The sequence below is a fragment of the Flagellimonas sp. 389 genome, assembly GCF_018449435.1.
Taxonomy (GTDB): domain Bacteria; phylum Bacteroidota; class Bacteroidia; order Flavobacteriales; family Flavobacteriaceae; genus Flagellimonas.
Genome location: NZ_JAHCMU010000018.1, coordinates 1 through 108,865, shown reverse-complemented (window position 1 = coordinate 108,865; position 108,865 = coordinate 1). Strand labels below are relative to the sequence as shown.

The window sequence follows — 108,865 nt, the reverse complement described above, 5'->3', positions numbered from 1 at the left end:
GCATCGGCAAATGTAGAGAGTTGTGAGGGCGAGGCGCCCAAGGTCTGGACCGTAACATGTACAGGAAACGATTGGGCATTACCGTACATGGCACCAAAAAGCGCCAGTAGTGCTAAACTTATGGCGATTCGCCATTTTTGTAAAACTATTCTGTTGTTTTCCATAGTAACATCATTTTTCGTTCTGTTCTTTGGTCTGGGTATATTGGGCAAGAGCATCCAAAAAAGCGATTGCCTTGATCTCAAAAAGCTCGTGGTCCTCTTCCAAATTCGCCTCTCGTAACAGTTCGAGCAGGGCTTCACGGTGGTCAACATTGCTGATTTCAGCTTTTTTGGTCTCCCAGAGATTGGTCAATTGTGCCCCGATTTGTAAAGGACTGCCCCTGTATACCGTACCTTGGTGGCGAAAAAGCAATTGCCCTTTACCAACATTGGTTACAGGATTGCCCCGATTATCCTTTCTTTGTTTTTTATTGGAAAAGCTGTAGGTGTAGCCCATGGTCACGGTCACATCAGCTTGATTGTTTCCCGTTCCATTTCGCAACAGTGAAATCATGTTGCAGCGCACCATATGGTTTTCTGCTGGAGCATAATTACCTCCAAGTCGAAAGTTGAAATTTGACTTTGTAGACGTTTCAGAGACTATTGTTGCATTGTAGGAGGTCGAAAAATTGGTCCGAAGCTTTTTCTCAAGGAATTGTTTGGTAATTCCCAGAGTTGGACCCAAAATCCATTGAATTTCAGATATACCGATCGTGTTGTACGATACATTTGTTGCCGGGGTGATGACCAGATCACGTTTGGGATACCCCAAGGAAAGTGCCACTGACCCGTTGTAAAAAGCGTTGTCTCCACCGGTCGCTTCCTGTCTTTCCTGTTCATTTTTGGATTGCTGGTACAACAGGTTAACGTTGAGGCCTTTTCGTTTTTCTTCCGATTGTTGGAAGTTATAATTGATACCCAGATTGGCATTCTGTGAAATCTGACGATAGTTTAAGGTATCGAGCGTTTCAAACTCGTTGGCCTGATTGATATAATCGAACTGGTCGCGCACATTGGTAAAGGATTGAAAATTGGAATAGGAACCATTGAGATTCAATTTTTCCGAAGCCGTGTAGCTAAGATTCAACGCACTCACCAACCGTTTCATCTCGGCTACCTTAGTGTTATCCAGATTATCGCGCTGTAACCCTACATTCACCCCAACATTCAGTGTATTGTTAAAGATGGTCTGGTTTCCGTTTACGGTAATATTTTCGAGATCGTTGTTAAAGAAATAAGCGCCAAAAGTTCTATAGTTTGGGTCAACACGTTCATAGCCCAGGCCCAACGAACCATTGCCCGTTGGGTAGTTTACCGATGCATTGAATGCCTGGTGGTATTGGGTACTGACATTCTCATCCATTAAAAAGGAAAAGAAACCGGGCCGATTCCGTTTTTCGTTCAACCGTACATTTTCTGTAATGCTCGATATCGCATATTCAAATTGGAACTGTACCTTGTCCCAAAGGCTTACTTCCGAGTTCAATGAAACCACCATATTATCGGCAGGAACAACACCCAATTCAAAAGGAACCGCATTTTGAAGTGAATTTTCCCGGTCTCTGGCCTTAAAAGCAGATAGCCCCAACAAAACTTTCTCAAATTTGTATGAAACATTCAGTCCATAACCAATTCGCTTATACGCTACCAGAGCATTTGGGGTTTCTGGATCGTACTCGGTCGCCTTTAGGAACCGACCGTACATCATGGCGATTTTAAAAGGTCCGTTCGGTGCCAATTCCAATCCAAACCCATCAAATTGATGATTGTTAAGGGTATATGGACTGAAGGATAAGTTGGCACTACCAACGTGAAGCGTAATCCATTTATAGGATGGGCTTAGGCTAAGTCTGTTAAAATTGAACGGATTGGGCGTACTGAACTCTTGGTTGGAATACACAAAGGACAATGGCACATTGTAAACATCAGCAATACTCACATTGACGTTACCAGATAGCATATAGGTCAGGTTTTGTCGGTTTGCAGTACCATTATAAAAAACCGTATTTGTCGATATTCCGCCCGAATAATTGAAAAGTCCATTTTTACCGATTTTATCGATAGTAATCTGTTGGGAAAAACAAATCCCGAAACAGCAAAGAAGAATTAATAGAAGTAATACTTTGTACAATCTTGGTTGGATAAAATCCAATAGTACAATTTAACAGTGGTATAAAAGTGATGGTTTGATGTATGGCTAGGATGGTTTTATGGTTGGGGCATTTCAATTGACGGATTTTTCACACAATCAAAAAGAGTCCATGCTTTTTCGAAGTTTTTTAAACTATTCCAGCATATGTATAGATATACCTATAAGGAAAGGTATTAATCCTAAAACACTCATAACACGAGACAAAAAAAGAGCTATGCAATGCATAGCTCTTAACAAGTTTAAAGTAAAAACAAATTTTTACTTTGATTCTGCAATCACTTCAAAAGGAAAATCTACAATGACTTCTCTGTGCAATCTAATTTGTGCATTGTAAGGTCCAACTCTTTTGATAGTTCCACCTTTGATACTAATAAATTTTCTATCAACTTCTTGGCCAGCTTTGTCCAATGCAGCTGCTAAATCAATATTATTAACCGAACCAAACAATTTATCACCGGCGCCTACTTTTGCAGGAATACGAATTTCCAATTGTTTCAATGCTTCTGCCTTTTTATTGGCTTCATCGATTACTTTCTTTTCTTTATGGGCCCTTTGCTTTAAATTTTCCGCTAAAACTTTCTTTGCAGAAGGTGTTGCCAAGTCAGCCAATCCTTTAGGTATAAGGTAATTTCTTCCGTAACCGTTCTTTACCGTTACAACATCGTCCTTAAAGCCTAAATCCTGTATATCTTTTTTTAGAATAAGTTCCATTCTTCAGTATATTTTATTTCAACATATCGCCAACATACGGCATTAAGGCTAGGTGACGTGCACGTTTAACAGCTTGAGCCACTTTTCTTTGGTACTTTAACGAAGTTCCCGTTAACCTTCTTGGTAACAGTTTACCTTGTTCGTTAACCAATTTCATTAAGAAATCTGGATCTTTGTAGTCAATATACTTGATTCCAGATTTTTTGAACCTACAGTATTTCTTTTGTTTGTTCGTTTCAATGTTAAGAGGGGTCAAATACCTGATTTCCCCATCTTTTTTCGATTTTGCTTGTTGTTCTATAGATGCCATAACCCTATGCCTTTGCTTTTAATTTAGTTCTTCTTCTTTCTGCCCAAGAAATAGCGTGCTTGTCCAACTTTACAGTTAGGAAACGCATAATACGCTCATCTCTTCTAAATTCTAGCTCGTAAGGAGAAATTACTTCACCGGGAACGGTAAATTCGAATAAGTGGTAAAAACCACTTTTTTTGTGCTGAATGGGATAGGCCAATTTTTTAAGTCCCCAATTCTCTTTGGAGACCATTTTGCCACCATTCTTAATTAAGAAATCTTCAAATTTCTTAACTGTTTCCTCTATCTGTGTTTCAGACAGAACGGGATTCAAAATGAAAACAGTTTCGTAATGGTTCATATTTATTATATTTTTTTAGGAGTGCAAAATTAGTAATAATTACTTCACCCCACAAGAAAAGCCAAAAAACTTCGTTTAAATATTGAGAGTTATTAACATAAATGAACCAATCAAGCTTACGTAACGTATATGACAATATACACAACAAAATAGACCATGTTTACATCTTTTGTTGCTGTTGAACGTCTTTTTTATGTAATTTGCCGATGATTTAAAACCCTACAAATCACCCCATTCTATGAAATTAAAAAGTATAATTGTAGACGACTCCTCAATGCAACGCATGGCTGTAGCCAAATTGGTGAACAGTCACCCGCACCTTGCCCTAGTAGCCGAATACAGCAACGCAATCGAAGCCAAGAACGGCCTTAAAAACCACGACATCGATTTAATCTTTCTGGATGTTGAAATGCCAATCATTAGTGGTTTCGACCTTTTAGAGGCTTTAGAGAATCCTCCACAAGTAATTTTGATCACAGGAAAGCCAGATTACGCACTGAAAGCTTTTGATTATGATGTGACAGATTATCTACACAAACCTATTACTCTAGCTCGTTTTGAATCTTCCGTTAAAAGAGCGGTTGCAAAATATGAGCAAATGAACAGAGTTGATGAAGACGAAGAACACATCTTCGTAAAAAGTAACTTAAAGAAAAGAAAGGTTATCCTTAATGATATTAAGTGGATCGAAGCACTTGGCGATTATATTAAATTGGTAACGGATGAAGCCAATATCGTCATTCTTTCTACCATGAAATCTTTTGAGCAACAATTACCAGCTGAAAAGTTTCTACGAATACACAAATCCTACATCGTGAATCTGGAAAAAATAGAAAAGTTCAACAGTAAAAATGTTGAGGTTGGGGGTAGACAGATTCCTTTGAGCAGGAACAAAAAAACAGAATTGGCAGAGGCACTTGCCAACGTATAATTATATGTGGTCTACATTGTAGACGAGTCTCACACTTTTATACTTAGAAATAGCATTAAAAGATTTTTCTATTCTTTTAATGCTATTTTTTGTTTGTGCAATTGATTGTTTCCGATTGGCCTTTATCAGGATACTTTTAAGATAGTCTCTTCGTATTCTAGCAACGGGTGGATATTCAGGCCCTAAAACCTGATGGCCCAACAGCACGTTCTGTAATGAGCTTGCAAACCATTCCGAAGCTTCATTAAGTTTGTTATAGTCCTTATCCTTTAAAGTGAGCTTAATAATTCGTGCCAAGGGAGGATACTTAAACTGTTCGCGTTCGTAATATTGTTCATCGAACATTTTATCATAATTATTGGTGGTTACCTGCTGTAATATTTGATGGTAGGGGTTGTAGGTCTGTATAAGCACCTTCCCCCTTTTCTTTGTCCTACCTGCCCTACCTGCTACTTGGGTCAATAGCTGAAAACTCCTTTCATGTGCGCGATAATCGGGGAAGTTAAGCAATGAGTCAGCATTCATAATACCGACCAGACTTACATTTCTAAAATCCAACCCCTTTGTTACCATTTGCGTACCTACAAGAATATCCATCTCTTGTTGCTCAAAAGCAGTGATTATTTTTTCATAGGCATATTTTCCTCGAGTGGTATCCAAATCCATCCTACCAATGGTGCTTTCGGGGAAAAATTCCTGTAACTCTTCCTGAATCTGTTCCGTACCCAATCCCTTCATGTCCAAAGTTACATTTCCACAGGCTAGGCAACTTAGCTGTAAAGCCATGTGATACCCACAATAATGGCAACGCAGCTGGTTTCTATGCTTGTGGAAGGTTAAACTAACGTCGCAATTAGGGCATTGTGGAACGTTTCCACAAGTGGTACATTCCACAATAGGTGCAAAACCTCTACGGTTCTGAAACAAGATGACCTGCTCTCCTTCTTCCAACGTTTCCGTGATAGCATTGAACAAGGTTTCGGAAAAATGTCCTTTCATCCGTTTCTTCCTTGTGGCTTCTTTAATATCTACCAAGGTAATATCTGGCATGACCACATCTCCGTATCTATATTGAATATGGGCATAACCATACTTTCCTTTCTTAACATTATCCATGCTTTCTATACTTGGAGTTGCGGAACCCAGTATACAATTGGCATTATGATATGCTGCCAGAACCAAGGCCGCATCACGGGCATGGTATCTTGGATTGGGGTCAAATTGCTTAAAAGAGCTCTCGTGTTCCTCGTCTACCACAATTAGTCCTAAATTAGAAAATGGCAAAAACAACGAAGACCTTGCCCCTATTACAATCTGTGCCTTTTCTTTATTTTCCAATACATTGTTCCAGACTTCTACCCGTTCTTGAATGCTATATTTCGAATGATATATCGCCACCTTTTCACCAAAATAATCCCGAAGTCTATTAATGAGTTGGGAAGTCAATGCAATTTCTGGGAGCAAATAGAGCGATTGCTTCCCTTCTTGTATATATTGCTCAATAAGTTTGATATAAACCTCTGTCTTGCCCGAGGAGGTAACCCCATGCAGTAGAACTGGTTTTTTATTTGTAAAATTAAAATTAATCGCTTCAAACGCCTCTGTTTGATAAGGGTTCAAAGTAATGGTCTTTCTACTCTTTTCTGAGGTATGTACTATCCTATCGGTTCTAATGAAGTATTCTTCTAAGATAGATTTATCAATAAGTGCTTTTATGACAGCTTTGGAACCACCGCTCTCTTTTTCCAAGTCAGTAATGGATATTGGCTTTTTTGTTCTTGCTTGTAGTTGAAAGAAAGAAAGCACTACCTGACTTTGTTTTTTGGCCCTAGCGATTGTATGCAACAACTCTTCAAGCTTTTCTTCACTGCTATAGGCTTCCGCTAATTTTACGTAGCGAACCAGTTTTGGTCTGTATTGCTCATAAAGTTCTTCTTTCTGAAGCACTACTCCTTTTTGAACCAATCTATTCACTAGGGGCAATACGTTTTTCTTGTCGACAATACTGCTTATCTCTCCTATTTTTAAGGCAGTTTGATGCTGGAGCGCTTCGTAGACCAGAAATTCGTCGTCTTTTAGTTCAAGGTCGTTAACGGTATTGTTTTTATTGGGCAATATCAAGGTTTCACTTTCTAACAGAAAGGCACTTGGCAATGCGCTTCGGACGACTTCTCCCAAAGTGCACATGTAGTATTTTGCAATCCACTCCCAATGTTTTAACTGATATGCATTCACCAAGGGTGCCTCATCCAATATCTGATAGATTTCTTTGGCATCATACGCTGTTGGTGCATTATTATGGATGTTATACGCTACCGCTGTATAGATTTTGGATTTACCGAACGGTACCGCGACACGCATGCCCACTTGTAAAAAATCTGCTTCAGCCTTAGAAATACTGTAGGTAAAGAGCCTCTCCAAAGGAATGGGCAATACAACATCTAAAAAATAATGCATACGCTATTTATTCATCCAGAACCCTATGCCAAGTCTGGGTTCTGTACAAAAATGCCAAATATCCCCGTACTTTTAACCTGTTCTTGTTCTTTGGGTCCAACCAGACCTTTCCCCTAAAGGTCATAGCTTGTTCTGGGTCAAAAAGTCTATCTCCTTTATATTCACCCTTGCTATTTTTCTTGAAGTCATCCATGATCTTCATGCCAACAATGGGTTTATCCTTTAACTCTCCCTTACATTTTATGCAAACCGCGTTCTCTTTTCCCTTTTCCAAGATTTTAAGAATCTTGGCCTGTAAAAGACCGTTTTCTTCATATATTTTTACGATTGCTTTGGTGTTTCCATTTCTATCATCTACTGTTTTCCATTTCCCAAATACCGTTTGGGACCAAGATGCATGAAGCATCAATAAAAAAATAGCTATTAAAAAATTACGTAACCTTACGCTGTCTCTCATGTTTTTTCCTTAGTGAATTAAGGGTTGCATTCAATTCGAACCCCAATAATAAAATGTTGGAGTTCAACCAAATGAACACCATTAAAATCAATAAACCTCCCAATGCTCCATAAAACTCATTGTACCGTGCAAATTTTTCCACATATACTCCAAAAAGATAGGATGTGAGTATAAACAATAACGTGGTCATTAACGCACCTGCAGAAAAGAACTTTGCCTTTCTGCCTTCCGCTGTGCCAAAGTAATACAGAATGGCCGTAGTAAGATAAGAAAGTAACAAAAAGAAAATAATTTTGGCAACCTGTATGAGCAAATTATCTCCTTGTTCAACAGTATAACCCAATCGCTTTCCTAAGTATTCACTCGTATATTCTAAAACATAGAACTCAAAATAGACAAAAGCTACTGCTCCGATAACAAGCAGAATAGATAGTAACAGACCAACCATAAGTGCATAGGCATATTGACGCAGAAAGTTTCGGGTAAGCTCTACATGGTACGAATTTTCAAAACCTCCAAATATTGCATTTACGCCATTGGCGACCAAAAAAATAGAAATCAAAAAAGTGGAGGACAATAAACCGCCACGCTTTTGATTTTTGATCTGCTGGTATATCTCGCCAAAGTAGTCACTGGTCGCAGATGGCAAAAAGGCTTCCAAATACAAAAGGAACTGAGCATCAAAATTTTCATTGCCCACGCTTACATAGGGAATAATGAAAGGTAAAAGTGTAACCAAAAAAATCAATAGGGGAAACAATGCCATAAATAAACTGAATGCGATAGAGCTGGCTCTTGAAGATAATGTTCCCTTAACAATTCCCAGCACGTACATTTCCAACAAATCGTAAAGGGATAATCCTTCAAAGGCTTTTAATTTTATACTTTTTAAGAAACGGACGAGCCATTTGACCAAAGGTATTTTTTCAAGACGTTCTTCTATGGTCATTCGTGTTATACTGCTTTTAAGCTTAAATCCATATTATGGACAGAATGGGTCAAGGCACCTGAGGAAATATAATCAACCCCACATTCTGCATATCGCCTCAGTGTATTTTCGTTGATTCCGCCAGAAGATTCGGTTAGACAAGTATCCCCTATTAATGTGACTGCTTTTCGAGTATCATCATAATCAAAATTATCCAATAGGATTCTATATACTCCCCCTGATTTTAGTATTTCTTCTACCTCATCAAGGTTTCTTGCCTCTACAATGATCTTTAGATTTCTGTTAGTGTCCTGAAGGTATTGTTTTGTTTTGTGTATCGCCTCTGCAATGCCCCCGGCAAAGTCGATATGATTATCTTTCAACATGATCATATCATACAGCGCAAATCTGTGATTTTCTCCACCACCAATTTTTACCGCCCATTTTTCAAGGGCCCGTATTCCAGGCGTTGTTTTACGGGTGTCCAAAATCTTGGTATTGGTTCCCTCCAAAAGCTGAACGTAACTCTTGGTCTTGGTCGCTATTGCGCTCATTCGTTGCATTGCATTCAAAACCAAACGTTCGGCCTTCAATATGCTTTGGGAACTACCGGATACATAAAAAGCTATATCCCCATGCTCCACTTGCATACCATCTGAAATATGGGTTTCCACCACTAAATTTGAATCTACATATTCAAATACTTGCTTGGCAAAGGCTATACCAGCAATAATGCCTTTATCTTTCACCAATAGTTTTGCCTTGCCAGTAGCAGTATCGGGTATACAGGCCAAAGAGCTATGATCTCCGTCACCTACATCCTCACGAATGGCATTCTCTATAATGTATTGTATCTCTTTTTGGAATTGATCTTGGGTAATCATCCATAGGGGTTTTGACGAAAATAATAAAAACATTAGTTACATCTAAGGTCAATTAGTATAGTTTGACCATAAAAAATTATTTTTGATGATGCAGATTACCTTAATTGCCATAGGAAAAACAGATAGTCGCGAACTTTCCAACCTTATCGCTATCTACAAAGAGCGATTGAAACACTACATAAAATTTGAGTTGGTCATCATTCCCGATATCAAGAACAGTAAAAACCTTTCTGAAACTCAACAAAAAGAAAAAGAAGGAGAATTGATTCTTAGGCATTGTAAGCCCAGTGACACTTTAATCCTATTGGACGAAAAAGGAAAGCAATTTTCATCGATTGAATTTTCTACATTCCTCCAGAAAAAAATGAACAGCGGAATAAAAAACCTTATTATGGTAATTGGCGGACCTTATGGGTTCAGCGAAAAAATATATCAGCGATGTAATGCAAAAATGAGCCTTTCCAAAATGACCTTTTCACACCAAATGGTTCGTTTGTTTGTAGTTGAACAGCTATACAGGGGGTTTACGATTTTACGGAATGAGCCGTATCATCATCAATAAGTGATTTGTCCATACCCATAAGTTTATGCTTTTCCAGAAAGTTCTCCACCTTTTTTATAACGATGTGATGTGGTTTCGGTTCTTCGGTAGTTTCTTCCAAGGATTTTACCATACTTTGGGACACCTTCTTTAGATGATTCAATTCTTCATCAATAAAGCCATAAATCTCTTTTTGACGTTCGGGATTTTTTTCAACTTTAAGCACATATTGCAGGTCGGCTATGTTTTTCATGTGGGAACTGAAGACATGGGATTGATGCCACGCTATTTCTGAAAGTTTCTTCTTTTGATCAAGTATTCTATTGATAATGGGGTTTACTATAAAAAATATCTCGAAGAGAATGATAACAATTGAAAAGATGGCAAGTTCCATTTCAATAATCATCATGGTCCTAATGTCTTTTTCGGCTTTCTTCTGAAACTGATTTACAATTCCATCCATTATAACAAGAAACCGATCAACCCGATATCTTACGTCATTGAACGAAACATGTTTGTAATTCTGAAAATTTTCCAATTCGCTATACAGCCATTCTATATGCGGGTCCAATTTTCTAAACTCCTCTAAAATAGCTTCGTCTTCTAAAGGTTCTAACTTAAAACCTGTGTTACCCTTTTGGAGAAATTCGTTCATTTGGTACAGCTTGGTCAAAGTCAGTTTCATTTCGGCGTAATCACAGCTGTGATACCTACAGGAATACAATTCGTTGAGCAAGCGCTGACTTAGCATTCGTTGTCTACCTGCCAAGTTTACCACTAGTGCCGTAGATCTTTGCTTGCTTAGGGAATATTGGGTCATGGTCTGTATTGCGATGGTCAACAACACAATGGATATTACCAAAAGGTAGTATGCTCTAAAGCCCTTCTTAAATAGTTTTAACTTTTTAATGCCCATCCAATCAAAAATCTTCCTTGGTAAGAATTTGATTACAATGTACTCCTTAAAAAAAGTTTTTAAATATAAATGTTGTGAAATCTAGGTTTTACGAATGTGAAAAGCAACTTTATGGATGGAGCGTTTCCCCATTAATACAATACCCTAAACTTTATAGTATTTTCCACATTTTTAAGTGCTTTGACCACTTCTTTGTTATATTCTTTGTCCAAGTCAGTGATAACATACCCAACCTTATCGTCAGTGGACAGGTATTGTCCAGTAATGTTCATTTGATATTTTGCCAAAACCTCATTGATTTTGGCCATAATCCCGGGTACGTTCTTATGAATGTGAAGAAAACGATGTGCGTTGTTCTGTTTGGGCAATCTTATATTGGGAAAGTTTACAGCATCTACCGTATTCCCAGAGTTGATGTAATCCATAATCTTATTGGGTACAAAATCCGCAATATCCCGTTGTGCCTCTTCGGTACTACCACCAACATGGGGCGTTAATATTACGTTGGAAAATCCCTGTAATGCCGTTTTAAAATCTCCATTACTTCGGGGTTCTTCTGGATATACATCTATGGCTGCCCCAGCTAGTTTACCACTCGCCAATGCTTTGGAAAGTGCATCAATATCTACAACAAAACCTCTAGAAAGATTGATCAACATTGCACCGTCCTTCATTGTATCGATTTCATTTTGCCCTATGAAATCTTTATTGGCTTTATTATCGTCTATATGTAATGTCACCACATCAGAAACAGTAAGCAATTCTTCCAGGGAACCACATTTAATAGCATTTCCCAAAGCCAATTTATCAGCTACATCGTAGTAATACACTCGCATCCCAATTGCCTCCGCTAAAACGGATAGTTGTTTTCCAATATTACCGTAACCTACAATCCCCAGGTTCTTACCTCTTACTTCTCTTGAATTGATTGCCGTTTTGTTCCATTCTCCGTTATGGATTTCTGTGCTGCGCGTAAAAACGTTTCGCATGAGCATTATGATCTGTCCTATTGCCAACTCAACAACGGAACGCGTATTACTGTAGGGAGCATTAAAAACAACTACGCCCTTCTCTTTGCTATACGTTAAATCAATTTGGGTAGTACCAATACAAAAAGCACCTACTACCAGTAATTTATCCGCTGCATCAAGTACTTTTTGGGTTACCTGTGTCTTGGAACGAATCCCAAGCACATGCACTCCTTTAATTTTTTCAATGAGTTCTTCTTCCGGAAGGCTGTGTTTCACCAATTCTACCGAAAAACCATCTTCGGATAAGTTTTTAAAGGCATCTGGATGCACATTTTCCAACAAAAGAATCTTGATCCTATTTTTGGGGTACGAAATATTTCTTGGTAAATCATTTACATAAAGAAATTCATCAAGATTGGGAGTTACATGGTCCGCGTTGTTTGCTGCTTTCTCGCGATGTACGTTCTCCGTGTAGGCAAAAAACTTATCCGCTATGCCCGCTTCCCGCATAACATAATCACTGTAGCCGTCACCGATTACCTGTACTTCACCATCCAAATCAAGGTTTTTAAGGCACTCAATCTTTCCATTATGCGAAGCAAGCACGTTTGACTCGTCAAAACCAACAATGTTCCCGTTGTCATCAAACCTAAACGTATTTGCATAAACACGTTCCGATGGAATATTATATTCTTGGACAATTGGATCTATAAACTCTTTGAAACCACAGGAAATCACGTAAATGTCTTCCGAGAATTTCTGAAAGAACTCTTTATTTGACGCAATGGACTTTGAAATTTTGTGACGAAGTTCTTCCACCAAGCCACCAAGATCATCTTTATGGGCATTCAAGAGCTGTATCCTTTTCTCCAGAGATTCGGTAAAGGAAATATCCCCATCAATACCTAAATTGGTGATGTTCTGTATTTCTTGTATAATCTCTTCTTTGTTTGATTTACCCTGTAAGGTCATCTCTGCCAGCACATCCAGTGCTTCAACCGTTGTAAGGGTACTATCAAAATCAAAAACGTACTTTCGTCCCACTTCCACCATGATTTTTCCAAAAATTAAGGGCTAAATTTAAACATTAATTTCATCCCTAAAATTGGAAGTTATAAAAAACCATTTACAAATACGGATATATCAAAAATAGTCCTCAAAATGTTCTAAAAACCTACATAAAATTATGATTCAACGGTTTTTAGTGTCAAAACCATCGTCTTGTTTCCTTACAATATACTTTGTACCGTTTTCCAAACAACTCGGTAAGTGCTTTTTCTTCACGTTTTATCTGAAAATGGTTCATATAGTACACAAAGCCAGCAGCCAAAAGTGTGTTGAAAGCATTCCCAAGTTTTAATCCAAAGGCAATCAGTACAAGTAGCATTGCCAAATACATAGGGTTCCTCGTATACTTAAAAATCCCGTTAGTTACCAAACTACTGCTTTTGGTCAAATTAATAGGATTGGTTGCAGTTTTCACCTTTAAAAACTGAAGTAACGCTATCAGCATAATTAGTACAGCAAGAGAGCACAAAAAAATTGCAAGTTGTTCTCGTCCAAAAAAGTCAAAATGACCTACAGGCAGAAACCTGTACAATAGATACATTAAACCTCCAAAAACCAACAAGACTAAAGGCGGCAATACTTTCAATTTCATATTTAAGCAACTAATATTTCGAAATTACTACTTTTAGCAACGCTTTAAATCATTCATACTTTGAAAATCGTTTTTGCCACACATAATCAACATAAATTGGAGGAAGTTCGCGAACTGCTTCCGTCTTTCGTTGAGCTACTATCCTTAACGGACATTGGTTGTTTAGAGGAAATTCCCGAAACAGGGAAGACATTGGAAGAAAATGCCAAGATAAAAGCGGATTATGTTACTTCGACTTTTGGATTAAACTGCTTTTCCGATGACACTGGTCTTTTGATTGATGCCTTACATGGTGCTCCAGGAGTATACTCAGCACGCTACGCCGGAACACAAAAAAGCACTCCGGATAATATAGCTAAGGTATTGCGCGAAATGGAAAGCACTAACAATCGAGCAGCCCATTTTAAAACAGTAGTACATCTTAATTTAAAAAATGAAAGCTATTCTTTTGATGGCATCGTAGAAGGAAACATCACCAAAAAGAAATATGGAACAGGAGGCTTTGGATACGACCCAATATTTAAACCGGAAGGCCATGAAGTAACCTTTGGCGAAATGTCGCCAGAAATTAAGAATGCTATTAGCCACAGAGGCAGAGCCATACGCAAATTGATGGCTTTTTTTGAAAAAATAGAGCAATAGCTCCCAACTGAACTAATTAATGTACCTTTGCGCCTTTATTAACGCCGCCGGTATGGGCATGGTGTTGTGAAGGGCTTACAATGGTAAAAAGAAATCGCTCTGTACAACACAACATATTTGCGATTTAAGGTATTTACCAAAATGACAAAATTTGAAGCCTTGGGGTTGGACAAACCCCTTTTGGATGCTATTTCCGATCTTGGATTTGAATCCCCCTCAGAAGTACAGGAAAAAGCAATTCCAATCTTATTGGAACAAGACACTGATCTGGTCGCATTGGCACAGACAGGAACAGGAAAAACCGCAGCTTTCGGTTTTCCCATGATTCAAAAAATACAATCGGAAAGTAGGACTACGCAAGGACTTATCCTCTCTCCTACCCGTGAGCTTTGCTTACAGATAACGAACGAACTAAAACTATATTCAAAGTACGTTAAAGGTCTCAATACCGTAGCTATTTATGGTGGTGCCAGTATCTCGGATCAAGCCAGACAGATAAAGCGTGGTGCACAGATTATTGTTGCCACACCTGGCCGAATGAAAGACATGATCGGCAGAAGAATGGTCGATATTTCTAAAATTGACTATTGTGTATTAGATGAGGCCGATGAAATGCTGAACATGGGCTTTTTTGAAGATATAAAGGATATTCTGTCCAATACGCCCCAAGAGAAATTAACCTGGTTATTTTCTGCAACTATGCCGAAAGAGGTTTCGGTCATTGCAAAAAAATTCATGCACAAACCCCAAGAAATTACGGTTGGTACAAAAAATGCAGGTGCCTCTACGGTTCAGCATGAATATTATGTGGTTGGTGGACGTGATCGTTATCCCGCACTGAAACGTCTAGCGGATGCAAACCCAGGAATTTTTTCAGTAATATTCTGTAGAACTAAAAGAGATACACAAAAAGTTGCCGAAAAACTTATTGAAGATGGTTATAATGCGGGAGCGTTGCATGGAGATTTGAGTCAAAATCAGCGTGACCTTGTCATGAATTCCTTCAGGAAAAAACAAGTCCAAATGCTCGTAGCAACGGATGTTGCCGCCCGTGGGATAGACGTGGATGACATTACCCACGTTATCAATTACCAGCTACCCGATGAGATAGAGACCTACACGCATAGAAGTGGACGAACAGGGCGTGCAGGAAAATCCGGGATTTCCATGGTCATCGTGACACGTTCCGAAATGAGAAAGATAAAGGCCATTGAGAATAAAATCAAACAGGACTTTTTATCCAAGAAAATTCCATCGGGTATAGAAATTTGCGAGATACAACTGTACCATTTGGCAAATAATATCAAGGAGACAAAAGTCAATACCGAGATAGACCACTACCTACCTGCAATCAATGACGTATTGGAAGGCATAGACAGGGACGAACTCATTAAGAAAATCATATCGGTAGAGTTTACACGTTTCTATAATTATTACAGTAAGACAAGAGATTTAAACTCCTCTGATGACGGCGGAAATCGTGGCGAAAGAAACAAAAATGGAAAAGATGGTGTGCCTTCCAATGGATCCGTGCGTTACTTTATCAACGTAGGGGAACGGGATGGTTATGATTGGATGGCCTTAAAAGACTTTTTGCGTGACACCTTGAACTTAGAAAAAGAAGAAGTTTTCAATGTAGACACCAAGGATAGTTTTTCCTTTTTTAATACTGATGCCAAGGTTACCGAACATGTACTACAAACCTTTACTGAATTTAAGGTAGATGGTCGTTTTATCAATGTAGAAGTATCCAAGAACCCTGGAGGTTCGGGAAGAGGTGGAAAAAAACGCGATAGAAACCGAGGCCATAGAAAAGGCGGTGACAATAAGTCTTATAAAGGAGGTAGAAAAAACAATTCTGGCAAAAGAAGCGGTAAAGGTGGTAAAAAACGTTCTGGCTTTTATTAGTTAATTCTATATTAAATGATAAGGAAGACATGTTTATTTTTCTTTGTTTAGTACTTTTATGACTACATAAATTGCATGAGAAAAGTTTTACTTATTTTTTTTTCCTTCATTTCATTTTTTTGTTTAGCTCAAAATGAGGAAGACACCTCTATTGAGGGTGAATTGACTGCAACCGTAATCAATGCACAATCAAGTTTCCCTATGGAAAGCGTTCATGTTATCAACCTCAATAAAGTGGTTGGTACCATTACGGACCAAAAAGGAAAATTCACACTTCGTGCCGCTGTAAATGATACATTATATCTTTCTTTTTTAGGTTTTAAATCGCAAAAAGTAAGGGTAACCAACGATATGTTCAAGTTTGAGGGTACCGAAATAGCGCTTACTGAACTGGCCTACGCCCTAGAAGAAGTTATCGTTAGACCTTACCAATTGACGGGTTACCTCGAAATAGATGTGAAAAACCTCCCTGTTAACAATGCATATCAATATAGTATATCTGGACTACAGCGAAGTTATGAAGGAGGTAGTAAGAACCCAAGTGCGGTCACAAAAGTATTGGGTGCCATTCTGAATCCGGCCGATCTGTTGCGCAATCTTTTTGGAAAAAAACCAAAGCAAATGCGAAAGCTACGGCAGATGAAGGAAGATGAAGATATACGAAACTTATTGGCTTCAAAATTTGACAGGGAAACCCTTACAGAACTGCTTCAAATTGAAAAAGTGGATATACAGGACATTTTGAATAACTGCAATTATTCCAAATCTTTTATCACTACGGCCAACGATTTACAAATTTTAGATGCAATATCTAGCTGCTATGAAGAGTATAAAGTATTGAATAGAAGATAATAGCATTCCCCACACTGATTTTGCCAAAATACTTGAGGTAAATAAATTTTATATTTCCGCTTTCATTTTATAGTTTTAGCTAAAATCCCAAAAAATGAAAAAACTACTTTTCGTTATGTCCCTATTTTCTTTTCTTATTGGATGCAAAGAAGTTGTAAAAAAGGCAAAAAAAGAGACAAAAGTAGTTGAGAAACAAGTGCCTGAAAAGAAAGTTCCATTTGTCTGGGAAGGTGCCAATATCTATTTTCTGCTTACCGACCGTTTTAATAATGGAAACATTGAAAACGATGTCAATTTTGACCGAACCAAAGAAACCGGTGTCCTACGAGGTTTTGAAGGTGGTGATATACAAGGAATCACGCAAAAAATAGAAGAAGGATACTTTACCGACTTAGGAATAAATGCCATCTGGTTTACGCCCGTTGTGGAACAAATTCATGGTGCAACGAACGAAGGCACGGGAAACACCTATGGGTATCATGGGTATTGGGCAAAAGATTGGACAGCGATAGACCCAAACTTTGGAACACGAAAAGATTTGGAAAAATTGGTCAAATCAGCTCATGCCAAAGGTATTCGGGTGCTTCTTGATGTTGTATTGAACCACACTGGACCGGTTACTGAAGAAGATCCTGTTTGGCCCGAAGAATGGGTACGAACTGGCCCAGCATGTGAGTTCTCCAATTACGAGAACACGACCGCATGTACGCTTGTACAAAACCTTCCAGATATTTTGACCGAATCCAATGATGCCGTAGAGCTGCCAGACGCGCTTTTGGCCAAATGGAAAGAAGAAGGACGGCTCAGCCAAGAATTGGACGAGCTTCAATTGTTCTTTGAACGTACAGGTTATCCAAGGGCTCCACGGTATTATATTATCAAATGGTTAACCGATTACATCAACGATTTTGGAGTTGATGGTTTTAGGGTAGATACCGTAAAACATGTCAATGAAGACGCATGGGCAGATTTGTACAAAGAGGCCACTTATGCATTTGAAACCTGGAAGAAAAAGCACCCAAACTATGTTTTGGACAACAATTCGTTCTACATGGTCGGCGAAGTATATAATTATGGTATTTCTGGAGGTCGACAATTTGATTTTGGCGATAAAAAAGTGGACTTTTTTGACCACGGCTTCAAGAGTCTCATCAATTTTGAGTTAAAAAATGATGCCCACAATGATTATGAAACCGTTTTTAAGAAATATAACAAGTTATTAAACAACAAACTAAAAGGGAAAAGTGTAGTCAATTATTTAACGTCCCATGATGATGGTAATCCCTTTGATAAGGAACGAAAGCGTCCAATGTATGCCGCGAATATGTTATTATTGACTCCTGGCGCATCTCAAGTATATTATGGGGATGAAACCTCTAGAAGTCTCATTATAGAAGGTACCGAAGGAGATGCAACACTACGTTCATTTATGAACTGGGAAGATTTGGACAGCCTACCTCAAACCCAGAAAATCCATAAGCATTGGCAAAAGCTAGGACAGTTTAGAAGAAATCATCCAGCAGTTGGAGCAGGTAAACATAAAAGATTGGGTAAAAAACCATATGTATTCTCAAGAATGTATACAGATGGTGATTTCAAGGACAAAGTGGTCGTTGGACTGGATTTGCCAAAAGGTAAAAAATCACTTTGGGTCAAAGGCTTTTTTGGTGATGGTACCAAATTGTATGATACGTACTCCGAGACCCAGGTAGTAGTTACCAAAGGTAAGGTCATTCTTGAAAATGACTTTGATATTGCTCTGCTGGAATTGGTGGAATGATTTGTTTATTCTTCCAAAGTGGCCTTTAAGCTGGCCAATCCTTCTTCAAAATCACCACCAACGGCTTTGTCCATATTCATGAACAACATAAAAATACTGAACGGAAATTTATTCTTTCCCGAGAAACCCCAAGTGACTTTAGTCGTCTCATCTCCCACTGCTTCTGCAGTCAAGTAGGCATTAGAAGTGGATTTCCATGGTTTCAAGAACCGTAATTGCGATTCAACACGCTCGCCTTCAACAATTTTGGTAATTTCTTGCTCTCCTTCCCCTACATCTTTATTCCCGTTCCAATAACTTATGGCACCAACTTCACCATCGGTACCCGTAAACTTTTTATTCATGTTCGGGTCTTTTTTGTTCCAAGGAGACCAGGCATCTTGATTTTTTAGATACTTAAGATTCTCAAAAACAACAGCCTTTGATTTTTTAATTTCTATGGACCTAGAAACATTGTATGACTTTGGTGCAATTGCAGCTAAAATTAGGATTAGCAATACGATTCCTGCTAGAAGATAGAGTAAAATATACATCGGTTTTTAATTTTGGTTGTAACTCAAGGTACAAAAACTTTACGTATTGAGATATCTGCTTATAATATTTTCCACATCCTTGATTGATTTTTTAGTCCAATCCAATCGTTTTTCAAGTATCTCAATATCTGAAATCTGCCAGGATATTTTGGCCTTTTTCAGTTTTTCCATGACCTCTCGGATGATAATGGCCGCCGAAACAGAGACATTCAAGCTCTCCGAAAAACCGACCATCGGAATTTTTAAAAATCTATCCGCTTTTTGAATGACCTCTTCACTCAATCCCTCTTTTTCGGTTCCAAAAAACAAAGCAGTCTTTGTATTGAGAGTGAAATCAGAGAGTGGAATCGAATCATGGTGTGGTGTAGTTGCAATAATTTCATAACCCTTATCTTTCAGGGTGGTAATACATTCAGAAGTAGTGGAATATCGGCTTACATCTACCCATTGCTCCGCACCCATCGCAATATTTTTATCCAATCGTTTCCCAAACCTATCCTCTACTATATGTACGTCTTGAATACCAAAAGCATCACAGCTTCTAATCACCGCGCTGGTATTATGTAGTTGATATACATCTTCAATGGCAACGGTTACATATCTTGTGCGTTGTTGGAGCACTTCCAAAAACCGCTGTTTTCTTCCTTCGGTAAGGAAACCTTCTAGATATGCCAATACATCATCATTAAACATAAAGAACAAGATAGCAAAAAATGAATTTCTTATTTTTAGCTCATGGGTCAAAAACAAAAAATAGTCGTGCTCACTGGTGCAGGAATGAGTGCTGAAAGCGGGTTAAAAACTTTTAGGGATTCTAACGGGCTATGGGAAGGACATGATGTTATGGAAGTTGCCTCACCCCAAGGTTTTAAAGAGAATCCAAAACTCGTTTTGGATTTTTACAATCAACGACGCAGACAACTCTTGGAGGTGTCACCGAACGAAGGACACAAAGCACTTGTAGCACTTGAAAAAAAGTTTGATGTAAGTATTGTCACCCAAAATGTGGACAATCTCCATGAACAAGCTGGTAGTTCCCATGTTGTCCATCTGCATGGAGAGTTGTTAAAAGTGCGGAGTACTGCAAATGAGAATCATGTTTTGGAGTGGAAAAAAGATTTGGTATTGGGTGATTTAGATAAAAACGGACATCAACTCCGGCCCCATATTGTCTGGTTTGGAGAAATGGTCCCTATGCTGGAAGTTGCTATTGAGATTACCCAAACTGCTGCAATTCTCATCATTATAGGCACCTCAATGCAAGTCTATCCGGCGGCCAGCTTAATTAACTTTGTATCTAGGGAAACACCCATTTATTTTGTAGACCCAAAACCCAGTATACGCTCTTCGGATTTTGCCGATCTTACCATTATTTCCAAAACAGCGACCGAAGGCGTGCCCGCTCTTGCCCAAGAATTAAATAGCAAGTTCTCTTAATTTTTCATGACCGAAAAACAACTGCATATCGTTCTAAATTCTGGTCGGCTTTCCAAACAACAAATCATTGAGATTGTTGAAAAGCTAGTAATGCAACCAGAATTGACCTATCCGCTACTACTAGAAGTTTTAGAACAGGACAAAAAAGATTCGTTCAATGCAAGTTGGGTGTTCGACCATCTGATGCGAAAAAAACTGGAATTTCTATTACCACACTATGAAACATTTATAAATGGGCTTGCAGAGCTAAAATCCGAATCGATTATCAGGCCTATGGCGCATGTGTGTGAACTCAGCATGGAAAAATATTTCAAAAAAAAGGGCAGTCGTTTTAGGGAACATATTTCTGATGAGCTTTTGGAACGTATCATGACCATAAATTTTGATTGGCTCATCGGTGATTATAAAGTGGCTACGAAGGCTTTTGCAATGTCCAGCTTGTTTTATTTGGGTACAAACTATGATTGGATTCATCCTGAACTGAAAATCATTCTGGAACAAAACATACATGGAGCTACCCCTGGTTATAGATCCAAAGCTTCAAAAATACTTGCAGCCCTAAAGAAACTTGGTTTTTAAACTCCTCAACTAATAAGTATCTTTGCTGCTTCAAAAAAAATAAAGGTTATGTCCTTAAGCCAGCTAAACGCAATTTCCCCAATAGACGGAAGATATCGCAACAAAACCAAAGCCCTCGGAAATTATTTCTCCGAGGAAGCCTTGATAAAATATCGCATTCAGGTTGAAATTGAATACTTTATCGCGCTATGCGAAATTCCTTTGCCACAGTTGGCCAATTTTGATGCTTCGAAATTTACAGAACTTCAAAGAATATATCTTGAGTTTTCATCTGAGGACGCCACAGCGATCAAGGAAATTGAAAAGGTTACCAATCATGATGTAAAAGCTGTAGAATACTTCATCAAAAAAAGATTTGATGCGTTAGGTCTGGAAAAATTTAAGGAATTCATCCATTTTGGATTGACCTCACAGGACATCAACAATACGGCAGTACCCTTGTCCATAAAGGAAGCGATGAACGATGTTTATGTTCCTTTGTATTTTGAGGTTTTTGAAAAGTTAAAAGCTTTTGCTTCGGAATGGGAAAACATACCCATGTTGGCAAGAACCCATGGACAACCTGCATCCCCTACCCGATTGGGAAAGGAAATCGATGTTTTTGTAGAACGCTTGAAAGAACAGTTCAATCTATTGAACGATATTCCCAGCGCTGCTAAATTTGGTGGCGCCACCGGAAATTACAATGCACACAAAGTTGCTTATCCAAGTATTGACTGGAAAGCTTTTGGGCAACAATTTGTTCAGGAAAAATTGGGATTGCACCACTCTTTTCCAACTACACAAATTGAGCATTACGATCATATGGCCGCCCTTTTTGATGGTTTAAAGCGCATCAATACGATTTTTATTGATTTAAATAGGGATATCTGGACATACATCGCTATGGATTACTTCAAACAAAAAATAAAAAAGGGAGAAGTGGGGTCTTCTGCAATGCCACATAAGGTCAACCCAATAGATTTTGAAAATTCAGAAGGAAATCTAGGGCTTGCCAATGCACTTTTCGAGCATTTATCCGCAAAGCTCCCAATTTCAAGATTACAGCGAGATTTAACGGACAGCACAGTATTACGGAATGTAGGGGTTCCTTTTGCCCATACACAAGTGGCGCTTCTTTCAACGTTAAAGGGATTGAACAAACTGGTTCTTAACGAGGTTAAATTTGAAGAGGATTTGGAAAATAACTGGGCCGTAGTTGCGGAAGCCATTCAAACCATTTTAAGAAGGGAAGCATACCCAAATCCTTATGAAGCATTAAAAGGTTTAACAAGAACCAATGAAAAAATCACCCAAAAATCCATTGCAGATTTTATTGACACGTTGAAGGTTTCCGATGCCATAAAAAATGAACTTAAAAAAATAACCCCAGCAAATTATACTGGGGTTTAGTCATTAATTTAGTTTTTAAAAAGTTCTAGCCTTCTTTGTGTATCTCTACAGAATGTGGATACGGTATTTCAATATTGGCGGCATCCAACGCTAACTTACAATTTTCATAAATAGCAAAATAGACATCCCAGTAATGTTCTGGTTTGCAAAATGGGCGTACGGCAAAATTGACCGAGCTGTCCGCCAGTTCCATAACATTAACAGAAGGTGCAGGATCTTGTAACACCTTATCGTTCGAAGTAAGCACGTTCATAAGTACTTCTTTTGTTTTTTTGATGTCTTCATTGTAGCCCACTCCTATCACCGTATCTACCCGAATTTTACCTTCGGCGGTGTAATTAACGATATTCCCGTTGGCCATAGCACCATTTGGCACAATGGCCAACTTATTCTCTGGCGTCGTCAATTTTGTAGTGAAAATTTCAATTTCCTTTACAACTCCCAAAACACCTTGGGCCTCTATAAGGTCTCCGATTCTGTAAGGCTTAAAAATCATGATCAATACGCCTCCAGCGAAATTGGAGAGCGATCCCTGCAAAGCCAAGCCAATAGCAAGACCTGCAGCTGCAATCACTGCTGCAAATGTGGTAACGTCCACACCTAATCTTGAAATCACAATGATAATCAAGAATATCTTTAATGCCCAAGAAACAAGATTAAGTAGAAACCGCTGTAACGATTCATCATACTTGCTTTTGGACATTACTTTTTTACTGGTGCCAATAATTCTTTTAATAATCCAGGTACCTATTGCATAAATGAGGATAGCCGTAATCAATTTGGGGCCAAATTCTTTTGCGAGCTCAATACCGTAGTTAATCCATTCTTGTGCTTTTTCCATGGTTTACTTTAAATTTTGTTAGTGTTCTTATAGTGAGACACTAAGATAGAGAAAGCGTCACACAAACTTAAAGTTTCGATACCGTTACAAACTAAAAAATCCTGAACAATCAAGATTGTTCAGGATCAGTATTAGGTGATATGAAGCAAAATTATCCCTTTAAAAAATCTCCAATTTCCCCAAGGCCTTCTCCTTTATAGTCCGATTTCTGAATTGCCTGCATTAATTGAACTATATGTGCAGGATTCATGTCTTTTCCCAAGACACGTATCAAAGCAAAGCCCTTGTCCTTACTATCGCCATAGATGATGACTTCATCAATCGCATCTTCATCCCCTAGGTATTTTATAACACCTTTTCCATATTGGGAGTTGATTTTCATAAGCTCTACAAAATCATCGTTCTTTAAAATCTGTTTTACCTTGATTTTTTCTGACTTATATTCCGCTACGTTGGAATCGGTTTTTTTGAATGCCAAAAGATTGAATTTTCGCAGAGACGCTATTGCCTTGGATTCCGCTTCCGTAAGATTTGCTTCATCCATTTTCAAAATACTGGCGGGTACATCTATGGAGATAAAATTGGGATTCTCTGAATTATCAACATAATATTCCTGTAGACTTTGTTGGGAAGAGCATGAAGCCAGCAATACCATCATGACCATTCCTATAAATTTGACTGTATTCTTCAATTTACTATTATTTTTTGATTGATTTGATTTCTATGATATAAGTTGCCAAAAACCTGTTTTTGTTACAGTATGGCAACAACCCTAACTTAATTTTAACGACGATTTACTCTGTTCAATTCTTTCGGAAGATTCATTTTATTCGTCAATGAACTGACTTTCGCCAAATCGATATCACCTGTCATGGTCAATAAAATGGTTTCAAACTTAAAGTCATTACCTTTTTCATCTTCAATTCCAGTGACAAACATGAGTAACTCTTCAACATTATTTCCATTATTTCCATTTTTAATGTAGAATCTTAGATTGGTATCCTTATCCTTTATTTTCATTAGCTCTTCCAATCTCGATGATTTAACATATTGTTTCATTGTAACAGCCATGTCTGCCGATGCCCCTTTGTCCTCAGATATAAATACCCTAATATTATCTATACTTTTTGCCAATTCCACAAAATCCTTTGTGTCTTCATCTTTATCATAGGACATGGCATCGGCCACTATATCCAGCATTCCCTTGCTTATCGTTATGGAACCTACTCTATCTGAATCCTCAAACTTGTCAAGAATGGATTGGGACATTCCAAAAATGGGAAGGCATGAGCAGACGACTACAGTAAACCATTTTTTTATCGTCCCCATTAGTTTCCTTTTTTACCCGCTTTGTTCAATTCTTCCGGAAGATTCATCTTTTTTGTCAAAGAATTGATTTTGTTCAAATCGATATCCCCGGTCAAGGAAAGTAAAACCGTTTCAAATTTTCTGCCATCTGCTTCCATATCCTTTAGACCTGTAACAAACATCAATAGTTCACTTACGTGGTCGGTATCTTTACCCTGCTTTATATAAAACTTGACGTTGGCGTCTTTATCCTTTACGCGCATCAACTCTTCCATGGTAGATGACTTTAGATATTTGTCCACGGAAGATTTCATGTTATTACCAATCTCTTTATTGTCCGTGGTATATACTTTCAGACTTTTAAGGCTACTGGCAATGTCCATAAAATCCCTCGCTTCCGGATCATCGACCTCAACATCTATTTTCGCCAATAGATTGAACATGCTTTTGTTGACAACCACAGAAGTTACGTCATCCAAATCTTCGTATTTGTCAAACAATGACTGGGAAAAACCAGACAAGGGCACTATAGCTATCATTATGATTAAAATATACTTTTTCATTTTTTTGATTTAATTATTATTATAAATTTTTTGTTTTGCGACCTCAAACTCTTTTAAATATGCTACTTTTTCAGTGCCTCGACCAAAATTTTCGGCCAAGAGTTCAAAAGCCTTTTTTGTTTCTTGATAGGCATATTCCGCCTCTCTTTTTTCTTGGTACTCGTTACCAAAATAGATGCCAAAAATGAATAGTGCCACAGCTGCTACGGAAATCCATTTGTAGTAGTTCTTTCTAGGTTTTAATGGAACCTGCTTTGTGTATTTTTCTTCCTTGGCGTTGGAAAAATAGGTAAACATTGGCTTGTACTGCTCAAGATGTGTTGCTACACTTTCCTGCGAAAAATAAGTCAGCAATGTCTTTTCCTCAGCTACCGTAGTGGTAGCATCAAAATATTTCTCCAATAATCTTTCTATGTTATCCAATTCCATAGTTATGTTTTTTTATCAATTCTTCTCTTACCATTTTTCTTGCTCTGGACAATGTTACCCTAACTGCGGTAGGTTTCATATCCAAAAGTTCACATATTTCCTCAAAATCATATTGCTCTACATCTCGCAATTGCAATACCATTTTTTGTTGTTCGGGCAACTTTTCCATTATTCGCTCCATCCATTGAATACTATCTTCAGCTTCCAATTGTTTTTGAAGCGAGGTTCTTTCATCGCTGTAATTACTGTGAACCAACTTTAAATTACTGGCCTGTTTGGATTTTAATCGGTCCAAGCAAAAATTCTTGGTCATGGTCATTGCAAAGGCTTCAACATTTTTATACTGTCCCATTGCCTCATTTTTGGACCAAAGTTTCAGCAAAATCTCCTGTGTGGCATCTTCAGCTTCCTCCCGTGAGACCAACAATCTTTTGGCCAGTCGGTAGAGCTTGTCCTTAAAGGGCATTACCACATTTAAAAATTCGGCCTGTTTCATTTTAGTTTTTAGTTGTTTGTAAGCTATTTAAATTCGCTTACACTATCACGACGACATATATCGAATTTTGTTACAAAAAATTTGTATTCTCAATATATGTCTCTATTTTGTGAATGAAAAATTGTAAGAATTCACCAAACTATACTACCTAAACAACATGTTCCATTTGTAAATGGAACGATAATTGAGTGAATCTCTTAAAAAATAACTATGAAAAAATACTTTCTTTTAATCTTAGGACTATCTCTATTTATTATTGGTTGTAGCGATGATGATGACGGAATTACGAATACTGACACACCAGACCCAACCCCTGGAGCCGATGTCACTGTACAAAATTTTATGTGGCAAGCCATGAACTTATGGTATTTTTGGCAAGGCGAAGTACCAAACTTGGCAGATGACCGTTTCGCAAATGATGCTGAATTCACAACGTTTTTAGAGGCAACCCCAGACCCATCCGATTTTTATGAAAGCATCCAGTTCAATGAAGACCGTTTTAGTTTTGCCAATGATGATTATGAAGAGCTGGTGAACAATCTATCGGGAGTTTCAAAAAGTAATGGACTGGAATTCGGATTGGTCCAATTATCTGGCAGTAATGATATTTTTGGTTTTGTCCAATACGTTTTGCCAGATTCGGATGCTTCTACCAAAGATATACAAAGAGGTGATATTTTTACACGCGTTGATGGACAGCAATTGAACCTAGATAACTATATAGGCCTACTTTTTGGAAGCAATGATAGTTATACCCTTGGAATGGCCGAAATAAATGATGGTACGATTGCCGACATCACAAAGGAAGTAAGTTTGACCAAAATAGAAAACTTTGTTGAAAATCCAATTTTGGTAGCCGAGACCTTGGAAATTGGTGGAGAAAAAGTCGCTTACTTAATGTACAATAGATTCTTGAGTAGTTTCAATGAAGCACTTAACAGTGCTTTTGCACAATTTGTAGCGGACGGAGCGACTCAGTTAGTACTTGATATGCGCTACAATCCCGGTGGATCCGTAAACAGCTCACGTTTATTGGCCAGTATGGTACACAGTACCGATACCGATAAACTATACATACGTCAACGTTGGAACAACAAAATCCAAGCGCAGTTTTCAGCGGAACAATTGGAAGATAATTTTGCCAGCGGAATAGGTGAAAATAATTCAGGAACACCTGTAAGCTCACTTAATCTTACCAAAGTGTATATTTTGGCAACTAATAGTTCAGCTTCAGCAAGCGAATTGGTTATGAACGGTTTAGCTCCATATGTTGATGTCGTTCACATAGGAGAAACCACCAGAGGCAAAAATGAGTTTTCAATTACCTTGGTGGACGACCCTAATGGCAATTATATATATAATTCCAGTCGTGAAAACCAAATCAATTCGAACAATAGTTGGGGATTACAGCCTTTAGTAGGCAGAAATGAAAATGCAGATGGCTTTTTTGATTATACCTCTGGTTTGGCACCTAACATTGAACTTGAAGAAGATTTGGAAAACTTAGGAGTCCTTGGTGATCCCAATGAACCGTTGTTGGCAAGGGCTATCCAGGAAATTACCGCATCCGTTAGCAAGCAGGGCTTTTCAGTTAAAATGCCGGCTAAGACTTTTATGAGCTCTAGATTAATGACCCCTCTCAAAGACAACATGTTTTTGGATAAATCATTGGACATTAATTTTGAATAACGAAAAAAGCGGCTTTAAAGCCGTTTTTTTATTTAAGTACCTCAGTATTAAACCCTTTTCATATCAAAAGGCCTGAACTTATTAGATAACCTTTTCGGGACATTAAACACATTAGGGTGAAAAAGTCCTGCCAACACTTCTATTCCGTTGACAAGGGTATTGGCAGAAGATTGGGTAAACATGTCAAAATCTGCAATGTAAACAGCTCCTTCCTTTACTGCTTTTAACTCATACCATCCATCTTTTTTTGTCAATAGGTGCATTTCTTCAATGGTTCGCTCAACCGTGAAGCCGCAAGGTGCTATGACCAAAACTTCAGGGTTATACTTTACAATTTTATCCCATTGTGTTACAATACTATCCCCTGACGGATTAGAAAGCATATCCACTCCACCGGCATACGCAATTTGATGGGGAATCCAATGTCCACAATTGAAAATGGGTTCCAACCATTCCATAAGCATAACCCGTTTTGGCAATACTTTTGATGCCCTAAGTTTATCGATTACAACATCAATTCTGCTATGCAATTTTGCCAAATACGAATATGCCAACTCTTCCCTACCCATTGCTTTGGCAATGGTAATCGCAGATTGAAATATATCCTCCAAAGATTGCGGACTTATTGAAATCAACTCTGGCTGTTTCTCCAAATTAGCTACCGCAGCGGCAGTACATGCCGTATCTATCTGGCATATGTCACATATATCTTGGGTGAATATGATGTCGGGCGAAATCGTTTCTAAAAGTGGTTCGTCCACATAGTACAAATCTTTTCCTTGGTGTTTGCTTGCAGAAAATAATGCATCAATTTCCTGACTGGATAATTGCTTCCCTTCTAGAATACAACGTACGATAGGTTTCTTTTCTTTCAACGCCTGTTCAGGGCATTCAAAAGTGACGCCATAAAGCTGATTGTCAAGCCCCATATCATAAATCATCTGGGTAACGGCGGGCATAAAAGAACAAACCTTCAACATAGTATCGATTTGGTGATTAAAAACTTAGGTTAAAGCCAGCACTGATGTTTCTTCCTATTGTGGTAAAACCAATAATTTCCGTAAACTCTTCATTTAAAATATTATTGGCGTTTAGGAAAATCTTCAACTTATTGGGCATTAATTCATGGTCAATATACAGATTTACCAAGGAAAATGCATCCAATGCAATGTTCTCACCGACAGCAAAATCCGTGTCGTTCCGTTCCCCAGTATAGGCGTAGTTAAGCGAGATATTCGTGAATTCGCACAATTGATAGCCTAAAGTTAAATTCGCTTTATGTTTGGGAATTCTAATGGCATTATCGCCCGTACGTTCGGTAAAAGCATAATTGGCATCTACGGTTAATTCATCTAAGGGAGACCAAGAAACCTCTATCTCCACACCATTTACATCTATTTCGTCAGAAATGTTAATACTTCGAAAATCTGCATCCGACCCAATTCGATTCTTTTCATTTCTATCAAAATAAATTGCATTCAACCGAAGCTTATCATTTACAAAATATTCTACTCCCCCTTCTATCGTAGTGTTCTCTTCAGGTTCTAAATCTGGATTTGCGCCAAAATCCCCAAACAACTGGGTTAAATTAGGTGTGATATATGATGTTGCATAAGTTCCCAAAAGTTTAACATATCCCTCAGAGGTACGAAAAACGTAGGATGGATTTACGTTATACACAAAATTGTTTCCATATGCGGAATGCGTATTAAGCCTTGCTCCAGTATTGAGATTGAAACCAAAATCGGACACATATACCAAATTTGCATAAGGATCAACAATTGTAAAATCCACGGCATCCATAAAAGAAGCTTTGTCTTTGATATAGTTTACACCTAGAACGGTATAAAACTTATCATTAAAAATATATTTATTATAAATGTCAAAAACAAAATTTTCACCATTGGCACTGCTCTCACCAAATGTACTTCTTGTATCTATTTCAAAATCTGTGTATGCAGCATTTAGTTCTATAGAACCTTTTCCATACTTAAATGTGGAGGCTATCCCTATACGTTCCTGATCTTGCTTTAATCTATTGGGAGCTTCGGCACGATCAGCATCAAACTCACTTCTAAGTTCCGTTTTGTTGCCGTAAACCGAAACATTTAAATTTTCAGAAAATTGGTATCCCAGTTTAAGGTCTGTGCTGTATTGTGAAAAATCATCTTCCTCATTTTCTGGAGTTACAGCAGCAGAAAGTCCATTGGAATAGCGATTGGAAAAACTTAGACCATAAGAGAACTTGTCCAAGGTTCCACTTACCCTAGCGCCATTGGCAAAGTTGGCAAGATTATAGTTTTGGTCTTCAGAGGTTTGGTTTGTTCCAAACGTAGATTCAAAATTACCCGCAATCTTATTTTCCGAATTCTTTTTGGTGTTAATGTTAATAACGGCCGTAGCAGCGTTGGTACCATAAAGTGTACTTGCAGCACCTTTTATAATTTCAATGGATTCTACATTTGCGGCAGATAAAAGTCGTAAATCATACTCAACGGCAAAAGAAGAAGGGTTGGTTACACGAACCCCATCAATAATGACCAAAACCTGTCGTCCTCGTCCACCTCTGGCAAAAACACCTAGAACGTCACCGTCCCTACCCCGGCTACCGGCAATTTCAATTCCGCTTTTAGTATTGATCACCTGGGCCACGGTCCTACCCTGATTCCGTTCCAGTTCCTCGGATGAAATCTTGATGACGGTCTTACCCGAATTTTCACGCTTTAGTTCAAAACGCGAATCACTAACAACCACTTCTTGTAGCCGTTGAACTTGAATAGAATCTTGCTGTGTGCTCTGCGCAGAAAGACCCTTGCCAACTAAAATAGCGGCACCTAACCATAAGTAACTTTTTTTCATTTCGTTTACTAGAATAAACGGGAGAATAGTATGTCTGTACCCATACGAAAACTTTTATCCCGAAAGTTTAACATGTTGTGTTTGAATTTGGCAGGTCTCCTGACTTGTTCAATGCTATTTTGCCTTCCCACTCGTGCTGACTTGATTTGGCAAAAGCAGTGGCTATGAAGTAAACAACATCCTTGTTCGAAACAAGGTACCAAGTATCACTTGGCATAAACTTACAGTTGCGGGAACAGTTCTGGACTTACACCAGATTCCCTTTTAATCGATTTAATGCTCTTGAAATCACCTACTGATTTAAAAAATTCTAAAGCGAAAATTCTGTGACTAAATCGAACCAAAATTCTCAACGAAAGTAATCATTCTGTTTAATCTTTTTTTAAAAAAGTTAAATAATATTACATTTGGGGTCATGGTACGAAAACAGTTTTTCCTATTATTTTCTGTGGGCTTTTTTATATTATTTTTTTCCAGTTGTGGAGAAAAAAAGAAGCCTTTACCAATTAAACAAAAAGAGGTAGAAATCAAAATATATCATGCTACAGGTTTTAGCATAGAATCGAACACTGATTTCACAACAATAGAAGTTTCATCTGCATGGCCAGGCTCTGAAACAATGTTTAAGTATGCGCTGGTTCCAAGAGAAAAAATGGCTTCGATCACACTACCAAGAGATGTCTATGATGCCATAATACCTATACCTGTGAAAAATATGATCGTAACCTCAACAACACACATTCCTTCTTTAGAAGTTTTAGGGGAATTGAATGTGATTACAGGTTTTCCCAATACAGATCTAGTTTCCTCAGAAGCTGCTCGGAAACGAATTGAATCCAAGCAAATCAAGGAGTTGGGGACCAATGAAAATATTAACACAGAAATTGCATTGGTGCTGAACCCAGATGTTGTGATAGGCTTCGGAATAAACAATACCAATAAAGCTTATGAAACACTAAAGCGTTCAGGAATACCCGTGGTATATAATGGGGAATGGACAGAGCAAACACCTTTGGGAAAAGCAGAATGGATAAAATTTTTCGCTCCATTTTTTCAAAAGGAAAAACAAGCTGATAGTATTTTTAAAATTATCGAAAAGTCATATAACGATACCAAGCTTTTGGCATTGAACACAACACAAAAGCCAACTGTTCTAACCGGTGGACTTTATAAAGATGTATGGTATATAGCAGGTGGAAAAAGCTGGATGGCAAAGTTTTTAAAAGATGCCAATGCGAATTACATCTGGGCAGATACAGAGGAAAAAGGAAGTATTGGCCTGAGCTTGGAAGCCATTCTGGAAAAAGGGAGGCAAGCTGAATTTTGGTTCAACCCTTCAATGCATACTACATATGAAGATTTGAAAAAAGCGGACGCACACTATGAACAATTCGAGGCATTTTCCAACAAAAAAATATATTCAAATGCTGTAAAAAAAGGGAATACTGGAGGTATCCTTTTTTACGAGTTGGCCCCGCAACGACCAGATTTAGTACTTAAGGATTTAATATCCATTCTACACCCAGAACTTGTGCCAAATCACGAGCTAAACTTTTACTTGCCCTTGCACTAAATGCAGCACTACAAATCATACCATATTTCGTTTTTGCTCATCATAGCAGCACTACTCTTTGCGTGGATACTAAACATAAGCTCCGGCTCCGTAACCATACCTTTCAAAGCACTATTGACTTCTTTGTTCAATGGTAAAGTTGAGATTGAATCATGGAATTACATTATCTGGAACTATCGCATACCTAAAGCATTTACAGCGATTTTAGTTGGTGGCGGTTTGGCGTTGAGTGGTTTGTTGATGCAAACGCTGTTTCGTAACCCGTTGGCCGGCCCTTTTGTTTTAGGGATTAGCTCTGGTGCCAGTCTTGGAGCTGCATTACTTTTAATGGGTGCCTCGCTGTTTACCGGTTTTACTTCATTACTACTTTTAAATGATGCAGCATTGGCAATAGCGGCAAGTGTAGGCAGTTTTTTGGTATTGCTCGTGGTAATACTATTAGCGAATATGGTTAAGGACACTATGGCGTTATTGATTATCGGTCTAATGTTTGGAAGCATAACAGCAGCAATCGTAAGTGTACTGGCCTATTTCTCAAGCGCAGAAAACCTACAACGCTTTATTTTTTGGTCATTTGGCAGTGTCGGCAATCTATCTTCGCAACAAGTAATCCTTTTAAGTGGCATTGTTGGTATCGGAATTATATTGAGTATTCTTTCCATTAAAAAGTTAAACGCGTTTTTGTTAGGAGAAAATTACGCATTGAGCCTTGGGGTGTCCCTAAAAAAATCAAGATTGACCATTATTATAGCAACAGGTATCTTAGCGGGTGGAATTACTGCGTTCGCAGGTCCAATTGCTTTTGTTGGCTTAGCGGTACCGCACCTTACCAGACAACTATTCGATACTATGGAACATCGTATTCTTATTCCAGCGGTATTTCTTTACGGTGCTATTTTAATGTTGCTCTGCGATACTATTGCACAATTGCCCAATTCTGTTAATGTTTTGCCCATAAATGCTATAACTTCGCTCATTGGGGCACCGGTTGTTATATGGTTGTTGGTTAGAAAGCGAAAAATGTTGTTTTGATGTCAGGGTCAATAAAAAATAGTATCACGGTTAAAGATGTAGCGATTGGTTATATCTCTAAAACAATAGTGGATGAAATAAGTTTTAACTTGGAATCCAAAGAACTATGTGCTATCGTTGGCGTTAATGGCATAGGAAAATCGACACTTTTACGAACCCTTGGAAACCTTCAACCCAAATTATCTGGTAACATAACTTTAAAGAATAAATATCTTACGGACTATACTTCACCAAAACTAGCGCAAGAACTTAGTTTAGTGCTAACGGAGCAACCGGCATCAAAAAATCTTACCGTTGAAGAATTGATTGCACTGGGCAGACAACCCTATACCAATTGGATAGGCACTTTGACAAAGACCGACAAGAAACAAATTCAGGAAAGTTTGGATACTTTTTTATTGAACGATTTACGTCACCGCAAATGCCATGAGCTCAGCGATGGCCAGCTCCAGCGTGTATTGATTGCACGTGCCATGGCACAAGATACGCCCATCATTTTATTGGATGAACCCACAACACATTTAGACCTCTACCACAAAGTACAAATTCTAAAGTTATTGCAGAAATTGGCTCATGAACAGCAGAAAACAATCATTTTCACAACACATGAAATTGATCTAGCAATTCAGCTGTGCGACAAAATTTTAATCCTTGATGGACATGAAAATCCATTCGGAGAACCCTGTAAATTAATAGAACAAAAGCATTTTGAACATCTTTTTCCTTCAGAAATGGTTCAATTTGATGCTAAAACAGGTTCTTTTAAAGTGAACAAATAGAGAAGCACCGGTTTGTAAAACCAATGAGCTGTAAGCTGTAAGCTGTAAGCTGTAAGCTGTAAGCTGTAAGCTGTAAGCTGTAAGCTGTAAGCTGTAAGCAAAAAAACATCACAACCGAAAGCTACAAACTATTTCAGGGGTATTTTTATGTAGTTAGATATCCATTATCTTTATCCTGAGAAAGGAATTTTATGAGCAATGAATTGATTTATGTATTGGTTGGCATACTTGCAACTGGAATTGGAGTACTTCTGGGCATCTATATTCAAAAGCTAAAGACCAAATCCAATGAAAGTGTTTGGCAGGAACGTGAGCAGCAGTTGAACAATACTGTAACAACCCTAAACGATAGACTTCTTTCTGTCGATACCGAGAAGAAAGAACTTCAATCTGAAAAAGAGCAACTTGGAAACCAAATTGTCAGGTATCAGGCAGATTTGGAAAATTTACAACGCATCAATACCGAACAAAAAGAGGAAGTAGAAAAGTTACAGGAAAAATTCACCAAAGACTTTGAAATTCTCGCTTCAAAAATATTGGAAGAAAAGAGCTCGAAGTTTACAGAGCAAAATCAAAAAAACATCAAACAAATACTGAGTCCGCTTCAAGAAAAAATTCAGCTGTTCGAGAAAAAAGTAGAAGCTACCCAAAAGGAGAATATCAGTATTCATTCAGCGCTTAAAGAACAATTACTAAATCTTCAAAATCAAAACCTTAAGATTACCCAAGAAGCGGAAAACTTAACCAAAGCCTTAAAAGGAGATAGTAAAATGCAGGGGAATTGGGGGGAATTGGTTTTAGAACGCGTATTGGAGAAGTCGGGTCTTGAGAAAGACAGGGAGTATAGTGTACAGCAAAGTTTTTTAAGGGACGACGGCTCTCGGGTAATGCCAGATGTTATTATCCATCTACCAGATGGGAAAAAGATGGTAGTCGATTCCAAGGTCTCCCTCACCGACTATGAACGTTATACCAATGCTGAAGATGAATTAAAGGAAAAACACCTTAAAGACCATATCAATTCTTTAAGAAAGCATGTTGAACAGCTTTCCGCCAAAAAGTATGAGGACTTGTATGAAATGGAAAGTCCAGACTTTGTACTCCTCTTTGTTCCGATAGAACCTGCTTTTGCAGTAGCAATAAATACTGACAATTCGCTTTATAACAAGGCATTTGAACAGAATATTGTTATCGTTACTCCTTCTACCCTATTGGCTACATTGCGTACCATAGACAGTATGTGGAACAATGAAAAACAGCAAAAAAATGCTATAGAAATTGCTAGACAAGCTGGTGCATTATACGATAAATTTGAAGGTTTTGTAACAGATTTGACCAAGGTGGGCAAAAAAATGGATGAGGCCAAAATAGAGTATCGTGGTGCCATGAACAAATTGGTAGAGGGGCGTGGAAATATTGTTACCAGTATTGAAAAACTCAAAAAAATGGGTGCAAAAGCTAAAAAATCCATTCCTGAACCAATATTAAAACGTGCAGAAGAAGACGATTATCAAGAACCAAAACTTGAATTATAACCATGAAAAAAGCAATATTCATTACCGTATCAGTTATCCTGTTAGGAGTCTCAGCCTACTTTGCTTTTATCTATTATGTTCCTTTCAGCGAGGGCTATCGTTCTGGAGAATTGATAAAATTTAGTAGAAAAGGTGTGTTGGCCAAGACGTGGGAAGGTGAGATAAGTCAAGGTATTTCAGGGGCTCAAATATTTTCATTTTCTGTAGAGGACAATAAAAAGGATGTAATACAGAAACTAAAGGATTTTCAAGGTCACTATGTAAAAGTTACTTATAAAGAACGGTATTCAACCTTTTTTTGGTTAGGGGATACTAAATATTTTATCATAGAAGTGGAAAAAGAAAAATCGCCACATTTTGGGAATTAAATAACTAAGAAAAGTATATAACTTCCCTCCTAACAAGGAGGGATTGAGGGAGGTGTAAATCCTTTTTCTTCGAATGTTACAATATAATCCTCAATAGCTCGTAGTACATTCTCCATTTCGTTCATCACTTGGTAATCTGAAAATCTAAGTATATTGATTCCAAGCTCATTTAGGCATTTCGTCTTTTTGACATCCTTTTCCCAAACCTCAGTTATTTGATGTGAATAACCATCTAATTCAATAGCTAACCGCAACTTATTACAGAAGAAATCTACAATGTATTGATCAATAGGTTTTTGTCTATGAAAATCATAGCCATACATTTGATTTCGCTTTAGTTTTTGCCAAAGAAAAATTTCAGCTTTTGTAGCATTATTACGCAGTTGCCTAGCAAGTTCTTTGAGCTTTGGATTATATTTGATTATCATTCCAATGTTTTTACACACCCCTTAATCCCCTCTTTTTAGAGGGGAAATATAATAAGTTCAAATGAAAAAATTCAAAACTGTAGAAGAGTCCAAGGTTTCCATCACCGAACTAATGCTGCCTTCCCACTCCAATTTTGGTGGTAAAGTACATGGAGGACACATACTAAATCTGATGGACCAGATTGCTTTTGCATGCGCATCAAAACACTCACAGGCCTATTGCGTTACCGCCTCTGTCAATAGAGTAGATTTCTTAAATCCAATTGAAGTTGGTGAATTGGTCACCTTAAAAGCATCCATCAATTACACTGGAAAAACTTCGATGGTTGTAGGAGTTCGCGTAGAGTCGGAAAATATAACCACTGGTGAAACCAAGCATTGTAATTCCTCTTATCTTACTATGGTCGCAAAAGATGAAAGTGGCAAAAACAGAACGATTCCAGGTTTACTATTGTTTGACAAACAAGGGGTTCGTCGATTTGCCAGAAGTAAAGAACGAAAAGCCTCGGCCCAACATAGAGATTCCAAATATGAAGCTGCCAATTTTAAAATCGATGCGCATTTAGATACTTTAGAAGGTGAAAATGTACAGCTGGATTTAAACTAAGTAAGTTCCTTAGCAGCATCTGTATCCATAAACCAGACCAAACTCCCAGATTTTGGATGTACTAAAGAAGCTGGATAGTCCATATGGCCCTCCTTCTTTTCAAGAATTGCTGTTATTTTTTCTGACTTACTTTCTCCTGTCACCAAAAAAACTACTTCTTTCGTATTATTGATAACTTTTCCTGTTAACGTAACTCTTCGCTGTCCAGAATCTGGATGAATAGCGACCTCACAGTTTTCATTTGAATCCCATAATTCAATTTCATGTGGAAAAATTGAAGCTGTATGCCCGTCATCACCCATTCCTAAGATGACTAAATCAAATTGAGGTGTTTCATTTAGCAACGGAAGTTGCTCCGCCAATAGCTTACCATATCTTTTAGCTTCTGTATGCGGGTCGTTTTCGCCTAATATTCTATGAATATGTTCTTGGGAGACATCAACTTTGGAAAACAGATGCGCCACAGTCATTTTATAGTTGCTTTGGTCGTCCGTTGGAGGAACGCATCGCTCGTCTCCCCAATAAAAATGAATCTTGCTCCAATCAATTTTTGAAGAAAAATCAGCAGCAAGCAAATCAAAAACAATTTTTGGGGTACTTCCACCAGACAGTGCCACATGAAAAATGGATTTCCCCTCAACCAATCCCGAAAAGTATTCAGAAAACTGTTTTGCAACTTCGTTTTTATCCCTGTAAATTTTCAATTCCATCAAATAAATCTTTAAACCATACCATATATCTTATTAACTACTGACAAAAGTAAATTCAAAGTTCAAATACAAACTCAAACTCAAACTCAAAGTTCAAATTCTAGCAACTGACCACTTTATTAATTTTCGCTTCGACTCCGCTCAGCGAGCATATAATTTCACCTTTGACCCATCAACCGAAAACGAACAATTAATAATGACAAAAATAAACTCAAAGTTCAAGCGCAAACTCAAACCCAAAGTTCAAACCAGCAACTGACCACTGACTACCGCCCACTGACTACTGAACTAACAAATCACACAATAGCCAGGGTCATCGGCCAAGTTCTCGCCAGGATTCCGCCAATACCCTAAATCGTCAATCAATTCATCTGCATTTTCAGGTCCCCAAACACCTGCGGCATAACCGTACATTCTTACATCGTCACCGGTCTTCCAATAGTTTAAAATAGGGTCGACAAACTCCCACGCAGCTTCTACTTCATCGGCCCTCGCATATAGCGTAGCATCGCCTTGCATAGCGTCCAAAAGTAATCGTTCATAGGCTTCCATAACATACGTTTGCGCTAAACTGGAATAGTAAAAATCCAAATTCGCTCGTTCCACTTTAAAACCTTGTCCAGGAACTTTTACTCCAAACTTCATAAGAATACCTTCATCCGGTTGTATCCTGATTATCAGTTTGTTGTCTTTATTGTTGACTCCAGAATCTTGAAAAATTTGATGGTGCGGCGTCTTAAAATGAATAATTACCTCTGTAACTTTTGTAGGCATGCGTTTAGCGGTACGTACATAAAAAGGAACTCCATGCCAGCGCCAATTATCTACAAAAAATTTAATCGCCGCATATGTTTCGGTTGTAGATTCTGGATCAACACCATCCTCGTCACGATAGCCTTTTACTTTTTCCCCATTAATTTCCGAACCAACATATTGGGCACGTATCGTATTATCAAAAAGGGTTTGCTTATCGCGCATGACCCTGAGCGATTTTAATGCTTTTACTTTTTCATTTCGTATTTCTTCTGGCTGATCACCTATTGGAGGTTCCATGACCACCAATGAAACAATTTGTAGCAAGTGGTTTTGGAACATATCGCGCAATGCTCCGGATTTATCATAATAGCCTCCCCTTTTCTCTACTCCAACGCTCTCCGCATTGGTTATTTCCACATGATGAATGTAATTTCGATTCCATAAAGGCTCAAAGATGCTATTGGAGAAGCGTGTCACCAATAAATTTTGTACGGTCTCTTTTCCAAGATAATGGTCAATTCTATAAATCTGTGATTCTTTAAAATACTGCTGAAGTCCATTATTTAGTTCTTTTGCGGTCTCCAGGTTGTATCCAAAAGGCTTTTCAACAATCAACCGTTTAAAGCCTTTCGTTTCATCATTAAGATTGTATTCTGAAAGGTTCTTTGCTATCGTCTCAACAATACTGGGAGGTGTGGATAAATAGAACATGTAATTATGTTCCGTATTATGAGAGTCATTTAAACTAGTAATACGTTTGGACAGACCTTCGTAATTAGAGGCGTAATCGTCGCCTAAATCCTCATAGAACAATGTATTGGCAAATGCCTCTAACTTCTTTTTATCCAGACCGTTAATCTTTTCTTTTAAATACTTGCTTTCATAGACCACCCTGTTTCTAAACTCTTCGTCTGTAAGGTTACTTCTACTAGCACCTAAAACGATAAAATTTTTGGGCAGCTGTTCTGCAACGTATAAATTAAACAATGCTGGAATGAGCTTTCTGGCTGTTAAATCGCCCGAAGCTCCAAAAATAATGAGCATTTGACTATTGGTCTTTTTCATAGAGTGAGCTATTACAGGTTCGGATATCCCAAAAATTGAATGATTGGGGAGCTATTTCCTAAAAAAGGCTTCAACACCGCAATTTATTTTTGAGCTTAACGAATATAACGTTTATTTTAGGTTCAGAATTCAACAAATAACGTACTTAGTGTTGTCTTAACATAAGACGTTAAAAACATAGAACATGGCAGATACTTATGATTTTGGGCTTGTGGGCCTTGGTGTAATGGGGCGCAATTTTATTCTTAATGTTGCCGATAATGGATTTACAGCTTTTGGCAATGATCTGGACAAGGAAAAAGTTGATGCCCTTGTAAAGGAAGGTGGTGACCAGAGCAAAGTAAATGCTGCTACTGATGCTCAAGTTTTTGTTAAGGCTTTGACCACTCCTAGAAAAATCATGTTATTGGTTCCTGCTGGTAAAGTAGTGGACATTGTCATTGAAAATTTACTGCCCCATCTTGATAAGGGTGATATCATTATCGATGGAGGGAATTCCTTTTTTACGGATACGGACCGTAGAGAAGCTTATTTAAAAGAAAAAGGCATTAATTTCTTTGGTGCAGGAGTATCGGGCGGAGCTAAAGGTGCCCGCAAGGGACCAAGCATCATGCCAGGAGGTTCCAGAGACGCATATCAATATGTAAAACCAATTTTTGAAGCTGTTTCTGCAAAATACGAAGGTGAACCTTGTGTCACATATTTAGGTCCAAAATCTGCTGGAAACTATGTGAAAATGGTGCATAATGGCATTGAATATGGATTGATGCAATTAACCTCGGAAATTTATGACCTTTTGAAAAAGGCCGGGGACTTGACCAATGAAGAGTTACATCAAACCTATGCGAATTGGAATGCTGGGCGATTACAATCGTTTTTGGTTGAAATCACTTCTGAAATATTTGAGCAAGAGGATGATTTGACAGATGGACATTTAGTCGATAAAATTTTGGATAAGGCCAAACAGAAAGGAACAGGGAAATGGACCTCGCAAAATGCAATGGATTTAGGCATTCCCGTACCAACAATCGATATTGCAGTAAGTATGCGCGAGATTTCGGCCTTAAAAGCAGAAAGAATAAAAGCGGATGAGCTCTATGAACGACCCACACCAGAATCTGTTGTCAAAAAAACACTAATTGCCAAAGCTGAAAACGCGCTTTATTTTGCATTCATAATCACCTATGCCCAGGGCATGCACCAATTAGCCGATGCCTCCAAAGAATATGGATACGAACTGGAATTGGGAGAAATTGCAAAAATCTGGCGGGCCGGATGTATTATTCGTGCCGCCCTATTGGCAGATATTACGGATGCATTCAAAGCAGAACCAGATTTGCAAAACTTATTGTTATCCCCTTCTTTTAAAGAAAAAATTCAAGACACTGTCAATTCTGCCAGAGAACTGGTCTCCTACGGTGCTACAAATGGTATTCCGTTACCTGGACTATCAAATGCACTTACCTATTTTGATGCATATACGAGCAGTAGACTCCCTTTAAATCTAATCCAAGCACAGCGCGATTATTTTGGTTCGCATACATACGAGCGCCTAGATCGGGAAGGTATTTTTCATACGGAATGGAAATCATAATCATTATCCATTATAAAAAAGACAATTTTTCCGCAAGATTCAAAATTTGCAAATCCATTTCAAAAGAATAGTTTTGACTCTCCAAGACGAGAGGGTATGATAAAATAATAGTCGCCAATATTCCTTTCATCCCAGACTTTATTCCGTTTGTCTAAAAATTTATTACTTTCCTTTTGTAAATTCAATCTTATGCTTTGGGTTGTCTATTTTTGTAGCCATACAAATCTGAATAATGTAAATACTCCATGAAAACAATTACTCCATATAAATTCTGGGCATTAATTTTTTTTCTCACGTCTTTTTTAGCTTGTAGCCCCGAAGATGGTGTTGATGGAACAAATGGGACAGACGGTGCAGATGGTGCAGATGGGCTAAATAGTTTGATTTCTACATTAATTGAACAACCTGGGGTTAATTGTTCAAACGGAGGTTTTAAAATAGAAGTTGGATTGGACACTAATGAAAATGGACAATTGGATGCGAACGAAGTCGATACGTCTGAGTTCTTATGCAATGGAGATAGTAGTGGCCTTACCTATAGTTCTTATGTGTCACTCATTAGTCAAACGGGAACGGAAGACCCACAGAGCAATATTGTTGAGAACAGTTTAGGTCTTTCCATAAACTGGACCAGGGAAACACAAGGACAATATATTGGAACTATGGATAATACCATTACCATAGGCAAAACAGTAATTTTCTTTACTACTCCTACTACACATACAGGTGTTAGAGGGGAATTGGTTGGGAACAATCAAGTTAGAATAGAGATGCAAAATGGCACTAATGTTTTTACGGACAACTTTACAAATTTATCTTTTGAACTTAGGGAATACGAATAAGAGCTATTCCTTTTAATATAATTATTCACCTTTAGAAAGCATTCCATGAAAAATGCAATTATACCCATTATATTTTTTTTCTTTTTGGCAACAATTTTCAGCTATGCCCAAAACTACCTTCCCGCTTCCGGAAATATAGGTGTAGGAACCTTGACGCCTGTCTTTGAACTAGATGTGGTAGGTACTTTAAATGCAACCACAATTCTTCAAGATGGAACGGAAATTACAAGTTCCCCATGGACACAAACTGCTAATGACCTATTCTACAGTGCCGGTAATATTGGCATAGGGACTTCGAACACTCAAGGTTATCGCTTAGCCATAGGAGGAAATATGATTAGCGAAAGTGTCAAAGTTGATTTACAGGTAGATTGGCCCGATTTCGTTTTTGAAGAAGATTTCAATCTTATGCCACTGAATGAAGTTGAGAGTTTTGTCAAGGCATATGGGCATCTTCCAAATATACCAAGTGCCAAGAATGTTAAACAGGATGGCATAGATTTGGGAGCAATGGATGCAAAACTATTGCAAAAAATAGAAGAGCTTACTCTTTATACTATACAACAGCAAAAGGAAATTGATAGATTAATGATTATCAATAAATCATTGAATCAGCAGAACGAAATTATTATAGAGTTGATGCAGCGCTTGGAAAAATTAGAAAATTAATTTTTTTTCTAAAAAAGGGGGCACTTGCTGAATCCCTTTTTTGTTTATTCAAAGTCGTCAAATTATTACTTGCTCAAATACATCTTCCTTCTAGAATACAGATTGTAAAAATCATCATCTTTCAGACTATCAATGAACAGAATACTTTCCCCAGTACTCTTCATCTCTGGCCCAAGGTTTTTATTCACATTCGGGAATTTGTTGAATGAAAACACAGGCTGTTTTATGGCATATCCATCCAAATGTGGTTTGAAATCAAAGTCCTTTATTTTTTTCTCGCCAAGCATAACCTTTGTAGCAAAATTTACATAAGGTTCACCATAAGCCTTAGCAATAAAAGGAACCGTACGGGATGCTCTTGGGTTGGCTTCAATAATGTAGACCATGTCGTCTTTCACGGCAAACTGAATATTGATTAATCCAACCGTATTCAAGGCCAAGGCAATCTTGCGGGTATGGTCCTTTATCTGCTGTAATACAAATTCTCCTAAATTAAAAGGTGGTAAAGTTGCATTGGAGTCACCTGAATGGATACCACATGGTTCAATGTGTTCCATGATACCGATAATGTAAATATCTTCTCCATCACAAATGGCATCGGCTTCCGCCTCTATGGCACCATCCAGATAATGATCCAACAATAATTTATTGTTGGGGATTTTACGAAGTAAGTCAACGACATGCTTCTCCAAGTCTTCCTTATTGATCACGATTTTCATACCCTGTCCTCCCAATACATAGGAAGGTCTTACCAAAAGTGGGAAATTCAATTCTTCTGAAAGTTCCAGCGCTTCATCGGCCGTTTCAGCAACACCAAATCTAGGGTAAGGGATGTCATTTTCTTTCAATAGCGTCGAAAAGCTGCCGCGGTCTTCTGCCAAATCCAAGGATTTAAAACTGGTTCCTAAAATTTTAATACCGTATTTGTCCAATTTTTCGGCCAATTTCAAAGCGGTTTGGCCTCCTAATTGTACAATAACGCCTTCCGGCTTTTCATGGAGGATAATATCGTAGATGTGTTCCCAAAAAACAGGTTCAAAATAGAGCTTATCAGCGGTATCGAAATCAGTAGAAACTGTTTCAGGGTTGCAATTGATCATAATGGTTTCGTAACCACATTCTGCAGCGGCCAAAACCCCATGTACACAACAGTAATCAAACTCGATTCCTTGCCCAATTCTATTTGGACCGGACCCCAAGACCACAATTTTCTTTCTATCCGTAACCTCACTGTCATTGGCCACGTAGCGTTTTCCATCTGCCGTTTCTATTTCTTCTTCAAATGTGGAATAGTAGTACGGTGTCATTGCCTTAAATTCTGCGGCACAGGTATCCACTAACTTAAAGACACGGTTTATTCCTAAGTTCGTTCGCTTTTTGTGCACTTCACTTTCGTAGCAGTCCAACATGTGTGCAATTTGTCTGTCCGCAAAACCTTTTTGTTTTGCTTCCAATAAAAACGATTTTGGTAAACTTTCTATGGTATATTTTGAAATTTCCTGTTCTAAGAAATGTAGTTCTTCGTATTGTTTTAAGAACCACATATCTATTTTGGTGATATCATGTATCCTATTTAAAGGTATTCCCAATTGAATAGCGTCATAGATGACGAAGACCCTGTCCCAACTCGGAACTTTAAGTTTTTGAATAATGATTTCATAATCTTTGTATCCTTTTCCATCCGCTCCAAGCCCGTTACGTTTGATTTCTAAGGATTGTGTGGCCTTGTGCAATGCCTCTTGAAAAGAACGTCCGATGCCCATAACCTCACCTACGGACTTCATCTGAAGTCCCAACGTTCTATCTGAACCTTCAAACTTATCAAAGTTCCATCTTGGAATTTTTACGATAACGTAATCCAATGTTGGCTCGAACAACGCCGAAGTAGACTTGGTAATCTGATTCTCCAACTCGTCCAAACTGTATCCGATTGCCAGCTTTGCAGCGATTTTCGCAATTGGATATCCCGTAGCCTTGGAAGCCAAAGCAGATGAACGGGAAACCCTTGGATTGATTTCAATGGCAATAATATCCTCTTTTTCATCTGGACTCACGGCAAATTGAACGTTACATCCACCTGCAAAATCCCCGATACTGCGCATCATATGGATGGCCATATCCCGCATGCGTTGATATGTTCGGTCAGAGAGGGTCATTGCTGGTGCCACAGTAATTGAATCTCCCGTATGAATGCCCATTGGGTCCATGTTCTCAATGGCACAAATGATTACAACATTATCATTTTTATCGCGAAGTAATTCCAGCTCATACTCTTTCCATCCCATCAACGCCTTGTCGATCATGACTTCATGGATTGGGGAAACCTCGAGCCCATGACTTAAAAGCCCATCAAAATCCTCAGGGTCATAAACAATGGATGCTCCCGCCCCACCAAGTGTAAAAGAGGCCCGTATCACCAGTGGAAAACCAAATTCCTGGGCAATTTCCTTTCCCTTCAAAAATGAGGTCGCTGTCGCTTGGGGTGCCATTCCCACCCCTATTTTAAGCATCAACTCCCTAAATTTTTCCCTATCCTCAGTGATATTGATGGCATCAATATCAACACCAATGATCTCAACATCAAAATCTTCCCAAATTCCTTTTTCATCAGCTTCAATACAAAGGTTCAAAGCGGTTTGTCCACCCATGGTAGGTAACACTGCATCTATATTCGGATGTTTTTTTAAGATGTCTATAATCGATTTTGTGTTCAACGGCTTCAGATATACATGGTCTGCCATCGCAGGGTCTGTCATTATCGTTGCCGGATTGCTGTTGATCAAAATAGTCTCGATTCCATCTTCGCGAAGGGAACGTAGTGCTTGGGAACCAGAGTAGTCAAACTCACATGCTTGTCCAATTATGATTGGGCCTGAACCGATAATCAAAATGGATTTTAAATCTTCTCTTTTAGGCATTTTATTGGGTTACTCGTTGTTTAATTTTTAAAAATAGAACAAAAAAAAGGTGCTAAACTTGAAAAGTAGCACCTTTAATTAAAAGTTATTGACAGTCATTATTTCTTATGTCTTGGCTCTGAGGAAACAGTTAGTTTTTTTCTTCCTTTGGCTCTTCTTCTTGCAAGTACTTTTCTACCATTGGCAGTCGCCATGCGCTCTCTAAAACCATGCTTGTTTCTTCTCTTCCTTTTTGACGGCTGATATGTTCTTTTCATTTCGGAACTATTTTAATGGATTTCTTGTACTGGGAAACAAATCTCCCCAAATTTTCTGGGCGCAAATATACAAAGAGTTTTTACTTTGGCAAGTGCAAAAATAAAATATTTACAATAGTTTTTACTACTTTTGCATCCGCTGAAATCAAGGTAAAATTCCAACGAAATATGTTCAATAAAAATATAAAACTCGTCATTGCCGCCCTTATTATCGGTTATGCCATATATCAGTTTATAGAAGGTTATATTGGCAATGGCATCGCCTTGATTTTGCTTTCCACTGTTTTCATTTTCCTATACTTTAGAAATGAATTGATACTGATGGCATTCCTACGTATGCGAAAGCAAGATATGGAAGGTACACAGAAATGGTTGGAGAAAATTAAGAACCCCGAATCTGCACTTGTCAAAAAACAACAGGGGTACTACAATTACCTTCACGGCATCATTTACTCGCAAAAGAACCTTACCCAGGCCGAAAAGTATTTTAAAAAAGCATTGAAGCTGGGCCTCAACATGGATTATGATGTTGCCATGGCAAAATTGAGCCTTGCAGGTATTTCCATGCAAAAACGCAGAAAACGAGAGGCTACACAATTGCTTCAGGAAGCCAAAAAACTGGACAAGAACAACATGCTTACCGACCAGATAAAGATGATGCAACAGCAGATGAAGAAGATTTAGGTCTGTAAAATCAACCCATCCGCTAACTCCTTACTCATCAAAATATTACTTAATATTTTTGATATTTGCTGTGCAATGAATATGCATTATTTGGATTTAGATTTATCCATGAATATCCGTAACTTCATTATCCTGTAGAGGAGTAGTACCCTTATGCATCTAAAGAAAACATGAGATAATTAAAGCCTACCGTATGAAAAACGTTCTGACTTTTGCAATAATAGCTTTATTGATTCTAGCAGTATTGATTACGTATTTGGGTCTACAACGAGATACCATCATAAATCCACCAGTAGTAACCGGTGTTGGGTTTCTGGTAATTGCAGTCGTTTTTGTCATGCTCAGAAAACGGCTATAACCAAGTAGCAACACATTATTTGGACTCCCTGTAGTATCCTTTATTTGGAATTTCAATCACATACTTTTTGCGGGACGCATTGTTCAGATGCGGTTCGCGCAACCAAGGATTATGGCGCTTCAAGATTTTATAATTGATTTCATATTCCTTTGCAAAATCGGCCCAACTGGCAACAGGCTCATCAATTTCAACTGAAAAGGTTGGTACAGCTTTATAAAAATCATCCTTCTCAACCTCAAATCCATATTTTTCAGGATTGGAAAGAATCTCTTTAAGCGCCATAATCCTAAATACATAACGCCCAGTTTCCTGACCTAACAGAAGATTATAATAATCATCCTCTTTTTGAATGTCCATATATTTTTTTATCCCGCCCGGGCCAGCGTTATACGTAGCAGCAGTCAGTGTCCAAGTACCAAAGCGCTTTTTCCATCTATTAATGTATTCACATGCTGCTTGCGTAGATTTTCTAATATGATACCGCTCGTCAACATTGGCATTGACTTCCAATCCGTATTCTTTTCCGGTAGCTTTCATAAAGTGCCACATTCCGGCAGCACCCATTGGCGAAGCAACATCGATCAGTGCACTTTCAGCCACTGCCAAATATTTGAAATCATCCGGAATACCATTTTTTGCCAAGATTGGTTCTATAATGGGAAAGTATTTATTGGCGCGTTTCATCAATAATAAAGCATTGGATTGCCAATACGTGTTCACCAAGAACTCGCGGTCTACCCGTTCCATAACCTCTGGGTCATCTAGTGGAACCGGTTCTCCAGCAAAATTCAAATCTTCGGGGATATCAATAGCGCTTATTCTATAGCCATCAGAAACATTTCTAGCTATACTTTCTTCAGAAACAGGTGCTTCTTCCTTCTTTTCGATCGTATCCGACTGTACAGCAAAAACAAGACTTCCAACAACCACTACCAATCCTATTACTGCTAATATATTTTTTATATGTTTCATGCTTTTAGACCTTAATTAAGATAAAGATACTATATAGAACTGCCTTCTTCTAAAATAATTGCAGGCAGATGTTCATTAAACCACTTAGCCCTGTGAATTATCATAGTGTGCGTTCCCTTTTTTATAGTGATGCAATTTTTGATATTGGTTGCGGGGAACACGGCATCCGAGTCACCATGAATGTGTACAAGGTTTTCGGGTGGATCTGTCTGTTGCCAGTTTACAATACTATCTATGGCCCAATCTATATATTTTTTATCCCTAACGGAAAGGTATTGTTCATAAAGATGCAAACGTTTGGTAACCGTTTCTCCAAAGGCATATTTTGCCAGGAGCTCTACGTTGGAAACCAAACCAGTCGGAAGTAATTTGTGTACCTTGGTATATTTTGCAAAGAGCATTTTTTTAGGGAGTTCACTACTCTTTTTTACACACGAAACTGCGATTATTTTGAAAGTGGGTCTATGCTTTGCCATTTCTTGTACCAAGAGCCCACCAAATGACACACCAAGCAATACTGGTTTTTCGTGATGTATTTTTTTCCACATTTCCTTGGCATAGTCGGCCAAGGATGTGTGTTTTTGGGGCACGAACCATTCCAAACGATGCAGTTCAAAGGTTTCTTCGGGAAGTTTTATACCATCAAATATGGATGGATTTGCAGCCATTCCGGGCATGAGGTATATGTGGATTTTATCGTCGGGCATTTCTCACCTAATATCGATTAAGCTAGGAATTTAACTAATTTTTCACTAATTTTGTACTCCTTTTGCAACTGGCCCCATTTTATAATACGCATGCATCAAAAATAGGGAATAAACCAAATTACCGCTACGGTAATTTCAAAGTCAATTTAAAACAATACTACATGACAGAAATGGAAGTTAATGACAATAGTTTCTTGCGCCAATTCGAAACTAAGGTTGATGGGCATTTAGCTAAAATCGAGTACTCTTCACAGGAGCGTAAAGTATTTTTAACAAAACTAGTAATTCCTGAGGAAATTACCCAAGATGGTTTTAAAGAGACCTTTATCAAGGCCGTTTTAAATCAAATTCAAGAAAAGAACCTTAGGGTCGTACCTACAAGCCCGCACATTGCAGGTTTCTTGAGAAAAAACAGACAGTACAAAGAGATGTTGCCCGTCGGTATTCGTATCTAAGTAACAAAAGTAAAATTGATTTTAGCCTCTCATTTCGAGAGGCTTTTTTATACCAATACTTCGTTCTGGACGAAGTCGAAGCGAACCAAACCGTCCTCATCGATTTTAGTAAGTTCCACAGTATGTAACGTGTTCTCCAATTCTGGATTCCAGGGTGCCTTTACCTTTACGTAGTTTTCGGTAAACCCGTGAATGTAACCCGATTTGTTCTCACCTTCGAACAAAACGGTACGGGTACTCCCCAACTGACTTTCATAAAACGCCCTTCGCTTTTTTGCAGATAGTCCGCGTAACATTTTACTGCGCTTGCTCCGTACATTTTTGGGTACCACGTTTTCCATAGCTGCCGCTACAGTATTATCGCGCTCAGAATACGTGAATACATGTAGGTACGAAATATCCAGTTCATTGAGAAAATGATACGTTTCCAAAAAATGTTCATCGGTCTCTCCTGGGAAACCGACAATGACATCCACGCCAATACAGGCATGTGGCATCGTTTGTTTGATTCGGTTAACCCGGTCGACATATAGATTGGACAGGTACCTGCGACGCATCAATTTCAAAATAGTGTCGCTACCGCTTTGCAACGGAATATGAAAATGTGGAACAAAGCTATTGCTCTGGGACACAAAATCTATAGTTTCATTTTTAAGCAAGTTTGGCTCTATGGATGAAATACGTAAGCGGTGTATGCCTTCTACCATATCCAAAGCTTTCACCAAATCCAGAAACGTATGTTCGTGCTTTTTATTACCAAACTCGCCTTTACCGTAGTCTCCAATATTGACCCCGGTAAGTACGATTTCCTTAATGCCCTTGGAAGCAATTTCTGAAGCATTTTTCAACACATTATCTAAAGTATCACTTCTGGAAATTCCACGTGCCAATGGAATGGTGCAGTACGTACACTTGTAATCGCAGCCATCCTGTACTTTTAGGAATGCTCGGGTCCTATCGCCAATGGCGTAACTGCCCACATAAAAATCGGCATCTTCTATCTCACAGGAATGTACTTCTCCCCTATCATTTTTGGCAAGATCGTTCAGGTAATCGGTAATCTTGAACTTTTCTGTTGCCCCCAACACCAAATCGACACCATCCACAGCTGCCAATTCTTCAGGTTTTAGCTGCGCATAGCAGCCTACAGCAGCTACAAAAGCATCTGGATTGCTCTTTTGCGCTTGTTTTACGATAGTCTTAAAGCGTTTATCCGCATTCTCGGTAACGGAACAGGTATTGATTACATAAATATCCGCCTCCTGGGAAAAATCTACACGATCAAAACCCTCACCTTCAAAACTTCTGGCAATGGTGGAAGTTTCGGAGAAATTAAGCTTACAGCCCAAAGTGTAAAAAGCGACTTTTTTATTCATGGGTATATCCCTGATTTTTAGGGTTGCAAAGATAATGATTACTAGGAAGCAACCTCAACATATACGAATTATGTGCTATGATCTTTACCTGTGATTTAACTTAAAATTATAAAACATGCTCAAAAATGTATGTTTATTTCAATTAGTTTTGACCGCTTTTGTAAAAGATGTATTCCATTTTTAGTATCGAATGTATTGAAGCAAGTTCGTCAAGGATAAAATTTAAATCAATCATTTATGCAAACTTCATCCAAAATGATTCTAACAAAAATCAAAAAACCCTTCCTATTTTTCTTTCTATTTTTTCTTCACCATGTTAACGGTCAATCCCAACTTTCGGATACTACCAATAACAGCATCGACTCCTTTGTTAAAGAAACAATAGACCGTTTGGGAATTCCGGGTGTTGCCATTGCTATAATTAAGGACAATAAAACCATTTATAAAAAATACACAGGTACATCCAATCTGGAGTACGACATTCCATTGACCAAAGAGTCTTTATTCCGATTACATTCTTTATCAAAAATCTTTGTATCCACAGGGATTTTTCAATTAGCGGAAAAAAATAAGATTTCGATTGAAGACCCTATTTCAAAGTATTTGGATGATTTACCCGAGGAATGGAAAAACATACAAGTGAAAAACTTACTGTCACATTCCTCTGGTTTGCCAGAAATAATCGAGGATGTAAATTCTCCTGAAGAAATAGCTGCAAAGAATGTTTACAAAAAAGAGCTGCAGTTTCCCGTGGGCAATATCTCGAACTATAATCAGACTAATTTTTGGTTGCTCAATCGAATTATTCGAAAAATAACCAATATGGATTTTTCAGATTTTATCGCAACTCAATTTGGAGAAACATCCAATGTCACTTTCTCAAATACCAACGACATCGTACCCAAAAGAGTAACAGAATACAAACCTGATGGAAAGGGAGATTTGAGCAATTCTTACTTTTTTGTTCCCGATTATATGTTCGGTGCAGCAGGGATTACGATGACCTTGGAAAATCTTATTGATTGGAACGCAAAGCTGGACAACAACGAATTGATTAGTGAAACCTCAAAAAGTAAAATGCTGACACCGTTCGAATACAAAGTGGGAACGGGTTTTACGTATGGCTGGGATGTTCAAAGTTTAAATGGCATACCATCTTACGGTTTTAATGGAGGAGGACTTGTAAATTATAGAAATTTTCCCAACAAAAAGATTTCGGTGATATGGTTTACCAATGGTTATAAAACTCCCTATAATGTAGACCAAATTACAAATACCTTAGTCGGATTCATAGATAAAGATTTGGTGGATAAAACGCCGGAAGCTGCGCAGTTGCTTTACGATGCTTTCGCTACCAAATCGGTTAAAAAGGCTGAAAAACAGTATTTCCAAATTAAAAAAGACTACCCCTTCGTAAATTTTGATGGTCTATTGAACAATTTAGGGTATGCTTTTCTCAACAAAGAGGATTTTGACAAGGCTATTGCCATTTTTACATTGAACACGAAAGAGTTTCCTAAATCTGGAAATGTTTTTGATAGTTTGGCAGAGGCCTATTTCAGGAACGGACAATTTGGATTGTCCAAAGAAAACTACGAAAAATCCCTCGAGTTAAATCCTGCTAATACAAATGCAATGGAAATGCTCCGTAAAATAGAGAAGGAAAACTAGTGTTTTGACTCCAATAAAGCTCATTACTATTGGAAAATACTATCAAAACGTAGTCCTGCACCGTTTTGATATTTAGGGTGTGAGAATTTAACACTCATTTTAGCAACAGCTACAAGAGATTTTTTTAGGCTACATTCGCTATGCTATAAATACACATTGCCTATTTTACCGCTGGGCTTCTAAACATAGTATTTTTGTTATTCAAAGTCAATTTCAAAACTTGTAAACATTATAGTCATGAACCCATTCAAAGCTTTTCTTTTTCTGGTACTGAACCTTATCTTATTTACTACGATCAATGCACAAAGCAATACTGTCCCCGAAGTTAAAGGTTGGTACTTTAGGGCCGTTAGCGGATACCCGATATCCGTAACGTTTGAACCCGTTGTGCTTTTTAAAAACGGAACCTATTTGGAAGCGACCGAAGCACCTTTGGAAGAAATCAACTTTTCCGAATCGAAGAAGAACGATGCAAACCTTTGGGGCACTTGGAAAAGAAACGACGACCTATTTACATTAACAAATCATGAGGGTAAATCTCGTGAATATAACTTGGACAGCGGCAATTGGTTTCCAGCATTTCCTTTCGATAGATCCATTACCTTAAAAGGTACGTATGAAAAGATTTCTGGTGGAAATTTTGGCAATGGGCTCTATTCCTTGTTTAAATCCGAAATCGTGTTCTTAGATAGTTCCCATTTCACCCAGGCCAAAGAAAGCGGTATAACTTCCTATGGTTCCAGTGCCTGGAAAAACAGCAAGGATTCTGGCACCTACAGCATTGACAAAAATACCATAACGTTTACCTATAATGATGGTCGTACCATGCGACTTTCCTTTGCCATTGGTGCAGAAGGAGATAATGTTATCAATACCGATATGATTTTTATTGGTGGAAAGACCTATGTGATTGAGTGAAGTTGTTCAAAACTCAAGAAATCCATCTTTTTAATACCTGTTGACATCTATTTAAAATCTTGCTGTTGGAGTTTATAGAAGTTGTAGTCTTTTTCAACTAACTTCAATATTTAAACTGAACTTGTTTTAGTGCTAGTCGGTATCATTCATTAAAACAGAATTATATCTTAACATTGTGCATCATTAAAGAAAAGCCTTGAGTAAGAAGAAAAAAATAAAGATTGACACATTTAATCCTTATGAAAACAGGTTTCCGAATAGAAAACTGATTACGAGGGACACTTTACTACTTGTAAAACATTTGCGTTCTGAAGGTTACGAAGTAGTAATTGAACCCGATGATGGACTACCAGTACAATATCTTTATAAAAAAGGAATTACAGAGTTTTTTGCCGACCCAATTAATATAACCTTAATTAATATTCCGATAGCAATATTAACTAACATTATTTCAAATCAAATTCAAAAACTTTTAGACAAAAAGGAAACAATAAATAAAGAGAATATCAACATTAAAATTGATAACTCAACTCAAACTTATAACTACTTGGGAGAACCTCAAGACACAAATAATCACAAGCTTGTTAATAAAAAGAGGAAAGAATTAAAAGATGGATTTGAAAGATGTTTTGGAATAAAATCACCTTATGAAGATTTACCAACACCTGTCTTTTTAGAACATAAACCAAAAATTGTCGGATGGTGTTGGCTTTGGAATGATGATGAAGGACTAAAATCAAAAATGATTATAAATGATAAAGTTGTTAAAAGAAGAATTTCTCAAAATCGCCTAAATGGACTAAGTGTTACAGGAATAGCGACCAAAACTGAATGTTCAATTTGTAAATCTGATTTCGTCAGTTGCAAACATATTCCCACAAAAAAATATAAAGGAAAAAAGTGTTTTAACACAATAATAGAAACTGACTATGTTGAAACTAGTATTGTTAAAGAACCTATTAATTCTGAATGCTTAATCAACTTCAAATAACTAACGACTATATATTATCATTTAGCAAATAGAACAATTAAAAACTCTAATTTTTCTTTACTGTCGAATAAAATTTCTGCTTAAACTCACTAATCTCATCTTTTAATTTTTTGTTTGCGTTATTGAGTAATTCATTTTGGACTTTCATTATCACCAAAAGGTCATTCATTGCATTTAAATTCTCTAATTGAGTAAAAACTATTCTCTCCAAATCTGCTTTAGTATATCTATTCATAAACAAAAATTACACATTAGTATTCATTTTCTACACAAATGTATTCAAAATATACTCAAATCAAAAACAAAAGTATAGATTTTTTATACAATTGGAGTTATTATATATATTTATGTCTAGAAATTTAAAATGATAATGACGGAATTAGGATTATATTTAATTAAAAAATCAATTAATAAAGCAGAAGTTTCGAGACGCACGGGAATAAGCAAATCCCGATTAAGTCAATTAAGTGGAAATAAATCTACTAAACTTCGGGCTGATGAATTGTATCTAATTGCATTAGCGATTGACATTGAACCTTGTGAAGTTTTTGAAGAAGTTTGCGGACATTTGAATTTGAAGAACAAAGAATAAACGAACACACAACAAAGTATAAAATTAATTGCTAAGTTAAGTGCTTAAAACCCGCAACTAATCTTATACAAAGTCGATAACGAAACTCCAAAAACCTTTTTTTAGCCCCTGATACTCTTGGTCCGTCCAAATCCATATTCTATTTACCTTTAACTTTATAAATAAAAAACAAAAAAATGTCCTATAACCTCGTAGTCTATTTTGAAATTCCGGTAACCGACATGGACAGGGCTATGAAATTTTACAACGCTGTGTTCAATTATAGCTTTGAAAAAGAAATCATCGATGGTAACGAAATGGCGCTATTCCCTTTTTCAGAAAACAGTCACGGGATTTCCGGAGCTTTGGCAAAAGGTGAAATCTATAAACCTACCAAAGATGGAGCTCTTATCTATTTTAAAACGGACAGTATTGACGAAACCCTGCTTTTGGTCACTAAAAATGGTGGACAGCTATTATATCCCAAGACCTCAAATGGTGATTTAGGCTTTGTCGCTGAATTCCAGGATACTGAAGGAAACAGGATTGCACTGCACCAATCCTTACAATAATCGTTCTAATAATTCCGCCACTTTTTGGTCAGCTCAAATACATGCTCTAAAATTCGGGCTTCGGTGGCATCAAAAGTAACACCTCTACGCGCCATCATGACTTCTGCAGCCTCAAAAGCACGTTTTGGCGTATAGGTCGTAAAGCCCGAGGCACCGCCCCAGCTGAAGCTGGGCACAAAATTTCTTGGAAATCCAGGCACATAGATATTGGAATTTACCCCAATCACCGTTCCCGTATTGAACATGGTATTGATAGCCGTTTTACTATGGTCGCCCATCATCAAACCACAGAATTGTAATCCTGTATGGTCAAATTTTTCGGTGGCATAGTTCCAAAGGCGCACTTTGGCGTAATTGTTCTTTAGATTGGAGTTGTTGGAATCCGCTCCAATATTGCACCATTCCCCTAACACCGCATTGCCTAGATACCCGTCATGACCCTTACTGGAATAGCCAAAAATAACCGAGTTGTTGATTTCACCACAAACTTTTCCATAAGGCCCTATGGTGGTGGGGCCGTACATTTTGGCACCCATCTTTACAACAGCTTTGGTACATAGCGCCAAAGCCCCACGAACCATACAGCCTTCCCATATTTCGGAATCTTTCCCAAGATAGATAGGCCCATTGGTAGCGTTGAGTATACTATGTTCCACTTTGGCACCTTCCTCCAAGAAAATATTTTCTGGATGAATCAAACGGTTCGTATCGGAAATTGGTACACTTTTACGCCCCTTGGTAATTAAATCAAAATCCGCTTGAAGTGCTTCCCCATTTTTGGAAAAAATATCCCATGTATAATCGACCGTAAGGATATCTTCCTTAAAATGTATAGCTTTTAAAAGGGACAAATCAACTTCCCCATCAGGGTTTTCTGTTCGGTACGCAACCAACTTATCTTCATGAAATAACGCATCGTTCATATTCAGGGCACAGACTACTTCCACCAGCGATGGATTAGGCAAAAAAGAGGCTGTGATAACAACAGCGTCACTTGTAGCAACAATGGGGTACTTTTCAGATAGATACGCTTCCGTCTTAAAACTAATAGATGCATCCAGATACTTCTCCCACTTTTCACGAATGGTCAAAATTCCAATTCTTATTTCTGCAACAGGTCTGGTAAAGGTAAATGGCAATAAGGAGGTTCGCTGTGGACCATCAGAAAGTATATAGTTCATGGTTGTGGTTTCAATGGTATAAAAATAAAAAACGCCCCTGACATTCATCAGGGGCGCTATGCTTTATTCGGAAAAAAGCTTATTCGACACTTTTTTCCTCTTTCTTGAATTTCTTGTACTTGTTTTTGAACTTATCGATTCTACCAGCGGTATCGATCAATTTCGTCTTACCAGTATAGAATGGGTGGGAAGTTCTTGATATTTCCAATTTTATCAAAGGATATTCAACACCGTCCACAGTGATTTTCTCTTTTGCATCTGCAGTAGACTTTGTAATGAATACATCTTCGTTGGACATATCTTTGAAAGCTACCAATCTATAATTTTCTGGGTGTATACCTTTTCTCATCGTCGTAAAACTTAATCTCTGATTTTTCGAGCTGCAAATTTAATAATTTCTTTTATTAGTACAACTTTAAAAAGGGAAAAAAGAAAAAATCTACCTTTGATTGTAACAAAATTCTTAAAGTATACACAAACAAGCAACAATCACCACTAAATATTTAGAACAAATGGAAGAAAATCAACCTAAAACGGGAAAGTTTTCCCTCAACTATGGAATATTATTGGGCTTGGTCTCAATTGTATTTAGCGTGATGCTCTACACTCAGAACATGCATTATGAGATGAGCACCCCTATAATTATTGTATCAATAGCATTGACCATTATTGTCATCTTTTTAGGCGTAAATGCCTTTAAAAAAGCTAATTCGGGATATTTGAAAATTGTAGAAGCATTAAAGGTAGCCGTGGGTATAGCCTTAGTTTCCACAATACTCTCTTTAGCATACCAGTATGTACTCATAAACTTTATAGAACCCGATTTTATGGATAAAGCCTTGGAATTGGCAAAAGCTAAAACTTTTGAAGACAACCCTTCACTCACTGAGGAACAATGGGAACAAGGGGCGGCCATGCAGAAAAAATTTGCTTGGATGCGCTACCCCATAGGATTGATCATTAGCTGTGTACTGGGCCTTGTTATAGGTCTTGTTACAGGTCTTATCCTAAAAAAGGACAAAGCCTCCTACTAAGGCAAAAAATACTATTTTTGAAGGGAATTCCAGAATGTAACAATGCAGATTTCCATTGTAATCCCTTTACTTAACGAACAAGAATCCCTTATAGAACTCCATGATTGGATTGCAACGGTTATGCAATCCAATCATTTTGTTTATGAAATTATTTTCATAGACGACGGCAGTACGGATGATTCTTGGAAGATAATTTCTGAACTGTCCAAGAAAAACGATAGTGTAAAAGGAATTCGGTTTCTTAAGAATTATGGTAAGTCACAGGCATTGCATGCAGGGTTCAAGACTGCTGCTGGTGATGTTGTAATTACCATGGATGCTGACTTACAGGACAATCCCGAAGAAATCCCAGAACTGTACGACCTAATAAAGGAAGAGGGCAACCATATCGTTTCTGGCTGGAAAAAGAAACGGTACGATTCTCTCATTGCCAAAAACATACCCTCAAAGTTGTTCAATTGGGCCGCCAGAAAAACATCTGGTGTTAAATTGAACGATTTTAATTGTGGCCTAAAAGCGTATCAAAGCGTCGTGGTAAAAAATATAGAGGTATCTGGTGAAATGCACCGGTATATTCCAGTACTTGCCAAAAATGCTGGCTTCTCAAAAATTACCGAAAAAGTAGTCCAACACCAATCGCGCAAATATGGAACCACCAAATTTGGTGTAGATCGTTTTATCAATGGCTTTTTGGATTTAATTACCATCTGGTTTGTTTCAAAATTTGGACGCCAACCCATGCATTTGTTCGGTGCCCTGGGCGTGCTCATGTTCATAGTAGGTTTTGGGTTTTCTATTTATCTAGGGATAGACAAAATCATTATAAATCCAACTGGGCGACTTATCACGGATAGGCCTCAATTTTTTATAGCGCTTACTGCAATGTTAATAGGAACCCAGTTCTTTTTGGCTGGTTTTTTAGGGGAAATCATGGTACGCTCCAGAAAAAATGACACCCGCTACAACATCTCCGATAAAATTAATGTTTAGGACGTTCCCCAACATAGATTCTTCGTATTTTTAAAGCCGATAAAAGCTACATCTAAATGGATTCCATACTAACTTCTGCCAAATCATGGCTAACCGATTTTTTTGACCCAGAAGTCAAAAAAGAAATTCAACATCTTATAGAAAACGATACCGAAGCCTTAAAAGAACGGTTCTACAAAAATTTGGAATTCGGTACCGGCGGAATGAGGGGAGTTATGGGCGTCGGCACCAATAGAATCAACAAATATACATTAGGGAAGAATACACAGGGCCTAAGTAACTACCTTAAAAAAACCTATGCTGAAGAAACGGTGAAAGTTGTGATTGCTTACGATTGCAGACACAATTCCGATACTTTGGCAAAAACGGTTGCAGAAGTTTTCTCTGCCAATGGAATCAAAGTTTTTCTGTTCTCTGAACTTAGGACAACTCCAGAGCTTTCTTTTGCCGTAAAACACTTGAATTGTCATGCAGGAATTGTTTTGACTGCATCTCACAATCCACCTGAATATAACGGCTACAAAGTGTATTGGGCCGACGGTGGACAGATTGTACCGCCCCAAGATGGTGAGATTATTTCAGAAATCGATGCGTTGTCTTTTGAAGACATCAAGTTCAATGCGAATGACTCGCTCATTGAATTGATTGACAAAGATGTTGATGAAGCCTTTTTTGAAGCTTCGGTAAAGAATGGAAGCTTTGGAGCAAAGGGAAAAGATGACTTTAAAATTGTCTTTACCGCCTTGCACGGTACATCCATAACCGCAATCCCCGAAGTTTTAAAACGTGCTGGTTACAAAAACGTAACTATTATAGAGGAACAGGCTAAACCGGATGGAAACTTTCCAACGGTAAAATCACCAAATCCAGAAGAGCCAGAGGCTTTGGAAATGTCCATAAAAAAAGCGGAAGAAATTGGTGCTGATATGGTCGTAGGTACCGACCCAGATAGTGACCGATTGGGGATAGCCGTAAGAAATTTAGAAGGGAATATGGAATTGCTCAACGGAAACCAGACCATGGTCATGATGACCAAATTCTTGTTGGACAAATACCAACAAAATGGATTCAAAGGCAATGAATTCGTAGCCACCACCATTGTTTCGACCCCAATGATGGAACAAATGGCAAAAGCCTACGGCGTAGAATTCAAAACGGCATTAACTGGATTCAAATGGATCGGTAAAATGATCAAGGATTTTCCCAATTCAAATTTTGTTGGTGGTGGAGAAGAGAGTTTCGGTTATATGGTCGGGGATTTTGTACGGGACAAGGATGCCGTTACCTCTACCCTACTCGCCTGTGAAATTGCGGCGGATGCCAAGGCAAATGGAAGTTCTTTTTATGAGGAATTAGTAGATGCCTACGTAAAATTTGGATTTTATAAGGAGAAACTTATTTCCTTGACCAAAAAAGGAATCAGCGGTGCAGAGGAAATCAAGCAAATGTTGGTTGATTTCAAGGAGAATCCCGTAGCATCCGTTCAGGGTTCAAAAGTGGTTTGGATAGAGGATTATAATACCGCTATCGCCAAAAATGTGCAGACCGGTGAAGAAAAAGCAATCGATTTACCAAAATCGAACGTTTTGATCTATGAAACCGAAGATGGTACAAGGATAGCCGCCAGACCTAGCGGTACCGAGCCCAAGGTTAAATTCTATATCAGTACAAACGCTACATTGGAAAAGGCGGAGGATTATAAATCCGTAAATTCGCAGCTGGAAGCCAAGTTGGACGGCATCCAATCTGAATTGAATTTATAAATTAATGAATTACTTTAAGAAAATCCTCCAATTTGCGGTACCGTATCGTAACTATGGGTTTCTGAATATTTTTTTCAATATTCTCTATGCACTTTTTAGTGCACTTTCTTTTGCAGCATTGATTCCTATGTTGGATGTACTCTTTAAACCCGAGGAAAAAGTTTTTGAGGAACCTATATACACTGGGTTTTCAGGTTTAAAAGATTACCTACAGGATTATATCAATTTTAGGGTTACCGCGTATTCTGGGGACGACGATATGAAAGGATTGGTCTTGGTGATTGGCCTGGTGCTCGTTCTTTTCCTTCTAAAAAATGCATTCAATTATTGTGCAATGTATTTTATCACCTTTCTAAGAAATGGTGTTTTAAAGGATATCCGCAATAAAATGTACCGTAAAATTGTGGATTTGCCCATTTCCTATTTTTCAGAAAAACGAAAAGGTGACGTTATCGCACGAATAACATCGGATGTATTGGAAATTCAGCATTCTTTCTTGTCCGTTTTGGAGTTGATCGTTAGGGAGCCTTTAACAATCTTGTTTACGATACTGATCATGTTTGGAATTAGTACGAAACTGACCATTTTTGTTTTTGTCTTTATCCCTATTGCTGGAATGATTATCTCAAGAATTGGCAAATCACTCAAAAAACAGTCGGATAAGGTACAAAAGGAACAAGGTGAATTTCTTTCTATAGTAGAAGAAACGTTGAGCGGACTGCGTGTTATTAAGGCGTTTAATTCAGAATCGAGGTTTTACCAAACCTTCAAAAACTCTACTGACAGGTTTTTCAAGTTTTCCAACTCCCTTTTAAATAGACAAAATCTAGCTTCGCCTACAGGTGAATTTTTGGGGATTTTAGTTATTGGCGTCCTCTTATGGTTTGGAGGTAAAATGGTACTGGTGGACAAGACCCTAGATGCCTCATCTTTTATAGCTTACATGGGTCTCGCCTACAACATCCTAACTCCAGCAAAAGCCATCAGTAAAGCTTCCTATGGGGTACGTAAAGGAAATGCAGCCGCAGAACGGGTACTGGAAGTACTGGAGTCCGAAAATCCAATAGCTGATAGCAAGAATGCCCATGAAAAAGTGGATTTTACCCAACATGTAACTTTAGAAAATGTTTCCTTCAAATATGAGGAGGACTATATTTTAAAAGATTTTAATCTAAAAGTAAAAAAGGGCCATACCGTAGCGCTAGTAGGGCAATCCGGTAGTGGCAAAAGTACTATTGCCAATCTTGTCACCCGCTTTTATGATGTGAACGAAGGTGAGATTTTGATTGATGGAACCAATATTAAGGATATCACCAAAAAATCGTTGAGAGGTTTAATGGGATTGGTCACCCAAGATTCCATTTTATTCAACGATACCGTGAAAAATAATATTGGCCTTGGAAAAGAAGGGGCTAGCGAAGATGAGATTATTGAAGCTGCCAAAGTTGCCAATGCCCATGATTTTATTGTGGAATTGCCGAACGGTTATGATACCAATATCGGAGATAGCGGAAATAAGTTAAGTGGTGGTCAAAAACAAAGGCTGTCCATTGCTAGGGCCGTATTGAAGAATCCTCCTATTATGATTCTAGATGAAGCCACATCTGCATTGGATACCGAGAGTGAGCGACTTGTTCAAGATGCGTTGGAAAATATGATGAAGAATAGAACATCACTGGTTATTGCGCATCGCCTTTCCACCATCCAAAATGCCGATTCCATAGTCGTGCTCAGCAAAGGGAAAATTGTGGAACAAGGAACACATGACGAACTCATGAAATCACAAAAAGGCTACAAAAAACTGGTTGAAATGCAGTCCTTCACTGTATAATTAAACCTTTCTATAAAAATTGAGTCAAAGCTTTAAATTGTGGTACAATTGGTTGCTGAGGAAGCCTTAGTCAAAGAATTAAAACAGAAAGATAGCCAAGCAAAGGCCTTTGAAGTGTTGGTCAATACTTACAAAGAACGATTGTATTGGCATATTCGTAGAATTGTCTTAAATCATGACGATGCCGATGATGTGCTTCAAAACACGTTCATCAAAGTATATAAGAACATTGATGGTTTTAAAGGTGATAGCAAGCTATATTCTTGGATATACCGTATCGCCACAAATGAAGCCTTGACTTTCTTAAAGCGGAAGTCGAAAAAGCTAGGGGTCAGCGATGAAGGGTTGAAAACGGCTTTGGTAGAAAATTTGCAGTCGGATGTATATTTTGAAGGAGATGAAATTCAGTTAAAATTGCAAAAAGCACTGGCAACCCTTCCGGATAAGCAGAAATTGGTGTTTACCATGAAATATTTTCAAGAAATGAAGTATGAAGAAATTTCAGAAGTGCTCGAAACATCCGTAGGGGCGTTAAAGGCTTCCTATCATTTGGCGGTTAAAAAGATTGAAACCTATCTCAAATCAGATTAAACCTTTTAAAGAATTGATTGTCAAAACATAGAGATGGAAAAAGAGAAGAAAAATACGTTTAATACCCCAGAAGGTTACTTCGATAGTTTCCATGAACGACTAATGGATAAAATTGAAGATGGAGAAATCAAAGAAGCAGAAGCTAGTATTCCAAAATCTGATGGTTTCTCTATTCCCAAAGGATATTTTAATTCGTTTGACCAAAAAGTTATGGACAAAGTCTATCAAAAAACCGTAAAGGTCATCGAATTGAAATCGTATAAAAAGTTTTATTACGGAGCTGCTGCCATAGCTGCTATTTTCATTATGATTTTTGGCATAACTTGGAACAATGAACCAAAAGTTGATTTTGCCGATTTGGCCAGTGCAGAAATAGATTCTTATTTTGACACTACAGATTTTGGGCTTAGCTCTTACGAAATCGCAGAAATAATTGAAGTTGAAGAATTGGAAATAAACGATATACTGGAAACAGCATTAGATAAAGAAAATATCTTGGATTATTTAAACGAGAATGTTGATGATATCGAAGATTTAAATTTAGAATATGATGATTATGAATAGAACTTTACTCATAGTATTTGTTTTTATATTGGGTATTCATCCGTTCTTTGCCCAACGTCATTCTAGGGACCGAATAAAAACATTGAAAGTGGCATACTTGACCGAACAACTAAATCTCACAAAGAAGGAAGCTCAGGAATTTTGGCCAGTTTATAATGCACATGAAGAAATGATGGGCAATATTCGAAAAAAAGAACGTGAAGAGTTTAGTAGCAGTTTTGGTAACATTGATGATTTATCAGAAAATGAGGCCGATAAAATTATAGCACAGTATCTAAAATTAATGGCAGAAAAATACAAAGTGGAACAAGACTTCGTTAACAATTTGAAAGAAGTGATTCCTCCAAAAAAAGTGATTTTATTGTTCAAAGCTGAACGAAGCTTTAAAAAGCGATTGATACAACAATATCGAAAACGAAAAGAAGGCGGATAACTTAAAAATCAACAAAAAACATTAGAAAAGGGTCATTTGGCTCTTTTTTTAATTGAATTCGTCTTGAGTTCATTAAACCTTTTACCAATATCAAAGTCAAAACTATAGAAATACATAAAATTCTATACTATGAAAAATTTAAAATTGATTTTGATGATGCTAGCACTAGTAGGGACTTTTAGCATTGCAAATGCACAAAAAACAGTAGTAAGGGTATATCCAAAACATGGCACTGTGGTCAAAACGGTCAATAAACCCAGGGTCGTTGTCCATAATAAAACAAATTTTTATTTCTCCGATGGTGTCTGGTACAGAGCCCAAGGCCGTAACTATGTGGTAGCAGCAGCACCAGTTGGAATAACGGTAAGAAGACTACCAAGAGCACGAAGTGTGGTAATGGTAAATGGCAGAAAATTATATAAATATAGAGGAGTGTGGTACAGAAAAACAGGCAGAAACTATATTGTCGTAAATGTTTAGTTGGTTTATTTAGGTTGGTTAAAAGAGCGAGGGGTATTTTTATCCTCGCTCTTTTTATTTGAATGTCAACCGTGCAATTCTATTTTTTCCTGCTGCATACGCTATGGAATCGTTCAAAAAACGAATTGTATAAAAACCCTCTTCACTCATCGATTGCCATGTCTCTCCTTGGTTTTTTGAGTATGAGATTCCTGTAAACCCAACTGCTACAATACCTTTTCCATCTGAATTTGGCACAAACTGTACACAACTTTTATAGCCTGGTCCTTGACCATCTGCAATAGTTTTCCAAATCTTTCCACCGTCCTTAGTTATTATTTTGTTTTTCTCATTTGCTTTGGGCTTGGTATAATCGCCTCCTATTCCAAATCCTAGATTTTCGTCATAAAAATCAATGGAATAGATTCCTTCAGTAGGTTTTGTACTTAACATGGGAGTTTGTATCAATGACCAAGACTTCCCCCTATCCGGAGAAAAATAAATGGCTCCTGTAGTTGTGGCTACCCACGTTTTATCTCCTATTGTTTCAATATTGGTATTGCTGGCAGCAAAGGCACCTTCCCCATCGGCAGCTTTAGGCAATACATTGCATGCTAACTTATTCCAACTTTTACCACCATCTCTGGTAATTAGTACGGATAAACAACCGTTCATGCCATCACCCACAGCAATCCCTTCGGCAGTGTTCCAAAACTTAAGTGCATCGTAAAAGACATCTTCTGCCTCTTCTTGATACACCAACTCCATTTGTCCATTTTCACCAGTTTTATATAAAAGTGCAGGATTGGCTACTGAAAGCATGAAAAAATCAGCATTAGTATGGCCAACTGCCCTGAATTCAGGTAGTATGGAATCATGTTCTTGAACATTGCCGCGAACTTTATCCGTACGTGTATTTACAGAACCATACATCCCGTTGCTTCCGGCAAATGCCAAGGTTTGCTCATCCAAAAACTCTATGGCCCTAATACTGACAGAATCCGTATAGACCGTCTTTATTTCTACAGATGAAAAAGTTTTTGTTTTTTCTTCGGAAGTACATCCAACTACCAATAAAATAAAAAGAATATATACTGATTTGCGCATCATTTCCATTTTTGCCAAATGTAACTGGAATCATAGAAGAAACCATACCTTTGCAAATCTTAATTTTTGAGAATGCGTTTACACCGAAATCTTGTTTTTGCCGTAATCGATGCGTTGAACCTCATATTCAATGAAAAAGAGTATGCAGATAAGGTCATTGAAAAAGTTTTACGTTACGATAAGCGCTGGGGCGCGCGTGATAGGGGTTTCATTGCAGAAACAACCTATGATATTGTGCGTTGGAAGCGCTTATATTCAGAAATTGCTGAAGTACGGGAGCCGTATTCACGACAAAACCTGTTCAGGTTATTTACCGTTTGGTGTGTGTTAAAAGGCATTCGTATTCCCGATTGGAAACAACTGGAAGTCACACCGGAGCGACGCATAAAAGGAAAATTCGATGAGCTTTCAAAAACAAGGAAACTTAGGGAATCCATCCCCGATTGGCTGGATGAACTGGGGGAACAATCCCTTGGAAATAAGTTATGGTCAAAAGAGATCGCTGCACTCAACAAGCAAGCTGAAGTTATCCTCAGAACCAATACGCTCAAAATCAAAAGAACGCAGCTTCAGGCCTTACTTGCGGAGCATGAAATTGAAACGATTCTTATTGAAGGATATCCCGATGCTTTAAAATTGAAAGAACGTAAAAATGTTTTCACAACTGAAGCCTTCAAGAATGGTCTTTTTGAAGTACAGGATGCATCTTCCCAACTGGTCGCTCCTTTTTTAGAAGTTGAACCTGGGCAGCGTGTGGTGGATGCTTGTGCAGGTGCCGGAGGCAAAACGCTTCATTTGGCCTCACAGATGCAGAATAAAGGGCAATTGATAGCTTTGGATATCTATGAGAGTAAACTGAAAAAGCTGAAAATACGTACGAGAAGAAACAGTGTTCACAATGTAGAGACCCGGACCATTGATTCGACCAAGGTCATCAAAAAATTGCACAATAGCGCAGATCGGCTTTTACTGGACGCTCCCTGTTCTGGCTTGGGGGTACTACGCCGTAATCCAGATTCCAAGTGGAAACTGGAACCTGAATTTATAGAACGTATTATGGGCGTTCAACAAGAAATCCTACAGAACTACAGTAAAATGGTCAAAAAAGGAGGACAAATGGTCTATGCCACCTGTTCTGTTCTACCCCAAGAGAATGTAAATCAGGTCAAAATTTTTCTAGACTCTGAAAACGGTTCTGAATTTGAATTGGTAAAAGACCAAAACATCTACGCCTCTGAAAAAGGCTATGATGGATTTTATATGGCGTTGTTAAAGAGAATTTAATTTAGTCCTCTTCTAAAGTAGGATAGCTAATACCAAGTTGTTCCAAATAGGTGTCGTACTTGTTTTCATCGTAATAAAATTTCTCAAGCGCTCCCCTAAACTGGCCTTGCTTATCCTTGTTCAAATAAGTGGGTGGCATATCGTCTGCAGAAATCATGGGTTCATACTTGGTCTCCTTGCTCTGCTCATTATTAAAATAGTCCCAAGCTTGGGTCAACAATTCCGGTTTCATCAGAAAATCCAGAATGGTCATGGCTTCTGCCTTCGCTCCTGCCGTGACACCTTTATGGGCAATTGGCGTTGCCATAGTAATGGCATTGCTCCAATGATGCCCTTGAAGGCCAGGAATATTTGATGGAAAACGCATCGTTACCGTAGGAACCTTCCAAGAAATATCCCCAATATCATCTGAACCGCCACTTATGGGCTCTTTTGCAGGTAATCCAATTTCAGATAGCTCCACATCCAAGCCTTCCGTTTTTTTGGAGTTCACTTCTTTCTGTACGGCCTTTGCCAATATCTGGTCTTCATTCGACCATTTTGGAAGCCCCACTTTTTCTATGTTTTCGTACATCGTCTCTGCAATGACCTTATTGTAATGTCGGGGCCATGCTGTGCCCAAAACCCGAGAAGTCGTGGTGGTTCCTGTCATTAGAGCGGCACCTTTTGCAATATCATTGGCTTCGGCATACATTTCCATAATACCCTTATATTCAATATCCCTAAAATAAAACCAAATTGCTGCTTTTGAAGGTACCACATTAGGTTGGTCACCTGCATCGGTAAAAATGGAATGGGAACGCTTTAATGGGTGTAGATGCTCTCGCTTATAATTCCAACCAATGTTCATCAATTCGGCAGCATCCAATGCACTCCTCCCCCTCCAAGGTGCTACTGCGGAATGCGCAGCTTCCCCTTCAAAAAGATATTCCACAGAAAGTAATCCAGTACCACGCGTAGGCCCCCAAGAAACACTCAGATTACTACTTACATGGGTGAAAATGCACATATCAATATTGTCGAACAACCCATCACGAACGTACCATGCTTTGGCAGCCACCAATTCCTCTGCTATTCCCGGCCAAACCACCAAGGTTCCACCAATATTCTCGCGTTCCATGATTTGTTTTACGGCCAATGCCGAAGTAATATTTAAAGGAATCCCTGAATTGTGCCCCTCCCCATGACCAGGGGCACCTTCTACAATTGGCTTATGGTAAGCGACTCCAGGATATTGTGAAGCCTTGGGAATACAATCCACGTCACTGCCCAATGCGATTACGGGTCCATCGCCATTGCTCCATTTTGCAAACCACGCTGTAGGTATACCAGATATCGAATGCTCAATGGCAAAACCTTCTTTTTCCAAGATACCCGTTAAATACTTGGAAGACTCATATTCCTGAAAACCAAGTTCCGAAAAACTGAAAATCTTGTCCACCATGACTTGTGTTTGCTTTTTATTGGCCTCCACAATTTGAGCAACTTCTGTCTTGAATTTTTCAATCTGTTTTTTTGAGAATTTCTTTTGTGCCGTTAGTATAACAGCAAAATTTAAAGCGAGGATTCCTGATAAGAGAATTTTAAAGGATTTCATTAGGGTTAGATTTTTTGAATTAGCTAGTAATTCTTCTAAAATACTAAATATCAAATAGATTACGAACTGTACGCATCACTGTTTTCAACATACTATATCCAGTATTTTGTTTTATGGATGAATGAATATCTTTAATAAGAAAACTAGATTCCACAAAACACTGTATTATTTGATTTTCATAAATTTGGGGTATGAAGCGAAAGAAGACATTGGAGAACTTTTATTCCGAATCTGGCAATCAAGTACCAGAAAGCTTGAAATCTGGAATTGGCCATTTCAATGTGTTTAAACTGGATGAATTTGCGGGTCCAAAGCCAAAACCAATGCCTTTTAACCGAAGGGATTATTTTAAAGTAAGTTTGGTTACTGGTAAAAGCAGGGTGCATTATGCTGATAAAATTGTGAACGTGGACAAGCATGTACTTGTTTTTTCAAACCCCCAGATACCTTATAATTGGGAACAGATCGATGTACAATTGACCGGTTATTTTTGCGTATTTACCGAAGCTTTTTTTCATCAATTTGGGAATGTACTGAACTATCCCATTTTTCAACCTAACGGAACTCCGGTTTTTGAATTGAGCGATACTCAAGTTGATTCCTTTGCCACTACTTTTAAAAGGATGTTTACAGAAATCGATTCTGATTACGCCTACAAATACGATATTCTGCGTAATCTGGTTTCTGAGCTTATTCATGCTGCAATGAAGCTTCAACCCGCCAATTTAGTCACAAATTTACATTCCAACGCTTCTGAACGAATCTCCACCTTATTCACCGAATTGTTGGAAAGACAATTTCCAATAGAAAGCGCCAATCAACAAATACAATTAAAATCCCCTGCGGAATTTGCAAAACAATTGGGTGTTCATATTAATCATTTAAATAGGGCACTTAACGAAATTGCCCTGAAAAGTACTTCAACGCTCATAGCAGAAAGAATTGTACAAGAAGCTAAAATTCTTATTCGGCATACAAATTGGAACATTTCCGAAATTGGATACTCACTTGGGTTCGAGGAAACTGCCCATTTTTCAAATTTCTTCAAGAAACATACTTCTCATTCCCCTTTAAAATTCAGAAAGGCAGAAATTGTTTGATTTTTACAACTATTGGGTTGGTGTTCGCAATTAAATCATCGCCATAGCCAAGAACTTTGCGGTATTCATAAATTAAAACTGAAAACACATGGATACTACAAAAATTGCATTGATAACAGGCGGAAGCAGAGGATTGGGCAAAGACATGGCTCTTAATATTGCTAAAAAAGGGCTAGACGTTGTGATTACCTATAACTCAAACAAAACTGCAGCAGAAAGTACCTTGACAGAAATAACGGCATTAGGTGGTAAGGCCATCGCCATACAATTGGACACTCGTGAGATAAGCAGCTTTGGTGATTTTAAAACCAACCTTTTGCATGAGCTAAAAAATGAATTTAAAACAGATAAGATTGATTTTTTAGTCAACAACGCCGGTTTTGGTTATAATGCCTCTATCGCAGAAACAACAGAAGAAGATTTTGACAACTTATTGAATGTGCACCTTAAAGGAGTATTTTTCTTAACCCAAACCTTATTCGATATTATGAATAATGACGGAGGAATCATTAATATCTCCAGTGGTCTAGCACGCTTTTCTTTTCCGGGATATGCTGCATATGCTGTTATGAAAGGAGCCATTGAGGTGTTTACGCGCTATCTGGCCAAAGAGCTGGGCGAACGCAAAATAAAGGCCAATACCGTTGCTCCGGGTGCCATTGATACTGATTTTAATAAAGAACGCTTTGAAAAATCCCCACAAGTAGTCGATATGATTGCTTCTTTGACTGCTTTGGGCCGTATTGGGGAAAGTGATGATATTGGCAGTGTTGTTGCTTTTCTGTGTACCGAAGATGCTAAATGGGTAAACGGACAACGGATTGAAGCTTCTGGTGGAATGTTTGTCTAGCGCGTCAAATCAATCTTTATTTCTAAGGCTCCTTTTTGGGGCTTTTGTTTTAGAAAAGTTAAATAAATTCTTACATTTAAATGCTTTTACAACATTACGCGCATCCCCTAAAAAAATAAAAAATATTGTTATTCCAGAAAATTAAACGGAGTAATAATGACTCATGTACCAATACAATAATCGTAGTAATATTGAGAAATTTAGGATGAAGCAAGAAATAAAATACATTCCAATTAAGGATTTAGTCTTATGGACAGAAAACCCAAGAGATCCAATTAACAAAAATGCAACCGATCAAGAGGTTGTAAATAGAGCTTTTATCGATAAAATGACCAAATGGAATTTATCAAAATTAGCGAGAGAAATGGGGCCTCGTTATGATTTTAGTGAATTACCAACAGTTGTTTATCATGGAGAAAAACCTGTTGTTTATGATGGTAACAGAAGAATAATTCTAGGCAAAATAAAACATGGTTTGGTAACCATACCGCTCAAAATAAACTTCGAAATACCAGATTATCCAAAAGAAATACCATGTAACGTTTGTCCAAAAAAAATTGGTCTAGAAAATGTACTAAGAAAGCATGGTGATACTGGGTCATGGCTTCCCTTGGAAAGGGATATTTTTTTACACAAATTCATGGGTAAAGAAAAAAGTGCATTTCTTATACTTGAAGAAGATACTGGCATCATTACATCAAATCCAAAATTGAATCAACGATTCGTCAAAGAAGAAATTTTCAAAGAAGATATGTTAAACAAATTGGGGTTCTCAATCAAGAATGGCAGTATTCATAGCGTTCACCCTGATTTGGATGGTTACAAAGTATTGAATGATTTAACAAGAAAAATAGAAACTAAAGAGATTTCAACAAGGAATAACAGAGGAAAAGTATTAGAAATATTAGAGCCAGAGAATCAAAAAAGAATCTCCAGCAATAGATCTAGAAAAAGTCATCTTTCCAAAATAAGTTTTAGAACATCGGATGAGGCTGAAAATAGCAAAAAACAAACACCTCGAACAAAAAAGAAAAAACAAGTATTATTTGGAGGTAAATTATTCTTAAAGCTTGGTGAAACTAGTAATTTATATCGTGATATTACAGATTTACATAATTTCTATATTACAAGAAAAGACAGCTTATCTGATTCTTTTCCAGGATTAATAAGAATGGCTTTACGGCTGTTATGCGAAAGTGCTGCAAAAGATAATAACAGTAAAATGGCTAGCTACCTAAAAAAGCACTTCGATTCTGCAAAGAAAAATTTAGATCAAGATATTAAAACTACATTAGCGAATCAAAACGTTTCCAAAGATAGTTTGGTTCAGCTGTTACAAACTGGCGCACATGCGTATCAATCCTCAAGTAATGTAGAACAAACATTAGCCATGTCTATTATAATAGGTGAAATCCTTACTATCACTCATACCAAAGTAAAAAACAATGAGTAATTTTTATTCTCCATTAAGATATCCTGGTGGAAAGAATTGCATTTTTAAATTTGTTTCCAATTTCTTCTATGAAAATGAATTGCTTGGGTGCTCTTACGCGGAACCTTATGCGGGAGGTTCAGGACTAGCATTAAGACTTCTCTTTGAAGGCTATGTAGAATCAATCTACATCAACGATTTAGATAAATTTATCTACTCATTTTGGAAATCTGTTTTACAAAACAATGATGAGATATGCAACTGGATAGAATCAGTTCCTTTGAATATTGAAACATGGCATATATATAAGAAAATCCAACTAAATCCAGAAAATCATCACTATTTAGATTTAGCTAAGGCCACCTTTTATCTTAACAGGACAAACGTTTCTGGTGTTATAAAAGGTGGTGTCATTGGAGGTCAAGCGCAATTAGGCAAGTACAAGATTAATGCAAGATTTAATAAATCAGATCTTATAAAAAGAATAAGAAAAATATTTCAATTAAAAAACAGAATTCACTTAAGCAATCTTGACGGTTTGCAGTTCATCAAAAAAATGAACAATACCAAGCAAAACATATTTATCTATTTGGACCCCCCCTATTATCAAAAAGGTTCTGATCTCTATATGAATTTCTATAAAGAAGCAGACCACAAAAAACTATCGAATGCGGTAAAAAAAATCAACCATAAATGGATGGTCTCCTATGACAATAATGACTTCATTGTTAGTTTATATTCTGAGTTTGAAAAAATATTATACCAATTAGCGCAATCAACATCAAATAGAACTGGAGATGAAATACTTGTGTTTTCTAAAGGTTTGGACTATCAAAATGCAATGCTAAAACTTAAAGAACCTATTAAAATTTGAAGAAATCATATATCAAAATGTTTATTTGCCCAGCTCTTCGAAGTCTCAGACTTCAAATAACAAAAAGTGAGTAGTACGAAGTTTAAAACTTCATATAACTTTTGATATTAATCTATCAACACTTCCTAGTTAACAACTCCCTTAGGCTATAGATCAAAATCCAAGCTAAACTTGTAAATTTGCACTTTCTTAATCCGTTCAATCAGCAAACTGTATGATTCATTTCTTTGGAGATGTGGCAACTAAAGTATTCGCCGTCCAAACCGCACAAGAAATTGCACAAAAAGACATTGAAAAACTAACATGGTTGTTTGCCTGTCCCGAACTCGTTTCGGGAGCGAATAAAACACCTTTGGCGTCTCTTGACGCCTTTTTTGTTGGTCCCCGAGCAGCCATGGTAACCCCTTGGAGTACCAATGCCACGGAGATTACCCAAAACATGGGCATTGCTGGAATTATTAGAATTGAAGAATTTCATGCCATTGAAGAAGCACACACCGAGTACGACCCCATGCTTTTTCAGAAATACAACGGATTGAACCAAGATATCTTTACGATTGACATTACTCCCGAAGCGATTTTAGAGATTGATGATATAGCAGCCTACAATGAAAAGGAAGGCTTAGCACTTAGCAAAGATGAAGTAGCGTATCTAGAAAACCTGTCCAAAAAACTGGGAAGAAAACTAACGGATTCCGAGGTTTTCGGCTTTAGCCAAGTCAACTCCGAGCATTGCCGCCATAAAATCTTCAACGGCACTTTTATTATTGATGGACAGGAAATGCCCTCATCACTCTTCAAACTCATCAAAAAAACATCCGAAAAGCATCCAAACGATATCGTTTCCGCTTATAAGGATAACGTAGCCTTTATAAAAGGACCAAAGGTAGTTCAGTTTGCCCCCAAAAGCGCCGATAAGCCTGATTTTTATGAAGAAGCTGAATTTCAGTCCGTTTTATCCTTAAAAGCGGAAACCCATAACTTTCCGACAACAGTGGAACCCTTTAATGGAGCTGCCACAGGTTCGGGAGGAGAAATAAGAGATCGTTTGGCTGGTGGTAAGGGCTCGTTACCGTTAGCCGGTACTGCCGTGTACATGACTTCCTATTCCAGATTGGAGGAGAACAGGCCTTGGGAAAACGGAATGCAGGAGCGGGAATGGCTCTACCAAACTCCAATGGACATTTTGATAAAGGCATCCAATGGGGCTTCAGATTTTGGAAATAAATTTGGACAGCCCCTAATTGCTGGGTCCGTACTCACTTTTGAACACGAGGAGGAAGCAAGACGATTAGGTTTTGATAAAGTAATCATGCTAGCTGGCGGTATCGGATATGGAAAGGTTGAGCAAGCATTGAAGGACACCCCAAAGCAGGGAGATAAAATTGTTATTTTAGGTGGCGACAACTACCGTATAGGAATGGGTGGTGCTGCCGTGTCAAGTGCAGATACAGGAGCGTTTAGTTCGGCCATTGAATTAAATGCAGTTCAACGTTCCAACCCAGAGATGCAAAAACGTGCATCGAATGCCATTCGTGGTATGGTGGAAAGTCATCAAAACCCTATTGTTTCCATCCATGATCATGGTGCTGGTGGACACTTGAACTGCCTGTCGGAGCTAGTAGAAGAAACCGGAGGTAAAATAAATACCGATAAACTTCCCGTTGGTGACCCTACCCTATCTGCCAAAGAACTTATCGGCAACGAATCCCAAGAACGGATGGGACTGGTCATTGGCGAACAAGATTTGGAATTATTGGATAAAATAGCAAAGCGAGAACGTTCCCCAATGTATAATGTTGGTGAAGTAACGGGTGACCACCGATTTACTTTTGAATCTAAAAAATCCAATGAAAAACCAATGGATTTGGAGCTATCCGATATGTTCGGAAGTTCTCCAAAGACCATACTGGACGATAAAACCATAGTAAGGAATTATCCAGCGCTTTCGTACACATTGGAACATTTTCATGAGTATCTGGAGCAGGTCTTACAATTGGAAGCGGTAGCCTGTAAAGATTGGCTTACCAACAAAGTGGACCGTTGTGTAGGTGGTCGCGTAGCCAAACAACAATGTGTAGGTCCTTTGCAACTCCCACTAAATAATTGTGGAGTGATGGCCTTGGATTTTAAAGGAAAAGAAGGTGTCGCCACTAGTATAGGGCACTCCCCTATTTCAGGTTTGATCAATCCAAGTGCTGGAAGCAAAAACAGTATTGCCGAAGCACTTACAAATATGGTATGGGCCCCGTTGAAGGATGGTCTACAATCCGTTTCCTTGTCCGCAAACTGGATGTGGCCCTGCAAAAACGAAGGTGAAGATGCCAGATTGTACGAAGCAGTAAAAGCAATATCTGAGTTTTCTATAGAACTCGGTATCAATGTGCCAACTGGAAAGGATTCACTGTCCATGAAGCAAAAGTATAAAGACGGTGATGTGATTTCCCCTGGAACCGTTATTATCTCTGCTGCCGGAAATTGCAATGACATTACCAAAATAGTCGAACCTGTTCTTCAGAAAGACGGTGGGGATATCTACTACATTAATATTTCCAAGGATGATTTTAAATTGGGAGGCTCTTCCTTTAGTCAAATATTGAACGAAATCGGAGATGAAGCTCCTTCGGTACTGGATTCTGGTTATCTGAAGCTAGTCTTTAATACCATACAGGAATTAATCAAAGATGGTCAAATTCTAGCGGGGCACGATGTAGCTTCTGGCGGATTGATTACCACCTTGTTGGAAATGTGTTTTGCCGATACACAGCTTGGGGCCAATTTAGATGTATCCGGTCTAGGAGAAGCGGATATCATTAAACTCTTATTTTCCGAAAATGCTGGAATCGTGTTTCAATCCAAAGATACCTCGATAGAAAAAGTACTTCATGATGCAGGAATTCAATTTTCAAACATTGGTACTGTTGTAGCTTCGGATATGTTAAACATCAGAAATGATGGAATAGAAATAGGACTCAATATTCCGTCTTTACGCGATGCTTGGTTCAACACTTCCTATCTTTTGGATGACAAGCAAACCGCTAATGGATTGGCAAAAGACCGATTTGATAATTACAAAAATCAACCGCTAAAATATGTTTTCCCCAAAGATTTTAAGGGTACTATTCCCTTCGACTCCGCTCAGGGAACAGCATTGGTGGCTTCGACTTCGCTCAGTCACCGTCCAAAAGCTGCGATTCTTCGAGAAAAAGGAAGTAATTCTGAACGAGAAATGGCCAGTGCCATGTATCTGGCCGGTTTTGATGTAAAGGATGTACACATGACCGATTTGATTTCGGGGAGAGAAACATTGGAGGAGATACAGTTCATAGGGGCCGTAGGCGGTTTTTCAAACTCTGATGTTTTGGGCAGTGCCAAAGGATGGGCCGGAGCTTTCAAATACAACGAAAAGGCCAATAAAGCATTAAAAAACTTTTTTGCAAGGCCCGATACATTATCTATTGGAATCTGTAACGGGTGCCAATTGTTCTTGGAGCTGGATATGATCAATCCAGAGCATGAAAAGCTAGCCAAAATGACGTATAATGATTCGGGCAAGCATGAAAGTAATTTCACGTCGGTAAAAATACAGGAGAACCATTCGGTGATGTTATCTTCTTTAGCGGGTACGACCTTAGGCGTATGGATTTCGCATGGAGAAGGGAAATTTAGTCTCCCCTTATCTGAAGACAACTATGACATTGTTGCCAAGTATGGGTATGAAAGCTATCCTGCCAACCCTAATGGAAGTGACTACAACACGGCCATGTTATGCGATAAGACCGGACGCCATTTAGTGACCATGCCCCATATAGAGCGTTCTACATTTCCATGGAACTGGGCACATTATCCAAAGGATAGAAATGACGAAGTTTCTCCATGGTTGGAAGCGTTTATGAATGCTAGAAAATGGGTGCAGGAGCATAGTTAAGTGGTTAATGGTTAATGGTTAATGGTTAATGGTTAATGGTTAATGGTTAATGGTTAAAGCAAACAATCTTAATCAAACCGAACAAATATATCTAAGTCACGCTCAAAGAAACGCCAAAATACCATAGGTCCCTTTTAACATTCCGACGGAAAGAACTGCCATTACACATATGGTCAATATACTTAATGGAATGACCCATTTGTCTATTTTGGATAGTTTCTTTGCTCTTTCCTTATCGCCGATTAACCCATTATTGTCCAAAAACATGGCCAATGCCCACGCCAATACGGGGTTTGTAACCATTGCAGCAAAAATGCAAATGCCCGCTGCTTGTGCACAGGCACTTCGTTTTATCATTTGCACCCCAGCTTCGATCAATGGCAGGAATACCCCAACGAGCAAGGCAATACATCGAACCGGTGGCCAAACTGCAACATCCATAGGACTTCCCAAAATAGCAACGGCCATCACAATTAAACCAAGAAGGATAGCACCTGCGGGAATTGGTCTTTTGGCAATCGCAGCCGGAATCATATAAGTACCCCAAGATGATGTAATGTTACCCCCACCAACGGCCGTACCTACCATTTGTCTAAAAGAACACATGGTCATGGTATCATCAACGTCCATCAACACTTTTTCAGAATTCTTGGGATAGTTCATTTCCTGAAAAATACGGTGTCCCAAAAAATCTGGGGACCACATGGCAACTGCTAAAATGGCGAACGGCAAAGAGGCAATAAAATGTTGCGTATTTGGTAAACCGAGCATCCAGCCCTCTTCGGTACTGCCCCACCAATACGCTGGATTAAGATTTGGCAATCCCATTTCGGTAGTAAACTGTAAATCAAAGCCGGCACCACCAACAAGGGCTACCGCTAAGGCGGCAATAGCGCAAACAGGAATGGCCAACCAACGCTTATCGATTCGGGCAAGATAGCTGTACAGAACTACCGTAACAGCTAAAATGACCAATCCTAGAAATCCCAAAGATCCCGTTTCGATAGCTGTTGATTCAAGCCCCATACCCCAAGATTGGATCGTCTTAATTTGACTCAATGACCCCGTGAAGCCCAAGAAAATCAACAACCCTCCTGCGACGCCTTTGCTGGTGAGGTTGACCAAACGGGAACCTCCCTTGAAAATACTGAGCAAAAGCCCAAATATTCCAATTAAAATAGCCAGTGCCAAGGGGTGTGCCCCTGCCAAAGCAATACTGGCAATTAATGGAATCATTGGGCCATGGTTACCTGCTAAATTTGCCCTAGGATTAAAAAAACCAGAAGCCAGAATGACAAACAACAAGGCAGGAATCAACATCTCTACCCGAGATACCTCAATAGCAAACTCTTTGCCCAATGTTATGTGATCCCAAGCTTGGGTCAATCCATCTGCCCAAGCCATCATTACAGAGGAATACATGGCAATAATTCCAATGGTTCCCGCTAAAGCTGGTACCAAATCTTCCCATTCAAATCTGAAATCCCTACCCGGAAGATTCAATCGGTACCTTCGAGGCTTCATGATTTGCAGTTCGTGGTCTAAATATTCGGTTCTTGTGGCAAATTCTGAAGCTTTTTTATGCAGTTTTTTATAGGTCATTTAGATTGGCTATTTCCGGAAGCCAAATTGGTTATGTCCAAAGCTTTTCAACAACAGTCAACCTTATAGAATTTATCCTGCTAAGATTTCTGTCAATAACTTTTAAACAATAAGGCAACACTATGGTTTTAAATATTTTCTAAGTTTAGGCGGTATTTTTAGAACCTTTTTAATTGATTTTCACTTCTTTAAAATAGTTTTTTAGTATAGCTACGGCTTCTTGTATTTCTTCCTCAGTGTTTTCCCTAGCATCTTTTAATTGATATTCCCATCCTAACGCTTCCCATTTATGAACCCCTAGTTTGTGGTAAGGTTGCAGCTCTATCTTTTCAATGGTTTTGTAATTTTTGAAATATTTTCCCATATGGTGCAAAAGGTCGGCATGGTTGGTAATATTGGGTATGAGTACATACCTAAGCCACATCTTTTTTCCTGAAGCTTCCCTATGCTTTGCCAGATTGAAGGTGGTTTCCTTGTTCTTCATACCGGTAATGCGTTCAAACCCTTCTTCTGTCATGTGTTTAATATCCAACATGACCAAATCAGTATAATCGTCCAACAATTCTTTTGCAAAATGATTTAGAATTCTACCGTTGGTATCCAAGTTTGTATGGATGCCTTCTTCCTTAAGCCTTTTAAAAAAGGAGACCAGTTCCTTGGATTGGAGCAAAGGTTCACCTCCCGAAACTGTGACCCCTCCTTTTTTTCCAAAATAGGATTTCATTTTCAAGGCCATTTCCACAAGTTCTTCAATGGGATATTCCTTTCCTCCAGACATGTCTATAGTGTCTGGGTTATGGCAGTATACACATTTTAATTTGCAGCCTTGTAAAAATATGACAAGCCGTATTCCAGGACCGTCATGTGTTCCAAACGATTCAATGGAATGTACCCGTAAGGTGTGTTCTTCTGGTATGATAAGCAGTAAATTGGTTAAAAAATTAGCATCTGGAAAGAAATCTTTACGCTTCTCTCCAGATGCTTACAAAATACTAATGGATCTACATTGATTCGTGGAAGGAACGTGTTATTACTTCCATTTGCTGTTCCCGCGTCAATCTTACAAAATTGACAGCGTATCCTGAAACCCTAATGGTCAATTGTGGATACTCTTCGGGACGTTCCATGGCATCCAACAACGTTTCCTTATCCAATACGTTAACATTAACGTGTTGTGCATTTCTGGAAAAATAACCATCCAGAATTGTTGATAGGTTATCAATTCTGTCATCTTCATCGGCCCCTAACGATTTTGGAACAATTGAAAAGGTGTTCGAAATACCATCTTGAGAATCGTTATAATCAATTTTGGCAACTGAATTCAACGAAGCTATCGCACCTTGTGAATCTCGACCGTGCATTGGGTTTGCACCTGGCGCGAATGGAACTCCCTTATCCCTGCCATCTGGTGTTGCACCTGTTTTCTTACCGTAAGCAACATTTGATGTTATGGTCAAAACGGACATGGTAGGATTCGCATTTTTATAAACTGGTAGTTGTTTCAATTCATAATTGAAATCGGCTACCGCGTTCTTCGCCAATTCGTCTACCCTGTCATCGTCATTACCATAACAAGGAAACTCACCTTCAATTTTAAAATCTACAGTCAATCCGTCTTCATTTCTAATGGGTCTTACTTTTGCATATTTGATAGCAGAAAGTGAATCCGCTACGATGGATAAACCTGCAATACCATAAGCGATATCAATATTTGGATTGGTATCGATCAACGACATTTGCGCCTTTTCATAATAGTATTTATCATGCATGTAATGGATAATGTTCATAGAATCATTATACACACGGGCAACTTCTTTCATGGCTACTTTATAATTGGCCATTACTTTGTCAAAATCCAAATACGTATCATCCAACGTTTCAATACCATCTACCATCTGGGTCCCCGTTATTTCGCAACGGCCTCCGTTGATTGCCAACAACAATGTTTTGGCGAGATTGGTACGGGCACCAAAGAACTGTATTGATTTTCCAAGTTCTTGGTACGAAACACAACACGCAATTCCATAGTCATCCGACCCCCTGTTGTTTCGCATCAATTCATCGTTCTCAAACTGGATGGACGAGGTATCTATAGCGACTTTGGAACAATAATCCTTAAAGTTCTGTGGCAGGTCTTGAGACCATAATATCGTCATATTCGGTTCTGGGGATGGCCCTAGATTATATAAGGTATTCAAGAAACGGAACGAGGTTTTGGTCACTTTGGTCCTGCCATCGGCAAACATCCCTCCTATTGCTTCTGTTACCCAAGTAGGATCACCGGCAAAAATCTCATCGTATGCTCCCATCCGTAGATGACGAACCATACGCAACTTCATTACGAACTGATCTATGAATTCTTGTGCTTCCTCTTCGGTAATAAGTCCATCTTGTAAATCGTTCTCGATAAAAATATCCAAAAACGTAGAAACATTACCTAGGGACATTGCCGCTCCATCCTGCTCTTTTACAGCTGCGAGATAAGCCATATAGGTCCATTGCACTGCTTCTTGGGCATTTTGAGCCGGACGTCTAAGGTTTAGGTCATATTTATCGCCCAGTTCGATCATTTCTTTGAGCGCCTTGATCTGTTCCGATACTTCTTCGCGCAAGCGAATTACTGCATCGCTCATAGGACCTTCTATGTTTTCCAAATCCTGCATTTTGGAAGCAATCAAAAAGTCTATACCATAGAGTGCGATTCTACGATAGTCACCAATAACTCTTCCCCTTGCATAATTGTCTGGAAGTCCGGTTAAAAAACCAAGGGAACGGTATTTTTTAATTTCTGATGTGTACGCATCAAAAACACCGTCGTTATGTGTTTTAACATATTTGCTGAACAAAGCCGTTAAATTCTCATTGGGCTGTACTCCATGTTCGGAAAGTGCTTTCTGCACTACTTTGAAACCTCCAAAAGGCTTCATTGTACGTTTTAGAAGTTCATCTGTTTGTAATCCAACAATAACCTCGTTCTCTCGATCAATATATCCTGCGTTAAAAGCACTGACCGTTGAAATTGTATCGGTATCCAAGGAACGAACACCATTATTTTGTCGTTCTTCCTTTGTAGCTTCTTTACAAATATCCCATAGTTGCTGGGTTTTCAAACTTGGCCCGGTCAAAAAATGATGTGTACCATGATAAGGGACTACGTTATTGATCACAAAATCCCTAACATTAATTTTTTCCGTCCAAATGCCTTCTTTAAATTGTTTTACTTCCATTTTTTATCCAATTACTATTTTGTACAATACTTACTAATTACAGAGTTCGAAATTAGTAGCTAGACTCGATAATAAAGATGACAATTGTCAGTATCATATTTAAGAAATGCTAATTTTTGCTTAAAAAGTACTTTTAAATCCAAGAAAATGGATTGAGACACAAAGTGGTACTATTGCAACAAGTGCCAAAAAATAACGTCTATCGGATTATATTGAATCGTTATAAAGTGCTGGGATTTAAGGTGTCTCGAAGAGCAATGAAATCAAATTTCTTATAAGATTGGTAATTATTTAGGAGGGTTTTTGAATAACTCATTTTATAATCCGGCTTCCTTTCCCTATTTTGCAATTACTTTACAGAAACTTACTATGCAAACAGTTACTAGACTTTTCGATTTTCCGTACTATCAATTGGAAAAATTTCCTCTTGAAAAATCGTTGGTCACAAAATATGATGGCAAATGGGTGGCAACTTCTACCGAAGATTATATTGATCAGGCTAATGCTATAAGCCGTGCACTTTTGAGAATGGGCGTAAAGCCGAATGATAAGATTGCGGTCATTTCAATGAACAATAGAACTGAATGGAATATCATGGATATCGGAATTCTTCAGATCGGGGCGCAAAACGTGCCAATTTACCCCACGATATCATCTTCGGATTATGAGTATGTATTGAATCACTCCGAAGCAAAATACTGTTTTGTGTCTTGTAATGAGGTTTTGGAAAAGGTTTTGGAAGTAAGTCCAAAAATAAAAAAGCTAAAAGATGTTTTTTGCTTTGATGAGTTGTCCAATTGTAAAAACTGGAAAGAAGTCTTGGAACTTGGTACGGATAATTCTAACCAGGACGAAGTAGAACAATTAAAGGAAAAGGTTACGCCCAACGATTTGGCAACCTTAATATATACATCAGGAACTACAGGACGCCCAAAAGGGGTTATGTTGTCCCATGACAATCTTGTTAGCAACGCTATAGAAAGTTCAAAACGATTTCCAATCGTAGATGGCGAGACCCGATCATTGAGTTTTCTCCCCCTTTGCCATGTGTATGAACGTATGCTGATTTATTTGTATCAATTTAGAGGAGTTACCATATATTATGCAGAGTCTTTGGAGACTATAAGCGATAATCTTAAGGAAGCTGAACCACATGTAATGACGGCCGTACCAAGGCTACTGGAAAAAGTATATGATAAGATTATTGCGAAAGGTGCAGCGTTAAGCGGTATAAAAAAGAATATTTTCTTTTGGGCCGTAGAGGTTGGATTGCAATATGAACCTTATGGACAGAATGGTTGGTGGTATGAAAAAAAACTGTCATTGGCCAGAAAATTAATCTTTAGTAAATGGAAAGAAGGCCTAGGCGGGAATCTTGCATTAATAGCTTCTGGTAGTGCTGCACTGCAGCCCAGATTAGCCCGTATTTTCAATGCTGCCGAGATGGGCGTAATGGAAGGATACGGCCTGACCGAAACTTCTCCCGTAATTTCAGTAAATGATATGCGGAAAAACGGCTTTAAAATTGGTACCGTAGGAATCCCAATAGACCGAACTGAGGTAAAGATTGCTGACGATGGCGAAATCTGTATTAAGGGTCCACAAGTAATGATGGGGTATTACAAAGACCCAGAAAAAACTGCCGAAGTGTTAAAAGATGGATATTTTCATACAGGTGATATCGGCGAGCTTGATGCCCAAGGATTTTTAAAGATTACCGATCGTAAGAAAGAGATGTTTAAAACTTCTGGCGGTAAATATGTGGCACCACAACTGTTGGAAAATCGTTTTAAGCAGTCACGTTTTATTGAACAAATTATGGTTGTTGGTGAAGGTGAGAAAATGCCTGCAGCTTTAATTCAGCCAAACTTTGAATTTTTATACGAATGGGCAAAACGTCATAATATTACGCTAGGCGAAAACTCGGATATTATCTTGAATGAAAAAGTCATTTCAAGAATACAGGAAGAGGTGGATTTAGCTAATGAAGAATTTGCCAAATGGGAAAAAGTAAAACAATTTAGACTGACCCCAGATGCTTGGAGCATCGATGACGGGCATATGACGCCTACCATGAAACTACGAAGGAAAATCATCAAAGAGAAGTATAAAGATTTATACAATAGTATTTATGGGCATTAGCATCCGATTAAAGAAACTATTATAAAAGTAAAGCTCTGTCAAACACAGGGCTTTATTTGTTTTATTAGGATTTATTTAATCGAATTTATTATGCATGCATAATAAATTTTCTTATATTTGAAAACACCAAACATGTTCTATGAAAGAATTGACTATTGATTATGCCTTAAGAGCCACTTGGCAAGCCGTAATCAAAATGTACAATGAAGAGGCAAAAAATTATGGGCTTACCATGGCAATTGGTTTTACTTTATTAAGTATAGATCCAAAAAAAGGTACTCCAAGTACAGCATTGGGACCAAAAATGGGAATGGAAGCAACAAGCTTGTCCAGAATATTAAAGAGTATTGAAGAAAAAGGATATATCCAGCGTAAACCAAACCCCAAGGATGGAAGAGGCGTTCTCATTCATTTAACAGCTTTGGGCTTGGAAAAAAGAAGAGATTCCAAAGATGTGGTCCTACGTTTCAACGATGTAGTGAAAGAACACGTTTCAGAGGAAGATTTGTTGAGTTTTTTTAGAACCACAGAAGTCATAAACAAACTCATTTCAGATAAAAAAATATACATAAAAACAACAACTTAATTCTAATTCTTAAATGAAAAGGCATATCAATAAAGTTGCCGTGATAGGTTCTGGTATTATGGGAAGCGGTATCGCTTGCCACTTTGCAAATATTGGGGTCGAGGTTTTATTATTGGATATAGTTCCCCGAGAACTCAACGATAAAGAAAAGGCGAAAGGCTTAACTTTGAACGACAAGGCAGTACGCAATAGATTGGTCAATGATTCTTTGACAACCGCCCTAAAATCCAAACCGTCCCCTATTTATCATGCAAAATTTGCCAATAGAATAGCCACAGGTAATCTTGAGGACGATATTTCAAAAGTTGGTGAAGTTGATTGGATTATCGAAGTCGTCGTAGAGCGATTGGATATTAAAAAACAAGTATTCGAAAATCTGGAAAAATACCGGAAAGAAGGTACGTTGATTACATCCAATACATCTGGAATTCCAATTAAATTCATGAGCGATGGAAGAAGTGATGACTTTAAAGAGCACTTTTGCGGTACACATTTCTTCAATCCCGCCCGTTACCTAAAACTTTTTGAAATCATTCCAGGTCCTGAGACTTCCCCAGAAGTATTGGACTTTTTAAACGGTTATGGAGAACAATATCTTGGAAAGACTTCCGTAGTCGCTAAAGATACTCCCGCCTTTATTGGTAATAGAATTGGAATTTTCAGCATTCAAAGTTTATTTCACGCGGTCAAGGATTTGGGCATGACCGTTGAAGAGGTGGACAAACTTACCGGCCCAGTAATTGGCAGACCAAAATCTGCAACCTTTAGGACCGTAGATGTGGTTGGATTGGATACTTTGGTGCACGTTGCCAATGGAATCTATGAGAACTGTAAGGACGATGAGAGATTGGAATTGTTCAAACTGCCGGATTTCATCAATACCATGATGGAAAACAAATGGCTCGGAAGCAAATCGGGACAAGGTTTTTACAAAAAAGTAAAAGACGATAAGGGCAAGAGCGAAATCCTAACCTTGGATTTGGATACCATGGAATACCGTTCCAAAAAGAGTGCAAAATTCGCTACACTGGAACTCACAAAGACCATTGATAAAGTTGTTGACCGATTTTCCGTTTTAACTTCCGGAAAAGATAAAGCAGGAGAATTTTACAGAAAAAGTTTCGGTGCCCTTTTTGCATACGTTTCCCACAGAATTCCAGAAATCTCCGATGAGCTTTATAAAATTGATGATGCCATGAAGGCCGGATTTGGTTGGGAACACGGACCCTTTCAAATTTGGGATGCCGTTGGTCTGGAAAAAGGTATCGAGTTTGCAAAAGCTGAAGGTTTAGAAATTGCTTCCTGGGTAATGGAAATGAAGGAAGCTGGAAAAGCATCCTTTTATTCCGTCAAGGATGGGGCCACCCATTTTTACGACATCCCCAAAAAGACAATGGAAAAAATTCCAGGTCAAGATGCATTTATCATTCTCGATAACATTAGAAAATCAAACGAAGTATTCAAAAATAGTGGCGTAGTCGTTGAAGATTTAGGAGACGGCATTTTAAATGTAGAGTTCCAATCCAAAATGAATACCATTGGTGGAGACGTTCTTTCAGGATTGAACAAAGCTATCGATATCGCTGAAAAGGATTTTCAGGGGCTGGTTGTTGGTAACCAAGCCGCAAATTTCTCGGTAGGCGCCAATATTGGTATGATTTTCATGATGGCCGTTGAGCAAGAATATGATGAATTGAATATGGCCATTAAGATGTTCCAGGATTCAATGATGCGCATGCGCTATTCTTCAATCCCTACAATTTCAGCTCCACATGGTATGTGTCTGGGCGGTGGTTGTGAGCTTTCCATGCATGCCGATAAGGTCGTTGCAGCTGCGGAAACGTATATAGGATTGGTAGAATTTGGCGTAGGTGTCATTCCCGGTGGCGGAGGATCCAAAGAAATGGCGTTACGGGCATCCGACACATTCCGAAAAAACGATGTAGAGCTCAATGTACTTCAAGAACATTTCTTGACTATTGGAATGGCAAAAGTATCCACTTCGGCCTATGAAGCTTTTGATCTGGGCATTTTACAGAAAGGCAAGGACGTAATAGTTGTAAACAAAGACAGGCAAATCGCTACTGCAAAAGCACATGCAAAACTAATGGCAGAAGCTGGTTATACGAGGCCTGCAAAACGAAAAGACGTAAAAGTACTTGGTAAGCAAGCCTTGGGTATGTTCTTGGTAGGAACAGACTCCATGGAAGCGGGACATTACATCTCTGAACACGATAAAAAGATTGCCGATAAATTGGCTTATGTAATGGCTGGTGGTGACTTATCAGAAGCTAGCTATGTATCTGAGCAATATCTTTTGGATTTGGAACGTGAAGCCTTTTTATCACTGTGCAGCGAACGAAAAACATTGGAACGCATACAACATATGTTGAAAACAGGTAAACCACTTCGCAATTAATTGCGAATAGAATTAAGATATTAGATTTGAGATATTAGATTATGCATAATTTTCAAGACTTGATTATCTGGAAAAAAGCAATGGGCTTGGTAGAAGAAATATATAAGCTGACCACGTCGTTTTCAAAAGACGAAAAATTCGGACTTAAAAGTCAAATCAGAAGAAGTGCGGTATCCATTCCTTCAAATATCGCAGAGGGTGCTGGAAGAAATACAAACGGTGAGTTCAGAAATTTTCTTGGAATCGCCAATGGTTCCATCAACGAACTTTCTACTCAACTTTTACTATCTCAAATGTTATGTTTGATAAGCGAAGATAAAATATCACCAATTCTAGAAAATCTAACTGAGATTCAAAAAATCAATCATTCGCTTATCAAAAAATTCAAATATCAAGAATCTAAAATCTAACTTCTTAAATTCTAACATCTAGAATACATGAAAACAGCATATATAGTTAAAGCATATAGAACAGCAGTTGGTAAAGCGCCTAAAGGGTTGTTCCGATTTAAAAGACCAGATGAACTTGCGGCAGAGACCATTGAACATATGATGAAAGAATTACCGGGACTGGATAAAAAAAGAATTGATGATGTCATTGTAGGTAATGCCATGCCAGAAGCGGAACAAGGTTTGAACATGGCGCGATTAATTTCGTTAATGGGATTAAATATTGACGATGTACCGGGCGTTACTGTGAACCGCTATTGCGCATCAGGATTGGAAACTATAGGAATTGCTACTGCAAAAATTCAATCTGGGATGGCGGATTGTATCATTGCTGGTGGTTCGGAAAGTATGAGTTACATCCCTATGGGTGGATACAAACCTACTCCAGATTATGCCACTGCCAAAGAAGGAAATGAGGATTATTACTGGGGAATGGGCCTCACTGCGGAAGCTGTGGCTCAACAATTTAAAATTTCTAGGGAAGATCAAGATGTTTTTGCATACAGCTCTCACATGAAAGCTTTAAAAGCACAAGAGGAAAACCGATTTCAAGAACAAATAGTGCCCATAGACGTGGAGCATACTTTTGTAAATGAAGCTGGAAAAAAAGAAACCAAAACCTATACCGTAAATAAGGATGAAGGTCCAAGAAAGGGAACCAACATTCCTACATTGAATAAACTACGTCCTGTTTTCGCGGCAGGCGGGAGCGTAACAGCAGGTAATTCTTCCCAAATGAGCGATGGTGCAGCTTTTGTAATGGTAATGAGCGAAGAAATGGTAAAAGAACTGAACCTTGAGCCTATTGCCCGTCTTGTAAATTATGCCGCCGCCGGTGTAGAGCCCCGCATTATGGGGATTGGTCCCGTAAAGGCCATTCCAAAAGCATTAAAGCAAGCTGGAATGAAACAAGATGATATTGAGCTTATAGAGTTGAACGAAGCTTTTGCCTCGCAATCATTGGCCGTAATGCGTGAACTGGATTTAAACCAGGAAATCGTTAATGTGAACGGTGGAGCAATCGCATTGGGGCACCCGCTAGGATGTACAGGTGCAAAGCTATCCGTTCAGTTGTTCGATGAAATGCGCAAACGCGATATGAAAGGAAAATATGGAATGGTAACCATGTGCGTTGGAACCGGGCAAGGTGCCGCGGGGATTTATGAATTTTTGAATTAACAAGAAATGAGATTTTAGTATTGAGTAGTCAGATTTCAATGAACGCTCAATACATATTGTTAAACACTTAATACTATTATAATGAGTACTGAGACCCTAAACAAAGAAATCCTAAGAGGTGGCCAATTTTTGGTAAAAGAGACCGACTGTGAAGATATTTTCACTCTTGAGGACTTGGACGAGGAACAGAAAATGATGCGTGAAAGTACCAAGGAGTTTGTAGACAGAGAACTATGGGCGCACTGGGAGCGATTTGAGAAAAAGGACTATGCCTACACCGAAGAAACCATGCGCAAAGCTGGAGAACTTGGTCTTTTGAGTGTTGCTGTTCCGGAATCGTATGGTGGTATGGGAATGGGATTTGTATCCACTATGTTGGTTTGTGATTATATCTCTGGAGCAACCGGTTCGTTCAGTACTGCATTTGGAGCACATACCGGAATAGGAACTATGCCCATTACCCTTTATGGAACCGAAGAGCAAAAACAAAAATATGTACCAAAATTAGCTTCTGGAGAATGGTTTGGAGCCTATTGCCTTACTGAACCTGGTGCTGGTTCCGATGCGAACTCGGGCAAGACTAAGGCCGTTCTATCCGAAGATGGAAAGCATTACACTATTACTGGACAGAAAATGTGGATCTCCAATGCAGGCTTCTGTAATGTATTTATTGTTTTTGCAAGAATCGAAGACGATAAAAATATCACGGGATTCATTGTAGAAAACGACCCAAGTAATGGTATCACCCTTGGCGATGAAGAAAAAAAATTGGGAATACACTCCTCCTCTACCCGACAGGTATTTTTTAACGACACCAAAGTTTCTGTTGAAAATATGCTATCTGAAAGAGGGAACGGATTCAAAATAGCTATGAACGCTTTAAATGTGGGGCGTATCAAATTAGCAGCAGCATGTTTGGAAGCGCAACGTAGAGTAATCAATGAAGCTACAAAATATGCGAATGAGCGCATTCAATTTAAAACCCCTATTATAAATTTTGGTGCCATTAAAGCAAAAATTGCTGATATGGCTACCAATGCCTATGCGGATGAGGCAGCATGTTACCGTGCAGCAAAAAATATTGAGGACAGAATCGCTATTCGTGAATCCGAAGGCAATTCTCACCAAGAAGCGGAGTTGAAAGGTGTTGAGGAATATGCTATCGAATGCTCTATTTTAAAAGTGGCCGTTTCAGAACATGTACAGCACACAACAGATGAAGGTATTCAGATATTTGGAGGAATGGGCTTTAGTGCCGATACACCGATGGAATCTGCGTGGAGAGATGCCCGTATTTCCAGAATTTATGAAGGAACGAACGAAATAAACAGAATGTTGGCCGTTGGCATGTTGGTCAAAAAAGCGATGAAAGGTCATGTCGACCTGCTTGGTCCTGCCACTGCAGTTGGAGAAGAATTAATGGGAATCCCATCGTTTGACACTCCAGATTTCTCAGAACTCTTCGCAGAAGAAAAAGATTTAATCGTACGATTAAAAAAAGTATTTTTAATGGTAGCCGGTAGTGCCGTACAAAAGTTTGGCCCACAATTAGAAGAGCATCAACAATTGTTAATGTCAGCATCAGATATTTTGATTCAGGTTTATTTGGCAGAATCCACTATCTTACGTACCGAGAAGAATGCTAAACGTTTTGGCGAAAAATCTCAAGAGGCTCAAATTGCAATGTCCAAACTGTATCTATATAGAGCTGTGGACATTGTTTCCCAAAAAGGTAAGGAAGCGATTGTTTCTTTTTCAGAAGGTGATGAACAGCGTATGATGCTTATGGGACTAAAGCGATTTACGAAATATACAAATCAACCCAATGTCGTAGCATTGCGTACACAAATAGCAGATAAAGTTGCTGCGGATAATGGGTATACCTTTGACTAATTCAAATAATGCTTGAGACAAAGCTGATTTTGAAAACCGCTCTAAAATTTAGAGCGGTTTTTTTATTTAACGGAAAACAGGGGTTTCCTGTATTATTCACCCGATTATCTTTGAGAAAAATCTAACACTTCTTACGAATGAAAATTATAAAAGCTATATGTATCCTAAGTATAGTAATGCTTACCACTTATTCTTGCGGAGAGAATTCCAAAAAAAAGCAAACTACCAATACGGACAGTAAAGAAACTACAGTTGAAAATATTATAGACGAAAAACAAACCTATATCAATAAATATAACGTCTATGTTGCCGTATGGAATAACGTAAGCCCAAGGGTTGAACGTTCATACAATTCATTGTATAACATCATAAATGATAAAACGGGAAATCCATTAAAAGATCAAGAGACCTATTTTATACCACCGGTTCCTGAAAATAGTGCGATTACTAGATTAGAAGAAGTTTTACAACAAAAACCAGAAATAAAAGAGTTGGACGCGTTAGGTCCTCAACTTGTTACCGCTTATAAAGAACTACGACCAGCATTACAGCAATTATCAGATTACTATAAACTCCAGTCCTATAAGGATGATGATTTTGCTAAATCTCCCGAACTGTACTTTAAGGTCAGAAAGCCGATTAAAGACTTTATTGAGGCAAGTTCCAAATTAGGATTGGCCGTTCAGGAAATCGATAAGAAACTCTCTTTTCAAGCAATGGAGGAATATAAAGCTAATGATCAATTGCTACTTTACAACAAAGGAATGATTATCAATAGCATTAAATCCCACAGTGCGCCTCTATACAACATAAGCTATGATGAGTATGCACAGTTGGATATGGATGCTTTTGATAAAGATCTTCAAGATCTAATAAAACACTATAGCGCATTCAAAGAATTGGCCAACGACAAAGAAAGAGTTAAAGCGGAACTAAATATTAGTAGACCCTCTCCTTTCATTATTTACTACAACACCATCGATACTTATATTAGAGAAAGTAGAAATTTTAGGGAGCTAATCGACAGCTCAAAAAAGTATGTCGCTATGAAGTCGATTGTAGAACGTATGGGGCTTCAGTTTGCATCTTCTAGTCATCAAAAAGTTTTGGACGCTGCAGAGAGGGTAATCAATAGTTCGAATAGTTTGAATTAAAAACCCTAACCCTATTGTTAAAAAACCTTCCGGATCTACCGGAAGGTTTTTTTGGTTACAACCTTTATAGAAACTACATTTAAATAATGAAACCATCACTGTTTAAAAAAATATACGATCCGGAAGATTTTCTAGAGAAAGGAATAGCCCTTTTAAATGAAATCAAATCACATCTTGACGATACAACTTCTGGTATTAACCAAAAAACCATAAACTGGAACGAACCTGAAGACGAACTCGATTTCTGGAAAGAGTTTATGGAGAATGGAGATGAAAACGACTTTTTCAATCAAATCCTAAAAAGGACTACGCATACGCATCACCCAAAATATGTTGGCCATCAAGTTGGTGTAACGGCACCAATAACCGTATTAACAGGTATGCTCGGTAATCTTTTGAACAATGGCATGGCAGTGTACGAAATGGGAATGTCACCAAATGCGATTGAACGTATAGTAACAGAAAAATTATGTAAAACAATTGGGTACGATTCAAAATCAGGGGGTTTTTTGACTTCAGGCGGAACTTTGGCCAACCTCACTGCTTTACTTGCTGCAAGAAAAGCCAAGGTAGCACATGATGTTTGGAACGAAGGGCACACCCAACCATTGGGAATCCTAGTTTGCGAAGAAGCCCATTATTGTGTGGATAGGGCTGCAAAAATTATGGGATTGGGTGAAAAAGGCATTATAAAAGTTCCCGCTGCTAAAAACTTTGCCATGGATACCGATCAATTGGAAGCCTATTACCAAGAAAGTATTTCAAAAGGTATAACAATATTCGCTATCGTGGGCAGTGCTCCTTCGACCGCAACAGGTGCTTATGACAATTTGGAGGCCATTCAAGAATTTGCCCAGAAATATAATCTCTGGTTTCATGTGGACGGCGCCCATGGCGGAGCAGCCATATTTTCCAAAAAATACAAGTATCTCCTTAAGGGTGTAGAGAACGCAGATTCCATGGTCATTGATGGTCATAAGATGATGATGATGCCGACAATAACTACGGCCCTACTGTTTAAGAATAGAACACATTCCAATCATACCTTTAGTCAAAAAGCCGATTACCTGTTAAACGATACCGAAGAAGACGAATGGTACAACAGTGGACGAAGAACCTTTGAATGCACCAAAAACATGATGTGCATGCACTGGTTCATTCTGTTGAAAATGTACGGGGAACAAGCATTTGATACCTATGTGACCCGTCAATATGATTTGGCACAGGAATTTTCGGAAATGATTTTAAAGGAAACCAATTTTGAAATCGCGACCAACCCTATGTCCAATATCTTATGTTTTAGATATGTAGACGATAAACTTTCCCCTGAAGAATTAAACCATTTGAATCAGTCTATCCGCAAAGAACTATTGGAAGATGGTGAATTCTATTTAGTGCAGACCAAACTTAATGGGATACACTATCTAAGGACAACTTTGATGAACCCGTTCACGACCTTAGACCATCTAAACTTGCTACTAAAAAAAATCAAAGTAAGTGCCATGGAGTTACTAGCTGTTAAGATCAACCGATAGATTCCAATATTTTTTCCTCATTTTTCTTACGCGAAAAGTTGATAGCACATTCTATTAGCGCCAAATGTGAATACGCCTGTGGAAAATTACCCAACAAACGCTTTGTCTTAAAATCGATATCTTCACTAAAGAGACCCAAATGATTACTATACCCCAATAATCGTTCAAAATGTTCCAAGGCTTTCTCCTCCTCTCCTATTTTGAACAGGCTGTTGATGAACCAAAAGGTGCAAATGGTAAACGACGATGAGGGCAATCCAAAATCATCTTCATTTTTATACCGATAGAGCAATCCATCATTGCTTAAATCTGTTTCAATTGCTTTGACCGTGCTCACAAATTTTGGGTCTTTGGCATGTATAAAACCATAAGATTCCATCAACAGCACAGAAGCATCTAAATGATTGGAACCGTAGGATTGTACAAATGCATTGACCTCATTGTTCCATGCATTTTCATGAATATCCGCTTTCATTTCTTGTTCCAAAGCAGTCCATTTTTCAATTTTTCGCTCTTTTCCAAAAATCCTGGCCACTTTTATCGCCCTATCTATTGCCACCCAGCACAGTACTTTGGAGAATGTAAAGTGCCTGTCCTCTTCCCTAAACTCCCAGATGCCTTTGTCGGGTTCTCTCCAGTGTTTGCTTACAATCCAAACAATTCCTTTGGTAATGCTCCACAACTCTTCCCCATTTTCTATGTCATTGCTAAACTTCACCAATTGCTCGTAAATCACATCCATTAGAATGCCATAGATATCATTTTGCTTTTGCATGTAAGCCGCATTACCAATGCGAACAGGTTTGGAACCTTTGTACCCATCCAAATGGTCCAAGGTATGTTCAGTAAGCTTTTTCTCTTTATTAATGCCATACATAATCTGAAGCTTTTCGTCTTTGTCCGGCATCAAATCAATAATAAACTGCAAATACCTTTTAGCGGAGTTTCTATGTCCAAGCTCAGAGACTACTTTAATTACCATAGAGGCATCACGTATCCAGCAAAAACGATAGTCCCAATTGCGAACTTCGCCTATAGTTTCTGGTAAAGATGTAGTAGCTGCTGCCAAAACAGCACCTGTTTTATCATAGGTCAGCATTTTAAGGGTAATCGCACTTCTTATGATTTCTTTATTGAACTGCTTATAGGTTGGGGTTCTATCAGCCCAATCCAACCAATAAGTTTTGGTGCGTTCCAACTCCAACGACATTTTCTCCGTAGTTGGCCTTAAAATCTTTTCGTTGTAACATATCAGAAAGTACCCATCTTCCTTTAATGCTATTTCCTTTCCATCCAATACCGCATTCTTATCAAAAGAAGTATATAAAAACAGGGTATCGAACTTTTTCTTACTGGTCAGGCTGACAATGAAATCAGTTTTAGCGTGATTGGTGGTCTGCCCCTGGGCATATTCTAGCTTAGGATTATAGAGTACTCTAAGTTTTGGTGAGCCAGATATATATTTCAAATAACGTACAATCTCTGGCGGGGCATTGTATTTGCCTGTAAGCTTGTAATACCTCGGCATAAAATCATGCACTTCAAAGGTATTGTCGCCGTCGGAGTACCTAGTCACTAAAATGGCCGTGTTTCTGTGGTATTCTTGTTGTATTTCGTAATCGCTATCCGTTTTAATTTCGAAACTTCCTCCCTTTTCATTGTCCAAAAGCTTTGCAAATACGGAAGTTGAATCAAATTGGGGCAGACAGCACCAGTCCAAAGACCCATCTTTCGAAATTAGGGCCGCACTCCTACAATTTCCTATAATTCCATAGTTTAAATTATCCATAGGCTAAATATCTTCTAAAAGAAGTCTTGTCAAATTGTTTTTACGGTTCAATTTGTCGAAATTTAAAGAAATTAAATAGTAAAATACGGCAAACGCATTCATTTTATGGGCAAAACTATCATAATCTCAAATCGCTTACCAGTTCAATTACAAATTAGCAACGGAAGTATAAATGCGACGCCCAGTGTTGGTGGTTTGGCCACTGGTATGAAATCCGTTCATAGTGGCGGAGAAAGCCTGTGGATCGGTTGGTCTGGCCTTACGGACGAGGAAACTCCCGTTGCCCTTGAAAATGAAATAGATAAAGCCTTGGAGAAGCATAGTTGCGCCAAAGTTAAACTCACGGAAAATGAAATTGAAGGCTTCTATTTTGGATTTAGCAATAGAACGGTCTGGCCATTGTTCCACTATTTTTCGGAATATACCGAGTTTGAATTGGAGTTTTGGAATACCTACAAATCGGTTAACCAAAAATTTGCAGATGCCATTATAGAAAAATCAAATGAAGATGATACTATTTGGGTACATGATTATCAATTGATGTTGGTTCCCCAAATGGTTCGCGAAAAACGCCCAAATACTTCGATTGGTTTCTTTTTGCACATTCCTTTTCCATCTTATGAAATTTTCAGGACACTGCCTTGGCGAGAAGAAGTGCTGGAGGGATTATTGGGCTCTGACCTTATCGGTTTCCATACGTACGATTATGAGCGGCATTTTTTAAGTTCTGTACGAAGATTACTAGGCTTAGATGTTAGTTTCAATGATGTGTATTTGGAGAACAGGGTCATAAAGGTGGACTCTTTCCCTATGGGAATAGACTATAAAAAATTTGCAAACGCCGCTAAAAAACATGATTCCAATGGGTTTGATTCAGACCTACAGAAAAAATTGAACAGCCATAAAGAATCTGCTCCTGGTACCAAACTCATCTTATCCATAGATCGTTTGGATTACAGTAAGGGTATTGCAAAACGCATAAACGCTTTTGAATATTTTCTGACCAAGTATCCTGAATATAAGGAAAAAGTACGCCTTATCATTCTAGCCGTTCCTTCCAGATCCAATGTACCGCAATACCAATTATTAAAAAGGGAAATTGATGAATTGGTAGGTAGAATCAATGGGGAACTATCAACCGTTAATTGGACCCCAATCTGGTATTTCTATCGTTCCTTGCCTTTTGAAAACCTTATTGACCTATATGCCTCAAGCGATATCGCATGGTTAACGCCTCTTCGTGATGGCATGAATTTGGTCGCCAAAGAATATATTGCTACACGTACGGATAAAACCGGTGTTTTGATCTTAAGTGAAATGGCGGGTTCTGCGAATGAAATGAATGAAGCATTACTTATTAATCCGAATAACTTTGAACAACAAGCAGATACCTTGGTCACCGCGCTAAAAATGCCCAAAGAAGAGCAAATATCACGTAACACATTTTTACAAAAACGACTGGAACGATACAATGTAGAGGTCTGGGCCAATGAGTTTATGAGCGCTTTAAACGCCAAGAGTGAAGAGAACGAAACTTTTGTATCCCAAAAAATGTCGGATAATATTCTAAGTCAAATCCAAAAGGATTACAACAACGCAAAAAAAAGACTCTTATTTCTAGATTATGACGGTACACTTGTGGGTTTTCATAAAGACCCACAAAAAGCTTCCCCAGATGATGAACTTTACACCCTACTGGATAAGTTGCACAACCAAGAGAATACAACCTTATTTCTTATTAGTGGTAGGGACAAGCAAACGTTCTCCAAATGGTTCCTCTCTAAAAAATACAATATGATCGTTGAACATGGCGTCTGGATTTCAAGAAATGGCGAAGAATTTAAACTTCTAGAAAAAGTAAAGGGAGAATGGATGGAGAAAATAAAACCGGTCCTTGAATCTTTTGTAGATAGAACCCCAGGTTCTTTCATTGAAGAAAAGAATTATTCCTTAGCATGGCATTATAGAAATACCGATCCTGATTTTGGCACTAAACGAGCAACAGAGCTAAATACGGTACTGACCAGTCTCATTGGCAATGACGATATTAGTGTTTTGAACGGTAATAAAGTAATGGAGGTCAAGAGTAGCAACGTGAACAAAGGAAGGGCCTCAGTACGCATGTTAGGGGAAGATGATTATGATTTTATTATGGCCATTGGAGATGATTGGACAGATGAATTTATGTTCCAAGAGCTGCCTCAATCTTCTGTAACCATAAAAGTGGGACTTAAGAAAACCCAGGCAAAGTACCATGTGGAAAACACAAAAAGAGTTAGGAACTTACTTAATAGATTAATTGAATGAAGCAGTTATTTTCTGTACTCACACTGTTTTTATTTATGAGCTGTGCTATACAGGGACAGACAAACACGGACGTTTACCTTTTTGATTTAGAGATAAAAGGAGGTGAACCCGTTTTATCCAATCCAAAAAATATTTCCAATAATGATGGTTACGATAATCAACCATCATTTTTGAACGATAATACCGTAGTCTATTCGGCAACCAGAAATAATCAAACCGATATTCTGAGATTCAATATCGAAGCGGGCAGCACCACGTCTTGGATTACCAACACACCTGATGGTAGTGAATATTCCCCGTTAAAAGTTCCAAACAAGAAAGCTATTTCTGCCATTCGGTTAGATTTGGATGGACTGCAACGGTTGTACGAATACGATATCCAAACAGGAGACTCCAAAGAAATTTTAAAGGATTTAAAAGTAGGGTATCACGTATGGTACAATGACCATATTTTAGTTTCAACCATTTTGGTCGAAGGCCGTATGGATTTGGTGGTAAACAACCTAAAAGATGGCACAAACCAGACCTTTCAAAAGAATGTAGGTCGTAGTCTTTGGAAAATTCCCGATTCGGATTTGATAAGCTATATCAGTAAAGAAAAAGAAGTTTGGGAGATAAAATCCTTAAATCCAGTTTCTGGAGCCACAAAAAAAATAACGAATACCTACAAAAATGCCGAGGATATGTGCTGGTTGAACAGTACTATTATTTTGGCAGGGGCAGAAAAGTCGGTTCTAAAATATGATACAAGCCTGGACATTAATTGGCAACCCGTTATCACTTTTAAACAGGATGAAATCAATAACATCAGTCGTATTGCCGTAAATCCAGCAGGAAACCGTTTGGCTTTTGTAGCCGAAGAATCCCCTGCAAACATTGTTCAAAAACAAATCGATGCTTACAATGCCAGAGACATCCAAGCCTTCATGGATACCTATTCGGAGAATGTAAAACTCTATGAATATCCAAATACTTTGTTCATGGAAGGGCAAAATAAGATGAAAGAAAGCTACCATTCTTATTTTGAAAATACCCCAGACCTCAACTGCCAAATCAAAAACAGAATAGTAATTGGCAACAAGGTGATAGATGAAGAATATATTACTGCAAACGGCTCCAACTTCAGCGCTGTTGCAATTTACGAGGTAGAAAATGGTAAAATTGCCAAAGTAACCTTTTTACGATAAATTGCATTCCAATTCAACACTTACGTAATTCACTTAAAAATGAAATCCATACTCCTAGCCTCACTTTTTGTTTTTACATCGTCACTTTTCGCTCAAACCGATATAAGAATCTATGATATTATAAATGATGTATCGGCAGAGCGCATTGAAAAAGATGTAACCACACTTGTAAATTTTGGCACTAGGCATACATTAAGCGATACCATTTCCCAAACCAAGGGTATTGGAGCGGCCCGAAGGTGGATAAAATCTGAATTTGATAAAACATCATCTAACTGCGATAATTGCCTTGAGGTTTTTTATCAAAAAGACCTGGTTAAAAAAGGAGATGGACAGCGCATCACCAAAGATGTTTGGGTCGTGAACGTAGTTGCAATCCAACGTGGCAACAAGTACCCAAACCGTTTTATCATCATGAGCGGTGATATCGATTCCAGGGTGAGCGACCCCAATAATTTTACATCAGAATCTCCCGGTGCAAACGATAATGCAAGTGGTATGGCAGGTACCCTAGAATCCGCTCGCGTCCTTTCAAAATACAAATTTGAAAGCAGTATTATTTATGTTGGATTATCTGGAGAGGAACAAGGCTTGTATGGGGGCAAAGGCTTGGCGGCTTATGCAAAGGAGAAAGGCTGGGATATCGTGGGAATCTTGAACAATGATATGATAGGTAATATTACCGGAGTTGATGGTGTGGTCAGTAACCGGGATTTCAGAATTTTTTCAGAACCTGTACCACCAACTGAAACAGAGCAACAAAGACGTGCAAGACGTTTTTATGGCGGCGAAGTAGATGGGATTTCCCGTCAGCTGGCACGATATGTTCACAAAACAACAAAAACCTATATGCCAGAGATGAACCCGATGCTCATTTACCGTTTGGATAGATTTGGACGTGGTGGCCACCATAGACCTTTTAATGATGCTGGCTTTGCGGGAATCCGAATCATGGAAGCTCACGAAAACTATACCCAGCAACATCAAGATATTAGAACAGAAAATGGAATTGCCTACGGCGATGTTTTGGAACATGTGAACTTTGAATATGCCAAAAAACTAACAGCTGTGAATGCCATAAATTTGGCATCCATCGCTTGGGCTCCCCCCGCTCCTACCACTGTTGAGATTGGTGGTATTGTAGAACCATCAGCAAAACTCAAGTGGAACAAAGTTGAGGGTGCAATTGGTTATAAAGTCTATTGGAGAGATACTACTTCGCCAACTTGGGACAATTACAAATACGTGAAGGGCTTTACAGGACATGTACTTGAAGGTATAGTAATCGACAATTATTTTTTTGGAGTGGCCGCTGTTGGAAAAGATGGTCATGAAAGTCCCGTGACTTTTCCTAATGCAGTTTTTAGATAACAAGTTTCATTTTAACTTGCAATTATTGTCAACCTCGGCCTGTCGAAGGATAATTTAAAAATTTTGAAATGATAAAGATTAATCAGAATACTTTATTGATACTACTTGTGCTAAACGTTGTATCAATTGCAAATGCCCAAAACTTCACCAAAAGTGATACATTAAGAGGCAGCATTACACCGGAAAGAGCTTGGTGGGATTTAAACTACTACGACCTCAACATTAAAGTGCAACCCGATAAGGAGTTTATAGCTGGTTACAATATCATCAGGTACAAGGTTTTGGAAGAATCCGATATCATTCAAATAGACCTTCAAAAACCCATGAAGATCGATGCCGTATCGCAGGACAAAGAAGACTTAAACTATTCCTCTTACGGGAGCGCTCACTTTATCCATCTAAAGAAAAAGCAGGTACCTGGAGAATTCAACGAATTGTACGTCCAATATTCGGGCTATCCTAAAAAAGCTGTAAGAGCACCATGGGACGGTGGTTTTTCATGGAAAAAAGATGGCAATGGAAAGCCTTTTGTAGCCACCTCTTGCCAAGGATTGGGTGCCAGTGTTTGGTGGCCAAACAAAGACCATATGTACGACGAAGTAGATAGCATGCGTATTGCTATAGATGTTCCAAAGGATTTAGTGGCGGTGGCCAATGGTAGACTACGGGAAGAATATGAGTATGAGTTTGGAGGATATAAATTGTACGATTGGTTTGTATCCAACCCCATCAACAATTATGGTGTAAACGTAAATATTGGCGACTATGTGCACTTTGGAGAACAATACAAAGGCGAAAAAGGCACTTTGGATTTTGATTATTATGTATTGAGGGAAAACCTGGAAAAAGCAAAGGAGCAATTTAAACAAGCTCCATTAATGATGGAGGCCTTTGAACATTGGTTTGGCCCCTACCCCTTTTATGAGGATAGTTTTAAATTGGTGGAAGTTCCTTATTTAGGGATGGAACACCAAAGTTCCGTAACGTATGGCAACCAATACAAAAATGGATATCTGGGTCGGGATCTGTCAGGTTCGGGATGGGGTTTAAAATTTGATTTCATCATTATCCATGAAGCAGGCCACGAATGGTTCGCAAACAACATTACCTATAAGGATGTTGCGGATATGTGGATTCACGAAGGATTCACCGCTTATTCGGAAAACCTGTATCTGGATTATCATTTTGGAAAGAAGGCTTCGGCGGAATATGTAATCGGAACGCGTGCCAATATCAAGAACGATAAACCTATAATTGGAACGTACAATGTAAATTCCAGAGGTTCGGGTGACATGTATTACAAAGGTGCCAATATGCTACACACGTTAAGACAATTGATAGAGGATGATGAATTGTGGCGAAAAACACTTAGAGGCCTTAATGAAGAATTCTACCACCAAACCGTAACTACAGAGCAGATTGAAAATTATATTAGCGAAAAGACTAAAAAAGACCTTTCTGCTTTCTTCAATCAATATCTACGAACTACCATGATTCCAAAATTAGAGTACAAGTTCGATGGCAAATCCATAACATATCGCTATGTGGATATTGTCAAGGATTTTGATATGCCCGTTCGTGTTTTTGTGGACGAAAAAGAAAAATGGCTTTTTCCATCAAAAGACTGGAAAACCGAAAAACTAAAGAACGAAAAAGTGGTTTTTGATGATAATTTTTATATCCGACATCAAAAGGTCCAATCCTAAAAAATGGAGGTTCGATGAAAATTTATTTTCCCCAGTGGCTAGGCTCTGGAAATGGGGTTCAAATTGAAGCCGGGGCCAAAACGATATTGAATTATTTAAATGATTTATCTTTTGTTCAAGTACCGCTTTCCACACTGGATGCTGGTAATGTATCAAAATAGGACATGGTCAAAAGCCATGATATATATTTTTGATTTATAGTATTTTATCTAATTTTTTTTAATTGTTTCTTGCCATTAATAGATACCTTGATGCAGGTCATCGTTTCAAGAACGGCCTAAAATTAAGCTTTTTCATAGTATTGTGTATCAAATTAGGATATGGATGCAATAAGCTGTCCCAAATGTAACGGGCCTGTGGTAAAAAGTGGCTTTCAAAACAGTAAACAGCGGTACAAGTGCAAATCGTGCAACAAACGGTTTCAATTGGAGTACTGTTATAAAGCTTGTGCTTTTGACACCGATAACTCAATCATCGTTCTTCTAAAAGAAGGCTGTGGCATTAGAAGCATTTCAAGAATACTGGATATCTCCAAGAATACCGTTCTATCAAGGATATTGAAGCTGGGGAAACAGATACAACCTCCACCTTTTCATAAATTGGGCGTTAAGTTTGAGGTCGACGAACTTTGGAGTTTTGTAGGCAACAAGGAAAATGTAGCATGGATCACTTATGCAATCGAACAAAATACCGGGAGAACCATCGACTTCTTCGTAGGTAGAAAGACCAAGGTCAATATAAAGCCTCTGATCAACAAACTTTTGCTATCGGGCCCAAAGTGTATTTATACAGACCGGTTGAATATTTATCCCAGTTTGATCCCCAAAGCGATTCATAAGGTCTTTCGATATTGTACCAATACAATTGAGCGAAAGAACCTGACCCTAAGAACACATATCAAGCGACTTGCTAGGAGAACGATCTGTTTCTCAAAAAAACAGCAATATCTGGAAGCTCATTTAAGAATATATTTTTGGGGATAAACATTTGGTATGGTTTTTCCGAGTGCTCTAAAATCCAGTTCCTTCATTATTATTAGGGCTTCCTGTATGTTAGTGGTCTCCAAATTTTTAAATAGGCCGTACATTCTCATATCGCTTTTAAGCAGAAGGAGAAGTTTCCATTAAAAGCGAACTAATAGTCTATTATTTAAAACACAACTTTTTTCGTATCGCAATGTTCAAAGTTTTGACCAATTCCAAAGTATTAAATAATAGTTAATATTTACTGGTTTGTAAGGTTATTGAAAAAACACAAATACCTCATTAACAGATTGTTTACCATATTGTTAGCCTTTTATATTAGCTTGAAGTATAAAAAGATGGAATTTAAAATGATTTTTGTAATAAAATAACTACTATAATTTGTTTACTTTTCTGGTAATCGAACAATCATTTTTAATCTTAAGAACCTAACATGAAAAAAAATCTTTTTTTTAAATTTCATCATTTTTTGTAACCCCTTCTTTTAAGTAAAAAACATGTTGTGTCATTCAAAAGAAGATTGATATGCATGGTTTTGGTAACGAACTTTATTTTAGAGTATGGATAGTTGATCTATGCTCTTTTAGCAATAGCACAATTTGGCTACAACTTTAAGAATGAGTAGAAACACATATGGAATAAAGAGTTCTAAATACAGCTAAAAGCTTGAATACCTTGATGTTTTGTCACAAAACCCAAACCCTAATGAAAATAAAAGAACTGACAATTGGCCTGGTCTTGTTGGTATCAACACAAATTGGTAGCGCACAAGACCTCCCTAAAATTACACCGCCATCACCGGAAGCTACGGCACTGGCAAAATTCACCGAAGTACCCGTTTCCCATTACACGGGCGTACCGAGCATATCAATTCCCATACACACCATCCAGCAGAACGGGATTAGTATACCCATAAGCCTAAGCTACCATTCAAGGGGAGTGAAAGTAGGTGAAATAGCCCCGAGATATGGATTGGGATGGGCCTTGCAATATGGAGGTTCCATTTCCCGACAGACCCGTGGGGGGATAGATGAGAGCCTATATGGCTACCTGAACAATAACTATGACATGGACTTTTTTACCGATGGCAATAAAAGAGTTTTAGTACACGAGACCTACCTTAATAACCCAGAATACGATTTTACCCCCGACCTCTTTCACTTCAATGTGAACGGGATGGCGGGCAAGTTCATCATCGATAAGGCCGGTGGCAAGGTACTTGTACAGGGCTTCGACGACATCGATATTACCTATATCAATCAAGGCGTAGGGAATTTTAACGGAATACAAAGTTTCGTGATTACCGGCAAGCATGGCAACAAGTTCTATTTTGGTATATCAAAAGATGGTTCGCGAAATGCACGGAATTATGACGACCCCATTGAAAGTAGCCGTATACCTATGATGGGTGGTAGACAAGATTTTGGTGTTTCTGGTGACAAGTATTTCAATTCCTGGCAGTTGATGGAAATAGAGACCAGTTATGGGGACCTTATCAGTTATTATTACGCTGGGGAAAACTCCAGGACCTATAGACATTCTTACGATAAGGTGGAAAACAATATCCCTGTCCACTATGCCATGAAGCTTGATATGTACCAATTTCAATTGTCCGAGATACGTTTCAACAAGGGAAAACTGGTGTTCCAACCAGGCGACCAACGAGATGACCTACAGGGCTCACATGTGCTGGACAAAATCAGTCTTTACGACAAGCAGAACAACTCCATCAAGTCCTATGAACTGAATTATATCTATACCAATAGCGTTGCGGACAACAACGTGCACGATTTCTTGGAAGCCGAAGAACCAAGGGCGGACAAAAGATTGTTCTTGACGTCCATACAGGAGACGGCCCCCAACCAAGAGCAACTGCCTCCCTATCTTTTTGAATACAGTACGGAACAACTGCCCAATCGGTTTTCTACCTCCCAAGATCTCTGGGGGTACTTTAATGGAAAAAACAATGGACAGTACCTTACCTTTTTTGACTATGGTAGCGTAAATATTGACAGGACGGTGGATTTGGTCAAGTCGGAGGCTGGGATGTTGAAGAAGATTACCTATCCTACAAAGGGCAGTACCGCCTTTGTATATGAGCAGAACTATGCCAAAATGCCAGTAGAATTTAAGGAAGTCCTCTTTCCGAATGGCGACCCAAGTCAGACCGATGAAGGTGCCAAGTTGTCCCATATACAATTTCCAATAGATTCGATTTACGATGGTTACAAATATTCTGTAAAAGTTAATATCGGTGCTAACATTATAGGTACGGTAAAGAGTTATGTAGAGTTTTATGGTCCTTCATATGGGGTTACCATGGGAACTTATGGTTTTCAAGAGGGGGAATTTGACAATATAATAGCCCCGGGAGAATATGACTTGATAGTAAATACTCCAACGGGACATGATCCAATAAGTAATCCTGATCAAGGTTTTGTGGTCATTTTGGAATGGAAAGAGCAAAATAGTATCACCATTCCGGATTATGGATATGCGGGGGGCAAACGGATCAAACGAATCCTTATGGACGATGCCTATGGAAACCTGGAGACGAAGGAGTACGAGTATCTCGATTTTTTTGGGAGAAGTACCGGTCGGATTTTTGGATTGCCCAACTTCTATTCAATTAAAGATGTAGTAGGAAAGTTTACCATACTGGATGCACATGGGGCTGTTCCTGGAAGCCCCTTGGGAGCTCCCCAAGGTAACTCGGTTGGATATTCCAAGGTCACGGAATACTACGGGAGCACCAATGCGAACAGCGGAAAGACCGAATATGAGTTTTCGGTAATACCTGATGCAGGAAAATACTATGAGTTTCCCTATCCGCTTCCCACGGACAATGAATGGCTGCGGGGAAAGATGTTGAAAAGGGAAGTGTTCAAAAAAGATTCCGGTAGTAACTATACCTTGGTGGAGAAGACAGAGAACACCTATCGCTACGGGGATATCCTTGCACACTACTCAGAGATACCCCCACCTATTTTCAATCCTGGAGGCTACGCCACCTTTTGCAACAGTGATTCCAATCCGGGACATCAAAACAACGACAGAAGAAAGTACCGTGTCCCATTGATTCAATTTGTAAATCCCCACGACCCAGATTGTGCTGGTGGAGCTTTAGGGGCTTACACTTACGATACTTACTATCTCACCGGGGGCACTCTGGACCTGGGCAAATCTGTGTCCACAAGTTACTTTGACAGTGACAGAGAACTGACCACTACCACGGACTATTTCTATGACTATGATGACCATTACCAATTGAACAGTACGGAAACCCGTGATAGTGAGGGCTTGGCGCGGATGACGAAAATGTACTATGGAACGGATGTCAACGATACCGAGCTGATAAACCGCCACCGGTATTCGGAAGTCGTTAGGCAGGAGACCTTTCTAGATAAAAATGACGATGGCCTGTTTCAATCCTCGGAGCTTATCGGGAAACAGGAAACAGATTACAGACTATGGACCAATGCCAACAATCAATACCTGCCAGAGTATATAAAAGCGCAAAAAGGCTCGGGTCCACTTGAAAACAGAATCGTTTACCACGCTTACGACGATTATGGAAACCCTCTTCAGGTATCCAGGCCCAACGGCCAAAACATAAGTTATATCTGGGGCTACAACAACCAATATCCCGTGGCCAAAGTGGAAAACGCCAACAGGGCGCAAATCGATGCACTGAGTGGATTTGGTATCGACTTTGACACTGGCACGGGAGGCCTTACTTCTGCACAAGAAAATAGACTACGGTCAGATTTACCAAAAGCTATTGTCACTACATATAGCTATGCACCCTTAATCGGTTTAAAAACGGTCACGAACCCAAATACGGATACTATCAAGTACTTCTATGATGCTTTCAACAGACTTGAGAAGGTGAAGGACAGGAACGATAAGATGCTCTCGGAACACAAATACCAATACAAAGACCAATAAAAAGCGATGAAAATGATACGACTAACCAAATACAGTTCTACCAAATATGCGTGTGTTCTCGTGCTCTTCTTTGCATTGGGGCCATTACTGTCACAAACAACAGAGTCAAATAGTATCATTGGTTCTTGGCTGTTCGACGGTACATCCTCCTTTGCAGAGATAAGCAGAGAGGCAAACACCATTTTGGAGGCAAATCCACATTTTAAGACTAAAATGCAATCCATTTATGTTGGTAAGACCATTGTTTTTTTTCCTGATGGTATGTATTCCCAAGTTCTGGGAAATGGAACCAAGACAACAGGAAAATGGTCTACAAAGGAAAATCACTTGACTATCACTACTTCGGATGGTGCATTGCATCTTTTTACTTATAAGATTACCTTAAACAGACTATTGATAACTATACCCGAAAAAGGAGAGGAATCCAAAAGTTTGGTACAGAACCAATACTTCACCAAAATTTAAAAGATTATGAGCAAATCAACAAAAAAAATAGTTTTTGGTTTTTTTATCATATTCTGTTCTTTCTCCGCCAAAGCCCAGTTTGGCGGTCCTGGAGGTGGTGGTGGAAATACATATACCATTTCTGGACCCTCTCCAGTAATCGACGGTAGTACACAAAGATATTCACTAAACCATGGAAGTTCCATAGCAAGTACGACATGGGGGATAAGCAATACATATGGAAATGTAATTTCCTCAACCAATACCACAGTGGATATCAGTTTTATTTCATCGGGCACCACAACGGTATCGGCATTTGTACAGGACAATCTGGGCAATATCCAGTATGTGACCAAAAGCGTTACCATTCAGGCGGGTCTGTCGCCCGGAACCATTTCTGGAGCCCAGACCATTTGCCATAACGGTAATCCTGGCAACCTGAGCAACGTGTCGTTGGCCTCTGGTGGTCCTGGGGGGTATGCCTACCAGTGGCAATACTCTCCAGGTGGAGGTACTGGAACCAATTGGTTCAACATTTCCGGTGCCACGTCCACGAGCTATAACCCACCTGGCGGTCTTACGGTTTCACGATGGTACCGTAGAAAAGTCACCTCGGGCAGTTTTGTAAAATATACCAACGATGTAAAGGTACAGGTCAATTCCCCGGTGACTCCAGGAAGCATTAACGGCACACAAACCATTTGTTATGGCGGCAATCCCAGTACCCTAGGAAATGCCGCATCGCCCACCAATGGTGTGGGCGGCTATGTGTACCAATGGCAGTATTCCAACAATGGCAGTAGTGGCTGGAGCAATATAGGCGGCGCAACGGCGAGCATCTACAATCCACCCAACGGGCTTACCTCCAACCGATGGTACCGTAGAAGGGTCATCTCTTGCGGGCAGACTAAATACACGGGTAGCATCAAGATAACGGTAAGGCCAACCTTGGTCGCGGGGAGCATAGGTGGCACACAAACGATATGTAGTGGTGAGGACCCGCATATACTGAGCAATACTGCTCTGGCAAGCGGTGGCAACGGGAGCTATGCGTACCAATGGCAGCAATCCAACAACGGGAGCAGTGGATGGACGGACATTGGCAATGCGAACTCGACAAGCTACGACCCTCCAGCGAACCTGGTCTCTTCACGGTGGTATCGAAGGAACGCTACCTCTTGTGGTCAGACCTTGCCCTCAAACAGCATTAAGGTGACCGTTACACCTCAATTAACTTGGTACGCGGATGTGGATGGTGATGGATTTGGGGATGCAGGCTCCACCACAATGGCCTGTACACAACCAGCGGGGTACGTGGCCAATAATACCGATGCATGTCTTGGGGAGTTTGGGACCGACAACGGATGCCCCAACCTACTGGCAAAGCTCAGCAACGAGAACAGTTTTGCCTCGCGCATCTACCAAAAAGAACTGAACGACAGTACAGGAGTTGCAGCCGTGGGGGACATCATTGAAAGTGTGATCTATTACGATGGTCTTGGAAGACCTACCCAACAAGTGGCGGTACGGGCCTCAAAGGAACAAGGGGATTTGGTGACCCATATTGGGTACGATGCCTACGGTAGGGTTGACAGGGAATGGTTGCCCATGTACCGTCAAGAAAATGAGGCATTCGGGAGTTTTAGGCACAGCATGGCTGGGGCTGCCCAGACGTATTACAAGAACAGCTACGCCTCCGACTTTACAGACTTGAGCATATCCAATACCAATGCCTATTCCCAAAAAGACTTCGAGCCTTCTCCCTTGAACCGGGTACTCAAGCAAGCGGCACCGGGCGAGGTCTGGAAAATGGGCAACGGACACGAGATCGGGTTCGGCTATGATGCCAATGGAACTAATGAGGTACGTTTCTTTAGGGCCAATACGAACTATACGGCGGGTGTCTACGAACCCACCTTGGTGCAGAACGGCCATTACGCCCAAGGCGAACTCCACAAAACGGTCACCAAGGACGAGAACCACGACGGCACCGCTTCCAAGCTGCACACCACCGAGGAGTTCACGGACAAACAAGGCAATGTAGTGCTAAAGCGCACCTACGCAGACCTATCCCCCTTTGGGGGAGACACAGAAGGGGCCCACGACACTTACTACGTCTACGACGACTACGGCAACCCTACCTATGTGATACCACCAAAGGTGGACACTTCCAATGGGGTGAGCGGTACCGAGCTCAACGAGCTCTGCTACCAGTACAAATATGACCACCGCAACCGCTTGGTGGAGAAAAAGCTGCCGGGCAAGGACCCAGAGGAGATTGTGTACAACACATTGGACCAACCTGTACTTACACGTGATGCCAATTTGCAGGCCAGCGGAAAATGGCTCTTTACCAAATACGATGCGTTTGGGCGGGTGGCCTATACCGGACTGTTGAACTCCAGCAGCTCCCGGAGCAGCCACCAAACAGCGGCCAACGCCATGGCCGAGCAGTATGAATCCCGAACAGATGGGGCGACCGGCCATGAGTCTTCTCCCAACGTGGATGTGTTCTACAGCAACAATGCCTATCCAGACACGAACATAGACAAGATCTATACCATAAACTATTATGACGGTTATCTATCTCCCGCTGATATGGACAACCAAAATGTGCCTGCTACCGTTTTGGGCCAGGCCAGGGCAACGAGCGTAAAGGGGCTGCCCACGGTAACGATGAGAAGGACATTGGAGACCAATGATTGGACCACTACGGTCATGGGCTATGATGCCAAGGGCAGGACCATATATGTTTCCAGCAAAAATAGCTACCTTAACACCACAGATGTTATGGAGACCCTATTGGATTTTACCGGAAAGGCAGAACAAATCGTTACCACCCATACCAAGGGTGCAAACCCCGCCATAGTGACCACGGACGATTTTGAATACGACCATATGGGCAGGC

Annotated in this window: 95 protein-coding genes and 1 riboswitch; of the genes, 58 read left to right on the top strand and 37 right to left on the bottom strand. The window is 38.8% G+C overall.

Going from position 1 to position 108,865, the window contains the following annotated elements; genetic code table 11:
* Positions 1-171 precede the first annotated feature (171 nt).
* From KIM67_RS15750 to rpsF, 4 genes are all read right to left on the bottom strand, one after another.
* On the bottom strand, positions 172-2,193 hold the full coding sequence (locus tag KIM67_RS15750) for a hypothetical protein (RefSeq protein ID WP_213832510.1): 2,022 nt from the start codon (positions 2,191-2,193) through the stop codon (positions 172-174).
* Positions 2,194-2,451: 258 nt separating this feature from the next.
* Positions 2,452-2,904 (bottom strand): 50S ribosomal protein L9, encoded by a 453-nt coding sequence (gene rplI / locus KIM67_RS15745; RefSeq protein ID WP_213832509.1) that lies wholly within the window; start codon positions 2,902-2,904, stop codon positions 2,452-2,454.
* A 13-nt stretch (positions 2,905-2,917) separates the two neighbouring features.
* Positions 2,918-3,214, bottom strand: coding sequence for a 30S ribosomal protein S18 (gene rpsR / locus KIM67_RS15740; protein WP_055392375.1), 297 nt, complete (start codon positions 3,212-3,214; stop codon positions 2,918-2,920).
* 4 nt (positions 3,215-3,218) lie between these two features.
* Positions 3,219-3,557 (bottom strand): 30S ribosomal protein S6, encoded by a 339-nt coding sequence (gene rpsF / locus KIM67_RS15735; RefSeq protein WP_055392374.1) that lies wholly within the window; start codon positions 3,555-3,557, stop codon positions 3,219-3,221.
* A gap of 238 nt (positions 3,558-3,795) precedes the next feature.
* Between rpsF and KIM67_RS15730 the strand changes: the two genes are divergently transcribed.
* A complete protein-coding gene (locus KIM67_RS15730) occupies positions 3,796-4,488 on the top strand; it encodes a LytTR family DNA-binding domain-containing protein (RefSeq protein WP_163418593.1) in 693 nt (230 codons plus the stop codon).
* On the opposite strand, the gene priA is transcribed toward KIM67_RS15730, so the two are convergent.
* The 4 genes from priA to nadC are packed head-to-tail and all read right to left on the bottom strand — an operon-like array spanning position 4,489 to position 9,214.
* On the bottom strand, positions 4,489-6,945 hold the full coding sequence (gene priA, locus KIM67_RS15725) for a primosomal protein N' (RefSeq protein ID WP_213832508.1): 2,457 nt from the start codon (positions 6,943-6,945) through the stop codon (positions 4,489-4,491).
* Positions 6,946-6,952: 7 nt separating this feature from the next.
* The gene (locus KIM67_RS15720; RefSeq protein ID WP_213832507.1) at positions 6,953-7,402 is read right to left on the bottom strand and encodes a DUF2147 domain-containing protein; all 450 of its coding nucleotides are present in this window, start codon (positions 7,400-7,402) and stop codon (positions 6,953-6,955) included.
* Positions 7,377-8,351: a YihY/virulence factor BrkB family protein gene (locus KIM67_RS15715; protein ID WP_213832506.1), complete on the bottom strand. Its 975-nt coding sequence runs from the start codon at positions 8,349-8,351 to the stop codon at positions 7,377-7,379. The genes KIM67_RS15720 and KIM67_RS15715 overlap by 26 nt, the downstream gene beginning before the upstream one ends.
* Positions 8,352-8,356: 5 nt before the next feature.
* On the bottom strand, positions 8,357-9,214 hold the full coding sequence (gene nadC / locus KIM67_RS15710) for a carboxylating nicotinate-nucleotide diphosphorylase (protein WP_213832505.1): 858 nt from the start codon (positions 9,212-9,214) through the stop codon (positions 8,357-8,359).
* An 88-nt stretch (positions 9,215-9,302) separates the two neighbouring features.
* On the opposite strand from nadC, the gene rlmH reads away from it, so the two are divergent.
* Complete coding sequence (gene rlmH / locus KIM67_RS15705; protein WP_213832513.1) at positions 9,303-9,776, top strand: 23S rRNA (pseudouridine(1915)-N(3))-methyltransferase RlmH; 474 nt, start codon at positions 9,303-9,305, stop codon at positions 9,774-9,776.
* On the opposite strand, the gene KIM67_RS15700 is transcribed toward rlmH, so the two are convergent.
* The 3 genes from KIM67_RS15700 to KIM67_RS15690 all read right to left on the bottom strand — a co-directional run bounded on the left by KIM67_RS15700 (position 9,739) and on the right by KIM67_RS15690 (position 13,302).
* Entirely contained in the window at positions 9,739-10,671 is a 933-nt protein-coding gene (locus tag KIM67_RS15700; protein ID WP_213832504.1) for a type IV pili methyl-accepting chemotaxis transducer N-terminal domain-containing protein, read from the bottom strand. The two genes, rlmH and KIM67_RS15700, sit on opposite strands and share 38 nt — an antisense overlap.
* A gap of 131 nt (positions 10,672-10,802) precedes the next feature.
* The gene (serA, locus tag KIM67_RS15695; protein WP_213832503.1) at positions 10,803-12,695 is read right to left on the bottom strand and encodes a phosphoglycerate dehydrogenase; all 1,893 of its coding nucleotides are present in this window, start codon (positions 12,693-12,695) and stop codon (positions 10,803-10,805) included.
* A gap of 154 nt (positions 12,696-12,849) precedes the next feature.
* A complete protein-coding gene (locus tag KIM67_RS15690) occupies positions 12,850-13,302 on the bottom strand; it encodes an isoprenylcysteine carboxylmethyltransferase family protein (RefSeq protein WP_213832502.1) in 453 nt (150 codons plus the stop codon).
* Positions 13,303-13,362: 60 nt separating this feature from the next.
* On the opposite strand from KIM67_RS15690, the gene KIM67_RS15685 reads away from it, so the two are divergent.
* From KIM67_RS15685 to KIM67_RS15670, 4 genes are all read left to right on the top strand, one after another.
* Positions 13,363-13,944, top strand: coding sequence for a non-canonical purine NTP diphosphatase (locus tag KIM67_RS15685; RefSeq protein ID WP_213832501.1), 582 nt, complete (start codon positions 13,363-13,365; stop codon positions 13,942-13,944).
* Positions 13,945-14,085: 141 nt separating this feature from the next.
* The gene (locus KIM67_RS15680) at positions 14,086-15,852 is read left to right on the top strand and encodes a DEAD/DEAH box helicase (protein WP_213832500.1); all 1,767 of its coding nucleotides are present in this window, start codon (positions 14,086-14,088) and stop codon (positions 15,850-15,852) included.
* 75 nt (positions 15,853-15,927) lie between these two features.
* Positions 15,928-16,704, top strand: a complete 777-nt coding sequence (locus KIM67_RS15675) for a carboxypeptidase-like regulatory domain-containing protein (RefSeq protein ID WP_213832499.1) — start codon at positions 15,928-15,930, stop codon at positions 16,702-16,704.
* A gap of 94 nt (positions 16,705-16,798) precedes the next feature.
* A complete protein-coding gene (locus KIM67_RS15670) occupies positions 16,799-18,484 on the top strand; it encodes an alpha-amylase family glycosyl hydrolase (protein WP_213832498.1) in 1,686 nt (561 codons plus the stop codon).
* Between the two features lie 5 nt (positions 18,485-18,489).
* Here KIM67_RS15670 and KIM67_RS15665 read toward each other — a convergent pair whose 3' ends face one another.
* Positions 18,490-19,017 carry an SRPBCC family protein gene (locus KIM67_RS15665; RefSeq protein WP_213832497.1) on the bottom strand — a complete coding sequence of 176 codons (528 nt, stop codon included), beginning with the start codon at positions 19,015-19,017 and terminating at the stop codon, positions 18,490-18,492.
* Positions 19,018-19,056: 39 nt separating this feature from the next.
* Entirely contained in the window at positions 19,057-19,710 is a 654-nt protein-coding gene (locus KIM67_RS15660) for an RNA methyltransferase (protein WP_213832496.1), read from the bottom strand.
* A 42-nt stretch (positions 19,711-19,752) separates the two neighbouring features.
* On the opposite strand from KIM67_RS15660, the gene KIM67_RS15655 reads away from it, so the two are divergent.
* The 3 genes from KIM67_RS15655 to purB are packed head-to-tail and all read left to right on the top strand — an operon-like array spanning position 19,753 to position 22,425.
* Positions 19,753-20,454: an NAD-dependent deacylase gene (locus KIM67_RS15655; protein WP_213832495.1), complete on the top strand. Its 702-nt coding sequence runs from the start codon at positions 19,753-19,755 to the stop codon at positions 20,452-20,454.
* Between the two features lie 6 nt (positions 20,455-20,460).
* The gene (locus KIM67_RS15650; RefSeq protein WP_213832494.1) at positions 20,461-21,033 is read left to right on the top strand and encodes a hypothetical protein; all 573 of its coding nucleotides are present in this window, start codon (positions 20,461-20,463) and stop codon (positions 21,031-21,033) included.
* Between the two features lie 48 nt (positions 21,034-21,081).
* A complete protein-coding gene (gene purB, locus KIM67_RS15645) occupies positions 21,082-22,425 on the top strand; it encodes an adenylosuccinate lyase (RefSeq protein ID WP_213832493.1) in 1,344 nt (447 codons plus the stop codon).
* Between the two features lie 25 nt (positions 22,426-22,450).
* On the opposite strand, the gene KIM67_RS15640 is transcribed toward purB, so the two are convergent.
* The 6 genes from KIM67_RS15640 to KIM67_RS15615 form a co-directional block, all read right to left on the bottom strand.
* Positions 22,451-23,266 carry a mechanosensitive ion channel family protein gene (locus KIM67_RS15640; protein WP_213832492.1) on the bottom strand — a complete coding sequence of 272 codons (816 nt, stop codon included), beginning with the start codon at positions 23,264-23,266 and terminating at the stop codon, positions 22,451-22,453.
* A gap of 151 nt (positions 23,267-23,417) precedes the next feature.
* A complete protein-coding gene (locus tag KIM67_RS15635) occupies positions 23,418-23,957 on the bottom strand; it encodes a DUF4252 domain-containing protein (RefSeq protein ID WP_213832491.1) in 540 nt (179 codons plus the stop codon).
* Between the two features lie 92 nt (positions 23,958-24,049).
* Positions 24,050-24,595 (bottom strand): DUF4252 domain-containing protein, encoded by a 546-nt coding sequence (locus KIM67_RS15630; protein WP_213832490.1) that lies wholly within the window; start codon positions 24,593-24,595, stop codon positions 24,050-24,052.
* Positions 24,595-25,137, bottom strand: coding sequence for a DUF4252 domain-containing protein (locus KIM67_RS15625; protein WP_213832489.1), 543 nt, complete (start codon positions 25,135-25,137; stop codon positions 24,595-24,597). Before KIM67_RS15625 ends, KIM67_RS15630 begins: the two co-directional genes overlap by 1 nt.
* 9 nt (positions 25,138-25,146) lie before the next feature.
* Positions 25,147-25,566 (bottom strand): hypothetical protein, encoded by a 420-nt coding sequence (locus KIM67_RS15620; RefSeq protein WP_213832488.1) that lies wholly within the window; start codon positions 25,564-25,566, stop codon positions 25,147-25,149.
* On the bottom strand, positions 25,553-26,062 hold the full coding sequence (locus KIM67_RS15615) for an RNA polymerase sigma factor (protein WP_213832487.1): 510 nt from the start codon (positions 26,060-26,062) through the stop codon (positions 25,553-25,555). The genes KIM67_RS15620 and KIM67_RS15615 overlap by 14 nt, the downstream gene beginning before the upstream one ends.
* A 210-nt stretch (positions 26,063-26,272) precedes the next feature.
* On the opposite strand from KIM67_RS15615, the gene KIM67_RS15610 reads away from it, so the two are divergent.
* A complete protein-coding gene (locus tag KIM67_RS15610) occupies positions 26,273-27,751 on the top strand; it encodes a S41 family peptidase (RefSeq protein ID WP_213832486.1) in 1,479 nt (492 codons plus the stop codon).
* 47 nt (positions 27,752-27,798) lie between these two features.
* Here the strand turns inward: KIM67_RS15610 and KIM67_RS15605 are convergent, their stop codons facing one another.
* Both KIM67_RS15605 and KIM67_RS15600 read right to left on the bottom strand, forming a co-directional pair.
* The gene (locus KIM67_RS15605) at positions 27,799-28,731 is read right to left on the bottom strand and encodes an ABC transporter substrate-binding protein (RefSeq protein ID WP_213832485.1); all 933 of its coding nucleotides are present in this window, start codon (positions 28,729-28,731) and stop codon (positions 27,799-27,801) included.
* Between the two features lie 16 nt (positions 28,732-28,747).
* Positions 28,748-30,610 (bottom strand): TonB-dependent siderophore receptor, encoded by a 1,863-nt coding sequence (locus tag KIM67_RS15600; protein WP_213832484.1) that lies wholly within the window; start codon positions 30,608-30,610, stop codon positions 28,748-28,750.
* A gap of 71 nt (positions 30,611-30,681) precedes the next feature.
* Positions 30,682-30,918, bottom strand: a riboswitch (cobalamin riboswitch).
* 107 nt (positions 30,919-31,025) lie between these two features.
* On the opposite strand from KIM67_RS15600, the gene KIM67_RS15595 reads away from it, so the two are divergent.
* The 5 genes from KIM67_RS15595 to KIM67_RS15575 all read left to right on the top strand — a co-directional run bounded on the left by KIM67_RS15595 (position 31,026) and on the right by KIM67_RS15575 (position 35,897).
* On the top strand, positions 31,026-32,183 hold the full coding sequence (locus KIM67_RS15595; protein ID WP_213832483.1) for an ABC transporter substrate-binding protein: 1,158 nt from the start codon (positions 31,026-31,028) through the stop codon (positions 32,181-32,183).
* Positions 32,184-33,215 carry an iron ABC transporter permease gene (locus KIM67_RS15590; protein ID WP_213832482.1) on the top strand — a complete coding sequence of 344 codons (1,032 nt, stop codon included), beginning with the start codon at positions 32,184-32,186 and terminating at the stop codon, positions 33,213-33,215.
* Complete coding sequence (locus KIM67_RS15585; RefSeq protein ID WP_213832481.1) at positions 33,215-33,994, top strand: ABC transporter ATP-binding protein; 780 nt, start codon at positions 33,215-33,217, stop codon at positions 33,992-33,994. Before KIM67_RS15590 ends, KIM67_RS15585 begins: the two co-directional genes overlap by 1 nt.
* Positions 33,995-34,185: 191 nt before the next feature.
* The gene (gene rmuC, locus KIM67_RS15580; RefSeq protein WP_213832480.1) at positions 34,186-35,529 is read left to right on the top strand and encodes a DNA recombination protein RmuC; all 1,344 of its coding nucleotides are present in this window, start codon (positions 34,186-34,188) and stop codon (positions 35,527-35,529) included.
* A gap of 2 nt (positions 35,530-35,531) precedes the next feature.
* The gene (locus KIM67_RS15575; RefSeq protein ID WP_213832479.1) at positions 35,532-35,897 is read left to right on the top strand and encodes a 6-phosphogluconate dehydrogenase; all 366 of its coding nucleotides are present in this window, start codon (positions 35,532-35,534) and stop codon (positions 35,895-35,897) included.
* 29 nt (positions 35,898-35,926) lie between these two features.
* Here KIM67_RS15575 and KIM67_RS15570 read toward each other — a convergent pair whose 3' ends face one another.
* Positions 35,927-36,325, bottom strand: coding sequence for an endonuclease domain-containing protein (locus tag KIM67_RS15570; RefSeq protein ID WP_163418563.1), 399 nt, complete (start codon positions 36,323-36,325; stop codon positions 35,927-35,929).
* 61 nt (positions 36,326-36,386) lie between these two features.
* On the opposite strand from KIM67_RS15570, the gene KIM67_RS15565 reads away from it, so the two are divergent.
* The gene (locus KIM67_RS15565; protein WP_213832478.1) at positions 36,387-36,932 is read left to right on the top strand and encodes an acyl-CoA thioesterase; all 546 of its coding nucleotides are present in this window, start codon (positions 36,387-36,389) and stop codon (positions 36,930-36,932) included.
* Here the strand turns inward: KIM67_RS15565 and pgl are convergent.
* Positions 36,929-37,642 carry a 6-phosphogluconolactonase gene (gene pgl / locus KIM67_RS15560; protein WP_213832477.1) on the bottom strand — a complete coding sequence of 238 codons (714 nt, stop codon included), beginning with the start codon at positions 37,640-37,642 and terminating at the stop codon, positions 36,929-36,931. The genes KIM67_RS15565 and pgl overlap by 4 nt on opposite strands.
* A 288-nt stretch (positions 37,643-37,930) precedes the next feature.
* Positions 37,931-39,463: a glucose-6-phosphate dehydrogenase gene (zwf, locus tag KIM67_RS15555; RefSeq protein WP_213832476.1), complete on the bottom strand. Its 1,533-nt coding sequence runs from the start codon at positions 39,461-39,463 to the stop codon at positions 37,931-37,933.
* A gap of 184 nt (positions 39,464-39,647) precedes the next feature.
* Here zwf and gndA point away from each other — a divergent pair, with 184 nt between their 5' ends.
* The 3 genes from gndA to KIM67_RS15540 all read left to right on the top strand — a co-directional run bounded on the left by gndA (position 39,648) and on the right by KIM67_RS15540 (position 42,568).
* On the top strand, positions 39,648-41,057 hold the full coding sequence (gene gndA, locus KIM67_RS15550) for an NADP-dependent phosphogluconate dehydrogenase (RefSeq protein WP_213832475.1): 1,410 nt from the start codon (positions 39,648-39,650) through the stop codon (positions 41,055-41,057).
* A 245-nt stretch (positions 41,058-41,302) separates the two neighbouring features.
* A complete protein-coding gene (locus KIM67_RS15545; protein WP_213832474.1) occupies positions 41,303-41,899 on the top strand; it encodes a hypothetical protein in 597 nt (198 codons plus the stop codon).
* 45 nt (positions 41,900-41,944) lie between these two features.
* A complete protein-coding gene (locus KIM67_RS15540; protein ID WP_213832473.1) occupies positions 41,945-42,568 on the top strand; it encodes a hypothetical protein in 624 nt (207 codons plus the stop codon).
* Between the two features lie 65 nt (positions 42,569-42,633).
* Here KIM67_RS15540 and carB read toward each other — a convergent pair whose 3' ends face one another.
* Together carB and rpmH are read right to left on the bottom strand one after the other, a co-directional pair.
* Entirely contained in the window at positions 42,634-45,486 is a 2,853-nt protein-coding gene (carB, locus tag KIM67_RS15535) for a carbamoyl-phosphate synthase large subunit (protein WP_213832472.1), read from the bottom strand.
* 98 nt (positions 45,487-45,584) lie between these two features.
* The gene (gene rpmH, locus KIM67_RS15530; protein WP_082433296.1) at positions 45,585-45,743 is read right to left on the bottom strand and encodes a 50S ribosomal protein L34; all 159 of its coding nucleotides are present in this window, start codon (positions 45,741-45,743) and stop codon (positions 45,585-45,587) included.
* 168 nt (positions 45,744-45,911) lie between these two features.
* Here rpmH and KIM67_RS15525 point away from each other — a divergent pair, with 168 nt between their 5' ends.
* Positions 45,912-46,427, top strand: coding sequence for a DUF2892 domain-containing protein (locus KIM67_RS15525; protein WP_213832471.1), 516 nt, complete (start codon positions 45,912-45,914; stop codon positions 46,425-46,427).
* Between the two features lie 193 nt (positions 46,428-46,620).
* Complete coding sequence (locus tag KIM67_RS15520; protein ID WP_213832470.1) at positions 46,621-46,785, top strand: hypothetical protein; 165 nt, start codon at positions 46,621-46,623, stop codon at positions 46,783-46,785.
* Between the two features lie 15 nt (positions 46,786-46,800).
* Here the strand turns inward: KIM67_RS15520 and KIM67_RS15515 are convergent, their stop codons facing one another.
* Positions 46,801-47,757: a lytic transglycosylase domain-containing protein gene (locus tag KIM67_RS15515; protein WP_213832469.1), complete on the bottom strand. Its 957-nt coding sequence runs from the start codon at positions 47,755-47,757 to the stop codon at positions 46,801-46,803.
* Positions 47,758-47,786: 29 nt separating this feature from the next.
* Entirely contained in the window at positions 47,787-48,464 is a 678-nt protein-coding gene (locus KIM67_RS15510; RefSeq protein ID WP_213832468.1) for an alpha/beta fold hydrolase, read from the bottom strand.
* A gap of 161 nt (positions 48,465-48,625) precedes the next feature.
* Between KIM67_RS15510 and KIM67_RS15505 the strand changes: the two genes are divergently transcribed.
* On the top strand, positions 48,626-48,919 hold the full coding sequence (locus tag KIM67_RS15505) for a GNAT family N-acetyltransferase (RefSeq protein ID WP_163418553.1): 294 nt from the start codon (positions 48,626-48,628) through the stop codon (positions 48,917-48,919).
* Positions 48,920-48,966: 47 nt separating this feature from the next.
* On the opposite strand, the gene mtaB is transcribed toward KIM67_RS15505, so the two are convergent.
* The gene (gene mtaB, locus KIM67_RS15500) at positions 48,967-50,295 is read right to left on the bottom strand and encodes a tRNA (N(6)-L-threonylcarbamoyladenosine(37)-C(2))-methylthiotransferase MtaB (protein ID WP_213832467.1); all 1,329 of its coding nucleotides are present in this window, start codon (positions 50,293-50,295) and stop codon (positions 48,967-48,969) included.
* Between the two features lie 255 nt (positions 50,296-50,550).
* On the opposite strand from mtaB, the gene KIM67_RS15495 reads away from it, so the two are divergent.
* From KIM67_RS15495 to KIM67_RS15475, 5 genes are all read left to right on the top strand, one after another.
* Positions 50,551-51,966 (top strand): serine hydrolase domain-containing protein, encoded by a 1,416-nt coding sequence (locus tag KIM67_RS15495; RefSeq protein ID WP_213832466.1) that lies wholly within the window; start codon positions 50,551-50,553, stop codon positions 51,964-51,966.
* A gap of 237 nt (positions 51,967-52,203) precedes the next feature.
* A complete protein-coding gene (locus KIM67_RS15490; protein WP_213832465.1) occupies positions 52,204-52,884 on the top strand; it encodes a hypothetical protein in 681 nt (226 codons plus the stop codon).
* A gap of 196 nt (positions 52,885-53,080) precedes the next feature.
* Positions 53,081-53,875, top strand: a complete 795-nt coding sequence (locus KIM67_RS15485) for a hypothetical protein (RefSeq protein ID WP_213832464.1) — start codon at positions 53,081-53,083, stop codon at positions 53,873-53,875.
* A gap of 370 nt (positions 53,876-54,245) precedes the next feature.
* Positions 54,246-54,467 (top strand): helix-turn-helix transcriptional regulator, encoded by a 222-nt coding sequence (locus KIM67_RS15480; protein WP_213832463.1) that lies wholly within the window; start codon positions 54,246-54,248, stop codon positions 54,465-54,467.
* A gap of 176 nt (positions 54,468-54,643) precedes the next feature.
* The gene (locus KIM67_RS15475) at positions 54,644-55,018 is read left to right on the top strand and encodes a VOC family protein (RefSeq protein ID WP_213832462.1); all 375 of its coding nucleotides are present in this window, start codon (positions 54,644-54,646) and stop codon (positions 55,016-55,018) included.
* Positions 55,019-55,023: 5 nt separating this feature from the next.
* Here the strand turns inward: KIM67_RS15475 and KIM67_RS15470 are convergent, their stop codons facing one another.
* Both KIM67_RS15470 and KIM67_RS15465 read right to left on the bottom strand, forming a co-directional pair.
* A complete protein-coding gene (locus tag KIM67_RS15470; RefSeq protein WP_213832461.1) occupies positions 55,024-56,199 on the bottom strand; it encodes a GlmU family protein in 1,176 nt (391 codons plus the stop codon).
* Positions 56,200-56,278: 79 nt separating this feature from the next.
* Positions 56,279-56,548 (bottom strand): type B 50S ribosomal protein L31, encoded by a 270-nt coding sequence (locus KIM67_RS15465; RefSeq protein ID WP_213832460.1) that lies wholly within the window; start codon positions 56,546-56,548, stop codon positions 56,279-56,281.
* Between the two features lie 163 nt (positions 56,549-56,711).
* Between KIM67_RS15465 and KIM67_RS15460 the strand changes: the two genes are divergently transcribed.
* From KIM67_RS15460 to KIM67_RS15425, 8 genes are all read left to right on the top strand, one after another.
* Positions 56,712-57,233 carry a DUF4199 domain-containing protein gene (locus tag KIM67_RS15460; protein WP_213832459.1) on the top strand — a complete coding sequence of 174 codons (522 nt, stop codon included), beginning with the start codon at positions 56,712-56,714 and terminating at the stop codon, positions 57,231-57,233.
* Between the two features lie 42 nt (positions 57,234-57,275).
* Complete coding sequence (locus KIM67_RS15455; protein WP_213832458.1) at positions 57,276-58,223, top strand: glycosyltransferase family 2 protein; 948 nt, start codon at positions 57,276-57,278, stop codon at positions 58,221-58,223.
* 56 nt (positions 58,224-58,279) lie between these two features.
* Entirely contained in the window at positions 58,280-59,986 is a 1,707-nt protein-coding gene (locus tag KIM67_RS15450) for a phospho-sugar mutase (protein WP_213832457.1), read from the top strand.
* Between the two features lie 4 nt (positions 59,987-59,990).
* On the top strand, positions 59,991-61,817 hold the full coding sequence (locus KIM67_RS15445; RefSeq protein ID WP_213832456.1) for an ABC transporter ATP-binding protein: 1,827 nt from the start codon (positions 59,991-59,993) through the stop codon (positions 61,815-61,817).
* Positions 61,818-61,865: 48 nt separating this feature from the next.
* Positions 61,866-62,408, top strand: coding sequence for an RNA polymerase sigma factor (locus KIM67_RS15440; protein WP_213832512.1), 543 nt, complete (start codon positions 61,866-61,868; stop codon positions 62,406-62,408).
* Between the two features lie 33 nt (positions 62,409-62,441).
* Positions 62,442-62,972: a hypothetical protein gene (locus tag KIM67_RS15435; RefSeq protein ID WP_213832455.1), complete on the top strand. Its 531-nt coding sequence runs from the start codon at positions 62,442-62,444 to the stop codon at positions 62,970-62,972.
* Positions 62,965-63,405 carry a hypothetical protein gene (locus KIM67_RS15430; RefSeq protein WP_213832454.1) on the top strand — a complete coding sequence of 147 codons (441 nt, stop codon included), beginning with the start codon at positions 62,965-62,967 and terminating at the stop codon, positions 63,403-63,405. Before KIM67_RS15435 ends, KIM67_RS15430 begins: the two co-directional genes overlap by 8 nt.
* A 129-nt stretch (positions 63,406-63,534) precedes the next feature.
* Positions 63,535-63,885: a DUF6515 family protein gene (locus KIM67_RS15425; protein ID WP_213832453.1), complete on the top strand. Its 351-nt coding sequence runs from the start codon at positions 63,535-63,537 to the stop codon at positions 63,883-63,885.
* 54 nt (positions 63,886-63,939) lie between these two features.
* On the opposite strand, the gene KIM67_RS15420 is transcribed toward KIM67_RS15425, so the two are convergent.
* Positions 63,940-64,971 (bottom strand): oxidoreductase, encoded by a 1,032-nt coding sequence (locus tag KIM67_RS15420; RefSeq protein ID WP_213832452.1) that lies wholly within the window; start codon positions 64,969-64,971, stop codon positions 63,940-63,942.
* Positions 64,972-65,043: 72 nt separating this feature from the next.
* Here KIM67_RS15420 and KIM67_RS15415 point away from each other — a divergent pair, with 72 nt between their 5' ends.
* On the top strand, positions 65,044-66,255 hold the full coding sequence (locus KIM67_RS15415; RefSeq protein WP_213832451.1) for an RsmB/NOP family class I SAM-dependent RNA methyltransferase: 1,212 nt from the start codon (positions 65,044-65,046) through the stop codon (positions 66,253-66,255).
* Position 66,256: 1 nt separating this feature from the next.
* On the opposite strand, the gene KIM67_RS15410 is transcribed toward KIM67_RS15415, so the two are convergent.
* Positions 66,257-67,852 carry an amidohydrolase gene (locus KIM67_RS15410; protein ID WP_213832450.1) on the bottom strand — a complete coding sequence of 532 codons (1,596 nt, stop codon included), beginning with the start codon at positions 67,850-67,852 and terminating at the stop codon, positions 66,257-66,259.
* Positions 67,853-68,043: 191 nt separating this feature from the next.
* Here KIM67_RS15410 and KIM67_RS15405 point away from each other — a divergent pair, with 191 nt between their 5' ends.
* The 5 genes from KIM67_RS15405 to purL all read left to right on the top strand — a co-directional run bounded on the left by KIM67_RS15405 (position 68,044) and on the right by purL (position 76,036).
* Complete coding sequence (locus tag KIM67_RS15405) at positions 68,044-68,952, top strand: AraC family transcriptional regulator (RefSeq protein ID WP_213832449.1); 909 nt, start codon at positions 68,044-68,046, stop codon at positions 68,950-68,952.
* A gap of 88 nt (positions 68,953-69,040) precedes the next feature.
* Complete coding sequence (locus KIM67_RS15400) at positions 69,041-69,802, top strand: SDR family NAD(P)-dependent oxidoreductase (RefSeq protein WP_213832448.1); 762 nt, start codon at positions 69,041-69,043, stop codon at positions 69,800-69,802.
* Positions 69,803-70,007: 205 nt separating this feature from the next.
* Positions 70,008-71,255, top strand: coding sequence for a hypothetical protein (locus tag KIM67_RS15395; RefSeq protein ID WP_213832447.1), 1,248 nt, complete (start codon positions 70,008-70,010; stop codon positions 71,253-71,255).
* Positions 71,248-72,108: a DNA adenine methylase gene (locus KIM67_RS15390; protein WP_213832446.1), complete on the top strand. Its 861-nt coding sequence runs from the start codon at positions 71,248-71,250 to the stop codon at positions 72,106-72,108. Before KIM67_RS15395 ends, KIM67_RS15390 begins: the two co-directional genes overlap by 8 nt.
* A 214-nt stretch (positions 72,109-72,322) precedes the next feature.
* Positions 72,323-76,036, top strand: a complete 3,714-nt coding sequence (purL, locus tag KIM67_RS15385) for a phosphoribosylformylglycinamidine synthase (RefSeq protein ID WP_213832445.1) — start codon at positions 72,323-72,325, stop codon at positions 76,034-76,036.
* Positions 76,037-76,138: 102 nt separating this feature from the next.
* Here the strand turns inward: purL and KIM67_RS15380 are convergent, their stop codons facing one another.
* The 3 genes from KIM67_RS15380 to pflB all read right to left on the bottom strand — a co-directional run bounded on the left by KIM67_RS15380 (position 76,139) and on the right by pflB (position 80,865).
* The gene (locus KIM67_RS15380; protein ID WP_213832444.1) at positions 76,139-77,638 is read right to left on the bottom strand and encodes a DUF3360 family protein; all 1,500 of its coding nucleotides are present in this window, start codon (positions 77,636-77,638) and stop codon (positions 76,139-76,141) included.
* A gap of 169 nt (positions 77,639-77,807) precedes the next feature.
* Positions 77,808-78,521, bottom strand: a complete 714-nt coding sequence (gene pflA / locus KIM67_RS15375; RefSeq protein WP_298869517.1) for a pyruvate formate-lyase-activating protein — start codon at positions 78,519-78,521, stop codon at positions 77,808-77,810.
* 118 nt (positions 78,522-78,639) lie between these two features.
* Positions 78,640-80,865: a formate C-acetyltransferase gene (pflB, locus tag KIM67_RS15370; RefSeq protein WP_213832443.1), complete on the bottom strand. Its 2,226-nt coding sequence runs from the start codon at positions 80,863-80,865 to the stop codon at positions 78,640-78,642.
* Between the two features lie 369 nt (positions 80,866-81,234).
* Here pflB and KIM67_RS15365 point away from each other — a divergent pair, with 369 nt between their 5' ends.
* The 8 genes from KIM67_RS15365 to KIM67_RS15330 all read left to right on the top strand — a co-directional run bounded on the left by KIM67_RS15365 (position 81,235) and on the right by KIM67_RS15330 (position 92,222).
* On the top strand, positions 81,235-83,007 hold the full coding sequence (locus KIM67_RS15365; RefSeq protein ID WP_213832442.1) for a long-chain fatty acid--CoA ligase: 1,773 nt from the start codon (positions 81,235-81,237) through the stop codon (positions 83,005-83,007).
* A gap of 139 nt (positions 83,008-83,146) precedes the next feature.
* Positions 83,147-83,593, top strand: coding sequence for a MarR family winged helix-turn-helix transcriptional regulator (locus KIM67_RS15360; RefSeq protein WP_213832441.1), 447 nt, complete (start codon positions 83,147-83,149; stop codon positions 83,591-83,593).
* A gap of 13 nt (positions 83,594-83,606) precedes the next feature.
* Positions 83,607-86,012 (top strand): 3-hydroxyacyl-CoA dehydrogenase/enoyl-CoA hydratase family protein, encoded by a 2,406-nt coding sequence (locus KIM67_RS15355; RefSeq protein WP_213832440.1) that lies wholly within the window; start codon positions 83,607-83,609, stop codon positions 86,010-86,012.
* Between the two features lie 41 nt (positions 86,013-86,053).
* A complete protein-coding gene (locus tag KIM67_RS15350; protein WP_213832439.1) occupies positions 86,054-86,422 on the top strand; it encodes a four helix bundle protein in 369 nt (122 codons plus the stop codon).
* Positions 86,423-86,449: 27 nt separating this feature from the next.
* Positions 86,450-87,640 (top strand): acetyl-CoA C-acyltransferase, encoded by a 1,191-nt coding sequence (locus KIM67_RS15345; protein ID WP_213832438.1) that lies wholly within the window; start codon positions 86,450-86,452, stop codon positions 87,638-87,640.
* A gap of 81 nt (positions 87,641-87,721) precedes the next feature.
* Positions 87,722-89,533 carry an acyl-CoA dehydrogenase family protein gene (locus KIM67_RS15340; protein WP_213832437.1) on the top strand — a complete coding sequence of 604 codons (1,812 nt, stop codon included), beginning with the start codon at positions 87,722-87,724 and terminating at the stop codon, positions 89,531-89,533.
* A 137-nt stretch (positions 89,534-89,670) separates the two neighbouring features.
* Positions 89,671-90,687: a DUF3829 domain-containing protein gene (locus KIM67_RS15335; RefSeq protein WP_213832436.1), complete on the top strand. Its 1,017-nt coding sequence runs from the start codon at positions 89,671-89,673 to the stop codon at positions 90,685-90,687.
* Between the two features lie 86 nt (positions 90,688-90,773).
* Positions 90,774-92,222: an aminotransferase class I/II-fold pyridoxal phosphate-dependent enzyme gene (locus tag KIM67_RS15330; RefSeq protein ID WP_213832435.1), complete on the top strand. Its 1,449-nt coding sequence runs from the start codon at positions 90,774-90,776 to the stop codon at positions 92,220-92,222.
* Here the strand turns inward: KIM67_RS15330 and KIM67_RS15325 are convergent.
* A complete protein-coding gene (locus KIM67_RS15325) occupies positions 92,212-94,011 on the bottom strand; it encodes a glycoside hydrolase family 15 protein (RefSeq protein WP_213832434.1) in 1,800 nt (599 codons plus the stop codon). The genes KIM67_RS15330 and KIM67_RS15325 overlap by 11 nt on opposite strands.
* 105 nt (positions 94,012-94,116) lie before the next feature.
* On the opposite strand from KIM67_RS15325, the gene KIM67_RS15320 reads away from it, so the two are divergent.
* The 9 genes from KIM67_RS15320 to KIM67_RS15280 form a co-directional block, all read left to right on the top strand.
* Positions 94,117-96,318 (top strand): bifunctional alpha,alpha-trehalose-phosphate synthase (UDP-forming)/trehalose-phosphatase, encoded by a 2,202-nt coding sequence (locus KIM67_RS15320; RefSeq protein ID WP_213832433.1) that lies wholly within the window; start codon positions 94,117-94,119, stop codon positions 96,316-96,318.
* Positions 96,315-97,505: a nuclear transport factor 2 family protein gene (locus tag KIM67_RS15315; RefSeq protein WP_213832432.1), complete on the top strand. Its 1,191-nt coding sequence runs from the start codon at positions 96,315-96,317 to the stop codon at positions 97,503-97,505. The genes KIM67_RS15320 and KIM67_RS15315 overlap by 4 nt, the downstream gene beginning before the upstream one ends.
* 39 nt (positions 97,506-97,544) lie before the next feature.
* Positions 97,545-98,876, top strand: coding sequence for a M28 family metallopeptidase (locus KIM67_RS15310; RefSeq protein WP_213832431.1), 1,332 nt, complete (start codon positions 97,545-97,547; stop codon positions 98,874-98,876).
* Between the two features lie 68 nt (positions 98,877-98,944).
* Complete coding sequence (locus KIM67_RS15305) at positions 98,945-100,582, top strand: M1 family metallopeptidase (RefSeq protein ID WP_213832430.1); 1,638 nt, start codon at positions 98,945-98,947, stop codon at positions 100,580-100,582.
* Between the two features lie 14 nt (positions 100,583-100,596).
* The gene (locus KIM67_RS15300) at positions 100,597-100,743 is read left to right on the top strand and encodes a hypothetical protein (RefSeq protein WP_213832429.1); all 147 of its coding nucleotides are present in this window, start codon (positions 100,597-100,599) and stop codon (positions 100,741-100,743) included.
* A gap of 159 nt (positions 100,744-100,902) precedes the next feature.
* Positions 100,903-101,565 carry an IS1 family transposase gene (locus tag KIM67_RS15295; RefSeq protein ID WP_213832428.1) on the top strand — a complete coding sequence of 221 codons (663 nt, stop codon included), beginning with the start codon at positions 100,903-100,905 and terminating at the stop codon, positions 101,563-101,565.
* Between the two features lie 705 nt (positions 101,566-102,270).
* On the top strand, positions 102,271-105,513 hold the full coding sequence (locus KIM67_RS15290; protein ID WP_213832427.1) for a hypothetical protein: 3,243 nt from the start codon (positions 102,271-102,273) through the stop codon (positions 105,511-105,513).
* Between the two features lie 12 nt (positions 105,514-105,525).
* Complete coding sequence (locus tag KIM67_RS15285; protein ID WP_213832426.1) at positions 105,526-105,978, top strand: hypothetical protein; 453 nt, start codon at positions 105,526-105,528, stop codon at positions 105,976-105,978.
* A 6-nt stretch (positions 105,979-105,984) separates the two neighbouring features.
* Positions 105,985-108,865, top strand: a 2,881-nt coding sequence (locus KIM67_RS15280; protein ID WP_250149284.1) for a DUF6443 domain-containing protein, incomplete at its 3' end; no start/stop codon positions are given.

Excerpts from the sequence above, each read along its gene's own strand:
- KIM67_RS15475 (WP_213832462.1), top strand. The coding sequence starts at position 54,644 with ATGTCCTATAACCTCGTAGTCTATTTTGAAATTCCGGTAACCGACATG.
- KIM67_RS15445 (WP_213832456.1), top strand. The coding sequence starts at position 59,991 with ATGAATTACTTTAAGAAAATCCTCCAATTTGCGGTACCGTATCGTAAC.
- priA (WP_213832508.1), bottom strand. The coding sequence starts at position 6,945 with ATGCATTATTTTTTAGATGTTGTATTGCCCATTCCTTTGGAGAGGCTC.
- KIM67_RS15340 (WP_213832437.1), top strand. The coding sequence starts at position 87,722 with ATGAGTACTGAGACCCTAAACAAAGAAATCCTAAGAGGTGGCCAATTT.
- KIM67_RS15520 (WP_213832470.1), top strand. The coding sequence starts at position 46,621 with ATGAAAAACGTTCTGACTTTTGCAATAATAGCTTTATTGATTCTAGCA.
- KIM67_RS15575 (WP_213832479.1), top strand. The coding sequence starts at position 35,532 with ATGAAAAAAGCAATATTCATTACCGTATCAGTTATCCTGTTAGGAGTC.
- KIM67_RS15400 (WP_213832448.1), top strand. The coding sequence starts at position 69,041 with ATGGATACTACAAAAATTGCATTGATAACAGGCGGAAGCAGAGGATTG.
- KIM67_RS15680 (WP_213832500.1), top strand. The coding sequence starts at position 14,086 with ATGACAAAATTTGAAGCCTTGGGGTTGGACAAACCCCTTTTGGATGCT.
- KIM67_RS15450 (WP_213832457.1), top strand. The coding sequence starts at position 58,280 with ATGGATTCCATACTAACTTCTGCCAAATCATGGCTAACCGATTTTTTT.
- KIM67_RS15480 (WP_213832463.1), top strand. The coding sequence starts at position 54,246 with ATGACGGAATTAGGATTATATTTAATTAAAAAATCAATTAATAAAGCA.
- KIM67_RS15380 (WP_213832444.1), bottom strand. The coding sequence starts at position 77,638 with ATGACCTATAAAAAACTGCATAAAAAAGCTTCAGAATTTGCCACAAGA.
- KIM67_RS15590 (WP_213832482.1), top strand. The coding sequence starts at position 32,184 with ATGCAGCACTACAAATCATACCATATTTCGTTTTTGCTCATCATAGCA.
- KIM67_RS15345 (WP_213832438.1), top strand. The coding sequence starts at position 86,450 with ATGAAAACAGCATATATAGTTAAAGCATATAGAACAGCAGTTGGTAAA.
- KIM67_RS15320 (WP_213832433.1), top strand. The coding sequence starts at position 94,117 with ATGGGCAAAACTATCATAATCTCAAATCGCTTACCAGTTCAATTACAA.
- pgl (WP_213832477.1), bottom strand. The coding sequence starts at position 37,642 with ATGGAATTGAAAATTTACAGGGATAAAAACGAAGTTGCAAAACAGTTT.
- KIM67_RS15335 (WP_213832436.1), top strand. The coding sequence starts at position 89,671 with ATGAAAATTATAAAAGCTATATGTATCCTAAGTATAGTAATGCTTACC.
- KIM67_RS15540 (WP_213832473.1), top strand. The coding sequence starts at position 41,945 with ATGAAAAATGCAATTATACCCATTATATTTTTTTTCTTTTTGGCAACA.
- KIM67_RS15610 (WP_213832486.1), top strand. The coding sequence starts at position 26,273 with ATGAAAAAATACTTTCTTTTAATCTTAGGACTATCTCTATTTATTATT.
- KIM67_RS15310 (WP_213832431.1), top strand. The coding sequence starts at position 97,545 with ATGAAATCCATACTCCTAGCCTCACTTTTTGTTTTTACATCGTCACTT.
- KIM67_RS15435 (WP_213832455.1), top strand. The coding sequence starts at position 62,442 with ATGGAAAAAGAGAAGAAAAATACGTTTAATACCCCAGAAGGTTACTTC.
- KIM67_RS15290 (WP_213832427.1), top strand. The coding sequence starts at position 102,271 with ATGAAAATAAAAGAACTGACAATTGGCCTGGTCTTGTTGGTATCAACA.
- KIM67_RS15660 (WP_213832496.1), bottom strand. The coding sequence starts at position 19,710 with ATGTTTAATGATGATGTATTGGCATATCTAGAAGGTTTCCTTACCGAA.
- KIM67_RS15720 (WP_213832507.1), bottom strand. The coding sequence starts at position 7,402 with ATGAGAGACAGCGTAAGGTTACGTAATTTTTTAATAGCTATTTTTTTA.
- rpmH (WP_082433296.1), bottom strand. The coding sequence starts at position 45,743 with ATGAAAAGAACATATCAGCCGTCAAAAAGGAAGAGAAGAAACAAGCAT.
- KIM67_RS15690 (WP_213832502.1), bottom strand. The coding sequence starts at position 13,302 with ATGAAATTGAAAGTATTGCCGCCTTTAGTCTTGTTGGTTTTTGGAGGT.
- purB (WP_213832493.1), top strand. The coding sequence starts at position 21,082 with ATGTCCTTAAGCCAGCTAAACGCAATTTCCCCAATAGACGGAAGATAT.
- KIM67_RS15565 (WP_213832478.1), top strand. The coding sequence starts at position 36,387 with ATGAAAAAATTCAAAACTGTAGAAGAGTCCAAGGTTTCCATCACCGAA.
- KIM67_RS15615 (WP_213832487.1), bottom strand. The coding sequence starts at position 26,062 with ATGAAACAGGCCGAATTTTTAAATGTGGTAATGCCCTTTAAGGACAAG.
- KIM67_RS15570 (WP_163418563.1), bottom strand. The coding sequence starts at position 36,325 with ATGATAATCAAATATAATCCAAAGCTCAAAGAACTTGCTAGGCAACTG.
- KIM67_RS15515 (WP_213832469.1), bottom strand. The coding sequence starts at position 47,757 with ATGAAACATATAAAAAATATATTAGCAGTAATAGGATTGGTAGTGGTT.
- rpsF (WP_055392374.1), bottom strand. The coding sequence starts at position 3,557 with ATGAACCATTACGAAACTGTTTTCATTTTGAATCCCGTTCTGTCTGAA.
- KIM67_RS15365 (WP_213832442.1), top strand. The coding sequence starts at position 81,235 with ATGCAAACAGTTACTAGACTTTTCGATTTTCCGTACTATCAATTGGAA.
- KIM67_RS15295 (WP_213832428.1), top strand. The coding sequence starts at position 100,903 with ATGGATGCAATAAGCTGTCCCAAATGTAACGGGCCTGTGGTAAAAAGT.
- KIM67_RS15510 (WP_213832468.1), bottom strand. The coding sequence starts at position 48,464 with ATGCCCGACGATAAAATCCACATATACCTCATGCCCGGAATGGCTGCA.
- KIM67_RS15415 (WP_213832451.1), top strand. The coding sequence starts at position 65,044 with ATGCGTTTACACCGAAATCTTGTTTTTGCCGTAATCGATGCGTTGAAC.
- KIM67_RS15360 (WP_213832441.1), top strand. The coding sequence starts at position 83,147 with ATGAAAGAATTGACTATTGATTATGCCTTAAGAGCCACTTGGCAAGCC.
- KIM67_RS15495 (WP_213832466.1), top strand. The coding sequence starts at position 50,551 with ATGATTCTAACAAAAATCAAAAAACCCTTCCTATTTTTCTTTCTATTT.
- purL (WP_213832445.1), top strand. The coding sequence starts at position 72,323 with ATGATTCATTTCTTTGGAGATGTGGCAACTAAAGTATTCGCCGTCCAA.
- KIM67_RS15505 (WP_163418553.1), top strand. The coding sequence starts at position 48,626 with ATGACAGAAATGGAAGTTAATGACAATAGTTTCTTGCGCCAATTCGAA.
- KIM67_RS15395 (WP_213832447.1), top strand. The coding sequence starts at position 70,008 with ATGAAGCAAGAAATAAAATACATTCCAATTAAGGATTTAGTCTTATGG.
- KIM67_RS15620 (WP_213832488.1), bottom strand. The coding sequence starts at position 25,566 with ATGGAATTGGATAACATAGAAAGATTATTGGAGAAATATTTTGATGCT.
- gndA (WP_213832475.1), top strand. The coding sequence starts at position 39,648 with ATGGCAGATACTTATGATTTTGGGCTTGTGGGCCTTGGTGTAATGGGG.
- KIM67_RS15545 (WP_213832474.1), top strand. The coding sequence starts at position 41,303 with ATGAAAACAATTACTCCATATAAATTCTGGGCATTAATTTTTTTTCTC.
- KIM67_RS15455 (WP_213832458.1), top strand. The coding sequence starts at position 57,276 with ATGCAGATTTCCATTGTAATCCCTTTACTTAACGAACAAGAATCCCTT.
- KIM67_RS15325 (WP_213832434.1), bottom strand. The coding sequence starts at position 94,011 with ATGGATAATTTAAACTATGGAATTATAGGAAATTGTAGGAGTGCGGCC.
- KIM67_RS15595 (WP_213832483.1), top strand. The coding sequence starts at position 31,026 with ATGGTACGAAAACAGTTTTTCCTATTATTTTCTGTGGGCTTTTTTATA.
- KIM67_RS15430 (WP_213832454.1), top strand. The coding sequence starts at position 62,965 with ATGAATAGAACTTTACTCATAGTATTTGTTTTTATATTGGGTATTCAT.
- KIM67_RS15460 (WP_213832459.1), top strand. The coding sequence starts at position 56,712 with ATGGAAGAAAATCAACCTAAAACGGGAAAGTTTTCCCTCAACTATGGA.
- KIM67_RS15655 (WP_213832495.1), top strand. The coding sequence starts at position 19,753 with ATGGGTCAAAAACAAAAAATAGTCGTGCTCACTGGTGCAGGAATGAGT.
- mtaB (WP_213832467.1), bottom strand. The coding sequence starts at position 50,295 with ATGAATAAAAAAGTCGCTTTTTACACTTTGGGCTGTAAGCTTAATTTC.
- KIM67_RS15650 (WP_213832494.1), top strand. The coding sequence starts at position 20,461 with ATGACCGAAAAACAACTGCATATCGTTCTAAATTCTGGTCGGCTTTCC.
- KIM67_RS15600 (WP_213832484.1), bottom strand. The coding sequence starts at position 30,610 with ATGAAAAAAAGTTACTTATGGTTAGGTGCCGCTATTTTAGTTGGCAAG.
- zwf (WP_213832476.1), bottom strand. The coding sequence starts at position 39,463 with ATGAAAAAGACCAATAGTCAAATGCTCATTATTTTTGGAGCTTCGGGC.
- KIM67_RS15300 (WP_213832429.1), top strand. The coding sequence starts at position 100,597 with ATGAAAATTTATTTTCCCCAGTGGCTAGGCTCTGGAAATGGGGTTCAA.
- KIM67_RS15730 (WP_163418593.1), top strand. The coding sequence starts at position 3,796 with ATGAAATTAAAAAGTATAATTGTAGACGACTCCTCAATGCAACGCATG.
- KIM67_RS15665 (WP_213832497.1), bottom strand. The coding sequence starts at position 19,017 with ATGTATATTTTACTCTATCTTCTAGCAGGAATCGTATTGCTAATCCTA.
- KIM67_RS15700 (WP_213832504.1), bottom strand. The coding sequence starts at position 10,671 with ATGGGCATTAAAAAGTTAAAACTATTTAAGAAGGGCTTTAGAGCATAC.
- KIM67_RS15605 (WP_213832485.1), bottom strand. The coding sequence starts at position 28,731 with ATGTTGAAGGTTTGTTCTTTTATGCCCGCCGTTACCCAGATGATTTAT.
- KIM67_RS15285 (WP_213832426.1), top strand. The coding sequence starts at position 105,526 with ATGATACGACTAACCAAATACAGTTCTACCAAATATGCGTGTGTTCTC.
- KIM67_RS15315 (WP_213832432.1), top strand. The coding sequence starts at position 96,315 with ATGAAGCAGTTATTTTCTGTACTCACACTGTTTTTATTTATGAGCTGT.
- KIM67_RS15330 (WP_213832435.1), top strand. The coding sequence starts at position 90,774 with ATGAAACCATCACTGTTTAAAAAAATATACGATCCGGAAGATTTTCTA.
- KIM67_RS15465 (WP_213832460.1), bottom strand. The coding sequence starts at position 56,548 with ATGAGAAAAGGTATACACCCAGAAAATTATAGATTGGTAGCTTTCAAA.
- rlmH (WP_213832513.1), top strand. The coding sequence starts at position 9,303 with ATGCAGATTACCTTAATTGCCATAGGAAAAACAGATAGTCGCGAACTT.
- nadC (WP_213832505.1), bottom strand. The coding sequence starts at position 9,214 with ATGATTACCCAAGATCAATTCCAAAAAGAGATACAATACATTATAGAG.
- rplI (WP_213832509.1), bottom strand. The coding sequence starts at position 2,904 with ATGGAACTTATTCTAAAAAAAGATATACAGGATTTAGGCTTTAAGGAC.
- KIM67_RS15490 (WP_213832465.1), top strand. The coding sequence starts at position 52,204 with ATGAACCCATTCAAAGCTTTTCTTTTTCTGGTACTGAACCTTATCTTA.
- KIM67_RS15350 (WP_213832439.1), top strand. The coding sequence starts at position 86,054 with ATGCATAATTTTCAAGACTTGATTATCTGGAAAAAAGCAATGGGCTTG.
- KIM67_RS15525 (WP_213832471.1), top strand. The coding sequence starts at position 45,912 with ATGTTCAATAAAAATATAAAACTCGTCATTGCCGCCCTTATTATCGGT.
- KIM67_RS15405 (WP_213832449.1), top strand. The coding sequence starts at position 68,044 with ATGAAGCGAAAGAAGACATTGGAGAACTTTTATTCCGAATCTGGCAAT.
- pflB (WP_213832443.1), bottom strand. The coding sequence starts at position 80,865 with ATGGAAGTAAAACAATTTAAAGAAGGCATTTGGACGGAAAAAATTAAT.
- KIM67_RS15640 (WP_213832492.1), bottom strand. The coding sequence starts at position 23,266 with ATGGAAAAAGCACAAGAATGGATTAACTACGGTATTGAGCTCGCAAAA.
- KIM67_RS15355 (WP_213832440.1), top strand. The coding sequence starts at position 83,607 with ATGAAAAGGCATATCAATAAAGTTGCCGTGATAGGTTCTGGTATTATG.
- KIM67_RS15410 (WP_213832450.1), bottom strand. The coding sequence starts at position 67,852 with ATGAAATCCTTTAAAATTCTCTTATCAGGAATCCTCGCTTTAAATTTT.
- rmuC (WP_213832480.1), top strand. The coding sequence starts at position 34,186 with ATGAGCAATGAATTGATTTATGTATTGGTTGGCATACTTGCAACTGGA.
- KIM67_RS15625 (WP_213832489.1), bottom strand. The coding sequence starts at position 25,137 with ATGAAAAAGTATATTTTAATCATAATGATAGCTATAGTGCCCTTGTCT.
- KIM67_RS15670 (WP_213832498.1), top strand. The coding sequence starts at position 16,799 with ATGAAAAAACTACTTTTCGTTATGTCCCTATTTTCTTTTCTTATTGGA.
- KIM67_RS15585 (WP_213832481.1), top strand. The coding sequence starts at position 33,215 with ATGTCAGGGTCAATAAAAAATAGTATCACGGTTAAAGATGTAGCGATT.
- KIM67_RS15390 (WP_213832446.1), top strand. The coding sequence starts at position 71,248 with ATGAGTAATTTTTATTCTCCATTAAGATATCCTGGTGGAAAGAATTGC.
- KIM67_RS15470 (WP_213832461.1), bottom strand. The coding sequence starts at position 56,199 with ATGAACTATATACTTTCTGATGGTCCACAGCGAACCTCCTTATTGCCA.
- KIM67_RS15425 (WP_213832453.1), top strand. The coding sequence starts at position 63,535 with ATGAAAAATTTAAAATTGATTTTGATGATGCTAGCACTAGTAGGGACT.
- rpsR (WP_055392375.1), bottom strand. The coding sequence starts at position 3,214 with ATGGCATCTATAGAACAACAAGCAAAATCGAAAAAAGATGGGGAAATC.
- KIM67_RS15715 (WP_213832506.1), bottom strand. The coding sequence starts at position 8,351 with ATGACCATAGAAGAACGTCTTGAAAAAATACCTTTGGTCAAATGGCTC.
- carB (WP_213832472.1), bottom strand. The coding sequence starts at position 45,486 with ATGCCTAAAAGAGAAGATTTAAAATCCATTTTGATTATCGGTTCAGGC.
- KIM67_RS15420 (WP_213832452.1), bottom strand. The coding sequence starts at position 64,971 with ATGCGCAAATCAGTATATATTCTTTTTATTTTATTGGTAGTTGGATGT.
- serA (WP_213832503.1), bottom strand. The coding sequence starts at position 12,695 with ATGGTGGAAGTGGGACGAAAGTACGTTTTTGATTTTGATAGTACCCTT.
- KIM67_RS15675 (WP_213832499.1), top strand. The coding sequence starts at position 15,928 with ATGAGAAAAGTTTTACTTATTTTTTTTTCCTTCATTTCATTTTTTTGT.
- KIM67_RS15630 (WP_213832490.1), bottom strand. The coding sequence starts at position 24,595 with ATGGGGACGATAAAAAAATGGTTTACTGTAGTCGTCTGCTCATGCCTT.
- KIM67_RS15305 (WP_213832430.1), top strand. The coding sequence starts at position 98,945 with ATGATAAAGATTAATCAGAATACTTTATTGATACTACTTGTGCTAAAC.